The following is a 115,343-nucleotide window of genomic DNA, read 5'->3' as shown; positions in this document are numbered from 1 at the left end:
ATCGCAAGGAAGTAGATTTGGTTTGTTTCATGGTACCAAACTAAACCGGATGCTGTTTCAATGAGTATCAGGCTGGCTGCTATTATTAACCTTCTTTTCGTCCACCATGCTCTTGGTACGAACAGGACGCCCGCATAGGTCAGCCAAATCACGATGTTTAAGACTGTTTTTAACACTGGACCGCTAAATAAATGGTTCACAAACATGAGAAAAAAGATAATGGTTGAGCTGACAAGCTGCTTTCTGTACCATCCCGAATTATTTAGCATTTGTTTCCTCCACTGACTTTAGCTGTTCAATGTTTCTCCTGAATGCGCCAATTGTTTCTGCTTGCGTATTAAAATAATATAGTAAAAGACATAATAAGCGAACATAATCAGCATAAATCCAGCGGTCCAGGAATTACCAATCGTATAGCTGAAATTTTGCATTCCCGCCTTCCCTCCGCCGGTTAAATTCCCCTGCACGAAGATTGTCGCAAAGCGATAAATAAAGCGAATCAAGAAAATAGCGATTACAATGCTGCCAATCCAAGTATTGGGGCGATAATACAAGCTTTTTTCACGCTGCTCAAACCGGGTCAATCCTGCACTATAAAAAGCAAGAATAACTCCAAGCAGCACGCCCACCACATCTGAAATCAAGCTTATTGGATGAACGGCTCCCCCAATCAAAAATAAAACACCAATCACCAGGAAAATAACAACGCGAAACATCATCCTCCCTGAGTTCAGCTCTTGCCACCCAATATTGCGGCGGACACGTCTAAAGATGCTGAACAGGATTAGAGCGACAATAATAATAATTGAATAAGACTGCATAAATTAGCCTCCTAATAAACTATTTGCAAACCATGTTATGATCATTCCGTTGGATTTAATTTTACCTTTTCTCATTTTTTGAATCGACCAACTCCGGATTGATTTATTTTCTTGTATCTCTATCTATAGATAGATACGTCCTTTCCTTACATAAATTTCCTCCATTTAGGAAATGATGCTAAGGGGAAAAAAATATTTAGGAAGTGTAGCTAACAAATGCATCAATTGAATTATCTTATCGAACATTTCGGGTATTTTGGTATTATTGTGGCATTGATTGGCGGCATTATTGGACTGCCGATTCCGGACGAAGTCCTTCTTACCTTTGTAGGATATAATATTTTTCTTGGGAAAATGGCTTACATGCCATCTCTTCTATGTGCGGCTATTGGCGCATGCGGGGGAATTTCATTAAGTTATCTATTGGGGATAAAATTGGGACAGCCCTTTTTGAATAAATTCGGCCCCAAACTTCATATTTCGGAAGAAAGAGTGAACCGGACTAAACGCTTATTCAATAAGCTAGGCCCCTTTCTCTTGTTTATTGGCTTTTTCATTCCAGGAGTCCGGCATCTTACAGCCTATCTTTCCGGTATTAACTGCTACAAATATAAAAAATTCGCTTTATTTGCCTATCTGGGAGCCTTCACCTGGTGCCTTACGTTCATTACAATTGGGCGGACCCTGGGGGAAAATTGGACTGCTTTTGGTACATACTTTTCGAAATATAGTTTCCTTTTAATCTTACTAGCCATTCTCGGTGTCCTTATTTATTATACTTATCGGCGGAGAAGAAGGGTTCTTAAGAATGTATAAAAAGAGGCTGTCTCAAAAGGGAATGACCCCCACGTCCAACACTCAATAAATAGCCGCTTTTTGGATAAATTCAGCTATATATTGACGATGTGGGGTCTGACCCTTATGTTTGCAGACAGCCTCTTTTTCTTCTATATTATTTTGACAGCAATGTTAAAACGGTATCTAAGAGGACATTGACACCTTTTTCGCAGTCCTCCCAAGTGGTGAGCTCTTCTTCGCAATGGCTTTTGCCGTTAATACTTGGAACAAACAGCATCGCAGTTGGCACAAGACTTGCAATGAACTGCGCATCATGCCCGGCACCGCTTACCATTCGCTTATTAGAATAGCCCAGCGCCTCTGCTGATTGCTCAAAATGGTTCACTACGTCTTCATCAAACCAAACTGTGTCGCGTTCCCAAAGCTTTGTTACTTTTACTTCACAGCCTTCATTTAATCCTAAATGCGGCAGGCTTTGAACGAAGTCCTTGAAGGTGCTGACAATCTCTGTATCTTTGTGGCGTGCTTCCAACGAGAATACGACCTTATTTGGAATGACAGTATGGATGCTTGGGTACACGTTTACCCGGCCAATTGTGAAGACTAATTCTTCATCTAATGATCCTAAGCGGCTGCGGATTTCATTGATTAAGTTATTGGTGGCAAACAAGGCATCTTTTCTCATGCTCATCGGCGTGGTTCCGGCATGGTCGGATTCACCCGTTACTTCAATGTCGAAGCAGGCCATCCCAACCACACATTCAACTACCCCGATTGTAAGCGCTTCCTTTTCTAAGATAGGACCTTGTTCAATATGCAATTCTAAAAGGGCTGTTGCTTCTTTTAGGCGATTCTCGGCATCACCTTCATACCCAATGGATTTCAACGCTTCTCCAAAAGTAATTCCCTGTGCATCCTTCTTTTGCAGCATGACGTCTTTATCAAACTTTCCGGCAATCACACCAGATGCCATCATGGAAGGTTCAAATCTTGCCCCTTCTTCATTTGTCCAGTTCACAACCGTGACTGGCACTTTTGGTTTAACGCCGTTTTCTACTAATGTTCTAACCACTTCTAAACCAGCTACCACCCCGAGTACTCCATCAAAGCGGCCGCCTTTTTTGACCGTATCTAAATGCGACCCAAGGACAATCGGCGGTTTATTTTCCGTGCCTGCAAGCGTGGCATACATACAACCCATATCATCTACTTTGACGGTCAAACCTAATTCTTCACAGCACGAACAGAAATAATCTCTAACCAAACGATCTTCTTCTGACAAAGACAAGCGGGTAACCCCATTATTTTCTGTGCGGCCAAAATTCGCAAACCTTTCTAACTCTTGATGAAGTCTTTCCCCATTAATCAATAACTTTTGTCGTTGCATGATTAATCACTCCTTTATTTTGGTAGAAAAGAAAAAGATACTAGAAAAGGTAGTTCTGTAAGTGATCTTTTCCTGGTGACTGGTCATGATGTGGGTGACTCTTCGATATTTAATTTATGTAAATATTCAGTTAATATAATTATACACCTCTTCATAGACTTGTCATTAGACAAAACATAAAATTTTTCCCATGGTTTGTATGATAGTTCGTATAAATCAAAAGTAGTGAAAACCAACTAAAAAAGCCTGACTCACACTTGAGCCAGGCTTTTCAACTTTATTTCATGCTGCTGAACTGACCGTCCACCCCACACGGACAAAGTATGCCATTTGTCCACGAACGGTGCCTGTCACCATGACACCAATATTAATATTCTACTTTCCACATGTATCTTCTTTGAGATAGTGGGTGGTTACGGGCGTCTGCTAGTCTTTCTGCGTATTTGCGTAGGACATGGTTGAGTACTAGCGGTGCGATGTATCCTTTTAGTTCTTCGTCGATGCCTGCTAGGTCAAGGTCTTTTGCGTCTAGTACGACTAGTTTTTCACCGTATTTTTTAGAGAAATCTAATGCTCTTTCATCTAGTGGACGAGTTTCATCCAGGCCAAGCAAGATAATGAATGGAACTTCTTTATCAATAATTTCAAATGGTCCGTGGAAGTATTCGCCGGAATGAACAGCATTTGAGTGGATCCATTGCATTTCCATTAAGATACAGATGGCGTAGGAATAAGCAATTCCATAGTTAGCTCCGCTAGCCATTGTATAAATGACTTTCTCATCTTTGTAATCTTGACCGAATTGGATTGCGCTGTTTTCATATTGAGTAGCTGCTTTTTCGAACACAGGTTGTAAATTAGTTAAACTATTTAACACTTTATCAAATTTGTCATTGCCTTCTACTACATTCAGAACTCCAAAAGTTAATTGGTACAACAATCCTAGATTTGTATTAATGGCAATTGAATCTTGACCCCAATCGTATTTCACAACAAATTCACTTTCTTGTGCTAATGGTGACTCTTCATTATTCGTATAACCTACAGTCAATGCACCTTTTTGTCTTGCAAATTCTGCTGCTTTAACGGTTTCAGGAGTAGTTCCAGACATAGAGCATAATACTACAAGAGAATTTTCACCAAGTTTTCTAGGGTTGCGATGGATGAACTCATTTGAGCTATACACGTCAGAGGAAAGTTGCTTGGCTTCCCGATCCAATATGTATTTATTTGGATACATGATGGCAGAAGATCCGCCGCATGCTACAAAAAATACGTGGTCGATCGTACGATCTTTTAAAGAATCCAATACGTTTTGAACCTGTTTGTTAACAACTGATTGAGAGTTTACCATTAATTTCTCCTCCTAAGGATTAGTTATAATATATTAATACATTATATAACATTATAATAAATGACACTCACCTAATTGTCAATCTTTTTAAAACATTATGTTTATTTAAATTTTTCCCTCTATAAATGCTTTAATAGGCAATTTGTTCACCATTGACTTATAACATAATATAATGTTATATTTAATGGAATATCTATTAAATTACGAATATTTAAATTACTCTATGAAAGGAGATTTGGGAGTGTCCAAAATAGCAAGAAACCAAATAACAGGGATGAATTTCCACTATAAGCACTATCCTTTCGAATATTTTCTTGATGCAATGGTTCGTTATGAATTTCAAAATATCGAGATTTGGGGAGCATCTCCTCATTTATATGTCGATGATATGACGATCCAGGAAATTCGAAATGTAAAGAAAGAAATTGATAGGAGAAATCTATCTGTTGTATGTTTTACACCTGAGCAATGTGTTTATCCAATTAATATTGCGGCAAAAGAGGAATCAATTCGAGAAAAAAGTCTACAATATTTTATAAAATCAGCAGAGACTGCAAAAGAGTTAGATGCTCCCCTTCTTCTTGTGACACCAGGATGGGGTTATGAAAATGAAGATCGGAATGAAGCTTGGAAAAGATCTCGTGACTCATTAGAAAAATTGTCCGAGGTTGCAGCTAGATTAGACCTGGTTTTGGCACTAGAACCTTTAACGCGGGTGGAATCTAATTTAATTTCTAATAGTCAATCATTAAAATTAATGGTAAATGAAGTGAACAGCCCTTCTCTTAAAGGGATGATCGATACGATTCCAATGGCATTAGCAGATGAAGATTTTACGGATTATTTTAATGCACTAAAAGAGGATATCGTTCATATTCACTTTATTGATGGTAAACCTGATAGCCACTTAGTCTGGGGCGATGGTATTTTACCTTTGGAAACATATATCAATCAGTTAAACCAAGCCGGATATAAGGGAGCCCTATCTTTAGAATATACATCATACCAGTACGTACAGGACCCGGATTTGGCAATAGAAAGAACTTTTAAGGCGCTTTCAAATATAATTGAATAGTCATAACATTTTTGTTTGATAATGGAAAATAACTATTTGAAGCTATGAATTAACATTCATTATGAATATAATATAATTATCAGAGGGGTAAAGAAGGTGAAAAACAAATCATGTTAAAGCAAGATGATAAAACACCATTGTATATACAACTAAAGGAATCTATTCGCAGCTCTATTTTAAATGGCTCCTTAAAATATGGGGAGAAAATTCCAACCGAATTGGAACTAAGTGAAAGCTACAATATTAGTAGAATAACAGTAAGAAATGCCATTTTAGAGCTTGTTGAAGAAGGATATCTGGTTAAAAAACAGGGAAAAGGAACCTTTGTAAGCAAAAGGAAAATTGAAAGAAAGATTGTTCACTTTCTAAGTTTTTCTGAGGCCTGTAAAGCGAATGGCTTAACTGCAAGCAGTCAAGTGACGAAAAGAGAAATCGTTCAGCCAACACCGCTAGAAAGGAAAGCGCTTCAACTTTCCGATGATGATGCGCTGTTATATTTACAAAGGGTAAGGTTTGCCGGCGATTCGCCAATCATGGTTGAGAATAATTATTTTTCATATAAAAAATATAATTTTTTATTTGATAAGGAATTAAATGGCTCATTGTATAAAACGATTGAGGAAACGATACATGTAAAACCAAGTCGTGCTGGCAGAACTTCATTAGAAATTGTCAGGGCTTCAGGGGATGAAACGGAATTACTTAGGGTTTCCAGCGGTGAACCGCTTTTCTACCTGGAATGTATTACGTTTGATGAAAACGACGATCCCGTTCATATGGGCAAACAATTTATCATTGGAGAAGGTTATAAATTTACCTTTAATGAATAGCAGAAAGGCAGAGTCAAATTTTGACTCTGCCTTAAATTTTGATTAAGTGGAAAAAGTGCCTGGCACTTTATATCGCACTTATTTTCCAATCAAGATCCTTTTTGCTCTTTTCTTCCCGTAGCCAAAGGCACCATAGCGCTGACAGGTTTCCGCAGCAGCTGCTGACCCCTTGGCCATTGCTTCCTGGGCATTTCCGTTTAACAAGTATTCCTTTAAGAAAACAGCCACGAAAGTATCACCGGCACCTAATGTATCCACTACTTCTGTCTCAATAATGGAATGCTCATATAGTGTGTGGGAATCTGAGAATATAGATCCTTCTGATCCTCTCGTAACGATGACATTTGGTGTCCCTGCTTTCTGAACCTTTTTGATCAATTCCTGACATTCCGCTAAAGATAAGTCACCGCCTGAGAAAGTGCCAAATCTCACATGAGGGCATACTAGTTCTAAATAGTCCTCATCATACTTTGTAGAAAAATCAAACGAAATATCAACATACTTTTTCAATAATGGCAACTCATTTTCAATATTACTATATACACTTGTGTGTAAAAGTGAATATTCATTTAGTTCCTCTAATTCCTGTACGGGGAAATTTAACTTAAGCATCGTTTGAATGCCCCCTTTATTCGAGCCCACAAATTTACGATCGCCCTGCTCATCTAAGGTAACAACCGCTTCACCGGTAGGTCCATTCGCCCTCCTTATTTTAGAAACATCAATGTTTTCCTTTTGTAAAGAGTCGAAGATGTGATCGCCTTCATCGTCATTTCCAAGAATGCCGACATATGCTACCTCTTCCACGCCATATCGCTTCCAAAGCACCGCCACATTTAAGGCATTCCCACCCGGGAACATTTCTTCGCGGTCCTCATAATAATCCACTACATTATCGCCAACACCGATTAACTTCATGTTTGAATCCTCCCAATAGCCGTCATTTATGAAACTGTAGAAAAGGGTCTGACCCTATGGAACAGCCCCTCTCTTATTTTTTAATAGGCAACAGTACGGTAATATCTTCTAATCTCTAAAGAGTGATTACGCTTATCCTCTAAGTGGACACTGATTCGTTGAAGAAGAGTATTTACAACTAATGGTGATAAATACTTTCTGAATTCTTCATTGATTCCTTCCAATTCATAATCCTGTGTATCGATGACCGTTAATTTCTTTGTATACTTTTCGGCAAAGCGCTCTACTCGTTCCATCAGCGGACGTGTATCATCCTCACCTTTTAGTAAAATTACACTTGTATCTTCTTCAACTAATTCTAATGTACCATGGAAAAACTCTGCAGCGTGAATGGATTTTGTTTTGATCCATTGCATTTCTTCAAGGACGCACATGGCATAAGAGTAAGCACGGCCCCATGTATTCCCTGATCCAACTACCATGTGATATGGCTCATCTTTATAAGATAGAGCGAAGTTTTCAGCTTTTGCTTCACCAAGCTCTTTTACCTTTAATAATTTTTCAGGAAGTGATTGTACTTGGTCTGCAAATTCAGGATACGCAGGGAATTCGCCATTTTTATGTACCAAGTTAAAGGTCAATAAAAATAGAATTAATTGGTTAGAGTCCCCAGCAAAGTCATTTTCAGCATAATTGACTAATGCGTAGTCAACAATGTTGGCCAATGGTTTATTATATTCACCAGTTATACCAATTGTTGTTGCTCCTCTTTCTTTACAATACTTTGCAGCTGCCACAGTCTCTTCAGTTGTACCTGATAGAGAAGAAAGAATAACTAGTGACTTTTCACTAAATTGACGGTTATTAGATAATACGAATTCTGCAGCGATTTCTGCATACACTGGAACAGTTGAAAGAGAATTCAACATATGTTCAAATGGATAAAAAGTAGCTACCGCGCCGCCAGATCCAATGAGAAAAATATTTGTATATCCTTTTTCCGTAATCTCTTCAACAACTTTTTCAATTTCGTCTCTTAACCCAACTGCACCATTTGTTACTTTCAGATATTTTTCAGAATCAAAGTTCAACATATTCTCTCACTCCTATTTTTTAATACATTATAATACGTTATATAAATAATAGTTTATTTCTATAATTCAGTCAATATATTTTAAAAATAAAGAGAGCTATGATCCCGACAAGCCCTCTAATATAAAATCACCCTTTGACACTTCCCTCTGCCAGACCACGAACAAAGTATTTCTGCATGAACAAGAAGACGATGATTAATGGAACTGCGGAAATAACCAAACCTGCCATTAATACACCCCAGTTTGAACTTAAAGCACCCTTAAAGACCAGCAAGCCAGAAGTAATTGGCTTTAAATTTTGGCTTTGAATAAAGATAATGGAGAACAAAAATTCATTCCAAGAATAATAAGCAGTTAAAATCGCACCCGTAAACATGATTGGTTTACTCATTGGCAAGAAGATTCTAAAAAGCACATCCAACGTAGTTGCTCCATCAAGGTACGCTGATTCCTCCAGTTCTTTTGGAATGGACAAGAAGAAGGAACGTATTAACAAAACTGTTAAAGGAATCCGATAGGCAGTAATCGTTAAAATCAATGCCCAATAGGTATCAAAAATACCCATTTTTTGAATTAGATTATACAAAGGAATCAAGCTGCTTTGAGGCGAAAACATCAGGCCAGCCGATACAAATAGCAGGAGGAACTTTCCGCCTTTCATGTTAAAACGGGCCAATCCAAATGCGCATGCTGCGCTGATAAGAAGCGTTAAAACACATGTACCAACCGTAATAATGACACTATTCATAAAGTAACTTGAAACCCCTTGGCTCCATGCTTCTGTGTAATTTGAAAAGAGCCAGTGCTTCGGAAGCCCCCAACTATTATTAAAAATTTCATTGGTGCTTTTAAAGGAACTCATGATCATCCAAAATAATGGATACACAATCGCCACAAAATAAGAAAATAGAAAGACTGAAATCAATCCAATGATCATATAAGAACCAGTCTTATTTCTTTTCCTAACCGCATCATATTTTAAATTTGAAACCCTGATTTTTTTATCATGCTGACCTGCCATTTGGGAACTTTGCTGTGATTCTATAGGATTCATGGTTACTCCTCCCCTGTTTTAAGAATCTTGCCCTGAACAAAGTAAATGATTAATGTAATGCCTAGAATAACGTTTGCTATTGCAGAAGCAACCCCAGGCTGGTTATCAATAAACGCCTTTTGATATAAGTAGGTACTGAACACCTGTGATGAATTACTTGGCCCGCCACTGGTCAGCACATACACTTCACTAAATACTAGGAATGAACCTGTTATTGTATAAATTAACAAAACGAAAGTCATCTCTTTTACTTGAGGAACAGTGACACTGAAAAAGGTTCGGATTTTACCAGCTCCATCTATGGTAGCTGCTTCATATAATTCACTTGGTATTTTTTGAACAGCCAAGACATACAACATGACCGTATAACCGATACTTTGCCACTGGGAAACGGCAATAACTGCAAAAATGGCCGTTTTTGGGTTACCCAGCCAACCTTCTGCAAAATGGCCAAGACCGATTAATTTTAAAAATCCATTAAGCATACCGTTATCTGGATCATAGATAAAATTAAAGAGAATTCCAATGACTGTCATGGAAATCAGAACGGGAGTAAAATAAGTTGTTCGAAGTAGGGTAGAAAATCTTCGGAAAATCTTATCTTCCAGGATGGCGGCGATAACCAACCCAAGCCCAACTTGAAAAATCACCGAAATTACTGCATATAACAAGTTGTTCTTAAGGACGGTGCCAAAAATAGGATCTTTAAAAAGGTGTGTATAATTTTGAAAGGAAACGAATGTTTTAGCATCAGGATTAAAAGGATTCCATTCATAAAAGCCATTTATGATGTTTTGAACTAAAGGATAGTATACAAATAATGCTAGCATTAGAATGGCTGGTGCTATATAAAAAACTGGGACTAGTCGTGCTCGGCGCATCTATACCCCTCCTATTTTTTTCCTAAAAAACATGCCGGTCTTCTAGGAGCAAGGGGTTGCTCCTAGAAACCGACAGATAAAATGCGGTTAATCGGAATTATTGGTTTACTTGTTGTGCAGCTTGTTGAACACTCTTCATTACATCTTGAGGAGTCGTTTGGCCGCCAAGCAATGCTTGTGCACCACTGCCATATGGATTGAAAATTTGGGTATCAATGGCACTATCAGTCCACACCATCATATTTTTTGCTCCAGTGATTAAGTTCATTGCGTCAACTTCCTGTTGACTTGCTGTCTGGCTATTTACTGCGCCTTGAACTGTACTTGCCAGACCTGTTTCCTTGATTAACTTTTCTCCATTTACCTTATTGGTTAAGAATTCTAAGAATTTCACAGCAAGATCTGGATGAGCGGATTTCTTCGATACCATAAATCCTTCAGGAGCGCCAATTAATCCTGTTTGATCTCCTTTTCCACCATCAATCGCAGGCATTTTGAAAGTACCCCAATGGAATTTCGCATCTTTCAGAAGAGAAATTTCCATTGACTCAAGGAAGATTACTCCGCCTTTTCCTGCAACAAATTCGTTTCTTGATGCTTCATGTGTTAACGCGTTTGGATTAGTATTCATATAAGGTTTTAATTCTTGTAATTTTTCTAGTGCTTGAACATAACCAGGATCGGTGAATTTAGCACCCTTATAGCTAAAATCCTGCTGGATAACAGATGCTGGTACCATTCTTTGGTTTAATGCTGTAATATAGTGTCCTGCAGCCCAAGGGTCTTTGTTGCCAAGCAGTAGAGGAGTTGTTCCATTCTGCTTCAGTACTTTTAAATCATTGATGAATTCAGCCCATGTTGTTGGTACTTTTAAGCCTAATTTATCAAAAAGATCTTTGTTATAGAAAAATAGCTTAGTATCGGTATGTAGCGGAACGCCGTATACCTTTCCGTTGCTTTCAAACTGTGATACTTGTGAAGGAATTAGCTGGCTGGACCATGCCTTGTCTTTCTGAAAATATGAGGAAAGGTCTAACGCCACGCCGTCACGGATGAACTTTTGACCATATTCTCCCACCCAAGTAAAGAATAAGTCTGGTGGATTTTGACTGCCTAGAAGAACATTTGCCTTTTGTTTGTAGTCATCGTTTATTGCCGTGATTTCCTTAATTTGAACATTAGGATTTTCTTTTTCAAATTCTTTCTCTACGCTTTGGAAATAAGCATGATATGGATCATCTGGCCAACGGTAAAAGAAAGTTAATGTAGTCTTTCCATTTGACGAATCTGAACTAGAAGAACTAGAAGAACATCCTGCGATAAATGACATTACCAATACAATACTAGCAAAAACAGCCAACCAACGTTTCATTAACAAACCTCCTAGTAATCTTATTTTCTCCCATAATAGGTAAAGCGTTTACATAAATAATTAATCTCTTAATCATAACCTCCTGAATATGTATTTTGGCATTTCTGATAATTCAATGTATTATAATATTATATTACATGTTATAACGTTTGCTGTCAATATCCGAAAAAGGGGAATTTTCATTCAATTTAAAAAACACCCATTCTTCTATCCGACGGATTAAAGATATAACATTTTATAATGTATGTAAAAGTTAATTTATAACAGATTAATCTATTAGTCTCTTTTTGTTCATATTGGTCTCGAAGATCAATAATGGTAGAAATACTAAATTCTCCAATAAAAAGGGCCTGTCACCAATGTGAAAATTTCACAATGGTGACAGGCACCCTGTTCATTATTTAACAAATATTTTAGATTTATTTTCCAAACAAAGATTGAAAACTGATTACTCATAGTTTGATATTTTGGTAAAATTAAACATAGTTAAAAATAAATGGAGGTGATTTAACATGTCGGTTGGAAGATTAATAGGAAAAGGAAATACTGCAGAAGTCTACCAATGGGGAGAATACGAGGTAATTAAACTATTTGATGAGCGGATTCCAGGTAAGCTAATAGACCAAGAATATCATTCCAATGTTCAAATTCAGAATTTGCAGCTGCCATGCCCGATAGTAAAAGGCCAGGCAGAAATAGATGGAAAGAAAGGACTGATCTACGAAAAAATTGACGGCTTTAGCTTAACAAAACTAATTTCCAAGAATCCAATTTTATTAAAAAAAAGAGCAAGACTTTTCGCCCGGCTCCATCATCAAATCCATCAAATGGAAGGAACAAACCTTCCTAAACAAAAGGATTATCTTTTAAGAAATATTCACTTGACTGATTTATTGAGTTCTCAAGAAAAGCAGTCAATTTGTTCGTTTTTAACTTCCTTGCCGGATGGAAATCAAGTTTGTCATGGCGACTTCCATCCAGATAATATCATTATTTCAAATTCTAAAGTCAAAGTAATTGATTGGATGACGGCTACAAGCGGAAATCCGTTGGGAGATATTGCAAGAACCTATATCATTTTGAAATATGCCTATTTGCCAAAAAACATTCCCGCCGTTACACGATTCTTGATCGAGCGTGTACGGAATAAACTTTGTACCTACTATCTAACCGAATACGAAAACAATAAGTCTATATCAATAGAAGAAATCCAAAAATGGACCCTCCCCATCATGGCCTCCCGCTTAATCGAAGGAATCCATCCTGACGAAAAAAAGGTATTATTAACAGAAATCCGCTCAATCCTTAAAAAGAAGTGACAGGCACCGTTCGTGGACATTTTCACCCGTTTTGTCCACGTGGGGTGGACATTGCATTTAAATTATTGAATGCAATGGTCAAAGATGGTTAGTTCTTTAAGGATTTCTTCGTTGATTTCTACTCCTAATCCCGGCTTGTAGGTTAGGCGGATAAATGGGACGTCATAGGACAAATCACCAATATCCTTGGAAAATTTCAATGGTCCTGTCAGTTCAACGCTGGTAATGATTTTTTTGGAAAAGGCGACATGAAAACCGGCTGCAGACCCGACCGATGATTCCACCATGGAGCCAATCTGACATTCGATCCCGGCTAATTCGGCTTGATGTGCCAGTTTCACCGCCGGATAAATACCGCCGCATTTCATTAATTTAATGTTCACTTTATCCGCGGCTCGTTTCTGGATAATTTCCCGCATTTCACGTGTTCCTTTTAAGCCCTCATCGATCATCATTGGGATGGTTGTCTTCGCCTTTACTTCCACCATTCCGTCAATATCATCGGCAAGAACAGGCTGTTCTACCCAATCAATCCCGCATTCCGCCAATTGCTTTATAGCAGCAAGGGAAGTGGCGCTGTTTTTCCATCCCTGGTTGACATCAACCCGGATGTCCACCTTCTCTCCTACCTCAGCACGAACCGCTTTAATTCGTTTTACATCATCACTGACATTCGTACCGACTTTCATTTTAAAGGATTGGTAGCCCTGCTCCACCATCATTGCCGCTTCTTCTGCCATTTTCTCAGGCTCCCCAATGCTTAACACATGGGTAATCGGGAATTCATCATGATAGCGCCCGCCAATTAACTGGTACACAGGCACCCCAAGCTTTTTCCCCATAATATCAAAACAGGCAATATCAATGGCCGCCTTCGCCGCAGGTGCAGTGTAAACCAACGTATTCAACAGCACATGGATTTTTTCAATTTCCATTGGGTTCTTACCCAAAAGTGCGGGCCCGAAAGTGTGTTTGAGCATGTTAAAAGTACTTTCCCATGTTTCTCCCGTAACATGTTCGTCAGGTACAGCTTCCCCATATCCGACAATTTCCTCATCTGTTTCCATTTTGATGATAATCGATGGCATATTTTCGAACGTACTGTAACTAATAATAAACGGGTCTTTTAGTGGCAAGTGGATCGCATAAAGATGGATAGCGGTAATTTTCATCGTCTTTCCTTCCTTTCCATTTACAAATATTTTTGGGATTGATATATTTGTCGTTAAATAGACGTTATTAGAGTGCAGGAGGTGCTTGAAGTTGAGTATTAAAATTGCTGCGATTGGTCCAAAAGAAATTTTAACCAGAATGACTGAGATTGCTCCGCAAATAGCTGATATCGAGTTAGAAACCTATTGCTATCAGGAACCTAAGGAAGCGGCCGAGATTGTCAGAAACATAAATCCCTGCGATGTTGTCTTTTTCACAGGCGCCTTGCCGTATTATTTTTCAAAAAAACACCGTGAACAGCTGCCCATCCCTTCCATGTATTTGGCAACGGATGAGATGGCGGTAGCCTCTTCCTTGCTTTCGATTTTATATCATAAAAATATTGCCCCAGAGAGGATTTCCATCGATTTAATCGACTCATCTGTCGTTACAAATGTTTGGGCAGAGATTGGAAACGGGGCCCACCCTCTGCAAGTCCTGGAATACCGTGACATAGTAGAGAACAACCAGCTTAATTTGGAACAAATTGTCCAGTTTCATCATACACTTTGGGCTAATGGTACGGTCGACCTGGCGTTAACGAGCATCCATGCGGTCTATGACCAATTACTTTCACACGATGTACCGACAATGAGAATCATCGACCCCGAGATTTCGCTCATAAGGGGCCTTCAGGACGCAAAGGCGCAGGCGGAACTATGTAAAAGTCAGGCTGCTCAAGTTGCTGTCACCTATCTTTCCGCTCCCATTTCACAAGAAAACTTAAATGAATTTGCCCGTGTTATTCATGCATCAGTAAAACAGTTGAATGAAACCTTATTTGTTCTTTACTGCACGAAAGGCAATATCGAAGCATTAATAGAACAAAATGGCTTGCAGGACTTTTTGGACAAGTGGTCGGATCCTGCTGTTATGGGCTTTGGCTACGGTGCAACTATTCCTGAAGCAGAAGGAAATGCCAAGGTCGCACTTGGTTTTGCTGAAAAAGACATGGACGGGAGATGCAGTTACCTTTTAACAGAGGAAAAGGAGTTGCACGGTCCATTTCCACATGAACAAAGGAAGCAGCACCGTTTAAAAAATGACCAACCTGAATTTTTGCAAATTGCCCAAAAAACAAAGCTGAGTCCAGCCAATTTATCCAAAATTATTGAATTTGGAAGAACAAGCCCGTCCATCCACTTTACCGCCGCTGACCTAGCAGCCTATTTACAGGTAACAAGGCGTTCCACTGAGCGAATTCTTAAAAAGCTTGTAGACCACGGTTATGTGAAGATGGTCGGTGAAGAAATGACCTATCAGCAAGGGAGACCGCGAGCCGTTTACGAACTCAATATGCCCGTTTACCAGTAAGGAAGGTTCACTTAAATGAGGACCTTCCCTTTTTCGGTTGTGGGAAATCTTACTTGTCGCAAAATAGACGTTAATTAGATAGTATTATAGACTCCTGTATACGTCAATCTATTTTTCAATTTTTCAGAAAACTGAGATGACAGAAGCACCCGCCTCTGGAAGGGAATATTTTTTCCTGCATCGAATATAAACATTAATGGAAACTTGATTTTTGAAGGGGGAATCTTATGGATCAATCTATTAATGAATATCTTGTTGAAACAAGGAACCGCCTTTTGAAAGAAATTAATTCACTAAGTTTTGAAGAATTAAATTTTAAGCCCGATAGCACCACGTGGAGTGTTGCTGAAATTTGTCATCATTTATCTTTAGCGGAGAAATCGTTCACAAAGGCGATTCGTTATGGCCTAAAACAGGTGGATGGAGAAAAAGTTGAACGAAAACCGATTTACGATGTGACAGACAATACCCAAAAGTTCCAAGCACCGGCCATGGTTGTTCCAAGTGTGGACCCGTTTGAACTATCCCAGCTTCAAGAGATGTTAAACGAGTCTAGAAACATATTTTTAGAAGTTTTTAATAGTATTGAAGACAAATCAATCTTAACTGAAAAATCCGTAAAACATCCGCTCTTTGGCGATTTATCATTGGACCAATGGGTAGAGCTATTGTATTTACACGAAAGCCGCCATATCGAACAAATTAAGAAAATAAAAAATAGGTGACAGGGACCATGTGAAAAATTCACATGGTCCCTGTCACCTTTCGCAAAATGTCCACCACACATGGACAAAAAGGGGTAAAATGTCCACGAACGGTGCCTGTCACCGATTTTAATTTACCGATGGTTATCACCATTATTTCTTTTTGGCGTGTTTTCGCATGTCGAAGGCGACGGCGACGACGATGATGGCGCCTTTGACGATGTATTGGATGTATGGACTTACGCCTAAGAAGGCAAGACCGTAGTTGATGATTTGGAAAATGAGAACGCCGGTGATGACGCCTGGGACGGTTCCGATACCGCCTGATAAGGATACGCCGCCGACTACGCAGGCTGCGATGGCATCGAGCTCGTACATGTTCCCTGTATTATTGGTGGCACTTCCCACCCGCCCTGCTTCAAGCGTACCGGAAAAACCATACAAAACTCCGGCAATGATATAAATAATGATCAGGTTTCTTGCCACATTCACGCCGGAAACCTTTGCCGCTTCAGGGTTGCCCCCAATCGCATACATGTTTTTACCAAGCTGTGTTTTATTCCAGATGACCCAAATAACAACTGTTGCAATAATCGCATAAATCACAAGATACGGGATTTCATATTGACCGATCGGTATACCCCGTTGTGCAAACGTCGTAAAACTTTGGCTTAATCCTCCGATTGGCTGCGCTCCATATGGCGGGCGGTCAAAGTAAATGGAGTTAAGTCCATAAACGATAATCATCATCCCTAATGTGGCAATAAAAGGCGGGACATGAAGCTTGGAAACAATCACGCCGTTCACACCGCCGATAAGGCCCGTCACCGCCATAGCCAGTAAGATTGGGACAAACAGCGGCAATTGATGTAAATGCGGATACATTTTGTACGCATAATCGGATGCCTGCAATAAGGAGGCTGAGACAACAGCGGCAAGTCCCACCATCCGTCCAGCGGATAGGTCCGTACCCGCTGTAATCAAGATTCCAGCCATTCCAAGAGCGATGATGATCCTCGAAGACGATTGACTCAAAATATTAATTAAGTTTGTTACGGATAAAAAGTCAGGTGATGCGATGATAATCCCAATAACGAGCAGGACTAAAAACACATAAATAACATTATCTAACAACCATTTTGATATATTGGATTTTTTTGCTGCCTGATTATTCATTTTCCCATCTCCTCCTAATACAATGCTGCCAATCGCATAATTTCTTCCTGAGATGTTTTCGCTGTTTCGACGATTCCAGCGGCTTTTCCATTACTAATCACTAGAATCCGGTCGGTAACCCCTAAAAGCTCCGGCATTTCGGACGAAATCATAATGATTCCTTTGCCGTCTGCTGCTAATTGGTTGATTAACTGGTAAATCTCGAATTTGGCCCCGACGTCAATTCCGCGAGTTGGTTCATCCAGCAATAATACCTCCGGTTTTGTTAACAGCCAGCGTCCAATAATCACCTTCTGCTGATTCCCGCCTGATAAACTGCCAATGGACGTTTTTTGGGTAGGTGTTTTTACCTTCATGGAGTCAATGACCCATTTTGTATCATCGTAAACCTTCCTGTCAGACAGGAAGCCGCTTTTTGTTTTATACTGTGACAAGTTTGAAATGATCGAGTTAAAACTAATGCTCAACTCCGGATAAATTCCCGTTGTCCGCCTTTCCTCCGTCACAAGCGCAAACCCATTTTTAATTGCGTGTTGTGGAGAATGGTTCTTTACCATTTTGCCATTCAATTCAATCGTTCCGGATTTTAACGCCCGGATTCCAAATATGGCTTCGACCACTTCTGTCCGCTTCGACCCAACCAGACCGGCTATTCCCAAGATTTCACCTTTTCTTAATTCAAAGTTCACATTTGAAAAAGAAGGCTGCGTTTCGGCCGTAAAATCAGATACCTTTAAGATGACATCCCCCGGCTGATTGATTTTAGTTGGAAACCGTTGTGATAAGTCCCGGCCAACCATCAGCTTGATGATTTCATCTGTCGTCAATTCCCTGGAGCTTTTCGTTGCGATATACTGACCATCGCGCATGATTGTAACTTCATCGGAAATCTTCAGAATTTCCTCCATTTTGTGAGAGATATAAATGATGGCCACATTCTCGCTTTGCAGCTTTCGAATGATTTTAAATAGATGATTCACTTCATTCTCGGTTAAAGAGGAGGTCGGTTCATCCATGACAATAATTTTCGAATGGTAGGAGACCGCCTTTGCGATTTCCACCATTTGCATTTCCGAAACGGATAAGGTGCTAACCTTGCTTCGCGGGTCAATTTGAATATCAAGACTCTCAAAAATGGCTTTCGTATCCTCGTACATTTTCTTTTCATCTATGAAAATACCTTTTTTCGGATAGCGGCCGAGCCATAGGTTATCCATTACATTTTGCTGACGCACTTGGTTTAACTCTTGGTGCACCATGGAAACACCGTTTTCAAGAGCCTGTTTGGAATTGACAAACGAAACCTTTTGTCCATTAAAAATAATTTTGCCCTCGTCCATGGAGTAGATGCCAAATAGGCATTTCATTAACGTAGACTTTCCGGCCCCGTTTTCCCCCATTAAGGCATGTACCGAACCCGGCTTCACTTTTAGGGAAACATTATTTAGGGCAACTACCCCTGGGAATCTTTTTGTAATATTGAGCATTTCAAGTAAATTAGTCATTTTTGATTCTGACATGAGCGAACCTCCTCGCATTAGGTGATGGACGGCAAAACTATTTAAAAAATATGAGAGGCACTCCAAATGTGCTTCCCATATTTTTAAGAAGTTCATTTAATTAGGTGTCCGGCTTCCAGCTATGGAAGCGATGCCCCGAACGAAGGAAAAGCCCAGCTCTTTTCCTTCGTTCGAGGAGCGCCCTTCCCCAACATGGAGAGGACAAAGGCGCTTTTAGCTTTTCTTATTTATAAGCATCCTTACCAACTTGGATGTTATCTTTCGTTACAATAACGTAAGGGACACGAACGGCTTTCGAATCATCCAATTTCCATTGTGTTCCAGATAAGACATCTTTACCGTTTGCTGCATTTACAGCAAGGTCGACAGTTGCTTTCCCTTGGTTTTTCGCATCATTTAATACGGTACCAACCATTTTGCCGCTTGAAATCATATCAAGTGCTTCCGGAATGGCGTCAACACCTACAACCGGCATGAATTTGCTGCCTGTAAAGTATCCTGCTTTTTCAAGAGAGGCAATGGCACCAAGCGCCATACCGTCATTGTTGGCAATGACGAATTCAATTTTGTCGCCGTATTTTGCTAACCAAGCATCCATTTTCTCAGTCGCTTTTGTGGCATCCCACATCGCTGTATCCAATGCCAATTGTTCTACTTGGATGCCCTTTTGCCTAATTGTATCAACAGCAAATTTTGTACGGGCTTCTGCATCCGGGTGACCTGGCTCTCCTTTTAGCAATACGTATTGGATTTTGCCATCATGGTTCTTGTCCCATTTGGCCTTGTTGGCTTCCCAAGCCTTTGCAATCATTTCACCTTGAAGAACACCGGATTCTGAAGAGGTTGTTCCTACATAGTAAGCTTTATCATAGCTTTTCATTACAGATGCATCCGGCTCTTTGTTAAAGAAAATAACTGGAATGTTTTTTGGCTTTGCTTTATCGATAATGGTTTGGGCCGACTTTGGATCTACTAGGTTAATAGCTAATGATTTTGCACCTTTCGCAATGAGCGTATCCACTTGCTCCATTTGTTTGGATTGGTCATTTTGAGAGTCGTTCAGCATAAGGTTGGCTTTATCTTTTGCTTCTGTTTCCATTGAACGGCGCACATAGGACATGAAGTTATCATCAAACTTGTAAATCGTTGCCCCAACAGCCGGAAGCTTGCTGTCACTTCCACTTGCGGAATTACCGCTGGACGAACTTGAACAGCCTGCTGCTAACATAATGCTTGAAGCAACTGTTAAAGATAAAACTAGACCTTTGTTCTTTTTAAGCATTGAATCATTCTCCTTTTCTTTTCAAAGAATTATGGAACTGGTTGCAGAAAACGCTTGCTGTAACCCCTTACATTCATGGTAGCATGGTGAAAATGATTCCAATAGTTCCAAAGAATAGCATAAAATTGTGATTATCTAGACTATTTTGTTATTGCTATTTTATTAAAAAAAGAAGGCTGCCCCCATAACAAAGGGACAGCCTCCTCTTTATTTGCTTTCTATTGCTTCCTTACGATAATCGGATGGCGATAAGCCGGTAAGCTTTTTAAACACACGACTGAAATAGTTAGGATCCTTATAGCCAATGGAAAAGCAAATTTCCTTCAAGCTTTTGGATGGGTCCTCCAAATGCGCTTTGGCATGCTTAATTCTAATATCCGTTACATAATCAATAAACGTCTGCCCAAACCGGTCCTTAAATAACTTGCTAAAATAATAGGGACTAAGTTCCACATATTCGGCTGCTGATTCCAATGTAATAGAATCGGCATAGTGATTTTCAATATACTCTTTTGCTTTATGCAGCATTCCTTTTGCATGATTATTTCTCCAGACCTGCACATGCTGAACAATCGAGATTAATTGTGCTTTTCCGGTTTCCAGAATAAACTTAATATCCTCGGACTCTTCAATCTTTGGTGTTTGCTCGTAACTAACCCCTAAATCATGAAGCAAACGCGAGGTAAGAATAAACAATTCTTCAAAGGCTTTTTTTACAAAGGAAGGTTTGACGTGCTGGCTTTTGGCCTGCCCTGTAATAAACGAATCAAAAATAAACAAGACTTGGTTCACATCCCCCTTACGAACCGCATCTAACAGCTTTTTCTCCATTTCGATAACGGCTGATTTTATGCTGGATATCGGTTCGTGCGTTTCCTGCCTCACGCCAAATTGATACCGTTGATTCGGTGCTGCCAGAATTTTCTTCAGGGCACCTGCTGCTTCATGATAAGATTTGTGCAGTTCAGAGGCATGGTTGTACGCCAGGCCCACTCCAATTTTCAAATCCGCGTTAAAGGAATTCCTTTGAAAAAGCGTTACCACATTTTCCATTACCTGTTGGGAAAGCGATCTGAACAATAGTTTTTCGTTTGTTTTTTTACAAAGGAATAAAACCGGTACTTGCGAATCCGTCAGCGGGCCAATCATAATCTCTTGTTTTTTCACAACACCTTTAAGGGTCTCTTTAAGCCACGTATACCATTCTTGCTTTTCACGCTCCGTTTTCTCTTTTGACTGGAACGAAAAAAGCATGATATATCCGGATGTAATTTCTACTCCTAATAATTGACCCCATTCTTCATACGTGATGTCCTGAACCTGGTTCACCAACAAGGAAGAAACCCACTCCTTTTGGGCAATCGACACTGCCCGGTCCAAATTGTCGCGCAGGTTTTTCTGCTCTTCCTTCTGTTTTCGCTCATCTAAAATTTCCGTTTTTACCCGCGTCAATGCCTCTAAAATATCCTGTTTGCCGCTTGGTTTTAAAATGTACTCCTTTACACCCTGCTGCATGACTTCTTTGGCATATTCAAACGTATTAAACGCTGATACCATGATGAATTTTATCGAAGGATCGGTCTTTTTAATGGTCCTCACAGCTTCGACTCCATCAATACCGGGCATTTTTATATCCATAAAAATGATATCGGGATGGTCCGATTCTGCCAGTTCAATTGCCTTTCGCCCATTGGGGGCCTCACCGATTACCTCTACCCCCGTCATGCCATTTTGGATAATTTTTGCTAACGCCTTACGTTCAATGGCCTCATCATCCACTAGTAGAATTTTAAGCAAGCTGCTCTTCCCCCTTAAATGCATCAGGGATAATTAACCTAAAGGTTGTCCCTTTTTGGAGTTCTGAATCAATTTCAACAATATCGTTTCTTTGGTAAAATAGCTGCAGTCTTTTCATCACATTTTTCACACCTATGCCGGTGGAGTGTCCTGTTGATTTTTCCAGTTCAAATGATGTTTCAGATACAATTCCTTGCGCATAATCATGTAATTTCTTTTTGACGGCGGCGTCCATGCCTGCTCCGTTGTCCTTTACTTCCACGTAGATCCATTGCATTTGCCGGTAAATACGAAGGCTGATCACAGCATCCTCCTCAAGGGACTCGACCCCATGGATGAAGGCGTTTTCAATTAAAGGCTGAAGAGTAAGACTCGGTATTTCAATATCTAAACAATCCTCCTGAATATCAGTCACAAATTGAATCCGTTCACCAAACCTAACCTGCTGGATAAAAAAATACTCCTTCACAATTCTTACTTCATCTCGTAGTGTTGAGGCTTTATTTAAGTCCCCTAGGTTGTACCGTAGTAAGGCGGCTACGGATACAATCAATTTTGATGTCTCCTCCGCTTCTTCCAAATAGGCCATTTTGGATACCGTATTTAACGTATTAAATAAGAAATGAGGATTAATTTGATTTTGCAGGCTTCTTAGCTCCATTTCTTTTAGTAGATTATCCAATTCAGATTTATGCTTGATTTCCATGACTAACTGGCGGATATTGGTGCGCATTTGGTTAAAGGTTTCGGTTAATAGCTTCAATTCATCGTTGGTGGTAATTTTTATATCTTCCCCTGCTAGGTTTCCTTTTGAGATCTCTTTAGCCGCTTTTGATAAACGGCTAATCGGTTTCGTAATCCCTCCAGAGATCCATAATGCCAGCAAAGTACTTAGAAAAAAGGTTGCCGCAAAAAGGGATAGCGACATTAGTTTATAATAATGGTTTTCCAATGCAATCTGACTGTAAAATTTCTGATAGTTAGTTAGTTTATTATTTAATAACGTAAGGGTATCCTCTTGAAGGAAACCGGCTATATTCAATGCCTCATTATAATGAGATGAATATTGGTTGATATCATCCTTCTGGAACGATTGAATGGCCGCATCACATTCTTCAAGAAAACTATCAATCATATTTTTATAGTTCACAAGCGTTATATCTTTGGCATCGGGTTCGCGCGTTAATTTATGCTGGTCCTGAATCAGCCTTTGCTTTTCACTCTGGTACTCTTCCAGAAACTTCATTTCCTTGTCCAAAATATAAGCATGCATTTTTTCCGTGATGACATTGGTTCTCTGTGAGATATCATTTAATAAGAGAAATCTTTCAAAACTATTATCATATTCAACCACAAGTTTTTCACTACTATTATAAAAAAATAAGCCTATTGATGTTAGTAAACCGACAAGAACGATAAAATAAACGAGCAATTTAGAGCGAATTCGAAATAATCTCATTGGCGGCCATCCTCCATTCCAGAAGGGCGGCTTATAGGTAAATCTTGCAACCTCATAATACTCGTGCTTGTATGTACAACTGAGGAAACCTTTTTCCCCTCTTTTAGTTCAACCATCATTTTGACGGCCCCATACCCCATTTCATAGGGCTGCTGGGCCACTGTTGCCTGGATGATCCCTTCCCGAATGAAGGAAAGTGTTTCCGGCAGTGTATCAAATCCAATAATATATATTTTGTCCTTCTTCTTTTTCAGGTCAACCACATTGGCGATGCCGATTCCATCCAAAGCACTTGTCCCAAAAAAGGCGTTGACCTCAGGATGATTCTGCAGGATTTGGTAGGCCTTTTCAGCGGCTCTAATTCTGCTAATCTGCGATTCTTCAACAGCCACAATGTGGATTCTCTTTTCTTTTTTTACTGCATCCCGAAAGCCCTTCACCCGCTGAATTTGGTGATTGGCATAAAAGTTTCCTGTGATGATGGCCACATTGATGGTTCCCTTTGTATCATGGATCAATGCCTTCCCTGCTAAATATCCTGAATGATAGTTATCCGTACCGATATAGGCGATGCGGTTGCTTTTTTCTGAATCGGTATCAACCGTAATAACCGGGATGCCATTCGCCACCACTCGATTGATTAACGGCGAAAACTGGTTGTCGCTTAACCCCTGTGTCATAATCCCATCGACCTTGGAGGCGGCCGCCATTTCAATCGTTTTTAAATGCTCATCAATATTCGCCTGCTTTGGACCCGCATATTCCAGCAATACCCCATATTGCTTCGCCGCATCCTTTGCACCTTTCTCGACAAGCCGCCAATATTCATTATCCAGCTCCTCCGGCACAAGAACAAAATGATAGCGATATTTCTCATCTGGATTTTTCGCTGCTGGCAGCTTATGCGTATAAATTTTATATCCGTAGAAAAGAGCGAATGAGCAGCTAACGAGAAAAAAAAATGTTCCTAACGCATACACCCATGTAGATAACCTGCCCATAAAAGTCCCACTCCCGCTGCCGTCAATTTAAGCACATTATACTCGAACCCCTCCCCAATCAACAATGACAAATTTCAAGACAATGTTCACCACACGCGGACAAAAGGGGTGAAAATGTCCACGAACGGTGACAGGCACCCACTTTCCCACTTTTCACATTTTATTCAATTATTCCACATTTTTCTATCAATTTTGACAGTATAATACAGGTAGTACTCCAACACTCCCCAGTTCTACCTCTCTAGTTTTTTCCTAAACAATTAAAAAATTTTAGAAGGCAGGTTGATTTAATCGATGAAAAGCAGAAAAAAATCGAAGTCTATTCGTGCTGCAAAAGAGCCCCAGGTAAATGTAAGAGTCCACCAATTTGCGAGTCCGGAGGAACGGCAAGAAATGTTAATGAACTTAGCGATTGGCTCACAATTTGAAATGAGGCATCGTGGAATCCTAGAGTATTATGGAAAAGACTTAATCGCCTACAAACGAGAACATACCTCCAAAAAAGCCAACGAATTTCTCAGTATTCTATCCAAATTTATGACTACTTGTTTAGAAGATAATTGTCCACCCTCTTGGCAGCAGTGTGATTCCTCATTTTGGGAGGAATTGATTTTTACCTTCTTCCCCCACACCATGCACATTTCACAAAATCGAAAAGAAGCAGAAATCTTCCTGACTCAATTAAAAATATTTGTCCATTGGCTTGATAAACGAGTCGGCTCTTCCTGGTATCCAGTGGTTGAGAAGTTTACATTAGAGGCTAAGTCAGAGCTTAATACCTGTGAACATGTCTTGAACGATATCTTTTTAATGGATTTCCCCGACCTTCATCATCCTGATTCGAAAATTATTGAAACAGCTGATCAAATCGAACTGGATTATAGCAGGTGTGATAATAAACGGAGCAGTATATTTGAAGTAACGAGTTTGATTGATGATATGGTTGTCTTGACTGAATTTAACACTAATAAGACTTATTATATTAAAGGCCTGCCAATGAAATGGTTCGTCCAAGGATTGATCATGAGCGGCGTGATTGGCAAAAAAAGCAGTGAAAAAGCTTGGAGATGGTTCTCAACAGATGGTGTATACCCAAATAGAGGAAGGGCTTATCTTAAACTAGTCGATAAAACAACGGTATCACCAGGGGTATAATCCCCTTCGGTTCTTTAACGCAGTAAAGTAGTGGGGGTCAGACCCCCACATCTTCTTTTAGGATTTGGATGAGGCCTTCTTGGTAGGCTGCTTTGCGGTACTTGTTCATTAAATCGGCTGTTTCTTTGAGTTCTGGGTCGAGGATGTTTTTCAATTGGCCGATTCTGTCTTCGATTTTTTCATCTGACATGGCTGATTTGTAAGATTGGCAGTCCATTCGCCATATTTTGACGTTGTCAGGGTACCTGCTTTTCAGCCTTTGCGCCATCATAAGTCCTTCTGGGTCGAGGTCCCCTGAATAATAAATAGTGCAGCCTGATTCGACAAGGCGGTCAAAAAAAATCCAGCTGGCCACCTTAAACTGACCATGTGTGCAGGCAATTGGTTTATCCAGCACTTCATCCATTAATGCCGAACAAACACTCGAATTTTCAAGCACCCAAACCTCCTTCCCTTCGAATGGCATAATTTTATCAAGCAGCATCAGTTCCCGAACCGGAACATTCATCACGGTTCCACACTCCGCAGCCGCTTTCCAGACCGGGTGTTCCTTCTGATTCTGGCTCGCACAAAACCCCCGGCAAGTCACAAAGCTCCATAAATCATCACGAAGGAGGCCGTACGCTAACAGCAATTCATTGATCTGTTCTGTCTGTGTCTCCGGTTGCCCATCAGCACTAATGCCTTCTTGGCTCCATGCAAGCAGATGCAAAAGCATTTTTCCCAATAGCTGATTTCTATCAAACGAATGCGGGTTTCCGGTTATCCGCTGTGAGAACAATGGCAAACGCTCATATTTTCCTGACTCTGGCAGCAGTTCATAGGCTTTCGCTACCGTTCGCAGTAAGGGAGCCAGTTCTTCCTTCTCCAGATTATACATAAATCGGGCGTCGGGTTTCCTCTCCATTAATCTTGTCAACCACCATGCCAAATGTGGAAACTCTGCGATGAACTGATCATAAAACGCTTTATCATCCTGTTCACGACGAGCCTTTTCCTCCGCTTTTGAGATGAGCGGCTCTTCGAAAAATCGCTCAAGAACTTGCTTAAGGGAAATCCCTTCTAAATTTGTTCGCGCCAATTGCTCTTCGAAAATTTTAAGGGAGACCGTCCCTTTCTCCTTGATGGCATCAGGAGGCAGCGCAAGAAACCCTGCGACCGACTCCAGCTCCTCCCGTGAAAAATCCCCTACTTTAACGGTCCCCCCGATTCGTCCAACCGAACGGAACTTTTCCCGAAACCGGATGAACAGCTTCTCAAAGCCCGGCTCCTGTCGAAACAATTCAAGCCCTATTTCCATTCATGCACACCCCTGACTAGTCAAGCAATACCGGTTCCTTTATATCCAAATACTTCTTTTGACCATCCCATTTATAGCGGATCACCGTAACAAAATCAGCATTTTTCGGACGGACAAGTTCACAAATCGACAGGCCGGAAACCGTATCATAATCTCCCCATAACGCCTGGGAATTCATGATGTAATTAAAGCCCAGCTCCTCGACCACCTGGAACATGTCGCGAATATTGTTATCATCCACACCAGCAAACGCCTCATCCAAAGAAATAATATATGGGGCCGCAGGTGCTGCCTCTTGATAGCGTGAATAAGCCGCTGTAAACAATGGAATATACATTGCCATCGCTTTTTCCCCGCCGCTAAACTTATAAAAGGCATTATTAGTAAGCTCCCGTTTCGGCTCCCCTTCACGGCGGTAAGATAATATAAAGGAAAACCACTTTCGATAATCGAGGACTTCCTTCAACACTTGATGCAAGGTATTTCCTTCATTGCGCAGTTCAATCAATTCCTTTGCCTTCGCAATTTTCGATTGGAAATGCCGGGTGATTTTATTCAAATCTTCCTCTTTTAAAAACTTACTGTTCATTTGCAGCAGCTCAACAAGATTCTTTGTGTCCATCTCCTCTTCCGTTTCAGCCGTTTTCGGCTTCCAGGCAATTGAGAAGGTTAACCCTGAAGAACTATTTCGGCCCTCCATCAGCCTGTCCATTTGCTTAATCCATTTTTCCGCCCTTTGGATTCGAGCTCTTAAAATAGAACCGACTGATTTTAATATAATATCCTCATACAGCTGCCGGTCCTGTTCATCAAGCCATTGCTGCTGATTGGCAAGCTCCCGGTCGAGCGTTTCAAAAACGAAATATGGGCTGACCTTTTGCCCCTGGTATTCCATCAAAATGATTTTTCGGCGATTTACCTGAATCCACTGCTGAATCTGCAGCTTCTCGTTCTCATTTAAATCTTCATATGCAAGTGATTCCGGCAAATCATGCGGTGAATCGTATTCTGTTAAGCGATACTCCATTAAGTTCGGCTGTTCATTATAATAGGCCTTTGTCAGCTGCTCGTTCATTTTGGCCCGATCATATTTCTTTAGCTCCGTATGATATTTTTCATAGATTGCATTAGTGCTGGAGTCTTCCATTTTGATAAATTTACGAGAAAGCTCAGTTTGCATAGCAAGCTTCCAGCCCTCAAACAAATCCAATAAGAATGAGGTTTCCCGTTTCAAAACTTCCAGCTGCTCCCTTTGCTGTCTGATGATTTCTCGCTTTTTCGGCAGCTCACCTTTTACAGAATCCAATCTGCGGTCAATTTCCTTAAGCTCTGTCTGTACCTGCTCAATGCGCCGTTGGATTTCATCCATTCCCTCAAGATTCAACTGATGCTGAATGGCTTCAATTTCCGCCCGCATCTTTTTGATTTCGCTCTCTAGAACACTGCGCTCCCCGGCGACTTCCAGGATTTCCTCTGCCAATTCTTCCAAGCGGTTGTTAATCATTTGTTTATTTTTATAAAAATTGACAAGATGGATTGCGATCTTTTCCAGCTCATTTAAATAAGCCTGATAGCTCTTCATATGTTGATGCGCGGAAAAATACGCTTCCACATTCGGGCTTAATTCAATCTGCTTGGATTTATCCTGAATCTGTTGTTTAACAGCTTGAAACTGACGAGCGGCCTCCTTGTATTGGCCATCAACCCTGTTAAAGGAATCTACTTTCCCAGCAATCTCATTTTTATATCTTTGCAGCTGATGAAAGATTTCTTTTAAATCACGGTCAGCAGGAAAAGTATCCTTCAGCTGCTTCGCTTCTTGGTAGCGGTTGTCCAAAGTACTTTGCCTGTCAGACAGTTCCAGAATATCCTTTGACACGGCTTCGATTTTTTCCACAAATTCCGCAATCTTTTCCTTTTGGAATCTTTTTCTTGAAGAACGGCCGATGAATCTTGATTTGTCTTCTGCAGGAGCATGCCCAAAAAGGTCGCCAATCCGGTAATAACCATTTTCGTCGATATGAATCGTTCCATTCGAGTCAAATGAAGGCTCATCCCCGATTAAAATCGTTCGGAGCACATCATCTATCAGCTGTTTGGAAACGGGATGGTCCTTTTCGATATCCGGATGTAAATAATCAGCGAGTGTGTGACCAAACATTGAAGGATTGGGACGAATATAGCGGTCATTCTGGATGCCTTCAGGATTTTCGAGAATTAGACTGTCAAGAATCCCCATTTCTTTTAACGCGGTTTCAATCCGTTCCTTCTGTTCGTTTGTCACATGGTCCTGAAATTCAACTGCGGCATAAAACGGAATAAAAGCCCTGCCTTCCGCGGTTAATTTTTCACGAAACACTGAAGTTGCTTCTGTCCGTTCAGGCTCAGGGTCAATCATGTTTTTCCAGCGCTCGAGCTCCGACTCATAGCCGCTCTTCTCCTGCCGCTTCAATTCCAACGAATGCTCGATTTTTCCAATTTCTTGGACAAGATTTTGCTGTAGGGCGTGGATGGCCTCAATAACCGGTGCCTTTACATCCTCGTATGCTGCATGATCGTAAAGAAAATGAATCGTTCTAGCTATTTCCTGTTTGGCGGTATCATTGAATGTTAATTCATCGTGCTGTTCCATCCATTGAAAAATCGTATCCTCGAGCGCCTGTCGGTCACTCTCGAACAGTTTTTCCAAATCATCCTCTTCATTTCGCAGTTTATCAATTTGCTGCCTTAGCTCTGAGGACTCGCGGTATTTCGCATCCATTTCCTTGCGATATTGCTCCTGATAGAGGAAATCATTTTTTATTTCTTCAAGTAAGTTCGAATAGTCAGCGGCTTCCTTTTTCCATACGGTAAAATCAAAGTTTTTCCCTTCACTTCGCTCAAGGTCAGCCACATTAATATCGTGCTGAGCGAAAGCTGCTTCCCGTGCATCCAATTCCAGTTCCTCAAGCAATTCCGTTTCGTTTTTCTCCAGATTAAAAATTTCCATACTTATTTCATCCAGTTTCACACGTTGGTCATGCTCTTGCGTCTTCTTAAGGTCTATTTGGCTATTTTTCTTTTCAAGGTCATTTTTTAAGTTTGCCTGCATGTCAATAGATCTTGTTAATTCTTTGCGGAGCCTCCAGACCTCATGCTTGTTCAAACGGTCCCGTTCTTCCTCCGCTACCTCCTTGCGCCGATTATAATCTTCCTGATCCGATTGGAGCTGGTCAATTTCTTCGGTAAGAATCTGAATTCGTTCCGCCGTTTCATCCCTGTTTTTAGACGAAGCTTGATAGGCCTTTTCGACTTTCATGAAGAAATCGGCCTTTTCCGCAAGTATAAATCGATTATATTGGTCGTACACTTCGACAAGTTTCTTCGCTGCCCGGTGCTCGCGCTCTAGCTGTTCGAGCTGCTGCCGGGCTTGGTCCATATTTTCAATCGTATCGGATAAATGACGAAGATCATCATCCCCTAACGGCGGCAGGGCTGATTCGAGAATTTCATAAATAACGGTCGGGCGGAAATCCTTCGAAAGCTTAGGGCTGCGCAGCTGAATGAGCAGCTTGATTAATTCATCATAGGCATCAAGCGTCTGAAAGCCGAAGATATATTTATTCACAAGATTCATATATTCCTTCTGGCCGCGGACTACCTCACCGCCTGAAGCTATTCGATTTTCCAATTCCTTCGCCGATAACGGGATTTTTTCTCCTTGATGGGTTTGATAGAGCTGGAATCCATCGCCAATTCTGCGGTTATCGGTAATGACGAAGCCCCAAAACTTCATTTCTTTATGTCTCTTTGCCTGCAGGCCGATTCCTGTAGTGATATACTGGCTGCTATTTTCTTTTTTATATTCTAAAAATAAATACCCTGTCCGTTCATCACGGTTTACAACATCTTTTTCACCTAGCAGGTAATCTTCCATTTTTCTCGCTTTGGAGCCAAATGGATCCAAGCGGTCGGGCGATTTTTTTCCGTCCAAAAGCACAGGCAGAAAGCTTTGCATCGTTACCGATTTTCCGGACCCGTTACTGCCGCGAAGAAGCAGTTTCCCATCGGAAAAGTCAAAAATTTCTTCATCGTAATACCAGAAATTCAATAGCCCGGCGCGGTTCATTTTCCATTTATTCATTCTCTTCCACTCCTTTCAAAAAGTCTTTTGGATACGAACCTGACAACAGCCCCAATAACGGCTTCAGCATAATCATTCCTGTTTCTGAGTGAACCTCAGCCATTAACCAACTCTCCATGACCTGAAGAAGTTCCCGGCGAATGGACGCTATTGAAGCATCGCGATATGCCTTGGACCAGCCTGCGCTATTTTCGTTCTTTAATTCTTCGAGCAATTTTTCAAATTCACTTTCTGTCAGCATAATCACGCCCCATTCATTAGGCTGGAATCGGGATTGAGCCGCATGAATAGCATGTGAAATTTGCAGAACCAAGTCACTGGAGGTTTTTTGGTCAGGAAAAATGGTTTGATAGGATTTTGGTTCCGCTACAGTCAGCATCGCTGCATTTTTATATAGTGAAAATTGAAAAGGGGTATGCTTTTCGATATCATCCGTAATCCGATTTCGGAAATTCCGCAAATATAAAAAGTCCGGGTCGTTCTGCTGTTTCCTGAAGATCGCCGGTGACATAAAAAGTTGACGATAAACCCTTTTGCGGCGCTCATCATCCCCTTGCAGCTTCCATTCTTCTTTTAAAATGTTTTCCCAGTTTGTATAGGTAAAAAGATCCTCTGGGTAGGAGCGCATAAAATATCGGCTGTATGTGGTGACTTCGTATAACGCTTCCTGCTCCTGGTCGTTATCAAAGCGGTTGACATCGCCATCGATCGTTTTCATTAATTGAAAATCGGTGAGAACCTGAACAGCCCGAATCAGCGATTTTCGGTGGGTGTAAATCGTCCAATCAAGGGGGATGTCGCCTGGATAATCCGAGCGAATATGATCGCAAAACTCGGAAAGCAAAAATTGTTCCTCAATGGCTTTTCCTTCTAAAAAACTTAAGGCACAGCAAAAAATCGCATAATCCATCGGCTCTTGAAAATGCTGAATGCCCATCCAGCTTTCAGGTTCAACTGGAATTTTTTCGAGCTTCGCAAAATGGCGGTGAATGATTAAACGCAACCCAAACTTGTCATCGATATAGCGCCGTAACACTTTTTCCCGTTCCCGAATGAGCTGGTACCAATCCGGCTGATCAGAGCGAAGAATCCAATAATGATCAAATAGCAGCTGGAGCCCGCGCTCGGCTTTCTCATCAAATAAATTCTCTTCCATTTCCCTACTCACCCCCGGAAAAAATAAATTCAGCATCAGGCATTTCCAATGTCCCGTCATCCGCCTGCAAGACTACTAAATTTTCTTTATCAATTCTTACTTTTACTGTCATGCCAAAATCGGTCTTAACTTTTTGCTCCTTGCTTGCCATCGACTTGCCAATCCATGTCAACAGCATTTTTCTTACCTTTTGCTCAATCACGGGGAGCTCGGAAATTTGGATCCGGTAATCGTCCATGTACTTTTCAATTAACTGTTTTTCGTCTTCAAGCTGCCGCAGATACAGATTTCTCATTGCTTCTTTTTCCGCATGATTGCCGATAATCGCCCCTGGTTTTGTTTTTTCACGGTAGCGGTTCGTTCGTGGCTTTATTGTGATTTCCTGCGGTGACTCATCCCAAACATCTGAATAAATATCCTCCGTTGGCGACCCTTCATGAAAAAGATGCCTGGTTTCAAGCGCTCCGAAAACGACAGCGGAAAGCTTGTGTGCATCATTTAATGCTTCTAAATTCGAAAACCATTTCGCCAGATGCAGATAATCCTTTCTCCGGCTGCGGAAGTTTTGATGGCGTTCGCCAATCCGCTGGACGTAGCGGGTAATGCGGCGGATCATTTCATTGGTTTGCTGTTGAAGCATGTCTAGCTCGCTTTGATGGTTCGGGCTGCCGAGAAACCAATGCTTAAGGGAATGCCATAATTCCTCATGCTCTTTCATCATTTCTTCTTTGGTGAGGCCGGTATCTTCAAGCCTCGGGATCAACAGTTTATGATTGATGACCATTTCATAGATTTGTTGTGTTTTTTCTGTGTTCAGCTCTGTTAGCCTCTGGCCGATTTGCATCGCCGTTTTTTGGAGGGAAACGATAAAATCCCTCAGATAGGCGGTAAATTGATTTTTATAGACGAGGAAAGCCTCCGTCTGCATTTGTTCCTCAGTTTTTTCACTATTCACATAGGCGATATAGTCTGCTGTGCTCCTGCGGATCGTTCGGAAATAGCTAAATAAATCATCCCAGATTTGGGCAATTTCCTCTTGGTTTTGCTCGGTGAGCACTATGGATTCAAGCTTGGTAAGGGCCTGTAATAGTCGGTCAAACTGTGTGCGCTCAAGGGAACCCTGGAAGGTGTCGCCCAGCTTTTCCAGTTGCTGCAGCATGCGCTCAATCTCAACGGTATATGGAGTACACTGGTAGCGGAACCGCTTTTTCTTGTACTCCTCCACTGTTTTTGCGTTTCCCATATCCTGCCTGGCAATCAAGTTATTCCATTTCACAAGCTGAGCAAGGTCAAGATGTAGCTGCTCTTCTGTATATTGATGAAATTCAGGGATTTCCTTCACATTTTCGTAGATTTCTTCTGGTGTAATATAATCTCTCATTCTTTCATGCTGGATAAAAAAGAAACGTAAAATGGTCCGGTAGCTCCAAGCCTTCTCAGCAGTTAAATAACTGGCCTCTATTACCTTCTTCATAGTATTCTGATTCATTTCGTCACCACTTTTAGATTTTCCTAGTCTAATTGTACCGAAAATTATCGATCTATAGGAGGAAAAATATTGGAAGTAATTATGACAAACTCTTGAACAAACAATTCTGATATTCACCATTATCGACAAATAATTCGTAATCCATAATACCGTCCACCATGTGCGGACAAATATGGGTGTTTTGTCCACGAACGGTGCCCACGAACGGTGCCTGTCACCCAATTTTTGTCGCACTTAAATTTCCCTTCTTTCATACACATAGAATGTATTAATGCTTCTAGGGGGATTACAGCATGCATTGGTTAACCATATTATTATTAGGTGTCGCGGCAAATCTTGATAATTTAGGGATAAGTGTATCTTATGGATTAAAATCAACACGCATCCCCTTTACTTCTAATCTGGTAATCGCGATTATTTCCATGATTTGTGCCTATATATCGATCACTGCGGGTACATTAATTTCACATTATATTTCCTTAAAGATTGCCAATATTATAGGAGGTTGTCTCATTATCTTCCTGGGTGGAAAATGTATTGTGGAATCTCTATATCCCAAAGCTGCATCCGTTGGTAGTCCTGGTCCAGATTCCGAGCAGGTCCGGGTTGATTCTAACTATTCAAAGGTAATCACTCATCCGGATTTGGCAGATATTAATGAAGACAAGGTTATTACATTTAAAGAAGCCATCCTATTAGGGCTTGCGCTGGCGCTGAACTGCTTAGCAATGGGACTTGGAGCAGGCTTTACAGGCATTTCACCTTACTTAGCCACGATTTCCATCGGCGTCTTCTCGTTACTTTCAATTTCCGTTGGAATCATGTTCGGCACTAAAATCACCGGAAATCGAATCGGCCAATACTCCAACATCATCTCCGGCCTGCTGCTCATCATGATCGGAATTTACGAAATCATATTTTAAAGTGACATTTATTAGGTGACAGGCACTGTTCGTGGACAAATAAGGCCATTTCGTCCACCTCAGGAGGACACACAAAAAGTGACAGGCACCAAGCGGGGGCATATCCCCTTTTTGGTGCCTGTCACCTTATTGTTTTCCGCATAAATTGAAAATTGTCACCCTACTTGAGATTCCTCATCATTGTCTGGAAGGTGTCTTTTCGGAATGTCGAATGAGTATTCCGGAAGGGGGAACAGGTCGGAGAGCCTTTTCACATTTCCCTCTGCATCCTTAAACACAATATGCTCACGGGTGAATTTCCTTGGAGTATCAATACCGCAGGCAGCAGCCAATGCAAATAGTCCCTGACGTACGTTAAGGATATAGTTCATCACGCGCCATTTTTTCTCTTCCGGTACAAGTGCCTCTTGATATTTTGGATCTGTGGTTGTTACCCCGGCAGGGCACTTCCCGGTATGACATTGCATCGCCATAATACATCCATTAGCAATCATAAACCCTCGTGCAGAGTTTACAGCATCTGTCCCAATTCCAAGTGCAATCGCAATTTTATCAGCAGAGATCAATTTACCGGATGCAAAAATTTTCAGTTTATCTCTGACTCCAAACTGGTGAGCCTTGTCAACCACAGCGATTAATGCAGGATATAGGGGCAGCCCCATGGAATCGGCCATCGATTTAAAGGTAGCGCCTGTTCCTCCTTCTCCGCCATCCACCGTAATAAAATCCGGATAAATCTGCAGCCGATTCATAGCATCATAGAATTCATCCAAATTGGATTGGTGCCCTACCACCAGCTTAATTCCAACCGGCTTCCCGCCTTCATCCTGTAAGGTTTTGATGAACCGTAAAGTTTCAATAGAGTTTCGCAAAAATGGAAACCGGTTAGGTGAATTGATGGTTTGGCCCACTTGTACCTTACGGATACCGGCAACCTTTTGTGTAACTTTTGCTCCTTCTAAATGTCCGCCGCGAATTTTAGCGCCTTGCCCAAACTTGAGCTCGAACGCTTTTACATTTGGTTCTTTGGCTTTCTGTTTAAACTCTTCAATTGAGAAATTCCCTTCCTGATCCCGGAAGCCGAATAGGCCGGGGCCAATCTGTACCACCACATCAGCACCGCTTTCCAGATGCTCTGGTGCAATTCCACCTTCGCCTGTATTAATCCAAGATCCACCTGCCATCATACTGCCATAACCGGTGGAAAGAATATAATGTTCACCAACAGCACCATAGGAGGTAGCCGAGGCCCCAAAAGGTCCTGAAAGTCTCCATGGAATCTCCCTGTCAGGGCCAACGACAATTACGTCCTCCTCATGATAAAGCCAGCGTATTATTTGATCCGCTTCAAGGCGCTCCCTCCTTGTAAATAGACCTTCATTATCGATTTTGTATTTCATCGCATGGATTTTTTCTTGATTGTTTACCCTCAATTCATCGTTTAACAACGGGAACAAACTGTTCGATATATAGTAACCTGGTTTTTCAAAGTCCCGCTTGGAGCCAAAACTTACTAAATCGCTGCGATATTTTGATGAAAAGACAATTCCCAAGAAGTCAGCCCGGGAAAAAGGTCTACTGCCGTTATCACTATCAAACCAATATTGTCTTAACTCCGGACCCAGTTTTTCTAAGAAGTACCGTACCCACCCGAGATACGGGTGGGCCCGAATAATGGAATGCTGTGGCTTTTTTGCAAGATTATGTAGATACAATAGTACACAAATCGGACCACCAATAAACACGACCAAAAGGAAAATTAAAATTGTCCATAACAAGTCAAACTCCTCCTCTTCCTTTTTTAGTTACTACTTGGAGAATACAAGGAAATTGAAAAAGCGTCCAGATAAATTTTGAAAAATTAAAAAAATCACAAAAATAACTCTCAACAAAATGAAGTTAGCAGGAAAACAGGATTTTTTATTTTAATAAATTCATAGTTTGTTTCATAAAAATAGACAAAGCAGCCAAATTCCATCCCTTTTTTAAATGTGCACGCTCTAAAAACCTTTCCCATAAGATATTAGTAATAACACTTTTTTATCATTAACAACAAGGAAGATGTGGTGCTTCCAAATGAGTGAAACTCCATTTTATTTGTTTCAAAACCTCCAGGACCAGAACATGTCGTTTGAACAAGTGTTTGAACGAATCGTTAAATTTATGACGGCTGAGCCGCATGGGAATTACAGGCTTATGGTGGGTACCGACTCACAAGTCCATAAATCATCCACCGTTTTTATTACCGGGATTGTCATTCAGAAGGAAGGTAAAGGTGTATGGGCATGTATCCGGAAGGTTGTCGTTCCTAGAAGGATGCTTCATTTGCACGAGCGAATTTCGCTGGAATTATCGTTGACAGAGGAAATCGTTTCAATGTTTACCGAAGAAAGGAAAAATGAGTTAATTAATATTATTCTTCCTTACCTCTATCAAGGCTCGACTTTTGTAATGGAAGGTCATATTGACATTGGGGCCGGAAAAAGGAACAAAACAAGTGAATTTGTAAAGGAAATGGTCACAAGAATGGAATCCATGGGAGTGGAACCTAAAATTAAACCTGATGCCTTCGTAGCCTCGAGCTATGCCAATCGCTACACAAAATAACGGAAAGCTCATCGACTCGCTAACCTGATTGGAGCGTAATGGAATGTATCCAGCACACAAAAAAGTGCCGGACCCTCAACTCGTTAAAAAACAAACGAACGGAGAGTCCGGCACATACAGCATTAATTGTCCACCTGGAACGGACAAAACCCCAAAAAATGTCCACGACCGGTGCCTGTCACTTTTGACGAAGTGTCGCTTCTATAAACAGGCAAATTCCACAATAATGGTGGTTCCGATGCCGATTTGGCTTTCGATTTTCATGATTCCGTTATGTTCTTGAATGATTTTATTGCTTACGGTTAGACCGAGGCCGATTCCCTTGTCTTTTGTTGTGTAAAATGGTGTGCCAAGGTATTTCAATAGCTCGGTATCAATGCCGACTCCTTCATCTGCAAAACGAATAATAACCCGGTTCCCTTCCTCTTTTTCTACATTAATATGAACATTCCCACCCTCAGGCATAGCCTCAATCGCATTTTTTAAAAAATTTAAAAAAACCTGCTTTAATTGGTGTGGATTGCATAGTAATTCAATATCCTCTTTAGGATAGTTAATTTTTATCTGAACATTATGGAGTAGGGCCTGTGGATGTAAAACATTAACTGTACTGTCCAAAATAGAAATAATTTTTCCCCGTTCAAAATGAATAGCTTGGGGTTTTGCTAGCGACATAAATTCATTCACAATCATATCGATACGGTCTAATTCATTCATAATAATGGTTAAATAGTGATCCCGTTTTTCTTTTTCCATGGTAGATTGCAATAGCTTCGAGAAACCTTTTAGTGAAGTTAAAGGATTTCGAATTTCGTGGGCGACACCTGCGGCTAGCTGACCAATAATCGAGAGGCGGTCTAAATTGCGGAAGGCTGCGTGATTATTCATTCTGTCGGTAATATCCCGTCCCACAGTAACATATAGTTCTACCTCGTTTTGCTCATTATAGATAGGGCAAATATTGGTTTCTGAGTATATCGTATCATTGGTATTAGTTTGCAATTTTACTTCAATCAGTTGGGGCTCTCCCGTATCAATCAGATTATGTAACTGCCCTTCAAAATTTTCAATTTCATCTGGAGGGATAAGGTCATGAACATGACGGCCAATCAATTGTTCCGGAGTATAGCCGATCCCCTTTTCATGCGAAGGAGATGCGTAGATAATCCGTTTATCCCTCGAATAGATCTTGATCATATCAGTGGTGTTTTCGGTGATTAATTTATATAATTCTCGCGTTCTCTTCAATTCTCTCTCTATATTAATTCTATCTGTAATATCTCGATAAATAGCGATAATGGCTATGATTTCACCTGTTGAATTCCGAAAAGGAGAATAAGTGACAGCAATATCAAGGATGGATCCATTTTTATGGAATCGTTGGGTAATCATATTGGTAAAGGCTTGACCATTTTTTACTTGATTAATAATATTTTCAACTGCACCTGTATCCCCATTCGGGAATTCTTTAAAACTTCTTCCAATTACGTCTTCCTCCGTATAACCGAATATTTTCGTATACATAGGATTTACCCTTATAAAACGGCTATCCATATCAACAATCGCAAACCCATCAGCCGTACAATCAAGGAACAAGTCAATTAATTTATCCGGGTCATATAAAGCAGCTTCAACTTCATTTCCAAAAATCGGAAATCCTTTTCCCATAGAGTCCTCTCCAAACACCAAATATATTCTCTCATTTCCCATTTTACAGAATTATATAATAAAGGAAAGCTATATTTTTTTAATTGGTGACAGGCACCGTTCGTGGACATTCCGCCACTTTAGTCCATCTCCAGTGTACACTTATAGGTTTTTCCAATATAAAAACGCTTGGTATGTGGAAAATCCAAGCGTTTTTATATTTGTGCTATTTTCTTTTAAAAAGGAAGTACAGCCCCAACGTCCAAGGAATCGTTCATTTCTGTCTATTTATATCACGTTACATCTACAAATTTAAAAATATTTTCGACAACCGGGTTTAGCATTGTTCCTCGTTCCGCAAAGTTCGTATGCCAGGAAAGAGCCTTTTCCAATACGTGCGGCGTTTGTCCACCTCTTCTTAAGGCTTCATGATAATATTCGCGAAGCTGATCCCGATACAAAGGATGGACACAACGCTCAATTATCAATTCCACACGCTGCCTCGGAGCCAAACCACGAAGGTCTGCATACCCCTGTTCCGTAACGATGACATCAACATCATGCTCTGTGTGGTCCACATGAGAAACAAATGGAACAATGCTCGAAATCTTGCCGCCCTTGGCAATCGATTTGGTAACAAATATGGCTAAGCGGGCATTCCGCGCAAAATCTCCTGACCCGCCAATTCCGTTCATCATTTTTGTTCCTAAAACATGAGTAGAATTCACATTCCCATAAATATCTACTTCAAGTGCCGTATTAATGGAAATCAAACCAAGGCGGCGAATGATTTCAGGATGGTTGGAAATTTCCTGCGGTCTCATAATCAATCGATCGCGATACTTCTCGAAGTTCGCATAAACCTCTTTCATTTTTACATCGGAAAGAGTAATGGAACAGCATGAAGCAAACCGAACCTTCCCTGCATCCATTAAATCAAATACAGCATCCTGCAATACCTCAGAATAGACCTCTAAATCATGGAACTCCGAATCTACCATCCCATGAAGAACAGCATTTGCGATGGAGCCAATTCCGGACTGCAGCGGGGCAAGGCGTTCCGTTAGTCTCCCTGCAGCAATTTCCGTACGCAAAAATTCCATTAAATGTTCAGCCATCATCACCGTTTCTTCATCAGGCTGTACAATGGTCGACGGAGAATCCAGCTGATTAGTAAACACAATCCCCCGTACCTTATCAAGATCAACCGGTATTCCTAAACTACCGATCCGGTCTTCCGGTTTGGTCAGTGGAATGGGTCCCCTCTCCCCCTGTTTCCCCAGTTCGTACAAATCATGCAAGCCCTCTAAATTAACCCTATGAGCCATATTGATCTCAATAATAATCGACTTCGCATTTAAAGCGAACGACAATGAATTTCCAACAGAGGTTGTCGGAATCACCAAGCCGTCCTCCGTGATAGAGAACGCTTCCAAAATAGCAAAATCGACAGGGTCCAGGACATTAGCCCGTACCATTTCAGATGTGTGCGACAAGTGTTGATCGACAAATAAAAGCTCCCCGTTATTGATTTTAGTTCGCATGGTCGGATCCGCTTGAAACGGCAGCCTTTTTCCGATAATCCCCACTTCTGCAAATAATTTATCAACATCAGAACCTAACGATGCTCCCGTATAAACATTTACCTTAAACGATTCTGTTTCCGCACGTTTTGCCAATGCAAACGGAACTGCTTTTACATCGCCTGCACGTGTAAATCCACTTAACCCCAATGTCATTCCGTCTTGAATCCAAGATGCTGCTTCTTCTGGTGATACCACTCTATCCCAAAGACGCGGGTCCCTAATCCGCTCCAATTTTTTATCCATCATTCTCCCACACCCCTTTGAAATAATTTTACAGATAATTTCAATTAATTAGAGATTTTAGGGATTAATCGTGGAAAATTCAGATAAAACAGCATATTCACTGTCTAAAACAGCAATATGTTAAAATCCCAACAGCCTGCGAAAATAGCTTGAGTAGGATTGACTTACTGGTACGCGGTCTCCATTTTCCATCGACAGCATAAAGGTTGAATGTGTATCAGGGAAAATTTCCTTGATATGATTGACATTTACGATAAACGACCGGTGGCAGCGGATAAAATGATCCTTTGGTAAAAGAAACTCAAACTCCAGCAAAGAGTATTTATGAGTGCCCGTATGTTCTTTCGCATTCACATACGTCTTTTTTTCTTTCGCTTCAAGGTACACCACCTCTGAAAATGGAATCGGAATCCACCCATCCTCCGTTTTAATTGTCACAACCAACTTCCCGCTTGTTAACGCAGGGAAAATCGCCGTCACACAGCCTTCAAGCTTTCCTTCATTAAAAAAAGGCACCGCCATCCCATGATAAGGCACGCCAAACATTTCACGATCAATAAAATCCGAAATCTTTTGCCTGGAGGTGATTGCCTTATGGGTAATTGTCCCCTCTTTTAATCGATCTCCCCGGCGAATTTTCAGATCCACTCGTTTGCTCGGGCGGTAATAGATATATTCACTCGTATTGGATACCGCAATCGATATTTCCTCTGAAAACAACTCACTAATTACATCCAGAAGGGAAACTACTGTAATACTTTCCATCTTGCACCCCTCCGCTAGGGTAAATTTCATTTTATATTTTAAACACCCTGTCTATCTTTGTGCCCTCTTCATTATATCTCAAAAGAAAAACGTCAGGATTGGTTAACTGCTTCCATCCTTCAAAACCAAAATCCAGATTAAAATAGGTAATCATTAATGCCATTAAATTCCCATGTGTCACGATGATGGTGGTCTCCTCTTTTTCTTGAAAAATTTCATCTACAACAGCAGCAGCCCGGTCCATCGCGTTCTGACTCGACTCACCGCCTTCAAACTCCAATTGAAGATCGCTGAAAGTGTCCTTCAGCTTATCCACCCAATCCGGTAAATTCACGCTGCTAAGAACCCGCTCTGACAATCGCTCATCAATCGCCACCTCGATATTTCTTTCCTTCGCCAATGGCTCGATCGACTGAATGGCCCGAAGATAGGGGCTGGAAATAATCCGATCCACCTCGATATCTTCAAAAAAGTCTACTAAGTCCGCTGCTTGTTTGAACCCTTTTTCCGTCAAACGAGCTTCTACCGGCTGCCCTTCCGCCGCACAATGCCTAACAATAAAAATCCTCTTCTCCATCCCATCAAGCCCCCAAAAGCTAACTTTTTCATCAATATTTCGACAACCAGCCCAAAAACTCCTTCCGGTGACAGGCACCATTCGTGGACAAAACTACCTAATTCGTCCGCGTGGAATGGACACTAAGCTTCACATCTAATAAAAAGGCAAAAAAGGTGACAGGAACCATATTATTTCTGCCATTATCCCAAAAAACCGCTACAGTAAAATTTGACCAATTAATAAGGAAGAAGTACACTATAAACATAAGTTTAAAGTTTAAACAAAAGTTTAAAGAGGTGAGTTTGTGCCTGAACGAATGACTGAAAAGGAACAATTGATATTCGACTTAATCCGAAAGAATCCTTTTGTATCACAGCAGGATCTTGCAGAAACGTTAGGATTATCAAGACCCTCGATTGCAAACATTATTTCTGGTCTCATTAAAAAAGGAAATATTTTAGGAAGAGCCTATGTTTTAAATGAATCAAAGCATGCTCTTTGCATTGGCGGAGCGAATATTGATCGTAAATTCTACATAAAAGACAAGGCACAGTTAGGCACCTCCAATCCGATTCGATCTTCTCAGAGTGCCGGAGGGGTTGCCCGAAATATAGCTGAAAACCTGGGCCGCCTCGGAATCGACGTGTCCTTATTAACGGCAAGCGGCGCCGACAAGGATTGGTCCTTTATTGAGGAATTGTCTTCCCTTCATATGAATCTGGAGAATGTAACCCAATTCCCTGGAGCGTCAACGGGTTCCTATTCAGCGGTTTTGGATGCGAATGGAGAATTAATCATTGCCTTAGCGGATATGGAAGTATATGAATTCGTCACACCCGACCTGCTGCTAAAACATGAAGTATTACTTAGTCACTCAAAATGTATCATAGCGGACCTAAACTGTCCGAAGGAAACCTTACAATTCTTAAATCATTTTGCCAAAAAACACGATATTCCACTTGTTTTCATCCCCGTTTCCTCGCCAAAGATGAATCGAATGCCGGATGAACTTGATGGCGTCACCTGGCTGATTACGAACCGGGATGAGTCTGAAACCTACTTCCATCAAAAAATAAACAATAAGGAAGATTGGAAGAATGCTATAGAAAAATGGCTTTCACTGGGAATCTCCAACGTGGTCGTGACAAATGGCAAAGATGGGGCCATGATTGGCAATCGAGATGAGGGAATCTATCATGTTCCGTCTATTGAAACGAATGAAATCATTGATGTAACCGGGGCAGGAGATGCTTTTTCCTCTGCTGTTATTTATAGCTGGTTAGAAGGAAAAACATTGATTGAAATTGCAAAGGCCGGGAGCATCAATGCTTCTAAAACTTTGCAATCATCTTATACCGTACGCGAAGATTTATCCGCAACCCAACTACTAAAAGACATGGAGGAATTATCATGAAACAATACATTACCTTATCAGATGAAGTACGCGCTGCGAAGGAGCAAGGGAAACCCATCGTTGCTCTGGAATCCACGATTATTTCACATGGCATGCCTTATCCGCAAAATGTTAAAACGGCTCGTGAAGTCGAACAAATTATTCGCGAGAATGGAGCCGTTCCGGCAACCATCGCCATTGTTGATGGAAAAATTAAAATCGGCTTATCCGACGAAGAACTGGAAATGTTCGGGAAGAGTACAGATGTCGCAAAAGCCTCCCGCCGGGATTTAGCCTATTTAATTGCGACTAAAAAACTTGGCGCCACAACAGTTGCCGCAACGATGATTTGCGCAGAGGCAGCCGGAATCAATATCTTCGTTACCGGCGGGATTGGCGGAGTTCACCGGGGTGCAGAAACAACCATGGATATTTCTGCAGACCTCGAAGAATTAGGACAAACCAATGTTGCGGTTATTTGTGCCGGAGCCAAATCAATTTTAGATTTAGGCTTAACCCTGGAATATCTTGAAACAAAAGGAGTTCCAGTCATCGGCTATCAAACCGATGTTCTGCCTGCCTTCTATACGCGACATAGTGATTTCTCCGTAAACTTTCGTTTAGATGATGTTGAAACGATTGCATCCACGTTAAAAGCCAAATGGGATTTGAACCTAACAGGCGGAGCCGTGATTGCCAACCCTATTCCTGAAGAATTTGCCATGGATGAAAAAACCATTACAAACGTTATTGAATCCGCATTAAAAGAAGCTAGTGACCTTAACATTTCAGGAAAAGACGTTACACCATTCCTCTTAGGAAAAGTAAAAGACCTAACAGGCGGCAAAAGCCTTGAATCCAACATCGCCTTAGTAAAAAACAATGCCGTCCTCGGTGCCAAACTTGCTGTGAGCTTTAATAGATAACAATTGGGGTCAGTCCCCCATTGCGGTAACGCTTTACTCCGCCGGGGGACTGACCCCTTATTTTTTGCTCCTTTTTTTGCCCTTTTTTTATCCTTTAATTCCAGTGTAAATGCGAATGGCATCTCGTAAAAATTCTGCTGTACCTGGCTGCTCTTTATCGTAGTGCGCCTTGAATCTTTCGTCATCCACATACATTTGAGCAAGTCCCGCATGTGCTTCCTTGCTGTATGAAGCCCAATAATAGGTAAGCCATTGCTTATGCAGGTCAGCTGCTTTTTGTGCTAATTCACCGGCAGGGTCACCCGTTGCAAATGCCTGAGCCAATGTTTCCTTAACCTTTTGCTCCAGCTCTGTGACTTTCTTATAATCCTCTTCTGTCATGTTCATGACTTTAGCATTGGATTGATTAACAGCATCGTCACCGTATTTCTCACGGATCTCCTTCCCATATTTTTTTTCATTTTCATCTATCATGTTCTGCTTGAAGCCTTCAAACTTTTCTTTATCAGCCATTGTGATTCTCCCTTCCGTCGCCTTTATGGTTTTTTCTACATTGGCAATTAACAAATCTAATTGCGCTCTTTTTTCAAGGAGCTTTTCCCGATGTTCCCTCAGTGCATCCGCTGCATCAAAGGAAGGCGCCGTCACCAAATTCTTTATACTGTCTAAACTAACACCCATTTCTCTGTAAAAAAGAATCTGCTGCAGCCTGTCAACCTCCGCTTGCCCATAAATTCGGTACCCAGACGAATTGATTCTTGCCGGCTTAAGAATCCCAATTTCATCATAATACCTCAGAGTCCTCGTACTAATTCCTGCTAACCTCCCAAGCTTCTGCACCGTATACTCCATCAGATCACCTCCTTGTAAAATAACCATACACCTTAACGCAACGTGAAGGTCAAACATTTTTTTGGGGTCAGTCCCCCATTGCTTTAAAGCAATGGGGGACTGACCCCAAAGTTTAATTATTTTGCTCCAGATATTGATAAACCGCCATCATTTCTCGCTTATTCAACTCACGAATACGATTGAAAATTGGAATATCTGCTACAGCCTCAAGACTTAAATCTTCAGCCACAACATCCCTTACTTTGCCGGTAAGCCATGTTTGCACATCTATGCCATCGACGATTTCCTTACGACCTTCATCATTGATGCCACTTGCATAACAACTAACACATGGCACCGATAATTTAAACACGCCATCATGGAGATTATCCTCTGAAATGACTTTCTTCCCTTTACAGAATGGACATGGGTGACTTGCCTTAATCTTATTAATTTGGGTAACAATTTTTTTGTAACCAAACGCTTCATAGACATACGTTAGTTTTTTGTATTTTCCATTGGTGAAGTATTTATCAATAATAGTTTCTCTCGTTTCGTTAATATTGGCAAAATCACAGATGGTAATCAGATTTTTGCTGCTTATTGCTTCGATATTGTTTTTGATACGGTCCCAGAATGGTAAAACATTTTGTAAAACCACTTCATAACCAACAAAGCTTGCTAGCTCCAGTTCATACATTTTCAGCGCGACTTGTGTTTCCCTAGGCAACATGGAAACATCTTCTGTTAGCACAATATCGCCGCCAACAATAGCTTTTAGTTTTTCCAGTTCCGGCAGCTTCCCCACTGTTTTTATGACCTGATCAATGGGTTGATGAATAATCTCGCGAATATCCGTGTCACCAAATTTTAGTTTTTTATGGTGGTTAAGCACTGTTCCTTGACAGACCGGACAGGTAATCTTTTCTTTTGATTCTTTCATTTTCTCTTTAATGATTGATTTCGAAATAACCATATACATCCCAATGATTTTATTAAAGCCATCCCATGTCCTCCGTGTCTTGCCTGCTTTATCATAGAATGACTTTTCCCAATACCCGTATAAAAAGGTATGTTTTTCTTCTTCCGTCATCTCATTATAGCTTTTACTAATATCTTGACCAAGTTCATTCTTAATCTCATCAAATAAGAATTGCAATTTTGGATATTGATAAACTTTTAACACTTTCATCACGTCTGGATGTAATAAGCCATCCCAGAATGGTGCGCTTTTGTCTTGAATGACTACATCTATATCAAATTTTTCAATTGCTCGGCGGCCCGAGCAGTATGGACAATGATTTTCTTGATTATAGAAATCGAAGCTTCTTGTATCTTTATTGGTTGGATGCACAGCCACAATATGGTTGATCAAACCACCTATCTCATAGAGAAAACTATATTGACTATACAAATGCCTTTCAAGATCAATAGTGATCACAGGTGCGATTGTATCAGATTCGTATTCACCATAAATCAGACGGGCCATTGACGATAAGCTTTTTAAGATGCCGCCCTTATAGACATTTTCGGCATTTTTAAAATAGCCAATATGATTTTCTTGTAAGTAGTTAATGCCCTTTTTTGAATCCAGTGTTGAAGTAATATGTATTGGAGCAACACTATTTGTACTGTTCTGTTGATGAAAATAATCATCATGACTGACAACATTAAGTTGCTTGACAGGTTCCAGCTGTCTTTTACCAAAATCAACGATAAAATCAGAGCTTTCCAGCATAAAGGCATTATGTTCAATCATCATGATGGAGACAGATTCATCCTGAAGAATGTCCCTGACACTATCAATGAATTGATTTAAAATATTTTGCGACAACCCTTTTGAAGGCTCGTCAAAAATAAACAGCGTATGGGGGTTTCTTGAGCCCCCAAAAAGCTCTGAAACTAAATGAACACATTGAAATTCGCCTGTCGACAAGGTTTGTGTTTTTCTTTCCAATGTCAAATAACCCAGTCCAAGTTTGATCAGTAAACTCAAGCGTTTATGAGCGATGTCTTCGTTTGGCAGTTCCTCAATAATATCTTCAATCGAACGCTGAAAAATATCATCGATCTCTTCACTATATTTTGTGAGTTTCTGTTTAATATCAAGAAACGTCGCAACGGTTGACCGACTGGTAATCGATTGGTTTCGGTCCTGCCCTACCATGACCAGTTTATCCTTTGGATATCGCTTCAGAAAATCCTTGGCGATACACTCATTGACAAGAGTCGATTTGCCACATCCAGACTCGCCCGTAAAGGTAACAAGTCTATTTTTGGGAATCTGAATTTCAGCCATTTGAATATTACGAAAGTAAAGATCAAGAAATTGATAATATTCAGTTGGCATTGCCTGATTTCGTTCCATAAAGACAGGTTTTGGACGTGGGGATTCTTCGACGATTTTTCCGCCGTATTTCCCGCTGCCAGGCCCAAAGAACACTTGATCCTCCGTTGAATCGAGCACCGTGTCAGAATGGTCAATCAGCCAAATTTGATTTTTACAGCCTAATTGTGTAATCTGCTCCAATATTTTCAATAGTGTTTCATGATCCATACCAACGGAGATTTCATCAATAATAATCACCGTATTGCTGCTGGCAGCCATGAATTCTGCCAAATAAAGCCGTGTTAATTCCCCGCCTGACAGTGTCCCCATGATCCGATTTAAAGTTAAGTACCCAATATTCATATTGATGATATTTTTGAGGATATGTTGTTTCGCTTCGCTAATATGTAATTCCTCTGCAAGGGAAAGAATTGATTCAATGCTTAAATTGTTGATATCGGAAATACTATGTGGTTGATCCCGTAATTCTATTCTTTTTTGCTCAACTTCCGGACTATAACGCCTGCCCTCACACTTTTTACATTCAACATTTTTGTTTGTACCGCGCCCTTTACACTCCGGACACCAGCCTAATTCATTATTAAAGGAAAAAACCTCTGGAGAAAGATGGAATTTTTCAGCAAGTCTTTCTCGAATCTCTCTAAAAACGCCGGTATGGGTGCCAATCGTTGAACGCGGATTGGTAGAAATAGATGATCTTCCAAGAAAAAGGACTAAAGGCATCTCCTCCATCTTGATGGCACTAAAATTTGTTTCCATTATATTAGGAAACAAGTATTGATATTCAGCCTTAGGCAATAAAGAAACAAGACGCTTCTTGGATTCTTCCCCAATCGTTTGACAAAATGTGGTTTTACCAGACCCGGACAAACCAGCAATTCCTAATGATTGATCTTCCGGCAATTGGCAATCTAAACGGTTAATATTGTTGGCAATTAATTGATTTATTTTCACCAGACTATCCTCTCCATTCTCTAAATCTAGTATTGCCATGTTAGCACAATTTCAAATGAAGCTGTGGTGTTTTTTTCGAATCAACAAACTCATATAATTGTAGACGAATCGATGATTTAGTGCTTCAAATTCGTTGCAAGAAATGTAAAAGGCAACAAACCCGTGGGGTTGTTGCCTTCTTTAAAAATGGATGCAGCTTTGTTCACCCGCTCATTGTATTTTCAGATTTTAATCTATTTTTTTGCTGGGCTTGAAACTGAAAATAACCTGCTGAAACGACCATTACAAAAATAATGGCAGCAGGGAACCATATTGCCTGTAAATGCCATTTTAATTCGATTGCACCACAGATTGCAGCTCCTACTCCATAAATAACAATATCAGCCACCCAAATAAAAATTGAGCTAGATGGGACAGATGGGCTCTTCAAGTTCTTGTTTACCGTTTTTACAGTACGTGTATATATATTCCAAACTATAGATTCGATAAGGCCGGTGGTCGTACTGGTGATAACAGTTGTCGGGACACCATTTACGCCAATTCTTCTTGCTGTAACACCTTGTAAACCCATAGCGAAAGAAAGAAGAATGACTAGCAATAGTTGTCCGGAGAAATTTGCATATGAAACAAGGATACCAAATAAGACAAATGCAGCTAACTCAACACTCATAGCCAAAGTTACTGTAGGATTTAGTCCTGTTACGTTGCGTTTTTTTCTTAGTATGATTGCCCCAACGGCAACTCCCAGAATAAACCCGGATAGCGCCACCACATAGCCTAATGGTTTCAATCCATTTGCATGTACAATCGACAAACCAAGAAAAACGGTATTCCCCGTCATTGCTGCTGTTAAAACTTGGCCAAGTGCAAGGAAGCTGATTGCATCCGCACACCCTGAAGTCATCGTAAGTAAAATGACCAGTATATTTTCAGCTTTTTTAGATGAGTTCATAATTTTCCCTTCTCAAAAGAAGGCAACTAACCTTATGGAGAGCTGCCTTCCAATGCTATTTTGTTTTATAAAAAGTATATCAAACTTCATGACAGGCAACAAAATGATTATTCTCAATTTCACGCCATTCCGGGCGGACTTCTTTACAGCGGTCTGTAGCGAGCGGACATCGCGTATGGAAAGCGCAGCCCTTTGGCGGATTAGCCGGGTTTGGCATTTCGCCTTGCAGCCTGATTCTTTCCCTTTTAGCACCTGGTACAGGGCGAGGAATCGCCGACAAAAGCGCTTTTGTATATGGATGCAGAGGGTTGTCAAATAATTGTTCCACAGGTGCAAGCTCAACCGTATTTCCAAGATACATAACCAGGACCCGGTCACTGATATGGCGTACGACACCAAGATCATGAGAAATGAACATATAAGTTAAATTATGTTTGCTTTGGATATCCTTCAAAAGTTTAATGACTTGAGCTTGAACAGAAACATCCAATGCCGAAACCGCTTCATCACACACGACAAGGGAAGGGTTTAATGCTATCGCTCTGGCAATTCCAATCCTCTGCCTCTGCCCGCCGCTAAATTCATGCGGATAACGATCATAATGCTCAGGTTTTAATCCGACTTCTTTTAAAAGCTGGATGACTTTATCTTTTCGTTCTTTGTGTGGCAGGTCTGTATGAATGATAAATGCTTCTTCAATTGCTTGGCCTATGCACTGCTTTGGATTTAATGATGCAAACGGATCTTGAAAAATCATTTGCATTTCTTTTTTAAACGCTTTTAGCTTCCGGTCTGATAAGCCGCCAATTTCTTGGCCTTTAAAAATAATCGAGCCCTCTGTCAAAGATTCAAGTCCGAGAACGGTTCTTCCGAATGTAGACTTTCCACATCCCGATTCACCAACCACTCCCAGAGTTTCACCTTCGTACACATCTACAGAGACGTTTTCAACTGCTTTGACATGTCCTTGGACCCGCTGTAATATACCGCCCTTAACAGGATAGTATTTTTTTATATTACGCAGTTGGAGCAGAGGCTTTTGCTGCAGCAACTTCGTCATGGTGTGCCACCTCCTGAAGCCAGCATTTTACTAGATGGCCATTCTTTGATTCAAAAGTTTTTGGTTCTTGACTGCGGCATTTGTCGGTTGCAAATTCACAACGCGGATGGAAGCGGCAGCCATTAATTTGCTCATTCATGTTGGGCAATGTACCTGGAATAGGGTCAAGCGTATGTTCTTTGTCATCCACGTTTGGAACGGATTTAAGCAATCCCCTTGTATATGGATGCTGCGGGTTGTTAAAAATGGTTTCAACGTCCGCTTCCTCGACCTTTTCACCGGCATACATCACCATAACCCTGTCTGCTACTTCTGCAACGACCCCCATGTCATGTGTAACCAAGATGACTCCCATGCCAAGCTCTTCTTTTAAATCGTTAATGAGATCTAATATTTGTGACTGAATGGTAACGTCTAAAGCCGTTGTTGGTTCATCAGCAATTAATAGAGAAGGTTTACAGGCCAGGGCAATCGCGATCATAACCCTTTGGCGCATCCCGCCGCTAAGTTCATGGGGATATTGTTTCATTCTTTTCTCAGGATAAGGGATTCCAACCTGTTTTAATAACTCAATTCCCTCTTTGTTTGCTTCACTCTTTGATAGGCCTTTATGAATCATAAGGGGTTCACGAAGCTGATACCCAACTGTAAAAACAGGATTCAATGCAGTCATTGGTTCCTGAAAAATCATCGCCATTTTATTGCCGCGCAGTTTTCTAAGCTCTTCCTTTTTTAGGCCAGTCAGCTCGGTTCCTTCAAAATTAATACTGCCCTCGGAAATTTCACCATTGCTTGGAAGAAGTCCCATAATGGTGAGCGACGTAATACTTTTGCCGCAGCCTGATTCACCGACAATACATAATGTTTCCTTCCGGTCTACTGAAAAGGAAACCCCGCGGACGGCTGAAAGTTTCCCATCAGCCGTTTTAAATTTTGTTACGAGGTTTTCTACTTGCAATAATTTTTTTACCATGATAAACCCTACTTTCTAGTAACGTTATATAATGACCATTGTCCTGTAGGATTGATCTCAAAGCCTTGTACTGATTTATCAATTGCAGCTGTTACTTTTGCGTGGTTCATAACAATCATCGGTGCATCGTTAATGGCCATTTTATTAGCTTCATCCAATAGTTTTGCACGTTGATTTTGATCAACTGTCTGACGAGAAGCTTCTACAAGTTTATCAAATGCCGGATTATTGTAACGAACTGTATTGCTTGCATTAATATTTTTAGAGTCCAGGTTTGGATATAAAAGTTCACTACCATCTCCAGTGCTGTTTGTCCAAGCAAGGAAGGTCATATCAAAATCGCCTTTTTTGCTGACATCCAGGAAAGTTCCCCATTCAAGCAGTGAAATTTTCGCATTAATGCCAACCTGCTTTAACTGATCCTGAACAATTTGCCCCATTTTTACATAACCAGGTGTGTTTGCAACCAGCAATTTTAGCGGAGCGCCGTTATAGCCGCTTTCCTTAAGCATTTGTTTAGCCTTAGCCGGGTCGTAGTTGTAGCCTGCTTTTTCAGCTGATGGATCATAACCGAATACTTTTGGACCGATAATACTATTGGATTGAATTCCAAGACCATCCAGTTGTTTAACATATGCGGCACGATCTATTGCATGGGCAACAGCCTGACGGAATTTTAAATTATTCATTGGGGCCTTATCCATATTAAAACCAAAGTAATACATAGGTGTTCCATCTTTTTCAATAAGGCTTACATTGCTCAACGATTGGAGCCTTGGCAGAGTTTCTGATGCTATGTTATCAATGAATTGAACTTGTCCATTTTGAAGCATGGATACTTCCGTATTAACATCCGGAACTACTTTAAATGTTACTTTTTGCAGTTTTGGAGCACCTTGCCAATAGTCTTTATTCGCTGCTAATGTGATGTGATCTCCTGGTACCCATTCAACAAATTTAAATGGGCCTGTACCTACCGGCTGTTTGTTCAAATTTCCTGCTTTATCTGCTGTTGGGCTTACAATGGAAGCATTATCATGGGATAATGCAGCTAATAGGGCACCATACGGTTTTATTGTTTTAATTACAACCGTGTATGGATCCTGAACTGTAACAGAAGCAATTGGGCTTAATAGAGAGGCGCGAGGAGCCGCCGTCTTTGGATCTCTGAATTTATCAAAATCATATTTTACAGCGTCAGCGTTAAACGGAGTTCCATCCTGGAATTTAACTCCCTTTCTAAGCTTGATTACCCATGTTGAAGGGTCCGGGGTTGTATAAGATTCTGCTAGATCCGGTTCAATTGCCATGGTCTCAGGGTTGCGTTTGAATAATGTTTCATAAACCTGATCAATCACTCTTGCAGATGAACTATCATTGGTTTGAATAGGTGAAAGTCCCACTGCATCAGTTGTTGTCGCATAGGTAAGTTCCTGCGGCGCAGTGCTTGTTGAAGCTGTTGAATTTCCACTTGCGCCTGATGAAGTATTAGTACTGCTGCTGCAGCCTGCTAAAGCGATTGACGATACAGTAATTGCGGATAAAGTACCTAGAAGCCATTTTTTATTCATTTTGTTTTCCTCCTATAAATTTTTAATTTTTAGTTTTTTATCTTCATGCTTGGGTCAAGCGCATCACGCAGCCCATCTCCTAAGACATTAAATCCAAAAACAACCAGCATAATTGCAATACCTGGAATAATTGTCAAGTGAGGGGCTTGCCACATGTACGCTTGCCCCTCGGCGATCATGGCACCCCACTCCGGGGTAGGCGGCTGAGCTCCCAGACCCAAGAAACTGAGTGATGCTGTTGAGAGAATCGCAGTGGACATTCTCATTGTTGCGTCAACAATAATAGGTGCCATACAGTTCGGCAGAATATGCTTGATAATAATGCGGGCATCACTGGCACCAAGGGATTTCATCGCCAGTACATACTCTTGTCTTTTTACGGATAATACGCTCCCCCTGACGATTCTTGCACAGGATGGAACAGACCAAATACTAATGGCGATAATAACATTCATTAAGCTTGTCCCTAAAATGGCGATGATTAACATGGCCAAAAGGATCCCGGGAAAAGCAAACATTAAATCTACTATTCTCATAATAATTCCGTCAAGTCTCTTATAATAACCGGCGAGTAAACCTAAAGTGATGCCGCCAAGTAAACCAAAGACTACGGAAACAATCCCGACAACCAATGAGATCCTTGCACCAAAAACAATTCGGCTCCATTCATCCCGCCCGTAATTATCCGTTCCAAGCAAGTGTCCCTTGGAACCAACAGGAAGCAGAGCATTCGCAAGATTCTGGTGTGTTGGATCAAAATGAGTTAACAATGGTGCCAATATTGCCATCAGCGCCTGCGCGATTACAATAATAAGACCGATTACAGCAAGCCGATTTGATAACAAACGTTTTAAGATTGATAAGAAATTATTTTCCTTTTTTGGTCTAATCGTAACGGCCGGTTGTACAGCCCCTGCTGTATTAGTTGTATCTAAAGACATCCTTAAAAGCCCCTCCTTTCTATTAATTGTAACTAATTCTAGGATCAATATATGCATAGACAATATCGACCACTAAGTTAACAACTACAAATATAGTGGCGACTAAAAGAACGGATCCTTGAACCATTGGAAAGTCCCTTGCTGAAATTGCGTTAATCATTAATCTGCCAACACCATTAATGGCAAAGACCTGTTCGGTTATAATGGTTCCGCCTAATAATGCACCGAAATTCAAACCAATAACAGTAATAACAGGGATCATGGCGTTCCTGAGAGCGTGAATACCGATAACCGCTTTTTCTTTCACACCCTTTGCCCGCGCTGTTCGAACATAATCAGCCCGGATGACCTCCAGCATTGTTGACCGGCTCATCCTTGCAATCATCGCTGCGGAACCTGTTCCCAATGTGATGGCCGGGAGCGTTATTTGTTTAAGCCAATCAATGGTCCCAAATGGGGCATCAAGCCCTCCAACAGGAAGCCATTTCAGAGTTACAGCGAACAAGAGAATTAAAAGTGTACCAAGCCAAAAGCTTGGAACGGAGATCCCTCCTAAAGAGATAACCGTACTGGAAAAGTCAAACCAGGAATTTTGTTTAATTGCTGAAATAATTCCAGCACTGACTCCGATAATAACTGCGATAATCATACTAGCAATCGCTAAACTCAGAGTATTCGGAAAACGGATAGCAATAGCTGACGCTACAGATTGTTTCGTTTGAAAGGAATATCCTAAATTACCGTGAAGGACTCCCACGAGATATCTCCAATATTGAACAAGGATAGGATCATTCAAGCCTAGATTTGCCCTTATAGCTGCCAAATCAGCTTTCGTTGCGGTAGGGCCAGCAATAATAGCTGCGGGATCTCCAGGGGCCAGATGCATACTCATAAATACTAAGAATGAAATCCCTAGGAGCAATAATACCAGCTGTAATAGACGCCTGATAATTAAACCAAACAATATTCTCCCCCATTCCATTTTAAATTTAAATTAAAAGCCCACTAACTCTCTTAAAGCTAAACAGCAGGCTATTAAATTAGGATTGACTTTCGCTGCAGGCAGAAGATTCTGAAAATCAACAAAAGGTTTATGCAGTTAATTAATTTATTAGATACTAGTAGAGTAGTAATCTATTTTCTCATCATTGTTAACTGGAAGCTTACCAGGCAGCAACAGCCCCATCTGTTCGTTGTTCTGTTCCACCCATGAGAACGCCTGTTACCGGGTCACGCCAAATGATCTGTCCACGTCCAAAGCTCCCAGTGTCTAATGCGACTTCGATGTCATGCCCTTTTTCGGCAAGAGCCTGGGCAATATGCTGTGGAAAACTATGCTCAACCGAGATTTTCTTGTCCTCAATCCACTGCCATCTGGGAGCGTCTAGTGCTGCCTGCGGATTTAAATGGAAGTCAATCGTATTCATGACAACCTGTAGATGTCCTTGCGGCTGCATATATCCACCCATAACACCAAATGGTCCGACTGCCTGATCATCTTTTGTTAAAAAGCCTGGAATAATGGTGTGGTATGTCTTTTTGCCCGGCTTGAGCGCATTTTCATGTGTTGGGTCTAGTGAGAAGTCAGCGCCGCGATTTTGGAGGGCAATTCCTGTCCCTGGAACCACGATACCTGATCCAAATCCCATATAGTTGCTTTGAATATAAGAAACCATGTTACCTTCTTCATCAGCCGTTGCCAGGTAAACCGTTCCACCTTTTGGAGGTGTACCAGGTTCAGGAAGAATCGCTTCCTCTCCTATTAAGCTGCGGCGGGTGCCTGCAAATTCCTCAGAAAGCAGACTTTCAACAGAAGCGGACATTTCTTTGGGATCCGTAATATATTTTTTACCGTCCGCAAATGCCAGTTTCATAGCTTCAATTTGCTTATGATAAGTTTCAACCGATTCTTTTTGAGTGAATTCAAATCCTTTTAGTGTATTAAGGGCTAATAATGCCACGAGTCCTTGGCCGTTAGGCGGAATTTCCCAAACATCATAACCGCGGTAGTTAACGGAAATAGGCTGGACCCACTCTGGCTGATACTGAGCTAAGTCATCGGCAGATAAAAATCCATTATGCTGTTTGGAGAAGCTGGCGATTTTTTCAGCTAATTCTCCACGGTAAAAGCTTTCCGCATTGGTTTCACCAATCGAGCGGAGCGTGCTTGCATGATCTTTTGAGCTCCACATTTCGCCGATTTCAGGTGCCCGTCCTTCAGGAGCAAAGGTATCAAACCAACCTTGATATTCATCACCGGAAAATCTCTTTTTAAAGACCTTATAGGCGTATTTCCAATACTTTCCCAATATCGGAGACAGCGGGTAACCGTTTTCGGCATATTCAATCGCCGGCTTCAACACTTCCGAAAGCGGCAGCTTGCCGAACCGTTTTGACAAAGCGGCCCATGCGGAAGGCACGCCGGGAACGGTTACTGGAATCAGTCCATGCTTTGGCATTTCCTCGAAGCCTCTTTCTTTGACTGCTTCAATGGATATTCCTTTTGGAGAGGGACCGCTGGCATTTAAACCGTGAAGTTCTCCTTTTGTCCACACTAGAGCAAAGGCATCTCCGCCAATACCATTGGCGGTTGGCTCGACAACGGTTAAGCAGGCGGCAGTTGCAATGGCTGCGTCGATCGCATTTCCACCTTTCTTTAAAATATCGAGACCTGCTTGAGCTGCAAGCGGCTGCCCCGTTGCTACCATCCCTTTTCTTGAAATAGTAGCCATTCTTTGTGAAGCATATGGATAATTTAAATACATAGGGCAAACAACCTTTCGTAATCGTTATTTATTGACTACCCCCTAAAAGTAGTCATATGAGGATTTGTAAACTTCATGTTGAATAATCGTGTTAATTTCAGTGATAAATGGAAGTTTATTAATTTTATGAATAAGTTCAGTCATATCATCATGCCCGGGAACCGCAATTTGAGCCAGAAGGGGATATGGCCCCGAAGTCATTGTGATAAAACGAATCTCGCGAAAGGATTTTAATGCCTCAATTGCTTGATCCATCCCTTGAGGAATTACCTTTAATTGGAGGATGGACCCGGCCTTTATACCGATTGAAACAGGATTTACAACTCCGACAACGCTAATAATCCCATTGTCTACAAGGTTTTTATAACGCAGCCTAATTGTTTTTTCAGTAACATTTAAGGTTGAAGCAATTTCCGTAAATGAAACTCTTCCATCCTTAGAAAGGCATTTAATAATGCCCTTGTCCCATTCATCCAGATTATAATTCAATTAATTACCTCTTTTCGTCTCTAATTTTTAGTTTGATTCCCAAAGCGAGTATCAAAACCAAGTAATGGTAACCTTTTACATTATCAAAATCACATTTTAATATCTAAATAAGGAATTTAAAGTAATTATAGTGAAAAAGTTTTCAGAAATCAATAACTATTTTAAAAATTCTATAAGTTAATTAAAAAAAGCAGATGGTAGTGAGAATCTTCTATTGATTCTCTCTACCATCTGCCATAATTCAATGTAATTTAAGCAACGCACAGCACTCTACATGCGTCGTCATCGGGAACATATCCACCGGCTGAACTTCTACTGTATGATAGCCGCCATCCTCCAAGATCCGTAAATCCCTCGCCAAGGTCGCCGGGTTGCAGGATACATATACGACCTTTTGCGGCTTCATTTTGATGATGGTTTGCAATAATGCTTCATCACAGCCTTTTCGCGGCGGGTCGACGACCAATACATCGGCCGTATTGCCTTCTTTATACCATTGGGGAATCACAACTTCCGCTTCCCCTGCAGCAAACTCGGCATTGTTAATTCCGTTTAACTCAGCGTTCCGCCGCGCATCCTCAATCGCTTCCGGAACAATTTCAACACCGAACACTTTCCTCGCTTTTTTGGCTAAAAATAAAGAGATCGTCCCGATGCCGCAATAAGCATCAATCACACTTTCCTCGCCGGTCAAATTCGCATACTCTAGTGCTTTATCATACAGAACCTTTGTCTGAACAGGGTTTACTTGATAAAAAGACAATGCTGAAATGGCAAACTTTACATCTCCAATAAAATCATAGATGACTTCATTTCCCCAGAGCACTGTTGTTTTTTCGCCCAAGATGACATTGGTCCGCTTTGAATTGACATTATGTACGACCGATTTCACCTTCGGCAGACGCGTCACAATTTGCTCCACCAGCTTCTGCCGCTGCGGGATATCGGCTGTTCTCGTGATCAAGACAATCATAAGCTCACCCGTCTGCTCCCCATACCGGGCCATAATATGGCGCAGAACTCCCTTATGTGTCTCTTCTTGATAAGCAGGAATCCCAAGCTCGCTGCAAATTTCTTTTACTGCCTGTACCGCTTCATTGATTTCCGGCAGCTGGATTAAACTCTCATTCGTATCAACAATTTCATGGCTCCGCGGTTTAAAAAAACCGGCAATAAGCTTTCCGTCTTTTTCTCCAACAGGCACCTGTGCTTTGTTCCGATAATGCCATGGATTATCCATCCCTAAAATCGGATGAACCACCACATCCTCAAGCTTCCCAATCCGGGCGAGAACCTGACGGACCTGATTTTCCTTAAACTTCAGCTGGCCTTCATAGCTGATATGCTCCAACTGGCAGCCGCCATATTTGTGGGTGTCCCTGCCCTCAATATCCACACGATAGGGGCTTCTTTCATATAGTTCAATCAAACGTCCGAAGCCGTAGCCTTTACCAACCTTTATGACTTTCACTTTTGCTTTTTCTCCAGGCAGTCCGTTCGGAACGAACAGCGGGTACCCATCCACTTTTGCGACACCCGCCCCATCATGGGTTAAATCTTCAAAAACTACCTCTATATAATCATTCTTATTCACTGGTAAAGTTCTGCTCATCGATTTCTTCCTTTTCTCCATTTTGACTAGCAAAATTGTAACATAATATCAGGTGGATTACGAAATTTGCCATAAAGAAAACTCGCCGATTGGCGAGCCGTTAGGCGAAGACAGAGGCGTAGTTGCACTTATGCGCGATAAGAAAGTGTAAAAGATAGTTTATACTTTCTTATTAGCAAATAAAAGACGCCCCAAAAGGACGCCTTCAGTTTATTCTTTCATTTCAGCTACTTTCTCTTTCACTTCTTCAATATTTTCCATCTTGTTATCCCAGCACTTTTGGCTTAGGTCGACTGGATAATCCTCAGGATTCATAATTCGTTTATATTCATCCCATAACGAATCAAGATTTTGCTTCAAATATTCACGAGATTCCTCAAGGCAGGGAATATCGTAAACAAACTCCCCATTTTCAAAAATTACTTCATGAAGGTCTTTTGCCGTAAAATTTGTCACCACTTTATTCATGTAGGTATGGGTTGGGTGAAACATTCTCAACCGTTTTTCCGGAAGCTTTTCATCGTCCATCGCGATGTAATCCCCTTCGGCATGGTTGTTCGTATTATTAATAACCCGGTAAATCTTTTTAAGCCCGGGGGTTGTCACTTTTTCAGGGTTCGAAGAAATCTTAATCGTATCCTCCATTTCTCCCTGCTCATTCTCAATCGAAACAATTTTGTAAACAGCACCAAGAGCCGCCTGATCGTATGCTGTAATCAGCTTTGTCCCGATTCCCCAGCTATCGATTTTAGCCCCTTGAGCCTTTAAATTCATAATGGTATATTCATCCAAGTCACTTGAAGCGACAATCTTAGCCTTTTCAAAACCAGCCTCATCGAGCATTTTTCGTGCCTCTTTTGATAGGTAGGCGAGGTCACCGCTATCAAGACGAATTCCAATAAAATTAATAGTATCTCCCAATTCCTTTGCTACTTTAATAGCATTGGGTACACCGAGGCGGAGCGTATCATAAGTATCCACTAAAAAGACACAATCTTTATGTGATTCGGCGTATTTATGAAAGGCTGTATATTCATCCCTATAGGCTTGTACCATGGAATGGGCATGGGTACCCGAAACAGGAATCCCAAACATTTTACCGGCCCGAACATTACTTGTAGCTTCAAAGCCAGCCAAATAAGCTGCTCTTGTTCCCCAGAGGGCTGCATCCATTTCCTGTGCCCGTCTTGTCCCAAATTCCATCGCGATTTCATCGCCTACCACCTGTTTGATCCGGGACGCCTTCGTGGCTATCAATGTTTGATAATTCACAATGTTGAGCAAAGCAGTTTCAATTAATTGTGCTTCTGCTAAAGGGGCTTCCACACGAATGATAGGTTCATTTCCAAAAACGAGCTCGCCTTCTTTCATGGATCGAATCGTTCCCGTAAAACGCAAATCTTTTAGATAACCTAAAAAATCATCCTTGTAGCCGACTTCATTTTTCAAATATTCCAGGTCCTCTTCACTAAAACGGAATCCTTGGATAAACTGAATCACCTTTTCCAAACCTGCAAAAACAGCATAACCGTTCCCGAACGGAAGCTTGCGGAAAAACAGCTCAAAGACCGCTCGTTTATTATGTATTCCGTCTCTCCAATACGTCTCTGTCATATTAATTTGATAAAGATCCGTATGCAAAGTCAAACTATCATCATGATAAATGTGTTTCATCATAGACCTCCGAAGTACAGTGACAGCTTTTTCACCATTTTCATCCATTCTACCATTTTACCGTCTATTTAACCATAGCCCCAAGGGATTGTTCAAAATGTCCTAATGCCCACTCGTGGCCTTTTTCATTAAATGAGGCAACTGCCTCCTTATAAACTACAATCTTAAAGCCTTTATTATAGGCATCCACCGCTGTATGAAGAACGCAAATATCGGTGCAAACACCCACAAGATGTAATTCCTTTATGTCCCTTTCGCGCAGCTTGATTTCTAAATCGGTCCCGGCAAACGCAGAATATCTTGTTTTATCCAGGTAGATTACATTGCTATGCTCGCGATTCGCTTCATAAACATCCATTAATTTTCCATATAAATTCCTCCCGGATGTCCCGCGTAAATTATGCGGTGGGAACAATTTTGTTTCTGGATGGTATTCGTCGCCTTTATCATGAACATCAATCGCAAAGACAACTAAGTCGCCATTCTTGATAAATTTCTCCGTTAACTGAACAATGTCCCCCTCAATGGCCTGACCGGGCTTCCCGCAAGTTAATGCACCATTATCAGCCACAAAATCGTTTGTATAATCGATGTTGATTAACGCTCTCATGGACATCCCCTCCTTTAAAAATTCCCGTCATGACTACTGTATATATTTCATTATACATAGGTTACGGTCGCTTTGCTCTTTTTTCCGATTGGTTTTGTCCATAAAGCCCCTTATTACGGACACTCCCCGCCTCCATCCATTATTTTTTCCGTAAAAAAAGCCCGCCCCTGTTTGGAACGAACTTTTCTTAGCTATATCGTTTTCCCGGTACCCAATCGGTTGGCCTATCCAGGGGACGAATTTTATCGATTGGCACAAAAACCTCCAAGTGCCGGTATAGATTTTCAAACTCAGCTGGCAGCAGGCCGCCAAATTCCCCATCTAAATTCAGCTGAACCTTTTCATTGGAAAAAACCTTTATTCGATTGGCTTTTGTGTAAATAACATTGGGATCGTTCACATGCTCGCCGCGAATCGCCAAGGTCGAGATGCGGATGAACTCAGCAAGGTTGATTTTCTTCAAAATTAACAAAGAAAATAAACCATCGTTAATGGAGGAATCAGGCGCAAGCTTTTCAAATCCGCCGATCGAATTGGTTAGACCGACAAGAAACAGCATGGCCTCCCCTTCGAAAAGCTTCCCGTCGTATTCGATGCGAAGGTCTGAGGCTTTGATCGATGGGAGCATTTCCATCCCTTTTAAATAATAGGCAAGCTGACCGAGCATCGTTTTTAATTTGCTTGGAACTTCGTATGTAAGCTCGGTAATTCTGCCGCCGCCGGCGATATTGATAAAGTACTTATCATTGATGCGTCCGATGTCTACAGGAATCGTGTCGCCTTTCGTAATAATATCCATGGCCGCTCCGATATCTCTCGGGATTTGCACGGCACGGGCAAAGTCATTCGTTGTTCCGGCTGGAATAATCCCTAATTTCGGGCGATAATCCTGGTCTGCGAGACCGTTGACGACCTCATGAATCGTACCGTCACCACCCGCAGCAATGACAATGTCGTATTGGCGTTCAACCGCAATCCTTGCAGCTTTTGTTGCGTCACCAGCACCCGTTGTAGCATGGCAGGACGCTTCATAACCGGCCAGCTCCAATTTTTCTAGGATTTCCGGAAGATTTCGCTTCAAAATTTCCCTGCCTGATGTAGGATTATAAATCAGTCTCGCTTTCTTCATTCAATCATCATCCTATTTTCTGAAATCAACAAGCGGCTTTCTCTTCAATATTCTACCAATTACCACCAAAGCTTACAATCAAAAGGCCCTAAATAGTAATTTTTCCCTAAATCACCGGTTTTTATTTTTGGTAAAATTTCGCATAATAGAGACAAAAAGACGTGCCTTGTCATTTAGCCGCACGTCTACAAAATCATTCATCCAAAGTTCTAATCATTCAGCATCCTCAATACACAAACATTACAATCATGCGGAATTATATAAGGCTCTTCATTCGGTAAGGAGTTCGCTAGTTCCTCAAGGGCTTCCTCCCTTATCTTCTCATCCAATCCCGCAAGCCATGAGAGAGACGCGGCGCGGTCCACCCATTCTTCCTTTGTAAAAGGAACCGAATAATTTAATTTATAAAAATCTCTTACCTCAAATCCACTTTGTTTCCACTCTTCGAACCATTCTACAGGGAAACTGTTTATTTGCTGCTTAGACATTTGTATGGAGCCGGCTGGCTTTAACCCGCCTTCAACGTACTTTGTCAGCACTTCAAACGTCTTTTCCACAGCGGACGATCCTGGAAGGAAACCGGAATCAATCACAAGGAAAATTCCTTTTGCCTTTAATATTCTTTTTATTTCTTTTAAAGCTCTCTGACGGTCGAACCAATGCCAAGCCCTCATCACTGTTACTATATCAAAATGGGAATCTTGCAAACCTGTATTCTCTGCCGTTCCTTGTAAATAAGGGATCGAATAGTTTTTCGCCCGATTCCATGCATCTGCTTGCTCTCGCAATTCCAGTGAGGGCTCGATTCCTAGGACATTGGCTTTTCTCAATGCCATTTTTCTCGTTAATGAACCTGTTCCTGATCCAATATCCGCAACCATTTTTCCTTGAAAAGAAATCCCGCGGATCAACAGGCTGTCCATTAAATTTACGGGAATATCCTCTCTTGAACGAGCATAGCTTTTAGCAACTTGACCAAAATCAATTGGTTTCATAGATGTGCTCCTTTGACATGCAAAAAATTGTGTTTTCAACTAAATAATACCATTTACTCTTGTGATGTTGCTACTAAATTCATAGGCAAAGGAAGGATTCGTATGCTCTGGTTATTACTTATTGCTTCTTACATATTAGGAAGTACTCCAACTGCCTTATTGGTGGGCAAGCTGGTCTTCGGCGTTGATATTCGCGAGCTTGGCAGCAAAAATCCCGGTGCGACCAATACACTGCGCGTACTCGGGAAAAAGTCGGCCATTTTCGTGCTGCTTATCGATATTGGCAAGGGCGCAGCAGCAGCGTATCTGCCGATTTACTTTCATCTCAATATCGAACCTCTTTATTTTGGTTTTGCTGCGGTAATCGGGCATTGCTTTCCCATCTTTGCAGGGTTTAGAGGCGGTAAAGCTATTGCGACAACAGCAGGAGCATTAATGGTGGTCAATTTCTCGTTGTTCCTTATTGCGTTTATCACATTCTTTTTGCTCATCTTTTTAACTAAGTATGTATTTGTTGGTTCGATTTCTGTTGGCCTTAGCCTGCTCGTTTATTCTTACCTTTCACCAGAACTAGAATCTGAAATTGTTATATTCCTATTTTCTATCCTTTTAATCTACCTGCATCGGTCGAATATCCGCAATTTTATCCTTGGCATTGAGCCGAAAATCAATGATAAAACTATTAAAAAGGACCGCATTCCTCCAAAGGGTTCGGGTTTTAAACTTTAGGCTCTGCTAAACTTGGTTGTTGATTTACGCTGCGGGCGCTCGCTTTCCGCGGGGAGGTCCGAGAGCCTCCTCGGCGCTTTAGGCGCCTGCGGGGTCTCCCGTGACCTCTTCGTCCCGCAGGAGTCGAGCGCCCTCCGCTCCAATCAACAGGTGTAAAAATTAACCATTCGCCTTTAACACAGCCAAAATTTTAAGTAATAAAAGCAAAAGGTCAGCCCCTTTTATATTAGAGTGGCTATGATGCTGCTCGCAACTGTTTGCCATATTGAGGAAACGGTTTGATAGGATGTCGTTAGCAGTTTTAGCATTTCCATTCTCTTCTCCTGGAAATCCGGCGAATCTTGATCAGGCAGAAGCGCAAGACCTTTTTCTACCATATCCTGTATTTTAAGCGCCCTTGGTCCCCAAACACCGATTTCCTTCCCTTCTTGATTGATAAAAATATAGATCGGAATGGATCTGGATGTTCCGTTTGTTAAGTATTGATCCATTAGTTCGAGATTCTGATCACGAAGCACGAAACGCACATCGATTCCAGCTACTTCTGCAATCCGAAGCAAAATCGGATTGTTCAGCATTGCGTCCCCGCACCAATCCTCTGTTAAAGCAATTACCCGCAATTCCTTTTTTCTTAAAGGTTCCAGTTTGCAATGGTCTTCATCAGTTAACTTGTAACCTTCATAGATGGTAAGCATCTCATCCTTATTCCGTGTCATTGAGTTTATGTACTCGTCTGCTGTCATTCCTTTTTGAAACCATGAATTTAGGTCCATATCTGTACATCCCTTCTTTAGTTACTTATTTTCCATTTCATTTATCATAGAGTGTAATTTGATAACTGTCTTCCAATTACGCACCGTCGCTTCAACCCCAAGTTTTGGGAGCTGTTTTGCAAGCTTCGAATCCAGAATGCTTTGATGGAGATATAGATAGATATCAGTTCCATTAATTTGAAATTCATCCGGGGTACCATTATAGTTTTGCAGAAAGTTGACCCCTGCCTCTGTAGGTTTCCCTGCCAAAAATGCTACCTGGATACTTTCTCCTTTCAATAAGATTTCCGTCTGAAATGGGCAATTTTTGATGATCTGTTCGAATTCTGAAGCTGTTCTTAGAACTACTGTCGATGAAAAACCAAATTCATTTTTGATCCTATCCTCCATTTTTCGGCCAAGTTCTTTCTTTTCATCTTCGGATTCAAACAAAACATTACCACTTTGAATATACGTTTTTACTTTCTCTAATCCCATTGATTCCAATAGCTTTTTCAAATCAGCCATTTTAATCTTCTTATGCCCGCCAACGTTAATCCCACGTAATAACGCAATATAAATCATTTTTTCCCCTCGCTTTAGTGAACAAACCATTCCACTCTAAATGTTACCATTTTTAATTGAGACTAAACGATTTTCTTTTTTTTAAAATCTCCAGAATTTAGGGTTAGATAGATTATATTTTGGTAGAAATCTGTCCATACTAGTTTTACAGTTTAAAAAAGATGGAGGTTACTAAAATGCTAACAACCAAAATAAATAAGATAAGCCTTATAAAAGCACTTACCATTCTTAGCGTGATGGCGCTACCCTTACCGGCTTTAGCAAAAACGAATGCATCTCAGGCAACGGTAACGGCAGCCAATCTTAATGTTCGCGAGGATGCAAAAATAGATAGTAAGATTGTTGGCCTCGTTCATCAAGGTGATACCTTTGAAATCATACAAACCAAAAATGGCTGGGATCAAATAAGACTATTAAGCAACCAAACGGGATGGGTGTATGATGCTTACATGACCACTCAAGTTCCAACTGAAAAAATAGATGCAGCCGTTGGAGTACTCTTTTTAAATGTTCGAGATAATCCAAGCGTATCCAGCCATGTAACAGCTAAATTAAAATGGGGAACAAAAATAACCATCCAAGAAGAACAAGCTGGATGGGCCAAAATTACGACTTCTTCTGGAGTTACAGGCTGGGTTTGCGAATATTATATCACTAAAAACAAACATCAAAGACTTGCTCCTAAGACCTCGATACCAAAGACAACGACCGGCAAAATGACAGAGAAAAAGGCTTTGCCCCCATCTTCGGATTCACTGTTTACTTCACATGTCATAACTGCTCAATCAATAGAAACAGATCCAATGCAAAATATTCAGGGGTCCCTTAAAGGGAAAACCATTGTGCTTGACCCAGGTCATGGAGGAATGGATAACGGGACAACCAGCATTGTTGGAACACATGAAAAAGAATTGACCTTAGCAACAGCTAAAGCGGTTGAACAAAAGCTTACTAGTGCAGGAGCCACTGTCATTATGACAAGGACTGATGATACCTTTATTCCTTTACAGCAACGAGCAGAAATCTCCAACCAGAACCATGCGGATGCTTTTATCAGTTTTCATTACAATTGGTCAGATAACCCATCGGTCAGTGGATTGACAGATTTTTATTATCAAAAATCAAAAGATAACTTATTGGCTTCTGATCTATTAAATGGAATCATTCAAACGACGGGATTAAATAACATTGGAACAAGGTATGATAACTTGTGTGTTTTACGGAATAATTCACAGCCAAGTACATTGCTTGAACTGGGTTTCCTATCTAATAAACAAGATGATTCGGTTGTTGAAAGCCCTGCCTACCTTGATGAGGTAGCTCAAGGAGTAACCCAAGGATTACTCAATTATTTTTCAAGCAAAAAATAATAAATCAAAAGAGGCAGGATCATTCCATCCATGCCTCTTTTAGTGTTTCTCTAAAAAGCTCGTTAAGCTGCTCAGTTGGATCGGGAATATTTATGTTAATCCTGTTTATAAAACATTCCAATTGTTCAATTTCACGATGAAGATATTGATTGATGATCTCTATTCTTGGCTCAAGGTTTAGCTCCTCACCGGCTTTTTTTCGTAAAAATAAAGTCTCCATGACCTCTTTTAATTCGCCGAAAGGGACGATGCTTTCTACTAAAGCGCTAAACTCGATTGGAGGAAACGTATTATAATTTTCAATCCACTTTGCGGCAAGAATGGGACGAAGGAATTTAAGATACTTTTTGACGGTTACCTCCGTGCTTCGGAGATAATCTCGAAAATTACCTTTTGCCATTTTCAAATAATGATTCAAACAAGTACTGGGCGAAAAAATCTGCTCCTCTAAAGCCCTCAATTTATCAATCGTCGAGAAGGTCCTGTAATAAACAATGCTGGAGTGAATCCATTCTAAAAGAGAAGGATTCGATTTTCTCATTAATCTTAGTGCCTTCGTAATTTCCCAACCGCTCATGTCTAATAACGGATCCATAGGCATAGAAATGGAATCTTTGCCGGGAAGTTCGATCACATCCCGTTTCTCATCGATTGATAGATACCAATTTTTCTTATGAATATACAAGAACCTTACATCATAATCGCTGTCCTTGGACGGAAACCCCCAGGCCCGGCTTCCCGATTCACAGGCATAAAGGACTTTGATATCGTATTCCGATTCGATTCTCTTCAATACATCCAGAATGTGTTCCTTCATATACTTCCGCCTTTTCATCATTCTTCGACCAAAATCCTTTTTAATCAAACGTTTGATTAAAAACGGTATAATTCCATATAAATAAAGAGGTTCTTCTTAAAACTCTGAAAAAACAATGTCGAAATGTCTGGTTAAGGAGAGAACCCCTGCTGACTTATAAAAAGTTCGTCTTCCGAAAAAAACTGTTTAAGTCGGTCATAGACAATCCGGTAGGCTGAAGGCTCATACCATTCTTCCAACCCAAGAGTCTCATATATGGATTGAACCCCCAATTTCTTTGTCCGTTTGCCGCCGCTGCCGTCACCCATAAAATAATCATCCACACAAATACGGTTGACCAATGATCTTAGTTTTTCAGGAAACGCTGCACTGCTTGGCAAAACCGGAGCAATGGCGGCCTGTGTCGGCACTCCTGCCTCCGCTAATAACTGAAGTGTCTTTAATCGAGCAGGAATGGGCGGTGCATTTGGAGTAAACTGTCTTCTTACCGCTTCTAAATCGGTTTCGACGGTCATGCTTACCCGCACCCTGTCCTTTAATTGAAACAATAAATCAAGATCCCGTCGAACAAGCGGGCTCCTGGTCTGGACCAATAAGAAATCCGGCGGTTCTTCTACCATGACCTCTAGCATTGACCTTGTCACTTTCTCCTTATATTCGGCAGGCTGATATGGGTCGGTACTAGATGACATGAAAATGGTGACGGGTCCTTTTGATTTGGCCCTTCGAAGCTCCTTACGCAACAAAGAGGCTGCCTCTTGTTTGACGTCAACCCACGTCCCCCATTCGCCCTTACGGAACAGTGATACGGGCATTTGCCGGACATAGCAATAGGTACAGCCAAAGGAACAGCCCGTATAGGGGTTCAAGGAATGGGTGTACCCACAAAGATAACCTGTACCTTTATTTAACAGTGTTTTAGGAATCTTGTAAAAAAATTCCGTTCCTTTACTTCGCATCATGAAAGATCATCCCAAGTGTATATCTTGTCCCGGAGGTAATCGTGCTGACGCCATGCCGGAGCGTTGTTCGATAATATCCACGGGTACCTAATACAGGCCGGTTATTCGTTGGAAAAATCAGCCCAGCCCCCCGTTCCATCGTTAGTGCATGTCCCCTGCTTTGCGCCCGCGGGCGCTGCTCAACTAATAGGAATTCCCCGCCAGTATAATCCACTTCCTTTTGATTTAAGGCAAATACCACTTGAAACGGAAAAAACACGTCGCCGTACAAATCCTGATGGAGACAGTTATATCCTCCTTCCTCATATTTCAAAATCAATGGTGTAGTACGCTCCTGTCCACGCTCATGACATTGTTCAAGAAACTCCACCAAGGAAGGAGGATAGTCAGCTTGTCTTCCTAGCCATTCCTGCCAGCGATTTGCCGTTTTTGCCAGTTCCGGATAAAATCCTTCCCGAAGCTGCTGCAGCAGATAAGGTAATGGCGACTGGTAATACTTGTACTCACCCATTCCAAACCGATATCGCCCCATATTAATCGTGCTTCGAAAAAACCTTTCCTTATCGTACGTATCAATGATCTCCTGACATTCATCTTCATCCAATAAAACAGGAAGAGGAGCAAACCCCTGTTCATCCAGTTGCTGCTGTAGAGAAGTCCAATCCAATTCAGCCATCCGGTTGATCAAGCTTTTAGACATGAGGCTCCCTCCAGTTTTAGTAATTGAGTTTTCATCTCCAATCCACCGCGATAACCAGTCAATTTTCCACTCTTGCCAATCACCCGATGACACGGTATCGAAATGAGGACTGGATTGGCTCCAATTGCCGCCCCAACTGCCCGGACAGCTGCCGGTTTTTGGATACTATTCGCAATATCTGAGTATGATTTTGTTTCTCCATAAGGAATCTCACAAAGCGCCTTCCATACCTCCCTTTGAAACGGAGTACCTGAATAATCAAAGGGTACGGTAAAGCTCTTTCGCTTCCCTTGAAAATACTCAATTAGTTCTGCCGCATAGGGCTTTAATTTTTCATCGTCCCGGACTAATGGACAGCCGGGTACATATTTCTTTGTCCAATTAGATAATTCCTCAAAGGGACCATTCTGTGACCCTACAAAACAAAGCCCTTTTTCCGTAGCTGCAAGATATAATTTCCACCCTTCATAAACCATTAAAGTCCAATAAATCATTTTCCCCAGCTCCCTTTTTCATTAATTCCCGGTATTCCGTAGGCGTATAACCTGTTTTTTTCTTAAATAAGGTGACAAAATAGGAGGTATTGGACATACCGACTGATATTGCTATATCTACCATTGCCGCATTCGTTTGGATTAAGAACTCTTTTGCTTTATTGATTCTCGTTTGCTGGATATATTCAACAGGAGTCATCCCTTTAATTCTCTTAAACGTACGTTGCAAATGATAGGGGCTGCCATGGCACAAATCAGCCAACGATTCCAGTGTTAATTTTTCACGATAATTCGCCTCAATGCAGCTAGTAATTTGCGCGACCCATGTTTCATCCGGCAGCCGCTCACCTGTTGGTTTGCATCGTTTACATGGACGAAAATGTGAAGCGAGCGCTTCCTCTGCTTTTTGAAAAATAACGACATTTTCCTTTTTCGGTACTCTCGATTTGCAGGATGGCCGGCAAAAGATGCCCGTGCTTTTTACGGCATAAATGAATTGATCATTATACTTCTCGTCATTAAGGATAATCGCTTGCCAAATCTCTTCTGTCAGCTTTGCAGCCCTGTTCCTTTCATTCACTTTCCTCACCTCTAACAACAGTATACCTTCTATGAAAGCCAAATTTACCTTTTTGCCAATGTAATAGCAAGATATCGAAATGAATTTATGATAAAACTGTACATGAGGTGTTTACGATGGAAAAAGAGCTGACATTGTTTGTTCCAAAAGAATTTAATTTTGCTGAAAATCTCAAATACTTATCACGGGCCGCAAATGAATGCTTGTTTCATATTAAAGATAATCATTTATACAAAGCGATACCGATTGGGGAGGAAACGGCGATCATTGAAATTAGTGCCGGCACGGAGCAATTGATCATCCGTTTTTTAGGAGATTCTCCTTGTGAAAGTGTCCGAGAAGCTGTTGCTGGCTATGTCAGAGAATGGTTTGATTTAGACAAGGATTTGGTTCCGTTCTATGAAGCTGCCCAATCGGATGCCTTGTTAAAAAGGGCAGTCGAGTCGTTCTATGGCCTGCGGCTTATGGGTATTCCCGATCTTTTCGAGGCTATGAGCTGGGGAATTATCGGCCAGCAGATCAATCTTGCGTTTGCCTACACGTTGAAACGACGGCTTGTTGAAAGCTTTGGACGGAGGATCGACTTTGAAGGTGAGACTTACTGGATCTTCCCCACGCCCGAAGATATTGCCTCACTAAAGGTTGAGGATCTTACCTCTTTACGGATGACCGTGAAAAAGGGTGAATATCTCATCAGTGTTGCGCAATTAATGGTGGAAGGTAAACTGACAAAACAGCTGCTACTAGATACTGCCGATTTTAAGTCTGCTGAAAAAATGTTAGTCAAAATCCGCGGGATTGGCCCATGGACGGCCAATTATGTTTTGATGCGCTGCTTGCGATTTCCAACCGCTTTTCCGATTGATGATGTCGGTCTTCACAATGCGATTAAGCATGTTTTGGGATTAGAGAAGAAACCGACGAAAGAAGAAATCTTAAAGCTGTCCGGCAATTGGAGCGGTTGGGAAGCATATGCCACTTTCTATTTATGGCGATTCCTATATTAAAATATTACAATCATCGACCAGATTCTAGCTTTTCCTTTATTAATCAAACGTTTGATTAAAAAGGCCGCAATGCTTTGAAAATAAAGAGTTTTATCCAGTTAGTTACTAAAAATATTGTCGAGGGTTGGATTTCAGGATGGAATTTTGGGTCTATAAGAGCGAGGCGAGTCGGGTTCTTTGCACCGGTGGAAGAAATTTAGGCTTCATGAGCAATGCAACGGCGTTCCTTTGACCGGTATCATAAAAATTGAGGCTTCATGGGCAATGCAACGGCGCTCCTTTGACCGTTAGCATGAAAATTGAGGCTTCATGGGCAATGCAACGGCGCTCCTTTGACCGTTAGCATGAAAATTGAGGCTTCATGGGCAATGCAACGGCTCTCCTTTGACCGTTATCATGAAAATTTTGCCTTCATGGGCAATGCAGCGGCTCTCCTTTGACCGTTATCATGAAGATTGAGTCTTCATGGGCAATGCAGCGACGTTCCTTTGACCGTTATCATGAAAATTTTGCCTTCATGGGCAATGCAGCGGCTCTCCTTTGACCGTTACCATGAAAATTGAGCCTTCATGGGCAATGCAACGGCTCTCCTTTGACCGTTACCATAAAAATTGAGGCTTCATGGGCAATGCAGCGGCTCTCCTTTGACCGTTATCATGAAGATTGAGGCTTCATGGGCAATGCAGCGACGTTCCTTTGACCGTTATCATGAAAATTTTGCCTTCATGGGCAATGCAGCGGCTCTCCTTTGACCGTTACCATGAAAATTGAGCCTTCATGGGCAATGCAACGGCTCTCCTTTGACCGTTACCATAAAAATTGAGGCTTCATGGGCAATGCAGCGGCTCTCCTTTGACCGTTACCAAGAAAATTGAGCCTTCTCGGGCAATGCAGCGGCTCTCCTTTGACCGTTACCATGGAAATTCGCTGAATTTCTCTCTTTCCCTAACTAATCAAACGTTTGATTAAAAAGGCCAGTATCCCTTTTCAATAAAGGCTTTCCTGCTTAATGTTTATAAAATAATTGTCGTATCGTTAGTAATAGACCAATGCTTCAAGTTTAATCCTTAGCGAATCCTGTACAATCCCGCCAATCTAGCAAGATTCGTCAGGAATTATCCTATTTCCCTATCAATCAAACGTTTGATTAAAAATCAAGCAAGGCTTACCAATAAAGGTTTTTTTCCTGGGAAATGAAGCAAACAATGTCGAGAATTGTTTCGACAAATACTCATAAAAAAAGGCTGTCTGCAAACATAAGGGTCAGACCCCACAACATTAATATATAGCTGAACTCATCGTAAAAGCTACTATATATCGGATGTTGAGCAAGGGGGTCAGACCCTTTTGAGACAGCCTAAAAAAATTATCGTTTTTGTAATTCTTGCTGTAATAATTGATTGACCATCTGCGGGTTTGCTTGGCCTTTTGTCGCTTTCATCAATTGCCCAACAAGGAAACCGACCGCTTTATTCTTACCATTTTTAAAATCCTCAATGGATTGTGGATTGGCATCCAAAACCTCTGAAATAATTTTTAACAGGGTTCCTTCATCGGAAATCTGCACGAGCCCCTTCGCTTTCACAATTTGCTCGGCATCGCCGCCGTTTTCAATCAACTCTTTAAATACTGTTTTGGCGATTTTCGATGAAATCGTGCCATTATCAATCAGCTTGATCATGCTTGCCAGCCCTTCAGATGTTAGAGCAACCTGGTCTAATTCTTTTCCCTCGGCATTTAAATACCCGGAAACATCACCCATCATCCAATTGGATGCCATTTTTGCATCTGCTCCGGCATTTACAGTCGCTTCAAAGAAATCTGCCATTTCCTTAGTTACCGTAAGCACCTTGGCATCATACACCGGTAAGCCAAGCTCTTCTACATACCGCTTTTGACGTTGGTCCGGCAGTTCAGGGATTTCAGCACGAATCCGTGCCTTCCACTCGTCATCAATATATAAATCCATTAAGTCCGGCTCAGGGAAGTATCGATAGTCATCCGAGCCCTCTTTCACCCGCATCAACAGCGTCGCACCCGTTGCTTCATCAAATCGGCGTGTTTCCTGATCAATTGTACCGCCGGAAGAAACAACCTCCCGCTGGCGCTTTTCTTCAAATTCAAGCCCTTTGCGGACAAAATTGAAGGAGTTTAGGTTTTTCAATTCTGTCTTCGTACCGAATTCTTCTTGTCCTACGGGACGAATCGAAATATTGGCATCGCAGCGCAGCGAGCCTTCTTCCATCTTACAATCAGAAACTCCTGTATATTGAATGATCGATTTTAATTTTTCCAAATATGCATAGGCCTCATCCGGCGTACGGATATCCGGCTCAGAGACGATCTCAACAAGAGGTGTTCCCTGACGATTGTAATCACATAAGGAATACCCTTTTTCGTGGTTCAGCTTGCCGGCATCCTCTTCCAAATGGATCCGGGTTATGCCGATCTTTTTCGTATAGCCATTGACCTCTATCTCAATCCAGCCGTGCTCCCCAATCGGCTTGTCAAATTGGGAAATCTGATACGCTTTCGGATTATCCGGGTAAAAATAGTTCTTCCGGTCAAACTTCGTATGAGTCGCCACCTGACAATTCAATGCCATTGCAGCCTTCATCCCGTATTCTACGGCCTTTTTATTAAGGACGGGCAATACGCCAGGATAGCCTAGATCAATTACAGTCGTATTTGTGTTCGGCTCGGCACCAAAATGGTTTGGGCTCGCCGAAAAGATTTTCGAGTCGGTTTTCAATTCAACATGGACCTCAAGTCCTATCACAGTTTCAAATTCCATCGTCTTCACCCCCTATAATTCCGGCTTCTCTTTATGAAAGTCAGTTGCCTGTTCAAATGCATGCGCTACCCGATAAACAGATGCTTCATCAAAGTGTTTTCCGATGATTTGCAAACCAAGCGGCAGCCCGTCATCAAAGCCGCATGGAACGGAGATTCCCGGCAGACCTGCAAGATTCAGAGGAATGGTTAAAATATCATTCGCATACATCGTTAACGGGTCATCGATATTTTCACCGATTTTAAAAGCCGGTGTCGGCGTTGTCGGGCCGATAATCACATCATATTTTTCAAAAACATTCTCAAAATCTTGTTTGATCAAAGTTCGGACCTGCTGGGCTTTTTTATAGTAAGCGTCATAATAGCCAGAGCTCAAGGCAAAGGTTCCGAGCATAATCCGCCGTTTCACTTCATCCCCGAATCCTTCTGCTCTCGTCTTTTTATATAATTCCATTAAGTTTCCGGCATCCGGAGTCCGGTAACCATAGCGGACACCGTCAAAACGAGCTAAGTTAGCCGATGCTTCTGATGAAGAAAGCAAATAATAGGCAGCCAAAGCATATTTGGAGTGCGGCAGTGATACTTCCTCCCAAACTGCCCCACGGCCTTCAAGAGTCTTTAATGCAGCTAACACCGATTGACGCACGGAATCCCGGACGCCTTCGCCAAGATATTCTTTCGGCACGGCAATTTTTAAACCTTTTATATCACCGGATAAAGCACCCACAAAGTTGGGAACATCCACATTGGCTGATGTGGAATCCATTGGATCCAAACCGGAAATGGCCTGTAAGAGATAGGCATTGTCTTCGACCGTTCTCGTAATAGGCCCAATTTGATCAAGCGATGATGCAAAGGCAACAAGGCCAAAACGGGATACTCGTCCATAGGTTGGTTTCATGCCAACAACACCACAAAAGGCGGCAGGCTGACGAATGGAACCGCCTGTGTCAGAGCCAAGAGAAAACAACACTTCTCCTGCCGCAACAGAGGCAGCCGAACCGCCAGAAGACCCTCCGGGCACCGTATCAAGATTCCACGGATTGCGTGTTTTTTGGAAGGCGGAGTTTTCATTGGATGATCCCATCGCAAACTCGTCCATGTTCAACTTCCCGATCGTGATTGTTTCTGCTTGCTGTAGCTTCTGAACAACTGTCGCATCATAAATCGGGTCAAAGTTTTCGAGGATTTTGCTGGCACAAGTAGTGCGCAAACCTTTCGTGACCATATTATCCTTTAATCCGATTGGCATTCCAAAAAGCAAGCCCCTGGAATCATCCGTATGCAGTTTTTCATCAAATGTCTTCGCTGTTTGTCTTGCACGCTCTTCGTCCAATGTTAAAAAGGCCTGGACCCTGTCCTCGACTTGACCAATTCGTTTAAATGATTCTTCGACAAGGTCGGATACTTTTAGTTCTTTCTTATGTAATAGCTCTTGCAGGTCGGCTGCTTTATAATCGAATAAACTCACTTGCTAAGCACTCCTTACTCTCCCAAAATAGACGGAACTTTGATTTGGCCGTCCTGATGCTCTGGCGCATTTTTTAATACTTCTTCACGCGGCAATCCTTTTTGCGGGATGTCCTCGCGCAGCACATTTTTCATGTCCAGCACATGGTATGTAGGCTCTACATTTTTGGTATCTAGCTCATTTAATTGTTCGGCAAATGTTATAATCGCATCAAGCTGCTTGGTAAACTTCTCAGCCTCTTCTTCTGTTATCGCTAACCTTGCCAAGTTGGCAACATGCTTGACCTGATCATTTGAAATACGTGACATTTCAGTACCTCCAATCCCTTCTATCATGATTCATTTAATATTGATAATAACAGACTTTTCCGCTTTGCCGCAATGATTCCTCATCCATTATAGGCAATAGAACGCATTTTTAGATTGAATTTTCACTAAATATTTAATCAAAAAACTACGGAGACGATTTTCTCCGTAGTTTTTATTAGGATGCTTTTTAATTTGAAAGCGTTTATTTGACCCCTGCCATAAACTTTTGCATTTTTGGTGAAATGGCAAATAAGATTAATGATAAAACGATTGATGCAACTCCAATCGTTCCGAAATAAGCCATTTCGTTTTGTGGAGTATAGAATTTAACAAGTTGTGCATTGAGCGCCTGAGCTGCAGCATTTGATAAGAACCATAGACTCATCATTTGAGCTGAGAAGGCAGAAGGCGCGAGTTTTGTTGTTGCTGAAAGTCCAACTGGAGACAAGGCCAATTCACCAATTGATACAACAAAGTAGCTAAGCACAAGCCATAATGGATTTACTAGTGCATGTGCACCACCAATCAACGCCGGAACTAGAATCACCACGAATGACAATCCGGCTAACAATAGTCCAAATCCAAACTTTTGAGTATAAGTTGGCTGCTTGTTGCCGAGCTTCACCCATAACCATCCAAGAATTGGTGCAAACACAATGATGAATAATGGGTTTAACGACTGGAACCAAGCTGGGTTAATGTGCATTCCAGCAAAATTTAATTGGGTCTTTTGATCAGCAAAGGTTGCTAATATCGTGGAACCTTGCTCTTCGATCGACCAGAACATAACAGATGCAATAAATAGCGGGATATAAGCAATTAAACGAGAACGTTCTTCTTTAGTTGTTTTCTTGCTGCGATACATAGTTAGGAAATAAAGGATTGGAATAATACAGCCTAAGATTCCAACAAGGTTAATAAATGATGCAATTGTTAAAGTACCAGTAATAGCCGCAACAACAATTAATGCAATAACAACAACTGCAGAAATACCAATTTTAGTAAATGTTTTTTGCTTTTCTGCCGCAGGCAGCGGATTGGCAACAAAAGTACCGGCAAGGCCAAGATTCTTTTTCTTTGTAGCAATATAGACGACTAACGCCAAGAACATACCAATGGCAGCAAGTCCAAATCCAGCGTGGAAATTATAGCTCATTCCAATTGATCCAACTACTAGTGGTGCAACGAAGGCACCAAGGTTAACACCCATGTAGAATATACTGAACGCTGCATCGCGGCGTGCGTCACTAATGTCATACATTTCACCTAAAACAGTTGAAATATTCGGTTTTAGCAATCCAGTACCAAGTACAATTAGAACCATTGAAACAAAGAACATGGTCATGCTTCCTGGTACAGATAAAGCAATATGACCAAACATGATTAAGATTCCGCCGTAAAATACAGCTTTAGTGGAACCAGTTATCCTATCTGAAATCCATCCGCCAATAATACCGGACATATATACTAATGATCCGTAAACAGATACAATCGCAATTGCTGTCTGTTGATCAATACCTAAACCGCCTTTTGATACGGAATAATACATATAATAAACAAGAATTGCTTTCATTCCATAATAAGAGAATCTCTCCCAGAATTCAGTGAAGAATAATGTAAATAATCCTTTAGGGTGACCAAAAAAGCCCTTTTGCGGAACGCTTTGTACAATCTTCTGTCTATTTAAGCTTCCTGTTGAAGCGCTTTCAAGATTTTTCTCTTTTCTTAATGTAGACATCAGTATACCTCCTTTTTCTATACTATAATAATATTTTAAGATTTTATAATTGTCAAATATTCATTTTATTCTAATTTAAAAATCTTTAATAATTATTGATAAAATCAATGTTTTCAAACAATAATTGGATAAAATTAGATATAAAAATTATATTTTTTTAATATAATAAATTGTGATAATTTTTAGATAAATAAAGCGTTTTCATTTAAAAAATTCCATATGTCCCTTTTCCTGTTTATAATAGTTCAATCGATCCTCCAATGTCCCTGTATGGAATTCGAACTTATGACCATCCGGGTCGGTAAAGTAAATGGACTTTTTATCTTTTTCATCCCTGGGGCGGCCCGAAAGAATGGTTACATTTAGCGCCTTCAGTTTCTCGTACATTTTTAGGAAATCAGCTTCATCGATTGAAAAAGCAATATGTGTATAGGAATCTTTGATTTCATTACGAGGAATGCCCTCTTCCACATTAAGAGCAAGCCACATCCCGTTCAAATCAAAATAAGCTGTCGTTCTCCCTTTAACCAGCAGCTTTGCCTCAAACACATTCTGGTAAAATTCAATCGATTTCTCTAAATTTGATACCGAGAATAAAAAATGATTTAAACCTTTTATGGTCACTTTTATCACCTTTAACCTTTCCAAATCCCGACAAATTTATTGCTTAATTAATTCTTAAAAACCTCGGCTGCCAATAGTTTTCTCCATTTTCAATCAAACGTTTGATTAAAGGGGAAATTTGGCAGTCCTTGTCAAAAAAGTTCATATCTTTGAACTCCAAATTTGGGACTTCTATTTATCTGCCTTATAATGTTTTTAGAAGAAAAAGAAAAATTGGAGTGTCAATGGTATGAAACGAAGACGGAAGAAGTTCAGAACCCTTTTCGTCCTATTAGTATTTAGTTTCACTTTTTACATTATTTACCATCTAATGTCGGATACCGTCACCAAAATGAAAAGTGATCCCTTCGCAGATGTAAAAAAATATCAACCGCTTATTCACGATGAATTGGCAAAATATCATTTAGAAAATTACACGACGGTCCTGATTGCGCTAATGCAGCAGGAGAGTCACGGACATGGCGGAGACCCGATGCAGGCCTCAGAATCTGCTGGTTTAGCGAGAAATACTATTCAAGACCCTAAACAAAGCATTCAAGTTGGTGTAAAACATTTTCAGCGTACCTTTTTTTACGGAAAACAAAGAAAGGTAGATTTTCCAACCATCCTTCAAGCGTACAATATGGGCGTAGGGTACATTGATTATGTTGCACAGCACGGTGGAAAACATAGCGAGCAGTTAGCGAAAAGGTTCTCTCTTTTGCAAGTGAAAAGAAAACCAACTATTTATACTTGCGGCGGAGATAAAAATAATTTTCGTTATCCATACTGCTATGGAGATTTCACATACAGCTCAAAGGTATCTAAAAACATTCAATCGTTAGCGGAGAGCATCCCAGCCAGCAGCCAAAAAACATCTGGGGAATCGTTTTGAGTACTTATCTCGACATTATTTATAGATGCCATGGAGCATTAATCCATAGAAATAGGGTGTTTAGCCGATTTTTAATCAAACGATTGATTAAAGGCGGAAGCAGTCAAACATTGTAGAAATTAGGCAATATCCGTTATTTTACACTAGAAGCAGTTGAACAAAAGGAGGAACTCAGAATGGCAGAACATCATTTTCATTTAAAAGCTAATTGGCCGGGATTGCGTAATGATGTGGGAGAGATTGAAGCCGGGAATTTAAAAACAAAAGTTTCAATCCCTCCTGAAATGGATGGTCCTGGGATTGGCACCAATCCGGATGAAATGCTGCTTGGGGCTGCGTCCACCTGCTATATTATCACTCTTGCGGCAATGATGGAGCGGAGCCACTTGGAAAAAGAAAGTTTAACGATGGAATCGGAAGCAATTGTTGATGTAACAAAGGGCGTTTTTACTTATAAAAAGATTATTCATCGTCCACATCTTATTTTGAAAGCTGATGCGTCTGAAAAAGACTATGAATTGGCGATAAAGCTGGCTAAAAAAGCTGAAAGCTCCTGTATGATCAGTCGGGCTATAAAGGGCAATGTTGAAATAGATTTAGAGGCAATTGTGGAAATTAAATCGAGTCAAAAGGAGTAGCAACCAAAAGCTACTCCTTAGCTTTTTGGCAATAAAAATAACGTTTGGAACGCGCCAAACGTTATTTTCGTTTAAAGAGCTTTGCAAATAAGCTCTTTTTCTGTTTATCTGTCGGTGTAAAGTACGCTTTTCTTTTTATATAGATTTCTTCCTTATCAATCGCATGGTCCATCGCCAGCACTAACCCGATCTCGGTGTCGTTGTCCTTGTTGGTCACGATTGTGTGCGCAATTTTATATTTACCTGCCAGTTTCACATATTTGGATAGATCCGTATAGTTCATTGTGCCATTTAGAAATAAATGGGCATGTGGATTCTTCTTCATTTCCTGCTCCACTTGGGGATAAATGTTTTTCTCCCCGACTTGGTTTTTCTTAAGGGCCACGATAATTCGCTCCCGTAATGTTCCAAGAAATTTCCGCCTTTCCTCTGGTTTGGTTTCCTTTGGACCGTAAATCCCCTGCTGCAATACCTCGTCAACAGATGGCTTTTTCAAACAAATCAACTCCATTAAAAGGGCTACTTCCTGTTTATGAAATTGGTTAATAAAAAGTTCCTGCGGGAGATGATTTGTAGATAAACTCCTAATTTTTGTAGATAAATTTAAAAAATTGTAGATAAACACTGGATTTTTGTAGATAAATTCAAAATCTTGTTGATAACCAGCCAATTTTTGTAGATAACCTCATTTCACACGCAAAAAATCCCTCTCCCCATTCAAGGGAGAAGGATTTTCAGCTTACTTTTTCGTAAATTGCGCTTCCTCTGTCGAACCCTTCAATGCAGTAGTCGAAGAGGTTCCACCTGAGATGATCATTGAAACTTGGTCAAAGTAACCCGTACCAACCTCGCGTTGGTGGCGTGTAGCGGTGTAGCCGTATTGCTCGCTGTCAAATTCAGCTTGCTGCAATTCGCTGTAAGCCGCCATGCCCCGCTCTTTGTAGCCGCGCGCAAGCTCGAACATGCTGTGATTCAAGGCGTGGAAGCCGGCGAGGGTAACAAATTGGAATTTGTAGCCCATTTTTCCGAGCTCTTCTTGGAATTTGGCAATCGTTTCTTGGTCCAGTTTCTTTTTCCAGTTAAAGGATGGTGAGCAGTTATAGGCTAATAGTTTACCAGGGAACTTTTCATGAATCGCTTCTGCAAACTTCCTTGCTTCCTCTACATCCGGCTCGGAAGTTTCGCACCAAATTAGATCCGCATAAGGGGCATAGGCTAAGCCGCGGGCAATCGCCTGATCAATCCCTGCATTTGTGCGGAAAAATCCTTCCGCAGTCCGTTCACCGGTAATGAATGCGGCATCGTTTGGATCAACATCACTTGTAATTAAATCGGCTGCATTCGCATCTGTCCGAGCAACAAGGACGGTCGGAACCCCCATCACATCCGCTGCCAAACGGGCTGCGATCAGATTGCGAACCGCTGTCTGAGTTGGAAGCAATACTTTCCCGCCCAAGTGGCCGCATTTTTTCTCTGAGGAGAGCTGGTCTTCAAAGTGAACACCCGATGCGCCCGCTTCAATCATGCCCTTCATTAATTCGAAGCAGTTTAATTGACCGCCAAAGCCTGCTTCAGCATCGGCGATAATGGGCGCAAACCAATCAATCGAGTTGTCACCTTCGGCATGATGGATTTGGTCGGCACGCTGGAGCGCCTGGTTAATTTTCTTCACCACATTTGGGACACTGTTAGCGGGATACAAGCTTTGGTCCGGATACATATGGCCGGAGAGATTGGCATCAGCGGCGACCTGCCAGCCGCTTAAATAGATGGCTTTCAGACCTGCTTTTACCTGTTGAACGGCTTGATTTCCTGTGAGGGCGCCAAGGGCATTCACATAGTCTTCTTCGTTCAGAAGCTTCCATAGTTTTTCGGATCCCTTTTTCGCCAATGTATGTTCAATATCGATGGAACCGCGAAGCTTGATGACATCCTCCGCTGTGTAGGGTCTCGTAATCCCCTGCCAACGGCTATCCATTTCCCAGCTTTCCTGCAATTTAGCTACTCTTGAATTTGTCATTTTTAATCATCCTCCTATCAATCTATTGAATCTTTATAAAAGCTCATAACCTGATAATGGTAAAAACTCCGCAAACTCATCATTCAAAATTAACCAGTCAAACAATTCGATCAACACTGCCTTTTGTTATAATACAGTATCTAACCTCTCGTTTTGTATTATATAACACAAAACCTAAAAAAGGAACTACTTTTCAGAAATTTTTATAAAAATAGGTAAAAAATCCCTTCTTACCTCATTCCCCATGCGGAAAATAAAAAATGAGATATGACGAACCTCATAGAAAAAACAACTTGGATGTTATATAATTCAACAAGATAAAGATTATTTTGACAGGAAGGGTTGGCATTTTGACTGATAATGAACAGAATTTAGTTGAGCATTTGGGTGAATTACGGAAGAGATTAATCATTTCTGCTTTGGCTTTCCTACTATTTCTAGTAATCGGATTGGTCTATGTCAAAAATATCTATCTCTTTTTCATGGGGAATCTCGGCTATAAGCTGATGGTGCTGGGGCCAAGTGATATCATTTGGATTTATTTCCACATTGCCGCTGTTGTTGCTGTTGCCGGAACCATCCCTGTAGCCGCCTGGCAAATATGGATATTTGTTAAACCCGCCTTAAAGCCTGTGGAACGAAAAGCTGCCTTAGCCTATATACCCGCCTTGTTTTTCCTTTTTATTGGGGGGCTCTCATTCGGGTACTTTTTCATCTTTCCAAACATCATGAGATTTCTCTTAAACTTGGGCACAGGTTTGATGACAACATCATTTACGGCTGATAAATACTTCAATTTTTTAATTAACATGACATTGCCTTTCGGGATTGCTTTTGAACTCCCGCTTGTCATGATGTTTTTAACGACTCTGGGCATCGTCAATCCCTATAAAATCGTTAAACTTCGAAAATATGCTTACTTCATTCTGGTGATCATCGCCTCGATGATCTCGCCGCCTGAATTAATTTCACATCTTTCGGTAGCAGTGCCGCTGATTCTCTTATATGAAATTAGTATCATGCTTGCGAAAATTGTTTTTAAACGAAAGCAAGACCGATTACAGGTTGAAGAGCAAATGCAATAAAGGCGGGTACCTCATAGGGTATCCGCCTTTTCAAGTAATTGCCTAAATTTTTCTTCCCGATTTTCACTATTTAAAAAATCCTCAGCTACAATTGCTGTTAATAGGCTTCTTTTTAGTGCTGGATCTTTTACTTCTCTCAATATCCTCTGCCGTGCTTTAAAAAGAAATTCCAGATAGCACTCGTAAGCTTCATCAAATTGTTCTTCAAGCCGGGCACAAATTTGCCTGGCTAGAATAGGGCTCGCCCCACTAGTTGAAACACTGATGCTCAAGCGTCCCCGCTTAAAATTCGCCGGAACATGGAAATCTGAACCATCAGGATCATCTGCAATCGAGCACAGCTGGTTGGAGCCGGATGCATTTTTCACAAACTGATTAATCTCAGCATGATTGGTAGCGGCAAAAATCATAAACGCATCTAAAAGGTCGTCTTTTGTAAAAAATCTCTCCTGCCAAACAATGTCGCCGTCCAGTGCCAGCCGCTGAATCGTATCCGTTGCTTCAGGGCTGACTACGGTAATGACCGCCCCTGTTCCTAGCAAGCCCGACACCTTTCGCTCCGCTACTTTTCCGCCGCCCACCACGACAACCTTTTTTCCTGCCATTTGCAGCATGATCGGATAATTTTTCTCCATGTCCCACCTCCTCACATCAGGTTTTACACTTCAGCTAAATATTCCAGGAGTGCCGTTCTTTGTGCCTGTTTTGGCATTCGTGCCTGCTGCAAACCGGCAGCTTCAGCCGCAGCCAACGTCTGCTGGCCCATGCAGACCACTTGTAATTTGTTTAAGTACTCCTCTGCCGGGACACCGCATTCCCGCAAGCTTTCGATAAATGGTTCAACCGAAGCCTTGCAAGGAAAAATCACTGTATCGATTTCGGCCTCTCCCAGCATTCGGTTAAAAATTGGCATGAACTGCCAATCCAGCTCTTTTTTACTGGTAACCATCAAGTCAAATAAACCATAGTTAGCGGTATTTTTCAAAACGCTATTGTCTCCAACAATCAGCAAACTCCCTGCTCCAGACATTTCTTCTGCCAGATTGGCCGTAAATCCACGTCCATTTAATGCCTTAATGGTTTTAAAAGAAGGCCCATAAAAATCGGCTCGAATACTGCGAATATCGATTTGATTATCCATTAGCGCTTCAAAAAATTCCTGAACACTTTCCGGCTGGGCAAACAGAATCTTATCATAGGATTGTACCTTTTCCAGATCGATATGAACAGTGGTTTTTTTCCATCTTGGAAATTCAATGACATCGGCGCCTTGTACCATTAAATCCTTTGCCAGTTCGCTTCGGCTGCTGCTTGTTCGAGCAAGAAGAATCTGACGGCCATATAATGGTTTTTTTTCAAACCAGCTGATTTTTTCCCGAAGCGAAATCACTTCTCCGACGAGAATAATGGAAGGATTGCTGAACTTTGCTACCTCCGCTTTCACTGCTATATCCTTCAATGTCCCTTGCAATGTCTTTTGCCGACCAAATGTGCCCCATTGAATCAATATAACAGGGGTGGAATCAGATTTTCCGTGTTTCATAAGATTTTCACAAATAAACGGTAAGTTTCCAACCCCCATGTAAAAAGCAATAGTGTCAACACCATTGGCAAGACCTTGCCAATCCAGCATCGGCTTGCCATCTTCTGATTTATCATGAGCGGTTACGACTGCAAATGATTCTGCAAATTCGCGGTGGGTGACAGGAATCCCCGCATATAAGGGGGCGGCAAGCCCGGATGAGATACCAGGGACGATTTCAAATGGAATCTCATATTCGGCAAGAGTCGCCGCTTCTTCACCCACGCGGCCAAACACACCAGGGTCGCCGCCTTTTAAACGGACAACTCTTTTTCCTTCAAGCGCTTTACCCACTAACAACTCATTAATATTTTCTTGACGAAGAATATGACGGTCAGGCAATTTCCCACAGTATATGAGTTCAGATTTCTCCATTGCAAACTCTAAAAGTTTAGGATTGGCAAGCCGGTCATATAAAATAACCTCTGCCTGTTTAATGGCATCCAGCCCTTTTACGGTGATTAACCCGATATCTCCCGGCCCGGCCCCTACTAAAAATACTTTTCCTATTTTCATCCATTCCGCCTCCTTTCCCTTCATGTTGTTCTATAAAATGATAAAAATAATATCCTCGTTAATTTCGATTTTAAATGTCCGCACCTGGCCCACATCCGGCGCCTGGACCTTCCCATCCAGCAGAGAGATTTTCCAGTCATAGACAGGGCAATAGACGAAATGACCGCTGACCAGCCCTTCAGAAAGGACCCCGCCCTTTGGATGAGGGCTGCGATTTTCAATCGCATACACCTCTCCGTTTGATAGTTTAAAAAGGGCAATTTCTGTTTCATCGATCTTAATTGCATAGCCTGATCTATTCCTAAGATTTGAATAATTGGCAACAGGGATACGTGTTATCGTTCCAATCATTTTGAATCACTCCCGGCATGAATAGTATGGACTTTATAATATTTATCTTGTATTTCTTCGCTATGAATCGCTTCATACCATGGCTCAATGTATTTCTTAAGGGTTTGGTCCATGCGCTCATTCAAGGCTTTGCGCATATCTTCATTCGTCAAAACCTCTTGAACATGTTTAAGTCCTACCCGGTCAATCCACTTGGAAGTCCGTTCTAAGTAATTGGCTGTTTCACGATAATATTGCAGATAGGCTCCGGTCATTTCCATAACATCCTCTTGAGATTTCACCGTACACAGTAATTCTCCGGGACGGAGGTCGACACCTCCATTACCGGCAACATAGATTTCCCAGCCGCCATCAATGCCGACAAAGCCGATATCTTTAATTCCTGCCTCTGAGCAGTTTCTTGGACAGGCTGAAACACCCATTTTCACTTTATGCGGTGTATCGAGGCGTTCGAATTTTTTCTCCAGCTCAATTCCGAGTGCCATCGAATCCTGTGTTCCATAGCGGCAGAACTGGGCACCAACGCAGGTTTTAACGGTCCGAAGTGTTTTGCCGTATGCATAACCGGATGGCATATCAAGCTCTTCCCACATGCTTGGCAGGTCTTCCTTTTTAACACCGAATAAACCGATCCGCTGGCCGCCGGTCAGCTTTACTAATGGAACATTGTACTTCTCTGCCACCTCGGCAATTTTCATCAAATCCTGTGCCGTTGTCACTCCACCATACATTCTTGGTACAACCGAGTATGTTCCATCCTTTTGGATGTTGGCATGCATTTTTTCATTGACTAGTCGGGAATCACGCTCATCCTTGTAGGCATCCATGTAAATCATGCCCAGATAGTAGTTTAAGGCAGGGCGGCATTTCGTACAGCCCTCTTCATTATTCCACTCCAGCACGTTCATGACCTCTTTTATGCTTGTCAATCCTTTTGCTTTGATTTCGGCTACTACCTCATCACGGCTTAAGGTGGTACAGCCGCAGAGGCTCACCTTTTGTGCTGCTGCAGCATCAAATTTATCCCCAAGCGTGTGGGCGAGAATTTGGCTCACCATTGGTTTACAACGCCCGCACGAACGGCCGGCATTCGTGCAGTGGCTTACTTGATCGAGGGTGGTCAGGCCTTGGAATGAAATCGCTTCAACAATAGCACCTTTGGTGACCCCATTACAGCCGCAGATCAGTTCATCATTTGGCATGGAGGCCACATCTTCACTGCCCCCGGCCCCACATTCCGATTGCAGGATGGAAATGCAAGTCATGCCGCTCACATCTTCTTTTTTCGTCAGCATCCGGAATAGCTTTGTGCTGTCCTTAGTGTCGCCATATAAAACAATCCCTGCGATTCGGTTATTTCGGATTACTATCTTCTTATAAACACCATCAAATTCGTTATGAACCTTGATGCTTTTTGTAGATTCGTCTTCAAAAATTTCACCTGCCGAGAAAAGATCAACCCCTGCTACCTTTAGCTGTGTTCCCGTAACAGAACCTTTATATGAGGGTATTTCCATTCCGCAAAGATGACCTGCAAGTACTTTCCCTTGTTCATACAATGGTGCAACCAATCCGTACACAATTTCTCTGTGCTCGGCGCATTCTCCTACAGCGTAGATATTCGGAGCGCTTGTTTCCATATAATCATTCACGACAATACCGCGATTGACATAAAGGCCGCTATTTTTGGCAACCTCTGTATTGGATTTAATTCCAATTGCCATTACCACCAAGTCTGCTTCAATTTCAGATCCATCTTTAAAGCGCAGGCCTGTTACCCGATTGTCTCCAAGAATTTCTACCGTTTGTTTTTCCATCAGAAAATTCATACCTTGTGCTTCGAGTTCTTTCTTCAGCATGGCTGATGCAGTACTGTCTAGTTGTCGCTCCATCAAGTCTGGCATTAAGTGCACAACATCTACCTTCATGCCAAGATTCAGTAATCCTCTTGCCGCTTCAAGACCAAGAAGCCCGCCGCCGATGACAACTGCTTTATTATACTGCTCCGCTGATTTTATCATCATTTCACAATCTCTGATGTCACGAAAGCCGGTTACACCTTTTTTATCCGCACCTGGAATAGGAAGAATAAAGGAGTTGGATCCTGTGGCAATAATCAATTCATCATATTTTACTTCGCGGCCCTGGCTGCTGACAATTCTTTTTGCATCGACATCAATTTTGACTACTGTTTCCCCTGTATATAATTGAATCTTATTTTCTTTATACCAGTCTACTGGATTGATAATGATCTCTTCAAAGCTGGTATCGCCCTGCAATATATTTGATAATTTAATTCGATTATAGTTTGGATATGGTTCTTGCCCGAAAATGGTGATTTCAAATTGGTCCGGAGAAAGCTTCAGGATTTCTTCAATCGTTCTCACTCCGGCCATTCCGTTCCCAATCATCACGAGTTTTTTCATATTGGTCGCTCCCTATCTTTTTTCGATCATCGTTTTTTCTATAGTTAGATTGTAATCTCCTCATGACGTAAAAATTGTGACGTTCGTCACTTTTGGACCTTATTATGTGAACAGCTTCACATTATTGTCATAAAATGAGCGGTAATTGATCGATCCGGTGATTTTTGCAGATTGTTTCTCATTCATACAGAAAGGGTGGCCCATTTTTTTTTTTGGGGCCACCCTTTTTTATGCTGGTTGTTTCTTTTTGTGTATGTTTGGTAAATGTTTTACTTTAGCAGCAATTACTGGGACAAATAAGCCAATCACTGCGACAGGGATCACTTCCCACAATTCAATAGGCGGGGTAATCAATAGGTCTAACCGATTGATTGCATACAATGGCAGGAAGTAAAATAAACTTCCAATGAGTCCGGCAAGCCAGTAGTCTCTTCTAAACAATAAAAAGAATAATGGAATGAAAAGAATGGTGATTGGGACATAGGATGTAGGATAATGAACGGCATAAAAAACCGTTTTATATAAAAATCTTAACAGGATATAGAGACCTGCACCCATCAGTGGGATGGTATAATCCCGAAGCAGCCTGTTGACGACGACCGTTAATAAAGTCACCACTAGCACGGAATAAATCGGATATACCCACTGTGGAATGCCTCCAAAAATTTGCGATGCCGGATCAGAGATCAATTCCAGGATTTCTTTAGAGGCAATCGAATGTCCATGGATATATTGATTATACGAAATCGCTCCATTCTCCTGCTGCATATTGGGAAATACCAGACATTCAAGCAGGAACATTGCAAACCATGTGTGCAGTGATTTCCAAGTGGGGATTTCTGTATCTGTATATTTAAAATAACCTCTCCAAACACCAATGATCATGATGTCAGTGGCAGTGTAATAAACAAAATGAGTGGGACTCCATGTGGTTAAGTCGATACCAAATTTTATATGATAAGAAAAATCCAGCGGAATTCCAATTAAGAATAAGGCATATCCGATTGTAATAAGGTTTCTTGAAAACCTATCCATATAGTGCGAATGACGCCATTCTTTAAACAATAAAAACCCGCCGAGAGCAAAACCTAAAAAGTTTACAATATGAGGAATGGAGTATTCCTCAAATAAATATTTAAAGTGATAGGAAGCATCCCAAGCTGACCCGATAAATTTTAATAAAAAGGCCACTACCCATAAACGATAATATTTCAAACAGTATTTCCCCCTTTTCCCTAGCCAAGCAAATCAAAAATACTTCCATATATGGCAATGAGAATATAGTTAATTACCAAGGCGATTCCGAATGTAATCCCTGATAAAGCGACATTTCTTTGTTTAAAAAGTTTATAAATAAAAATAATCCCAGCAACAACAACAAAGACATTACAGCTGAATATCGACCAAATCAAAGGTAGACTTTCTGGATGTGGTTCAGCTATAACATGCATTAAATAAAGCGGCAGCAACGCTCCGTTCCCTCCAATACTAATGTTCATGGTACCCCTTATTTTTACCCATCCTAATAAAAACTATTATCCACCTTAGCATATGTTGGTTTCACTGGATTAATTTAGGTAAAAAGGAGCATTTCAATTATAACATAGGGGGTCAGTCCCCCGCTGCTCTAAAGCAGCGGGGGACTGACCCCCTTCTTTACGTTTCCTTATATATTAATACATTTCAGATGTTGTTTTGGCTTGCATGTGAAGCAGCAAGTAGTCTGGGCCGCCTGCTTTGGAATCTGTACCGGACATGTTGAAGCCGCCGAATGGCTGGTAACCTACGATGGCACCTGTACATGAACGGTTGAAGTATAGGTTTCCAACATGGAAGTCTTCGCGGGCCTGCTCCATGTGGGCACGGTTCTTTGTAATAACCGCACCTGTTAAGCCATACTCTGTATTGTTTGCAATTTCAATGGCTTCATCAAAGTTTTTCGCCTTTGTGAAACCAACAACTGGTCCGAAGATTTCTTCCTGCATAATGCGGGCGTTCGGTGCAAGGTCAGCAATTACAGTTGGTTTTACGAAGAAGCCTTTAGAATTGTCGCCTTCGCCGCCAGCCATTAATTTACCCTCTTGCTTGCCGATTTCAATGTATTCCATGATTTTTTTGAATGCATTGTTGTCGATAACAGGACCTGTATAAGTATCTTGGTCTGTTGGGTCGCCCACTGTTAATGGATTGGTTAATTCCACTACTCGATTCAATACTTGATCATAAACATCTTCAACAATCACTGCACGAGAACATGCAGAACACTTTTGACCGGAGAATCCGAATGCTCCTGCTACGATTGATTGTGCAGCAAGTTCAAGATCTGCTTCTGAGTCGACAACGATGGTATCTTTTCCACCCATTTCAGCAATCAAACGTTTCATCCAAAATTGGCCTTCGTTAATTTTGGATGAGCGTTCAAAAATACGTAATCCCACATCACGTGAACCTGTGAAGCTGATGAACCGAGTATCTTTATGGTCAACTAAATAATCACCGACTTCGGCGCCACTGCCTGGAACAAAGTTTAGGACACCTTTGGGAAGTCCGGCTTCTTCCATTACTTCAACAAATTTAGCTGCAACAATTGGGGTGGTAGAAGCTGGTTTTAATAAAACGGTATTACCTGTAACAATGGCTGCGACAGTTGTTCCAGCCATAATCGCTAATGGAAAATTCCAAGGAGAAATAATGATTCCTACACCAAGAGGAATATAATGATAACGGTTATCTTCATTCGGACGGCTTTCAACGCGAACACCGTCTTTTATCAATAGCATTTGACGTGCATAAAATTCAAGGAAGTCAATGGCTTCTGCCGTATCGGCATCCGCTTCTTTCCATGGTTTACCTGCTTCTTTTGTTAAAAGTGCGGAAAACTCATGCTTGCGGCGGCGAATCAATGTGGCTGCTTTAAACAGCACATCTGCCCGCATTTCCGGTTTTGTTTTTTTCCAAGTTTTGAATGCTTCAACAGCTGCCTGCATCGCTTTTTCAGCAAGTTCCCTGCTAGCTTTAGAAACATGGCCGATTACTTCTTCCTTATTAGCAGGATTATAAGAAACAATTTTTTCATCAGTCGAGATTCTTTCTCCGCCAATCACAAGGTCATAATCTTGTCCTAAATAACTTTCAACTGTTTGTAACCCCTTCAGATAGGCTTGGCGATTTTCTTCAATCGTAAAATCAGTGAATGGTTCATGTTTGTAAGGCTGTACCATTTGCTTACCCCTCCTATGTATTGGAAACGTTTACATACAACCTTCATTCTACATGAATCGATTATGAGTATCAATGTTCAGCCTTTTGAACATTTTGGCATAAAAAATAGGCTGCCCCATAAAGGTAAGAACCTTTTGGGACAGCCCCCTTGCTAATAAATATATACAAAGGGTTCTGTATCATTTGCCCTTCGGACGATTAGAGCTTCCGGACCGTCAACCGAGGTGACACTGACGGAAACCGATATATATTTTGGAAATCTCTCCATGACAAGGCCTGTCAAATATTGAGTGAAGCCAATTGCCTCTGTTTTTCCATAGAATTGAATCGGAATAGTGATATTGAGATCCTGCAACTGGTCTCCTACATAAAAAGCTCTGCCAATGACACCATTGTAGTTTGGAAAATATGTTTCAACATCCTGCTTAAAGTTTAAAAAGGTAGTTGCATCATCACGATGGTCATTCGTGGCATCCGTAGATGGAAACAGATAATATTTTTCATTTACCTTTTCCCAGCTGCCAATGGCGGAACTGTTCTGATCCACGTTCGTATAGGCAAAGAAGTTTCCAGGAACGACGGACGATTTACTTTGCGTTTCAAATAAGGCAATCGTAATCGGGAGGTTCTTTAAATCCTTCATATTTCTCAACCGTTTTAAAACTTCCGCAGCAATTTGCTTTCCCTGACTTTCCATTTGTGAAAAAGGAATTTTCCTTTCATAGGTTGGTCCATATTGGACTGTTTGGTAATAAAAAATGGAATTCAAGGCGAGCCCGATTGTGACTCCAGCCAGATGAACCGTTCCATTAGAGCTTTTGGTTAAGTAATCATGCTCCAATATATGAGCCAAATAAATAGGCTGCGTGGGATTGGCCGGATTCGTTACAAGCGGATTCAAACCGATATTATCTGCATCGGTCAGATTATTGGCTTTTAATTGCGCCTTTGTGAACTTTCGGTTTAACCATAGTTGAACCGTGTCGCGCTTAATTTCTTGACCTTCACGAAAGAAATATTTGTCCGTACTAAAGGTGTTTTGGGCAATTCTTTGTAAACCCGTTTCAAATTCATTAATATCATATCTAGTATTCAGGTTGGCGACGGTCATGCCGCGAGCTTGTCCTGGTTCAAATGGCAAAATCGTCCGATAGTATTTATCAGAAATATTATATTTTGGTATAATTGCTTTCCCTTTTGTTGTTTCTTTTGTTTGAACAACGTCATTCTGCTTCTGAATGAGCGAACATCCGCTAAGCAAAAAGACAAATGAAAGAGTAAGCAGCATGAGCTTTCTCACGGCTTATAACACCTCTTATTTATTTAATTCAACCAGCAGTTTTTCCTCGTCCCAGACTTCGATTCCCAGATCCTGTGCCTTAGCAAGCTTTGAACCTGCATCCTCGCCGGCAATGACGAGATGCGTTTTTTTGCTGACACTCCCTGCCACATTGCCTCCAAGGGCTTCAATCTTTTCCTTGGCTTCATTTCGTGAAAGCTGCTCTAATTTACCGGTGAGCACTACCGTCTTTCCGGCAAAAATAGAAGAAGATTCGGCGACTGTGGTTGGTTTAACACCTTTATATTCCATGTTTACTCCATAATCGACTAACTCTTGCAGCAGTTGGCCTACTTCTTCCATTTCGAAAAAAGTAACGATTGATTCCGCCATTTTCTCGCCGATTTCGTTAATGGCAAGCAATTGCTCCTTCGTGGCAGCGGCAAGACTGCTCATTGTGCCAAATTGTATAGCCAAAGTTTTGGCTGCCTTCGCGCCTACATGGCGAATTCCTAAACCAAATAAAAGCTTTTCAAGCGAGTTGTTTTTCGATGCCTCAATTCCTTTTAAAAGATTGGAAACAGATTTTTCGCCCATCCGCTCAAGAGCTAATAACTGCTCTTGTTTAAGCTGATAAATATCGGCAACATCATGGATCAATTTTTCCGCAAATAGCTGGCTGATTACCTTTTCACCGAGTCCGTCAATGTTCATGGCATCACGGGAAACAAAGTGTATCAAGCCTTCACGAATTTGAGCCGGGCATTTTGGATTGATGCATCTTAATGCTACCTCACCATCCAGACGAACGAGCTCACTCTCACATTCCGGGCAATGCGTCGGCATGTAAAAATCCTTTTCCTGACCTGTCCGCTCTCCGGCGAGGACATTGACGACTTCCGGAATAATATCGCCGGCTTTTTTCACCACGACCTTATCACCAATTTTAATATCCTTTTCCCTAATTAAATCTTCATTATGAAGCGAGGCACGGCCTACGGTTGTTCCCGCTACTTTTACAGGCTGAAGAATAGCGGTAGGTGTCACTACGCCCGTTCTTCCTACACTTAATTCAATGTCCAATAGCGTGGTAACAACCTCTTCCGCAGGGAACTTATAAGCAATCGCCCAGCGCGGGCTTTTAGCTGTCGTCCCCAGCGCCCTTTGTTGTTCAAGCGAGTCTACTTTTATAACAATCCCATCGATTTCATAGGGGAGATGCGGACGCTTTTCCACCCAGCTGTTGACATAGTCAATGACTTCATCAATTGTCGCACAGTTCCGGCGCTCTTTATTCGTTTTAAATCCGAGCTGGTCTAAATAGTCTAACCCTTCACTATGGGAGGTTACCCCTGTTTCACCAATATCGCCAATTCCATATAAAAAGACATCAAGATTCCTCGAAGCAGCCATTTTCGGATCAAGCTGCCTTAAGGATCCTGCAGCCGCATTCCTCGGGTTCGCAAACGGTTCTTCCCCTTGTTCTTCCTTGGCCTTATTTAATGCTTCAAAAGAACGCTTCGGCATAAAGGCTTCACCGCGAACCTCGATTGATACGTTTTCTCGCAATCTTAGCGGAATAGATTTAATGGTTTTTAAGTTTGCGGTAATATCTTCACCGATCGTTCCATCTCCCCGGGTAGCCCCCAGGATAAACAGGCCGTCTTCATAGCGAAGCGATACCGCCAGGCCATCGATTTTCAATTCGCAAACATAGGAAAAATCATCACCAGCCGCTTGGCGGATACGCCGGTCGAAATCCTTCAGATCATCTTCATTAAAGGCATTGCCAAGACTGAGCATCGGCGTCTTGTGTTCCACTTTTTCAAACAGGTCAAGCACAGGACCGCCGACACGCTCGGTCGGTGAATCAGGTGTTTTTAATTCCGGAAATTTCCCCTCCAGGTCCAGCAATTCATTCATCAAGCGATCATATTCAGCATCTGGAACTGACGGCTTATCCAACACATAATATTCATAGCCATACTGGTTTAATAGGCTTTTTAATTCATTGATTTTTTGTTCAGCATTTCGAAGATCCATATAGCCAGCCCTTTCCTCTTACAAATCTTATGCCTTTTTAATCGGGGCAAATTTTGCGAGCAGACGCTTGATGCCCGTTGGACTTGGGAACGCAATATCAAGCTCGGTTCCTTCCCCTTGACCTTTGACACTTACGACCGTTCCGACGCCCCATTTGCCATGTTCGGCTTTATCGCCAACCTTCCAGCCGATTTCATCGCCGCCGGTGGTATTCGCAACCGGCCGCATCACTGGTTTCCTTGTAACAGGTGTACCAAAACCTGCTCCGGATGAGCCAAACGAGCTTCCTCTTGATCCGAATGGAGTGCTTTTAGGTGCTTTCGTCTCCACACCCTCTAAAAGGTCTTCGGGAATTTCTTTAATAAAGCGAGAAGGCGGATTCATATTGGTTCTCCCGAACAGGGTCCTCATTTGGGCATTGGTCAAAAACAGGCTTTGTTCCGCTCTTGTAATCCCTACATAGGCAAGGCGGCGCTCTTCTTCCATTTCTACTTCCTCCATTAAGGAACGGCTATGCGGGAAAACTCCTTCCTCTAGTCCAATTAAAAAGACAACTGGAAATTCCAAGCCTTTGGCCGAGTGGAGGGTCATGAGTACAATGGAATCAGCCTTTTCTCCTTCTTCATCCATTGAATCAATATCAGCTACAAGGGCCAAGTCAGTTAAGAACGCTACTAAGCTCTTATCCTCACTTGCGTCCTCAAAGTTTTTTGTAACAGATAGTAATTCGTCGAGGTTTTCTAAGCGGCTTTGGGCTTCAAGTGATTTCTCCAGCTTTAGCATTTCACGGTAACCGGATTTTTCAAGAATCTCCTCTACCAGCTCCGTAACAGAAACAAATTCCTGCATTTGTGTATAATTTCGAATTAAATCACGGAATTCGCGGGCAGCCTTGGTAATTTTCGGACTTAAGCCGAGCAGCTCAATCGAGTCCAATGCTTTAAATATGGAGATATCATGCATGGCCGCAAAGTCAGCGATTTTATCTACTGAGGTTGATCCAATCCCCCGCTTTGGAACGTTGATAATTCTCCGCAAACTAATATCATCGTCCGGATTTGAAATTAATCGTAAATAGGCAAGCATATCTTTAATTTCTTTACGGTCATAGAACTTAGTACCGCCCACAATCGCATACTCAATATTCGATTTCAGCAAGACTTCCTCCATTACACGGGACTGTGCATTCGTGCGATAAAGGATGGCAATGTCAGACAAATTATACTTTCCGCCACGGGATAATTCCTTGATTTTTCCGGCAACAAATTGGGCTTCTCCCTGCTCACTGTCAGCGCGGTAATAAACAAGTTTATTCCCTTCCGGATTTTCCGTCCAAAGGTTTTTGGCTTTGCGGTTTAAGTTGTTTTCAATCACTTTATTCGCTGCAAGAAGAATTCTTTTTGTTGAGCGGTAGTTTTGTTCTAATAGAATCACGGCTGCATTTGGATAGTCCTTTTCAAAGGACAGAATATTGGCGATGTCCGCTCCCCGCCATCTGTATATCGATTGATCAGAGTCCCCGACCACACAAAGATTTTTAAATCGCATTGCTAACAGTTTAACTAATAAATATTGCGCTTTGTTCGTATCCTGATACTCGTCGACATGAATGTATTGAAATTTACGCTGATAATATTCCAGAACATCCGGTACCCTTCTAAATAATTGAATGGTCATCATGATTAAATCGTCAAAATCAAGCGCCTGATTTTTCCGTAAACGCTTTTGATATTCTGTATAAACATCGCTGACGATTTGTTGGAAATAATCACCGGAGGTTTTTGCATACTCCTCCGGATCAATGAGTTCATTTTTTGCCGAACTAATCGATCCGAGAATGGCCCGGGGATCGTATTTCTTCGGATCAATATTCTTATCCTTAAGGATCCCTTTAATGACCGATTGCTGGTCCGTTGTATCCAAAATCGTAAAATTTCGGTTAAAGCCCATTCGGTCGATATCCCTGCGTAAAATTCTTACACACATCGAGTGAAAGGTGGAAATCCAAATTTCTTCTGCTGCCCCGCCCATCATTTTCCCGATCCGTTCCTTCATTTCTCTTGCAGCTTTATTCGTGAAGGTAATCGCCAAAATATTGTATGGGTTCACTCGCTTTTCGACAATTAAATAGGCGATTCGATGCGTTAAGACTCTTGTCTTCCCGCTTCCCGCTCCGGCCATTAAAAGGAGCGGCCCGTCGGTTGCTTTAACGGCACTTTGCTGCTCTGGATTTAAGCCGCTTAATAGTTTTTCAGATAAATATTGCATTTTTTCACCCACCAAACCAAACATTTGTTCTTATTTTATCATTCTTTTTCAATTGATTGCAATTTATTAACGAACAGCCTTAATCGTTTTTAAGGCATTTTCAAAATTTTCATAGATGGCATTTCCAACCACGATGACATCCGCATGCTTGGACATTTCTTCCGCCTGCGGAAGGGTCGCTATCCCGCCGCCATAAAATAATGTTGTCTGATTTAGCACTCTTTTAACGTCTGCAACTAAATCGACATTTCCATATTGACCGCTGTATTCAAGATAAAAAATGGGCAGCTGAAACATTTTTTCAGCCAGCATCGCATAGGCCCGGACATCATCATTCGTTATTTCGGCATTGGCAGAGGTCAGCTTCGCTGCTTTGCAGTCCTTGTTCATTATGCAATAACCTTCCATGACGATTTCTTCCCAATCCATAATATCACCAAATTCTTTGACCGCATGATGATGCAGTCCTGTGATCCACTTTGAATCCTCGCTATTTAAGATCGTCGGGATAAAATAAAGGTCAAATCCAGGAGTTATTGTTTCAATGCTTGAAACTTCCAATACACACGGCACCGTAAAGCGTCGAATTCTTGCCATTAAATCGAGGACATTTTCAAGTGTTACTCCATCTGTTCCGCCGACTATGACCGCGTCCGTACCGGATTCACAAATTCTTTCCAAATGCTCCTCCGATATTTCTTTATTCGGGTCAAGCTTAAACACATGGCGCCACTCGCGAAAATCATACATCCAAAAATCCTCCCATTCGAATTTCCATTACACCATTATAGCACTAGCGCAATCGAATCAAAAAGAAAACAGTGATGTTTCATTTAGAAATGTTAACCAAGGCCTAAAAGGGGCAAAAAAAAGAAGCTGTACCCCAGCCTCTTCATTCCTATTTTTCACTATTTTCTTCTTTAATTCTTTCCAAAACCATTTCATACGTATCGTTACCAAAGTTTAAACAGCGTTTCACTCGCGAAATGGTGGCAGTGCTTGCGCCGGTTTCTGCTTCAATCCGGTGATAGGTATTTCCATCGCGCAGCATCCTTGCTACATCCAACCTCTGTGCCAACGATTGAATTTCATTAATCGTGCACAAATCATCAAAAAAGCGGTAGCATTCTTCCATGTTTTTTAATGACAAGACGGCTTGAAATAATTGATCAAGCTCTTTTCCTCTTAATTTATCGATCTGCATAGTGTATACCCCTTTTTTTGAAAAATAGTTATTTCACATTGAACGAAACACTTTTCGAAAGGCCTGGTTTGGTCGGTACAACATTTACCCATGTCTTTCCTTGAACAAACGGAACTTCTTCCCCATTCTTGATTGGAACAATTCTACCGTTTACATTTTTCCATTCTACTTCGTTCACTTTCCCCATCTGCAATAAATAACCTTTTCCACCTGATTGAAGGTCAACGGTACGGCGGCCCTTTTTATCGATTATTTGATGGTTCGCTTCTACGATAAAAAGATTATCAAGGAGAATCGGCTGCTTTGTTTCTAAATCAACCGTCTGCTCTCCGCCTTGAAAGCGCTTATATTTATTGATTGCTGGATCAAATTGATAAATGCAATCAAACATTTTACTCGAGAAATAAGAAATTTTCACCGAACTTGCATCGTTCCCTGTAATTTTTTTGCTTTCTTCTTCTGTCATAAATTTAAATGCCGGCGGTGTAATATCCATTGAATAATGATTAAGCCTCGCACCTTTTAAAATATTGTCATACGTAATATAGGAGTTATGGGGTGCAACGCGGAAGCTCGCTCTATGAAACAATGTGCCATCATATTGCATGCCGTTTAAATTATCAATATAGCCGGATTGCAACATTCTTTTTGCCTCCGGACTATAGCCATGAGCAATGTAAAGTGCGTTTAATCCTTTGGCTAAACGAATATAATAATCCCTTGAACTTCGTACCGGTCCGATATTATTAGGCTTTTCACTTTGAAAAACGGCTAAAAACCTTGTAATATCCCCTTCGGCTAGAATTTCATAGACAATATCTGCCTTGTTTAAGCCCGATTGTGGTCTCGCAGCAGGGTGATTGTTAATCATAACAGCCACAGCTCTTCCATTTGTTTCAGTCTGGGAGCCCTTGCCTGTTAAAGGATAGTAATATGGATATGGATTCTTTACTGCTCCCTTTTGTTCACCTGTTGGTACTTGTTGTTTTTTATCAACCGACTTCTTTGCAGTTTCTTTATTAGCACAGCCGGAAAGCAATAACAAAACAGCAGCCGCAGCAACAAGCCACTTTTTCATCGATTAAACACCTCTGATCCCTTTAGGAATAAAAGCCATTTTACTTTACTTCTTTAATACGATTACATTTTAACGCATTATCGACGGAAAGAGTACTGTTTTATTCATGACATCATACATTCCCTGTTGGGTGATCCGTATATATGGTAAATGGGTGGAAGAAAAGAACAGCAAGCTGTAAACAGGATCCGCAAACGCATATCCATATTCGCGCAGCACTTCCAGCAGCCTTTTTTCTTGCTTCATCAGTTCCGTTACAGGCACGTCGGTCATAATGCCTCCTAAAGGTAGCGGCAGCTCACATACGGTTTGACTATTTTCCACCACGACGATACCGCCGCCCAATTCCTTCATTCGGTTAAAGGCCGTAATCAAATCCTGTTTGCTTTTTCCGATTAAGATAATATCTCCGGTATTGGAAAACGAGCTGGCCAATGCTGATAATTTACTTGCAAATCCCTTTAACATTGTATTGATTCTCCATTTCCCGTTTCGGTCAATTAAGGTAAAAAAGCATTCATTATGATCCATTGAGAGTTCATCCGACGAAACGTCAATGGAGATAGAATACGGCTTCGTAATAACGGAATTGGTCATTTCAATCCCAAATGGCATGGAAAATTGCAAATCATCCATCGATAAATCCCAATCTAATTCCAAAGGCTTTAAGCCATAATAATCCCAAGTAACAGGAGTAAAAGCATTCATATCTTTTCCATCCCGTTTGACCCATTCCCCTTTAGCAAGAACAGATACAGGAGTTGGATTTTCGATGCTTGATAAAAAGTTGATATTCGCGACTCGTCCGGTGGCAATACTGCCATGCAGATGTTCAATGTTATAATATCTGGCCACATTGACAGTTGCCATATTGTAGGCATCTATAATCGGTACCCCTTTGTCAATCGCTATTCTGATCATTTCATCAATAATTCCTGGCTCGTAAAAATTGGATGTCGAACCATCCGTTGTGAAGGTCAGACGGTCATACGCTTCGATTCCCAAATCTTTCATTTCATCTAAAAGCACAGGCAGATCCGGACGAATGGATGAGTACCGCAATGACACCATATATCCCTGCATTAAACGGTCATATACCTCTTTTCCGGTCATTGCTTCGTGATCACAATCTGCTCCGAACAGCATCATTTTGGCCAATGTTTTTTCAGAAGCACCCGGAAAATGACCTTCGATTCGCTTGCGCATCCGTTTGGTTTCCTGCATCCAATGAAGCATCATATCATCGCCATCCAGCAATTTCGGCCATCCCGTTAATTCTCCGCCTTGGAGGACAGCGTCATGCTCCAGCCATAATTTGATATTGCTATTGGAAAAAACCTCTTCTTCATTTAAGATTTCCGTCTGCGCATCAAAGCGGCTCCACCAAAACATGGTAACCGGTATCGTCCTTAATTCCCGTAACAGGGCAAAGGCTTCCCTTTTTTTCAAATTCATCATGATGGTCATATTGTCATTAATTAATGTTGTCGTACCAGTCTGCGATGCATAGGCCGCGAATGAATGGGGATTATATAATTGAAACGGGTGGGCATGCGGTTCAATATATCCTGGAACAAGAATTTCATTCGTGCAGTCAATTACTTCGCAATTCTTCAGATATGTCGGTAATTTTTCGCCAACATATACGATGCGGTCTTCATAGATCCAAATATTCGCTCTCATCCATTGGCGAAATGTCTGATTTAAATACAAGGCATTTTTCAATAAAATAGTGGGTGAAATTTTTCCATCCAAAACGGATACATGCATGCGTAAATTTTTATTTTTCCATCGGTAACGTTGTTCCAGCATACGATATCCCTCCCTCTTCAAAATCTATTTATCTATAAAAAGATTGATTTAATCATAATGAAAACCCTTACAAAATTCCATTTGTATTTATACTAACATATTTCGCAATGTAAAGCAGTAAAGAGTTGATAAATTTTGTAAAGATTTTGTGAAGGAGTGAACAAAATGAATATCAAACCGAATATTGGGATTTTGAATTCCTTAATACGAATTACCTTTGGACTGACAACTCTTGCATGGGTAACGGCCAAGCTTGTTAAAAAACCGTGGAGAGACTCGTACCTTTTAGTTGCTTTGTGTGGTGCGATGAAGGTGGCAGAAGGAATTGTCCGTTTTTGTCCTGTTACAGCGCTTCTTGAAAAATACCAATGTATGGTGCAGGATCAAAACCAAAACACCACAGAGACAATTCACGAAGCCGATTCAATGGATGGATTGGAAGGGTTAACAAATCTGGGTGAAGAAGAAGTCCTTCCATATAACCCGTCATAAGGACGCTTTCTATTAGGATTGCCCTTTCCTTTTACCGAGGAAAGGGTTTTTTCTTCTTTATGGGCAATACAACTCCTTTCCTTTTACCGCTGGTATGCTTTTTTCTTCTTTGCGGGCAATGCAACGGCTCTGCTTTGACCGCCCAAGCTCGTTTTCCCTCTTCTCGGGCAATGCAACGGGTCTGCTTTAACCGCGGCAGCTCCTTTTTCCCCTCCACGGGCAATGCAACAGCTCTGCTTTACCCGCAGCAGCTCTTTTTTCTCATCCGCGGGCAATGCAACGCCTCTGCTTTAACCGCGGCAGCTCCTTTTTCTCCTCCACGGGCAATGCAACAGCTCTGCTTTACCCGCGGAAGCTCCTTTTTCTTCTTCACGGGCAAAGCAACCACTTTCCTTTTACCGCCGAGTCAGTTTTTTCCTCTCAATGGGTAAAGGAAAAACAATAAAGACTGGCCAAATATTGGCCAGTCTGATTAGTTGATTATCTTGCTGCTAAAAGCCTTTGCTCCGATATCCTTCCGGTAAAAAACACCTTCACAATGCAGTTTTTCCAGCTCTATATACACTTTTTCCTGCGCCCCCTGCAGACTGTCGGCGAGTGCACCGGTTAGTAGTACCCGTCCGCCGGCTGTAACATACTCGCTCGACTCATTTAAAGAGGTTCCCGCATGAAAAACATAGACAGAATCATCGATATCCGATAATCCTTTTAGCACAGCGCCCTTTTCATAGGACTCCGGGTAGCCCTTGGCAGCGACAACAACACCCACCATGGCCTGCTCCGTCCATTCAAGCTCAGGCGATTGACCATCCAAAAGTTCTAAAATGGTTTGAACTAAATCCGATTTTAATCGGGGTAAAATAACCTGTGTTTCCGGGTCGCCAAACCTTGCGTTAAATTCAATGACTTTAGGCCCATCAACTGTTGCTATTAAACCCGCATATAAAATCCCGCAAAAATGGCGGTTCTCCGCTGCCATTGCTTTTGCAGCAGGCTTAAGAACGGTTTCGACAGCCGTTTGAACCATCTCATCACTAATCTGAGGCACCGGTGAATAGGCGCCCATTCCCCCAGTATTGGGACCGAGATCGCCATCAAAGGCCCGCTTATGGTCCTGAGCGATTTGTAACGGGACGACCACTTCCCCATTTACAAAAGCCATCAAAGAAAATTCTTCCCCGCTCAAAAACTCCTCGATGACCACCTGAGAGGAAGCAGCCCCGAACTTGGCGCCGACAAGCATCTCTTCCAGACTTTCCAGCGCCTCCTGTTTAGTCATGGCCACGGTGACACCTTTACCGGCGGCCAACCCATCTGCTTTTATGACAATCGGTGCGCCTTTTGCTTCAACATATTCCCTCGCTTCCTCAAAGGAAGTAAAGACCGCATAATCCGCGGTGGGTATCTGATATTTTTTCATTAATGCTTTCGCAAACGATTTGCTACCTTCAATTTCCGCTGCAGCCTTTTGAGGACCGAATACTTGCAGGCCAGCTTCCATAAATTGATCGGCAAGACCCGCCAGCAGCGGGACTTCCGGCCCGATAATCGTCAGCGCAACGCCTTGTTCCTTTGCAAATTCAATTAGTCTTTGATGCTCTGATTCCTCAATGGAAACCAATTCTGCCACATCGACCATTCCTGGATTTCCGGGAGCAGCAAATACTTGATCGACTAGTAAGCTTTCACGAACTTTACGGCAAATCGCATGCTCTCTTCCGCCTCGGCCAATTATTAAAACCTTCAAAACCCTCACCCCGATTAGTGTTTGAAATGTCTTACACCCGTGAATACCATGGCAATGCCATATTCGTCAGCTTTCTTAATTGAATCTTCATCACGAATCGAACCGCCCGGTTGAATAATTGCCGTTATTCCAGCTTTAGCGGCTGCTTCTACTGTATCATTCATTGGGAAAAAGGCATCTGATGCAAGTCCTGCTCCATTTGCATGAACGCCTGCTTGTTTAAGGGCAATTTCCGCAGCGCCAACCCGGTTCATCTGACCTGCGCCAATTCCAATCGTCATGTCTTCCTTCGCGACCACAATCGCATTCGACTTCACGTGTTTAACAACCTTCCAGCCAAGCTTTAACGATTCCCATTCTACTTCCGTCGGCTGTCTTTTTGTCGGGATAGTGATGTCGGCATCTTCTAATGTAAAGCGGTCTTGGTCCTGAACGAGCAGTCCGCCTTCAATGGTTGTCATCTTCACTTCTGCCTTATTGGCTTGTTCAAATGGGATTGTTAAAAGACGAAGATTCTTTTTCCCTGTTAAAATCGTACGTGCTTCTTCCGAGAAGGAAGGGGCAATAATGATTTCCAAGAAGATCTCATGAAGCTTTTCTGCCGTTTTTGCATCGACTTCCTGGTTAAACGCAATGATTCCGCCAAAAATTGATACCGGATCGGCAGCAAAAGCTTTTTCAAAAGCTTCAAATACCGTTTTGCCCGTACCGACCCCGCATGGGTTCATATGCTTCACTGCTACAGCTGCCGGTTCTGAAAACTCCTTGACAATTTGCAGTGCCGCGTCAGCATCATTGATATTATTATAGGAAAGCTCTTTACCATGAAGCTGTTCGGCATTGGCAATCGAGAACTTTGACCCAAGAGGTTTTTGATAAAAGGATGCTTTTTGATGAGGATTTTCTCCGTAACGGAGAGATTGCTTTAATTCATAAGTAACCGTTAACTTCTCCGGTTTTTCCTCTTGAGCAAGGTCCGTCATATATTCAGCAATCAGCGCATCATAGGCAGCCGTGTGACGGAACACCTTTGCTGCAAGCTTTCTTCTTGTCTCAAGACTAGTTTGGCCATCGGCTTTTAATTCGGAAATGACGGTTTGATAATCAGCAGGGTCCACAACCACTGTTACATATTGATGATTTTTTGCTGAAGCCCTGAGCATGGTCGGGCCGCCAATATCAATATTTTCAATGGCATCGGCGACGGTTACATCCGGTTTTTCAATGGTCTGCTGGAATGGATAAAGATTCACACAAACCAATTGGATCGGCTCAATCCCGTGCTCTTTCAGCTGGCTTCGATGGGAGAGATCATCCTGTTTTGCCAACAGGCCGCCATGAATGAACGGATTTAACGTTTTGACCCGTCCTTCTAAAATTTCCGGGAATCCGGTCACATCACTGACACTAAGGACGGGTACTCCTTGTTCGTGAAGTGCTTTTTTAGTTCCACCTGTCGAAATGATTTCAAAGCCGAGATTGACGAGTTCTTTCGCAAGATCAATAATTCCGCTTTTATCAGAAACACTAATAAGCGCTCGCTTTTTTGCCATGAATAATTCCTCCTTGAGTTAGCAGCAATTGCAGGATGGTTGGATATAGCTTATGTTCGATTGATTGAATTTTTCTTTGCAGGCTGTCTCGTGTTTCATTTTCAGCTACTTTTACCCTCTCCTGGATGATGATGGGCCCAGTATCCATTCCTTCATCGACAAAATGAACGGTGACTCCGCTCCATGCTGCTTTTGCCGCCAGAGCCTGCCCAATCGCATCTTTACCTGGAAATTCCGGAAGCAATGATGGATGGATGTTGACCATCTTTCCTCGAAAAGCCTCTAATAACGTAGGACCAATCAGCCTCATATAGCCTGCCAGCACAACATATTCGACTCCCACTCTTGTTAGCTCCTCTAAGATTTCCTTTTCATAGTCTTCCTTGCAGGCATAATCCTTTGCATGAAAAACGAAGCTCGGAATTCTGGCGGCATTTGCCCGTTCGACCACAAGAGCACCAGGTTTGTCACACACTAAAAGTGAAACGTCGGCCTCAAGTTCCCCTGTTTGAATAAGATCAACAATAGCTTGAAAATTGCTTCCGCTGCCTGATGCAAATATAGCGATTTTTTTCATTTTCTTCCTCCAGCAAGGGTGATGTTGATTCCTTCTGTTTCAGTCACAACACCGATTTGGTAAGCAGTTTCTCCACATTGCGTGAAATGTTCAATCACTTCGGATGCCATTTCCTTGTCGACAGCTATTACCATGCCAATTCCCATATTAAAAATATTATACATCTCTTGCTGGTCAATTTGTCCAAGAGCAGAAATCAGCTTAAACACGGAAGGAATGGACCAATTCCTTTCATTCAGTTCGGCTCCAAGACCCGCCGGCAGCATCCGTGGAATATTTTCAATAAATCCTCCGCCGGTGATATGTGACATCCCCTTAATATTGAATTTTTTCAAGGCAGCCAAGATCGATTTCACATAGATTTTAGTTGGCTTGAGTAACTCTTCCCCTAAGGTGCAGCCAAGCTCGTCAACATACTCGGTTAACGACCAATTTTCAAAAACCTTTCTGACTAGCGAATAGCCATTGCTGTGGATGCCGCTTGAACCCAAACCGATCAGGACATCCCCCGGCTGAATGGTTTCCCCTGTGACTAATTTTGATTTTTCACAGGCACCAACAGAAAAGCCAGCAAGATCGTACTCGTTTTCTTTATATAAACCAGGCATTTCCGCTGTTTCTCCGCCGATAAGGGCACAGCCTGCCTGTTCACAACCATCCGAAATTCCTTTGACAATCGCCTCTATTTTTTCAGGAATGGCTTTTCCGCATGCAATATAATCGAGAAAATAGATCGGCTCCGCTCCCTGTACGACGATATCATTAACACACATTGCGACAGCATCAATTCCGATTGTCTCGTGCTGGTCCAGCCAAAAAGCAATCATCAGCTTCGTTCCGACTCCATCAGTTCCGGAAACCAGAACAGGTTCCTTTAGATTAAGAGTCGATAAATCAAACATTCCGCCAAATCCGCCTAAGCTTCCCATTACACCAGCTCTTGCTGTTTTTTGAACATGCTTTTTCATTCTCGAAACCGCTTCATACCCTGCTTCGATGTTTACGCCTGCTTGTTTATATGCGTTAGCCACATTCATTCCCCCCTCTTATTTCTGATAATAATATTGGAGTGTATCGGGATAAATTTCAGTTGGGTAATTTCCTGTAAAGCATCCAAGGCAATATCCGTTTGTTCCGCCGCCTTCTTTTTTACCAATGGCTTCAATCATTCCCTCAACGCTTAAAAATGTTAGCGAATCGGCTCCGATGAGCTCACGGATTTCCTCCACCGATTTATCCGAAGCAATTAATTCTTCCTTCGAAGAGGTATCAATTCCATAGAAACAAGGATTTTTAATCGGCGGCGAGCTGATGACCACATGAACTTCCGTAGCACCGGCATCCTTTAACATATTGACAATCCGCCTGCTCGTCGTCCCTCTTACAATGGAATCATCCACCATGATGACACGCTTCCCTTCAACCACACCCCGAACTGGCGACAGCTTCATTTTCACCCCTTGCTCCCTTAATGACTGCGAAGGTTGGATGAACGTTCTGCCGACATAACGGTTTTTAATTAACCCCATTTCATACGGGATACCGGAAGCTTCCGCATAGCCTATCGCGGCTGAGATGCTGGAATCAGGGACTCCTGTCACTACATCTGCTTCAATCGGTGCCTCAATCGCCAATCTTTTCCCTAAATTTTTGCGGGCAGTATGAACGTTGATGCCTTGAATATTACTATCCGGTCTTGAAAAATAAATATATTCCATTGTACATATAGCTTTTGTTGTACTTAGTGAAAAGCGGTCCGATGTCAAGCCATTATCGTTAATGATCAACAGTTCTCCTGGCATGATATCGCGAATATACTCCGCCCCGACAACATCAAAGGCACATGTTTCCGATGCCACTACATAGGCATCTCCGAGACATCCAAGTGAAAGCGGGCGAAGACCATGCGGATCAAGAGCGACCAATAATTCCGTTTCCGTCATGATTAAGTAGGCGTACGCGCCTTTTAACATGGAAAGGGCATTTTTAGCCCGATCTGTTGTATTCGAATATCCGCTTCTTTTCATCAAATGAGCCAATACCTCGGTATCCGAGCTGGTTTGAAAAATACTACCCTGTGCTTCAAGCTGGTGTTTAAGAGAATTAACGTTTACGAGATTTCCATTATGGGCAAGAGCAAGGCTCCCGCTTTGTGAATGGAACAAAAGGGGCTGTACATTTTCATAACCCCCGCCCCCCGCGGTAGCATAGCGGACATGTCCAATTGCTCCGGTTCCTGTTAATTCTTTCATGGCATCGGCGGTAAAAATCTCAGAAACTAGTCCTTCCCCTTTTACCCCTTTAAGCGTTATTCCATCTGTCACAACGATGCCCGTACCCTCTTGGCCGCGATGCTGGAGACTATGAAGACCGTAATAGGTGAGCTGTGCTGCGTCTTTATGTCCCCAAACTCCAAAGATTCCGCACTCTTCATTTAATCCCTTGATTTCAGTAAGCATGGGATGGCTCCTTTCCAGGCCGTTTTTAATTCGTTAATATCAGCTTCAAGTACAGGGTTATTTCCATTCATAACCTTAAGGACAGCTGAATCATTGACTTCACCAATCAAGTTAGCCGCTACTAAGCTTTCAAACTCAGCTTGATGTTCTTTTTTAACCGTTACGAGAAAGCGGGATTGCGTTTCACTAAATAAAGCGGTAACTGAATTTCCTTTAATTTCAACCGTTGCTCCATGGGTCTCGTTGAAAAGTGACTCTGATAATGCGACAGCTAAACCGCCTTCTGAGAGGTCGTGCGCCGATTGCACCAGACCGGCACGGATGGCCGCAAGAATTTGATCCTGTCTTTCTTTTTCCACGATTACATTTAATTCAGGGGCTTTTCCGAAAATTCGTCCATGAACCAGCTTTTGCAATTCACTGCCGCCAAACTCATCTTTCGTTTCCCCGACAAGATAAATCAAATCGCCGCTATTTTTAAAATGCTGGGTTGTAATATGATCAAGATCTGTAACTAAACCAACCATTCCCACGACTGGTGTTGGATAAATAGCCGTTCCGCTTGTTTCATTATATAAGGAGACATTTCCGCCAATGACCGGTGTTTGAAGAGTTCGGCAGGCTTCACTCATGCCGTCCGCTGCTTTTTCAATCTGCCAGAAAACTTCCGGTTTTTCCGGGTTGCCGAAGTTTAGATTGTCCGTAATTGCTAATGGCTCTGCACCTGAACAAACAATGTTCCGGGCAGCTTCAGCAACAGCAATCTTTCCGCCCGTTTCCGGGTCTAAGTACACATAGCGGGAATTACAATCCGTTGTCATCGCCAAGGCCTTACGGGTTCCGCGAATCCTGACAATGGAAGCATCCGATCCTGGTGCCACAACCGTGTTTGTTCGAACCATATAGTCATATTGTTCATAAACCCATTCTTTGCTGGCAACAGTCGGTTGACTTAGGATGTTTAGAAGTGTCTCTTTCAAATCATCAACCTGTGGCACTTCATTTTCCATCGCCTGGAATTCTGCAAAATAGCCGGGCTCTTTAGATGGCTTTTGGTAAACCGGCGCATCCTCTGCTAATGCATCAGCCGGAACATCCGCCACCATTTCACCGTTATGAATCAAGCGGAGCTGTTTATCACTGGTTACCGTTCCAATTGCAACTGCCTCTAAACCATACTTTTCAAAAAGGTCGACGATTTCTTGTTCTCTTCCCTTTTTCACGACGATCAGCATCCGTTCCTGCGATTCGGAAAGCATCATTTCATAGGCTGTCATCCCTGTCTCGCGCTGTGGAACGAGGTCCAAATTCATCTCGATACCCATTCCGGCTTTACTGGCCATTTCAGCAGAAGAACTTACGAGCCCTGCAGCCCCCATATCCTGTATCCCAACAAGAGCATCGGATTGAATAAGCTCCAAGCATGCCTCTAGCAGCAATTTTTCCATGAATGGATCTCCGACTTGAACAGCCGGGCGGTCTTCACTGGATTGCTCGGTTAATTCTTCTGAAGCAAAGGTTGCCCCATGAATTCCGTCGCGCCCTGTCTTCGCCCCCACATACATCACGGTATTGCCGGCGCCGTGTGCCTGCCCTTTTTTGATATCCTTATGATCGATCAGGCCGACACACATGGCATTCACTAATGGATTTCCTTCATAGCATGATTCAAATTGAATTTCCCCGCCGACAGTTGGAATTCCAATACAGTTTCCATAGCCGGCAATTCCAGCGACTACTTCTTTAAATAAGTAGCGGACTCTTGCAGAATCAAGTTCACCGAAACGAAGTGAGTTTAATAGAGCGATGGGACGAGCCCCCATTGAAAAAACATCGCGGATGATTCCGCCGACACCCGTTGCCGCCCCTTGATACGGTTCAATAGCAGACGGATGGTTATGGCTTTCAATTTTAAATACAACCGCCTGCCCGTCGCCGATGTCGACAATTCCAGCTCCTTCACCAGGTCCCTGAAGAACATGCTCTCCGGTAACCGGGAATTTTCTAAGAACAGGCTTGGAATTTTTATAGCTGCAGTGTTCCGACCACATAACGGAAAAGAGCCCTGTTTCCGTATAATTCGGTGTACGCCCAAGAATATTTTCAATCATTGTAAATTCTTCATCGGACAAACCCATTTGCTGATATACTTTTTCTGCTTTAATCTCGTTCGGATTTGGTTCACGCGTTAACAACATGTGTTTCCCTCCAAGTCTTTACAATCGATTGAAATAATTTCAATCCATCCGCACCGCCTAAAAGCTCGTCAACTGCTCTTTCAGGATGGGGCATCATTCCAAGGACATTCCCTTTTTCATTGATGATCCCAGCAATATCTTCCAAGCTTCCATTCGGATTTTCACGATACGTAAATACGATTTGGTTATTGGCCTTTAATTTTGCCAAAGTCTCTTCATCGCAATAATAATTTCCTTCGCCGTGCGCCACCGGGATGGTGATGGTTTCACCCTCCTGATAACCTGCAGAGAACATGGTTTGATTGTTTTCAACCTTTAATTCTACTGGCTTGCAAATAAAGGATAAGCTTTCATTCCGTCTCAATGCACCCGGGAGCAGGCCTGCTTCAAGAAGGATTTGGAATCCGTTGCAAACACCAAGGATCGGTTTTCCAGCTTCTGCTGCTTTTACTACTTCTTTCATCACATTGCTGAAACGCGCGATCGCTCCACAGCGCAAGTAATCTCCATAAGAAAAGCCTCCCGGCAGCAGGACTCCGTCAAACTCATTCAAGCTTTTGGCATCATGCCAAACATATTCAACCTCTTCCCCAAGCTCATCTTTAATCGCATGGTACATGTCAATATCACAATTGGATCCTGGAAAGACGATTACCGCAAACTTCACTGGGTAACTACCTCCTCTACTTCATAACGGTAGTCTTCAATGACTGGATTTGCTAAAAGGTTGGTGCAAATTTCATTTACCACGTCATCAATGTCGCGCTCTGACTTTTCAATCGTTAGTTCCATATATTTACCGATACGAACATCGGCCACTTGCTTGTAGTTTAATGAATGAAGAGAATTCGTTACAGCTTTCCCCTGTGGGTCTAATACACTCTCTCTTAACGTTACATACACCTTTACTTTATACATGCTGATGTCCTCCCAGTCTCGCTAAAATAGTTTCATAGGCATCTGTTAAACTTCCAAGATCACGTCGGAATACGTCCTTATCCAGCTTTTGATTCGTCTCTTTATCCCACAATCTGCAGGTGTCAGGGGATATTTCATCTGCCAGCAAAATTTGACCCTGATGGTCTTTTCCGAACTCCAGTTTAAAATCGATTAAACGAATGCCAAGCCCGTTAAAAAATTCCGTTAAAACTGCATCAACATCTAAAGCCTTTTTCTTTAAAATTTCGATTTCTTCCGGTGTAGCCAAATCCAGTTCAAGAATATGGTCAACAGTCATAAGCGGGTCCCCGAGATCGTCATTTTTCAAATAAAACTCCACAATCGGCGCCTTTAATGCCTTACCTTCCTCAACACCCAATCTTTTTGAAAAGCTGCCGGCAGCTACATTTCGCACCACTGTTTCAAGCGGGATAATTGTTACCTTTTTAACCAGTTGTTCTGTTTCGGAAATCCGTTCGACAAAATGAGAGTCAATCCCGCTTTCCTTCAGCTTTAAAAATAGCAAACTAGTAATCTCGTTATTTAAACGACCTTTTCCGGCAATATTCGCCTTCTTCACTCCGTTATAAGCTGTTGCTGAATCCTTATACTCAACCAGAACAGTAAGTTCATCATCCGTTTTATATATTTTTTTCGCTTTTCCTTCGTACAGTAGTTCTTTCATCAAGAACGCCTCCAGATTTCGAAATATTGGGAATATTAATTTTAGGATAGAGGGGCTATGGACGCCCCTCCTATATTAATTTAGGCCTAACCGGTCAAAAATCGTATCAACATGCTGCAGGTGGTAGTTATAATCGAAACAGTCCGCAATTTCTTCCGGGGAAAGCAGGCTGGTAATTTTAGATTCAGCCTCCACCAATTCACGGAATGGAACTTGTTTTTCCCAAGCCTCCATTGCTTTTGGCTGGACTGTGTCATATGCTTCTTCGCGGGACAATCCTTTATCAATCAGGGCAAGAAGCACGCGCTGTGAATAGATCAAGCCAAGCGTCCGGTCCATATTTCGCTTCATGTTCTCTGGGTATACCGTCAAGTTTTTGATAATGTTGCCGAAGCGATTTAGCATGTAATTTAAACCAATCGTCGCATCAGGTAAAATAATTCGTTCTGCAGAAGAATGGGAAATGTCACGTTCATGCCAAAGCGGTACATTTTCATAGGCTGTCAGCATATAGCCGCGAATAACGCGGGCTATCCCAGTCATATTCTCTGATCCGATTGGATTTCGTTTATGAGGCATAGCCGATGATCCTTTTTGCCCCTTAGCAAAAAATTCTTCCACTTCACGTGTTTCACTTTTTTGCAATCCGCGCACTTCCACTGCAAACTTTTCAATTGAAGTCGCAATCAACGCAAGTGTTGCCATATAGTGGGCATGACGGTCACGCTGCAGGGTTTGCGTCGAAATTGGTGCACTCTGCAAGCCGAGCTTTTCACAAACATATTGTTCAACGAACGGATTAATATTGGCATATGTGCCCACTGCACCGGAAATTTTTCCGAATTCAATTCCAGCTGCCGCTTGCTTAAAACGTTCAAGATTACGCTTCATTTCTTCATACCAAAGAGCAAGCTTCAAACCAAAAGTAGTTGGTTCAGCATGAACCCCATGAGTCCGACCCATCATGACAGTAAACTTATGCTCTTTTGCTTTGTTTTTTAGAATTTCAATGAAGTTCTCTAAATCCTTTTGTAAGATGGCATTGGCCTGCTTTAATAGATAAGAAAGAGCTGTATCCACTACGTCTGTTGATGTTAAACCGTAATGAACCCATTTGCGTTCTTCTCCGAGTGTTTCCGATACGGCACGGGTAAACGCAACAACATCATGTCTTGTTTCTTCTTCAATTTCTTTAATTCTTTCAATATTGAAGGAGGCATTTTCGCGAAGCTTTTTAACATCCTCCTTTGGAATATCCCCTAGTTCAGCCCACGCTTCACAGGCAAGAATTTCAACCTCGAGCCAGGCGTAGAATCGGTTTTCCTCGGTCCAAATTGCACCCATTTCTGGTCTTGTATAACGATCAATCATTTTATAGCCTCCAAATTTTTTTCTTCCCAAATGCCACTCGCTGCAGCTTCCTGTACAGCATCCTCTACAGATTCACACAGAATCGTAACATGACCCATTTTTCTTTTTGTCTTTGCTTCCTGTTTTCCGTACAAATGAACTTTCCAGTCAGCGATTTCCGGCAGCTTTTCTAACAAGGGCTTTTGATGTTCTCCTAATATATTGACCATAATTGCTGGTTTTAATAGCCTTGGATTCCCTAAAGGCAGGTTGCATACCGCTCTGATATGCTGTTCAAATTGTGATGTTTCACAAGCTTCAATTGAATAATGGCCAGAATTATGCGGTCTTGGGGCAAGCTCATTAATGTAAAGCTCATCCCCCTCCGTTAAAAACATTTCGACGGCAAGTGTCCCGGTTAGTTGAAAAGCTTCTGCAAGCTGGTGTGCAAAACGGATGGCCTGCTCTTCTGCCGTTTTCGAGATTCTCGCTGGTACAATGGTCTGATGGAGAATATTATCTATATGAATGTTTTCCGCAACCGGAAGGACTGTAGTCTCCAGGTTTGAGTTCCTAGTAATAATAACAGAAATTTCTTTTTTAAAAGAGATCCATTTTTCTAATATGCACTGACCGTGATCAAGCAGGTGTGCTCCTTTTTCAATTTCATGTCTCTCTTTTAAAATAAATTGACCTTTTCCATCGTAACCGCCGCGAGCTGTTTTTAACACAGCAGGATAACCGAGCTGTTCGATATTTTCATATATGTCACTTATGTTGTCAATCACGGCATATGGAGCCACTTGAACGCCGGCCCTTACAATTGCCCCTTTTTCCTTAATCCGATCCTGGGTAATTTCCAGTAAGGCTTTTCCCTGTGGGACATATGCGTTCTGACAAAGCCAAGCTAACGCAGTGGAATCTATGTTTTCAAATTCGTAGGTTATCACGTCACTTATATCTGCTAAGCTTTTAATTGCCTCCAAATCATCGTAAGCTGCCACTACCTTCTTATCAGCTACTTGACCACAAGGTGAATCCTCATTTGGATCAAGGACAGCAATTCGATAACCCATTGCTTTCGCGGAAAGGGCCATCATTCTTCCAAGCTGTCCTCCACCAATAATGCCAATCGTCTGTCCTGGTAATGTAACTTTTTTAGACAAGTTCATCACTGCTTTCTATTGCGGCAGCTTTTGCTTCCTGCCTGAATTTTTCTAAACGCTCTGTTAGAATTGGTTCTGTTACCGATAAGATCTGGGCTGCAAGTAATCCGGCATTCGCTGCACCTGCTTTTCCAATGGCGACGGTCGCAACAGGTACTCCTGAAGGCATTTGCACAATCGATAAAAGAGAGTCCAAACCATTTAATGCTTTCGATTGAACGGGAACGCCAATTACAGGTAATGTAGTTTTGGCGGCAACCATCCCTGGCAGATGGGCTGCACCTCCAGCCCCGGCAATAATGACCTTTATTCCTCTTTGTCTAGCTGTTGCTGCATATTCAAACATTAAATCCGGTGTCCGATGTGCGGAGACAACCTTTTTTTCATATGAAATTTCTAATCTATCCAACATTTCGCATGCATGCTTCATCGTTTCCCAATCGGACTTGCTCCCCATGATAACTGCTGCTTTCGGTTCCATTTTTCTCCCTCCAATATAAAAAGCCCTGAAACAGGTACCTTCCCTCAAAAATATATGAGAGAAAGCAGCTGCCCGGGCTGTTAATTCGGAACAGAAAAACACCATCAAATGAGACCCATTTCTGGTATTCCGCTTCCCCTCATAGTCCAATTATTTACGGTAATCGGGTAGAGACTTATGGGCCATATTCCCATTATTATACGAGGGTATTTCTTATTAATTTGTTATCTTTATATTAACAAGTAATATGGGTAACGGTCAATAAAAACGAACAATTTTCGTAATATTAAATTTATTGTTCGTTTTTTTCCATTAATTGTGCTTCAAATATGATTTGTCTTCCAACGGGTTCATAAGAGACTTCCTTCCCCGCGATGATTTCTTTAAAAATAGGTTTTTCTGTTCGTCGGATCGGAAAGTATCCCTGATTCTTGATCCGGCTTAGGCATTCTTCAATCGTTTCATTTTCTTGTACTTTAAAATTCATTTTCTTTTTTCTATTATTCATGATAAGTTCCTCATTTCATAGATATTCCAGTAATTTTGGGAGAAGGGTAGGACTTTTAAAATATTAAGATATTGGTATTATCTTTGCCATTTAGATTGTTTTATTTTCTTCTTGGAATAAATTGAGGGGGTTTTTGGGAGAGTTGATTGGCGTTTATGGTAAGGAGTTTTTTATTTTCCGCTTGGGCATTTATTTTCCACTTTAATCATTATATTTACCATTTGGAGTATAGAGGTGATTTAAAAAACAAAAAAGACAACCCACTATAGGCTGTCTTCCTAATTGCCTGGCAACGTCCTACTCTCACAGGGGGACAGCCCCCAACTACCATCGGCGCTGAGAAGCTTAACTTCCGTGTTCGGGATGGGAACGGGTGTGACCTTCTCGCCATTATTGCCAGACTATTTACTTGAGAGATCGTTCCCTCAAAACTAGATAATACAGAAGAAGTTTTCGTAAAAACGAGGTAATCTTAATATTGGTTAAGTCCTCGATCGATTAGTATCAGTCAGCTCCACATGTTGCCACGCTTCCACCTCTGACCTATCAACCTGATCATCTTTCAGGGATCTTACTAGCTTGACGCTATGGGAAATCTCATCTTGAGGGGGGCTTCATGCTTAGATGCTTTCAGCACTTATCCCGTCCGCACATAGCTACCCAGCGATGCCTTTGGCAAGACAACTGGTACACCAGCGGTGCGTCCATCCCGGT

Annotated in this window: 100 protein-coding genes, 2 rRNA genes and 1 riboswitch (2 of these 103 cut by a window edge); of the genes, 18 read left to right on the top strand and 84 right to left on the bottom strand. The window is 41.7% G+C overall.

What is annotated here, in order from left to right:
* Positions 1–269, bottom strand: the 5' portion of a protein-coding gene (locus ACZ5XR_RS00690; RefSeq protein WP_464499829.1) for a sensor histidine kinase. It extends 886 nt beyond the left edge of the window; only the first 269 of its 1,155 coding nucleotides appear in the window; it begins with the start codon at positions 267–269; its stop codon lies off the left edge, out of view.
* 18 nt (positions 270–287) lie between these two features.
* The gene (locus tag ACZ5XR_RS00685; protein WP_464499828.1) at positions 288–821 is read right to left on the bottom strand and encodes a CcdC protein domain-containing protein; all 534 of its coding nucleotides are present in this window, start codon (positions 819–821) and stop codon (positions 288–290) included.
* Between the two features lie 216 nt (positions 822–1,037).
* Here ACZ5XR_RS00685 and ACZ5XR_RS00680 point away from each other — a divergent pair, with 216 nt between their 5' ends.
* A complete protein-coding gene (locus tag ACZ5XR_RS00680) occupies positions 1,038–1,637 on the top strand; it encodes a DedA family protein (protein ID WP_464499827.1) in 600 nt (199 codons plus the stop codon).
* A 136-nt stretch (positions 1,638–1,773) separates the two neighbouring features.
* Here ACZ5XR_RS00680 and ACZ5XR_RS00675 read toward each other — a convergent pair whose 3' ends face one another.
* The gene (locus ACZ5XR_RS00675) at positions 1,774–3,006 is read right to left on the bottom strand and encodes an allantoate amidohydrolase (protein ID WP_464499826.1); all 1,233 of its coding nucleotides are present in this window, start codon (positions 3,004–3,006) and stop codon (positions 1,774–1,776) included.
* Between the two features lie 367 nt (positions 3,007–3,373).
* On the bottom strand, positions 3,374–4,360 hold the full coding sequence (locus tag ACZ5XR_RS00670; RefSeq protein WP_464499825.1) for an SIS domain-containing protein: 987 nt from the start codon (positions 4,358–4,360) through the stop codon (positions 3,374–3,376).
* Between the two features lie 241 nt (positions 4,361–4,601).
* Between ACZ5XR_RS00670 and ACZ5XR_RS00665 the strand changes: the two genes are divergently transcribed.
* Both ACZ5XR_RS00665 and ACZ5XR_RS00660 read left to right on the top strand, forming a co-directional pair.
* On the top strand, positions 4,602–5,435 hold the full coding sequence (locus ACZ5XR_RS00665) for a sugar phosphate isomerase/epimerase family protein (RefSeq protein ID WP_464499824.1): 834 nt from the start codon (positions 4,602–4,604) through the stop codon (positions 5,433–5,435).
* 110 nt (positions 5,436–5,545) lie between these two features.
* Positions 5,546–6,265, top strand: a complete 720-nt coding sequence (locus ACZ5XR_RS00660) for a GntR family transcriptional regulator (RefSeq protein WP_464499823.1) — start codon at positions 5,546–5,548, stop codon at positions 6,263–6,265.
* A 78-nt stretch (positions 6,266–6,343) separates the two neighbouring features.
* Here the strand turns inward: ACZ5XR_RS00660 and ACZ5XR_RS00655 are convergent, their stop codons facing one another.
* The 5 genes from ACZ5XR_RS00655 to ACZ5XR_RS00635 form a co-directional block, all read right to left on the bottom strand.
* Positions 6,344–7,183: a PfkB family carbohydrate kinase gene (locus ACZ5XR_RS00655; RefSeq protein WP_464499822.1), complete on the bottom strand. Its 840-nt coding sequence runs from the start codon at positions 7,181–7,183 to the stop codon at positions 6,344–6,346.
* 80 nt (positions 7,184–7,263) lie between these two features.
* A complete protein-coding gene (locus tag ACZ5XR_RS00650) occupies positions 7,264–8,277 on the bottom strand; it encodes an SIS domain-containing protein (RefSeq protein WP_464499821.1) in 1,014 nt (337 codons plus the stop codon).
* Between the two features lie 127 nt (positions 8,278–8,404).
* Positions 8,405–9,214: a carbohydrate ABC transporter permease gene (locus tag ACZ5XR_RS00645; RefSeq protein ID WP_464502188.1), complete on the bottom strand. Its 810-nt coding sequence runs from the start codon at positions 9,212–9,214 to the stop codon at positions 8,405–8,407.
* Between the two features lie 119 nt (positions 9,215–9,333).
* Positions 9,334–10,212 (bottom strand): carbohydrate ABC transporter permease, encoded by an 879-nt coding sequence (locus ACZ5XR_RS00640; RefSeq protein ID WP_464499820.1) that lies wholly within the window; start codon positions 10,210–10,212, stop codon positions 9,334–9,336.
* Between the two features lie 97 nt (positions 10,213–10,309).
* Entirely contained in the window at positions 10,310–11,584 is a 1,275-nt protein-coding gene (locus ACZ5XR_RS00635; RefSeq protein ID WP_464499819.1) for an ABC transporter substrate-binding protein, read from the bottom strand.
* A gap of 512 nt (positions 11,585–12,096) precedes the next feature.
* On the opposite strand from ACZ5XR_RS00635, the gene ACZ5XR_RS00630 reads away from it, so the two are divergent.
* A complete protein-coding gene (locus ACZ5XR_RS00630; protein ID WP_464499818.1) occupies positions 12,097–12,903 on the top strand; it encodes a phosphotransferase in 807 nt (268 codons plus the stop codon).
* A 62-nt stretch (positions 12,904–12,965) separates the two neighbouring features.
* On the opposite strand, the gene ACZ5XR_RS00625 is transcribed toward ACZ5XR_RS00630, so the two are convergent.
* Positions 12,966–14,075: a mandelate racemase/muconate lactonizing enzyme family protein gene (locus tag ACZ5XR_RS00625; protein ID WP_464499817.1), complete on the bottom strand. Its 1,110-nt coding sequence runs from the start codon at positions 14,073–14,075 to the stop codon at positions 12,966–12,968.
* Positions 14,076–14,166: 91 nt separating this feature from the next.
* On the opposite strand from ACZ5XR_RS00625, the gene ACZ5XR_RS00620 reads away from it, so the two are divergent.
* Both ACZ5XR_RS00620 and ACZ5XR_RS00615 read left to right on the top strand, forming a co-directional pair.
* Positions 14,167–15,429, top strand: coding sequence for a transcriptional regulator (locus ACZ5XR_RS00620; RefSeq protein ID WP_464499816.1), 1,263 nt, complete (start codon positions 14,167–14,169; stop codon positions 15,427–15,429).
* 227 nt (positions 15,430–15,656) lie between these two features.
* Entirely contained in the window at positions 15,657–16,154 is a 498-nt protein-coding gene (locus tag ACZ5XR_RS00615) for a DinB family protein (RefSeq protein WP_464499815.1), read from the top strand.
* A 132-nt stretch (positions 16,155–16,286) separates the two neighbouring features.
* Here the strand turns inward: ACZ5XR_RS00615 and mglC are convergent, their stop codons facing one another.
* From mglC to ACZ5XR_RS00585, 6 genes are all read right to left on the bottom strand, one after another.
* Positions 16,287–17,309: a galactose/methyl galactoside ABC transporter permease MglC gene (gene mglC, locus ACZ5XR_RS00610; protein ID WP_464499814.1), complete on the bottom strand. Its 1,023-nt coding sequence runs from the start codon at positions 17,307–17,309 to the stop codon at positions 16,287–16,289.
* A 14-nt stretch (positions 17,310–17,323) separates the two neighbouring features.
* Positions 17,324–18,829, bottom strand: a complete 1,506-nt coding sequence (mglA, locus tag ACZ5XR_RS00605) for a galactose/methyl galactoside ABC transporter ATP-binding protein MglA (RefSeq protein ID WP_464499813.1) — start codon at positions 18,827–18,829, stop codon at positions 17,324–17,326.
* Between the two features lie 223 nt (positions 18,830–19,052).
* Positions 19,053–20,111, bottom strand: a complete 1,059-nt coding sequence (gene mglB / locus ACZ5XR_RS00600) for a galactose/glucose ABC transporter substrate-binding protein MglB (protein WP_464499812.1) — start codon at positions 20,109–20,111, stop codon at positions 19,053–19,055.
* A 207-nt stretch (positions 20,112–20,318) separates the two neighbouring features.
* Positions 20,319–21,908 (bottom strand): response regulator transcription factor, encoded by a 1,590-nt coding sequence (locus ACZ5XR_RS00595; RefSeq protein WP_464499811.1) that lies wholly within the window; start codon positions 21,906–21,908, stop codon positions 20,319–20,321.
* Positions 21,901–23,367: a sensor histidine kinase gene (locus ACZ5XR_RS00590; RefSeq protein ID WP_464499810.1), complete on the bottom strand. Its 1,467-nt coding sequence runs from the start codon at positions 23,365–23,367 to the stop codon at positions 21,901–21,903. The genes ACZ5XR_RS00595 and ACZ5XR_RS00590 overlap by 8 nt, the downstream gene beginning before the upstream one ends.
* Positions 23,364–24,368 carry a sugar-binding protein gene (locus ACZ5XR_RS00585; protein WP_464499809.1) on the bottom strand — a complete coding sequence of 335 codons (1,005 nt, stop codon included), beginning with the start codon at positions 24,366–24,368 and terminating at the stop codon, positions 23,364–23,366. The genes ACZ5XR_RS00590 and ACZ5XR_RS00585 overlap by 4 nt, the downstream gene beginning before the upstream one ends.
* 294 nt (positions 24,369–24,662) lie before the next feature.
* On the opposite strand from ACZ5XR_RS00585, the gene ACZ5XR_RS00580 reads away from it, so the two are divergent.
* Positions 24,663–25,523: a hypothetical protein gene (locus ACZ5XR_RS00580; protein ID WP_464499808.1), complete on the top strand. Its 861-nt coding sequence runs from the start codon at positions 24,663–24,665 to the stop codon at positions 25,521–25,523.
* Positions 25,524–25,560: 37 nt separating this feature from the next.
* Here ACZ5XR_RS00580 and ACZ5XR_RS00575 read toward each other — a convergent pair whose 3' ends face one another.
* From ACZ5XR_RS00575 to ACZ5XR_RS00560, 4 genes are read right to left on the bottom strand one after another with little or no spacing between them, the layout of a single operon-like run.
* Positions 25,561–26,823 (bottom strand): TIGR02679 family protein, encoded by a 1,263-nt coding sequence (locus ACZ5XR_RS00575; protein WP_464499807.1) that lies wholly within the window; start codon positions 26,821–26,823, stop codon positions 25,561–25,563.
* 16 nt (positions 26,824–26,839) lie between these two features.
* Complete coding sequence (locus tag ACZ5XR_RS00570) at positions 26,840–30,946, bottom strand: TIGR02680 family protein (protein ID WP_464499806.1); 4,107 nt, start codon at positions 30,944–30,946, stop codon at positions 26,840–26,842.
* Entirely contained in the window at positions 30,939–32,102 is a 1,164-nt protein-coding gene (locus tag ACZ5XR_RS00565; RefSeq protein ID WP_464499805.1) for a TIGR02678 family protein, read from the bottom strand. Before ACZ5XR_RS00565 ends, ACZ5XR_RS00570 begins: the two co-directional genes overlap by 8 nt.
* Positions 32,103–32,106: 4 nt before the next feature.
* A complete protein-coding gene (locus tag ACZ5XR_RS00560) occupies positions 32,107–33,591 on the bottom strand; it encodes a TIGR02677 family protein (RefSeq protein WP_464499804.1) in 1,485 nt (494 codons plus the stop codon).
* 293 nt (positions 33,592–33,884) lie between these two features.
* Between ACZ5XR_RS00560 and ytaF the strand changes: the two genes are divergently transcribed.
* Positions 33,885–34,514 (top strand): sporulation membrane protein YtaF, encoded by a 630-nt coding sequence (ytaF, locus tag ACZ5XR_RS00555; RefSeq protein WP_464499803.1) that lies wholly within the window; start codon positions 33,885–33,887, stop codon positions 34,512–34,514.
* A gap of 155 nt (positions 34,515–34,669) precedes the next feature.
* Here ytaF and ACZ5XR_RS00550 read toward each other — a convergent pair whose 3' ends face one another.
* Complete coding sequence (locus ACZ5XR_RS00550; RefSeq protein WP_464499802.1) at positions 34,670–36,292, bottom strand: glutamate synthase-related protein; 1,623 nt, start codon at positions 36,290–36,292, stop codon at positions 34,670–34,672.
* 298 nt (positions 36,293–36,590) lie between these two features.
* On the opposite strand from ACZ5XR_RS00550, the gene ACZ5XR_RS00545 reads away from it, so the two are divergent.
* Positions 36,591–37,121 (top strand): ribonuclease H-like YkuK family protein, encoded by a 531-nt coding sequence (locus ACZ5XR_RS00545; RefSeq protein ID WP_464499801.1) that lies wholly within the window; start codon positions 36,591–36,593, stop codon positions 37,119–37,121.
* 201 nt (positions 37,122–37,322) lie between these two features.
* Here ACZ5XR_RS00545 and ACZ5XR_RS00540 read toward each other — a convergent pair whose 3' ends face one another.
* The 4 genes from ACZ5XR_RS00540 to ACZ5XR_RS00525 all read right to left on the bottom strand — a co-directional run bounded on the left by ACZ5XR_RS00540 (position 37,323) and on the right by ACZ5XR_RS00525 (position 41,939).
* The gene (locus ACZ5XR_RS00540) at positions 37,323–38,789 is read right to left on the bottom strand and encodes a PAS domain-containing sensor histidine kinase (protein WP_464499800.1); all 1,467 of its coding nucleotides are present in this window, start codon (positions 38,787–38,789) and stop codon (positions 37,323–37,325) included.
* Between the two features lie 272 nt (positions 38,790–39,061).
* Complete coding sequence (locus tag ACZ5XR_RS00535; protein ID WP_464502187.1) at positions 39,062–40,597, bottom strand: acetyl-CoA hydrolase/transferase family protein; 1,536 nt, start codon at positions 40,595–40,597, stop codon at positions 39,062–39,064.
* A gap of 120 nt (positions 40,598–40,717) precedes the next feature.
* Positions 40,718–41,362, bottom strand: coding sequence for a LytTR family DNA-binding domain-containing protein (locus ACZ5XR_RS00530; protein WP_464499799.1), 645 nt, complete (start codon positions 41,360–41,362; stop codon positions 40,718–40,720).
* A 31-nt stretch (positions 41,363–41,393) separates the two neighbouring features.
* A complete protein-coding gene (locus ACZ5XR_RS00525; RefSeq protein ID WP_464499798.1) occupies positions 41,394–41,939 on the bottom strand; it encodes a histidine phosphatase family protein in 546 nt (181 codons plus the stop codon).
* Positions 41,940–42,237: 298 nt separating this feature from the next.
* Here ACZ5XR_RS00525 and ACZ5XR_RS00520 point away from each other — a divergent pair, with 298 nt between their 5' ends.
* Both ACZ5XR_RS00520 and ACZ5XR_RS00515 read left to right on the top strand, forming a co-directional pair.
* Complete coding sequence (locus tag ACZ5XR_RS00520) at positions 42,238–43,335, top strand: carbohydrate kinase (RefSeq protein ID WP_464502186.1); 1,098 nt, start codon at positions 42,238–42,240, stop codon at positions 43,333–43,335.
* Positions 43,332–44,240, top strand: a complete 909-nt coding sequence (locus ACZ5XR_RS00515) for a pseudouridine-5'-phosphate glycosidase (protein WP_464499797.1) — start codon at positions 43,332–43,334, stop codon at positions 44,238–44,240. Before ACZ5XR_RS00520 ends, ACZ5XR_RS00515 begins: the two co-directional genes overlap by 4 nt.
* Before the next feature lie 87 nt (positions 44,241–44,327).
* Here the strand turns inward: ACZ5XR_RS00515 and ACZ5XR_RS00510 are convergent, their stop codons facing one another.
* The 15 genes from ACZ5XR_RS00510 to ACZ5XR_RS00440 form a co-directional block, all read right to left on the bottom strand.
* Complete coding sequence (locus tag ACZ5XR_RS00510; protein ID WP_464499796.1) at positions 44,328–45,092, bottom strand: MerR family transcriptional regulator; 765 nt, start codon at positions 45,090–45,092, stop codon at positions 44,328–44,330.
* Positions 45,093–45,204: 112 nt separating this feature from the next.
* A complete protein-coding gene (locus ACZ5XR_RS00505; protein ID WP_464499795.1) occupies positions 45,205–48,375 on the bottom strand; it encodes an ATP-binding cassette domain-containing protein in 3,171 nt (1,056 codons plus the stop codon).
* A 202-nt stretch (positions 48,376–48,577) separates the two neighbouring features.
* Positions 48,578–49,327: a YoaK family protein gene (locus ACZ5XR_RS00500; protein WP_464499794.1), complete on the bottom strand. Its 750-nt coding sequence runs from the start codon at positions 49,325–49,327 to the stop codon at positions 48,578–48,580.
* A 79-nt stretch (positions 49,328–49,406) separates the two neighbouring features.
* Entirely contained in the window at positions 49,407–50,387 is a 981-nt protein-coding gene (locus ACZ5XR_RS00495) for an ABC transporter ATP-binding protein (RefSeq protein WP_464499793.1), read from the bottom strand.
* Positions 50,344–51,360 carry an ABC transporter ATP-binding protein gene (locus tag ACZ5XR_RS00490; protein WP_464499792.1) on the bottom strand — a complete coding sequence of 339 codons (1,017 nt, stop codon included), beginning with the start codon at positions 51,358–51,360 and terminating at the stop codon, positions 50,344–50,346. The genes ACZ5XR_RS00495 and ACZ5XR_RS00490 overlap by 44 nt, the downstream gene beginning before the upstream one ends.
* 8 nt (positions 51,361–51,368) lie before the next feature.
* The gene (locus ACZ5XR_RS00485) at positions 51,369–52,931 is read right to left on the bottom strand and encodes a glutathione ABC transporter substrate-binding protein (protein WP_464499791.1); all 1,563 of its coding nucleotides are present in this window, start codon (positions 52,929–52,931) and stop codon (positions 51,369–51,371) included.
* Between the two features lie 29 nt (positions 52,932–52,960).
* Positions 52,961–53,872 (bottom strand): ABC transporter permease, encoded by a 912-nt coding sequence (locus ACZ5XR_RS00480; protein ID WP_464499790.1) that lies wholly within the window; start codon positions 53,870–53,872, stop codon positions 52,961–52,963.
* 22 nt (positions 53,873–53,894) lie between these two features.
* The gene (locus ACZ5XR_RS00475; protein ID WP_464499789.1) at positions 53,895–54,836 is read right to left on the bottom strand and encodes an ABC transporter permease; all 942 of its coding nucleotides are present in this window, start codon (positions 54,834–54,836) and stop codon (positions 53,895–53,897) included.
* A gap of 199 nt (positions 54,837–55,035) precedes the next feature.
* Positions 55,036–56,637 carry a gamma-glutamyltransferase family protein gene (locus ACZ5XR_RS00470; RefSeq protein ID WP_464499788.1) on the bottom strand — a complete coding sequence of 534 codons (1,602 nt, stop codon included), beginning with the start codon at positions 56,635–56,637 and terminating at the stop codon, positions 55,036–55,038.
* 42 nt (positions 56,638–56,679) lie between these two features.
* Entirely contained in the window at positions 56,680–57,126 is a 447-nt protein-coding gene (locus ACZ5XR_RS00465; protein WP_464499787.1) for an Lrp/AsnC family transcriptional regulator, read from the bottom strand.
* A 241-nt stretch (positions 57,127–57,367) separates the two neighbouring features.
* Positions 57,368–58,738, bottom strand: a complete 1,371-nt coding sequence (gene rlmD / locus ACZ5XR_RS00460; RefSeq protein WP_464499786.1) for a 23S rRNA (uracil(1939)-C(5))-methyltransferase RlmD — start codon at positions 58,736–58,738, stop codon at positions 57,368–57,370.
* Between the two features lie 210 nt (positions 58,739–58,948).
* Positions 58,949–60,412 carry a nicotinate phosphoribosyltransferase gene (locus ACZ5XR_RS00455; RefSeq protein WP_464502185.1) on the bottom strand — a complete coding sequence of 488 codons (1,464 nt, stop codon included), beginning with the start codon at positions 60,410–60,412 and terminating at the stop codon, positions 58,949–58,951.
* 64 nt (positions 60,413–60,476) lie between these two features.
* Positions 60,477–61,022: a cysteine hydrolase family protein gene (locus ACZ5XR_RS00450; RefSeq protein ID WP_464499785.1), complete on the bottom strand. Its 546-nt coding sequence runs from the start codon at positions 61,020–61,022 to the stop codon at positions 60,477–60,479.
* Between the two features lie 187 nt (positions 61,023–61,209).
* On the bottom strand, positions 61,210–62,151 hold the full coding sequence (locus ACZ5XR_RS00445) for a diacylglycerol kinase (RefSeq protein WP_464499784.1): 942 nt from the start codon (positions 62,149–62,151) through the stop codon (positions 61,210–61,212).
* A gap of 209 nt (positions 62,152–62,360) precedes the next feature.
* Positions 62,361–63,146 carry a class I SAM-dependent methyltransferase gene (locus tag ACZ5XR_RS00440; RefSeq protein ID WP_464499783.1) on the bottom strand — a complete coding sequence of 262 codons (786 nt, stop codon included), beginning with the start codon at positions 63,144–63,146 and terminating at the stop codon, positions 62,361–62,363.
* Between the two features lie 102 nt (positions 63,147–63,248).
* On the opposite strand from ACZ5XR_RS00440, the gene plsY reads away from it, so the two are divergent.
* Entirely contained in the window at positions 63,249–63,875 is a 627-nt protein-coding gene (gene plsY / locus ACZ5XR_RS00435) for a glycerol-3-phosphate 1-O-acyltransferase PlsY (RefSeq protein ID WP_464499782.1), read from the top strand.
* 221 nt (positions 63,876–64,096) lie between these two features.
* On the opposite strand, the gene ACZ5XR_RS00430 is transcribed toward plsY, so the two are convergent.
* Both ACZ5XR_RS00430 and ACZ5XR_RS00425 read right to left on the bottom strand, forming a co-directional pair.
* Positions 64,097–64,648 carry a thioredoxin family protein gene (locus tag ACZ5XR_RS00430; protein WP_464499781.1) on the bottom strand — a complete coding sequence of 184 codons (552 nt, stop codon included), beginning with the start codon at positions 64,646–64,648 and terminating at the stop codon, positions 64,097–64,099.
* A 21-nt stretch (positions 64,649–64,669) separates the two neighbouring features.
* The gene (locus tag ACZ5XR_RS00425) at positions 64,670–65,212 is read right to left on the bottom strand and encodes a DUF1697 domain-containing protein (protein ID WP_464499779.1); all 543 of its coding nucleotides are present in this window, start codon (positions 65,210–65,212) and stop codon (positions 64,670–64,672) included.
* 176 nt (positions 65,213–65,388) lie between these two features.
* Between ACZ5XR_RS00425 and ACZ5XR_RS00420 the strand changes: the two genes are divergently transcribed.
* Positions 65,389–66,582: an N-acetylmuramoyl-L-alanine amidase gene (locus ACZ5XR_RS00420; protein WP_464499778.1), complete on the top strand. Its 1,194-nt coding sequence runs from the start codon at positions 65,389–65,391 to the stop codon at positions 66,580–66,582.
* A 19-nt stretch (positions 66,583–66,601) separates the two neighbouring features.
* Here the strand turns inward: ACZ5XR_RS00420 and ACZ5XR_RS00415 are convergent, their stop codons facing one another.
* From ACZ5XR_RS00415 to ACZ5XR_RS00395, 5 genes are all read right to left on the bottom strand, one after another.
* Positions 66,602–67,399: a nucleotidyltransferase domain-containing protein gene (locus tag ACZ5XR_RS00415; protein WP_464499777.1), complete on the bottom strand. Its 798-nt coding sequence runs from the start codon at positions 67,397–67,399 to the stop codon at positions 66,602–66,604.
* Between the two features lie 131 nt (positions 67,400–67,530).
* Positions 67,531–68,361: an SPL family radical SAM protein gene (locus ACZ5XR_RS00410; RefSeq protein WP_464499776.1), complete on the bottom strand. Its 831-nt coding sequence runs from the start codon at positions 68,359–68,361 to the stop codon at positions 67,531–67,533.
* Complete coding sequence (locus ACZ5XR_RS00405; RefSeq protein ID WP_464499775.1) at positions 68,348–69,061, bottom strand: 2OG-Fe(II) oxygenase; 714 nt, start codon at positions 69,059–69,061, stop codon at positions 68,348–68,350. The genes ACZ5XR_RS00410 and ACZ5XR_RS00405 overlap by 14 nt, the downstream gene beginning before the upstream one ends.
* Complete coding sequence (locus tag ACZ5XR_RS00400; protein ID WP_464499774.1) at positions 69,046–69,555, bottom strand: methylated-DNA--[protein]-cysteine S-methyltransferase; 510 nt, start codon at positions 69,553–69,555, stop codon at positions 69,046–69,048. The genes ACZ5XR_RS00405 and ACZ5XR_RS00400 overlap by 16 nt, the downstream gene beginning before the upstream one ends.
* Positions 69,527–70,135 (bottom strand): bifunctional transcriptional activator/DNA repair enzyme AdaA, encoded by a 609-nt coding sequence (locus tag ACZ5XR_RS00395; RefSeq protein ID WP_464499773.1) that lies wholly within the window; start codon positions 70,133–70,135, stop codon positions 69,527–69,529. Before ACZ5XR_RS00395 ends, ACZ5XR_RS00400 begins: the two co-directional genes overlap by 29 nt.
* A 116-nt stretch (positions 70,136–70,251) precedes the next feature.
* Between ACZ5XR_RS00395 and ACZ5XR_RS00390 the strand changes: the two genes are divergently transcribed.
* Positions 70,252–71,142: a DNA-3-methyladenine glycosylase family protein gene (locus tag ACZ5XR_RS00390; RefSeq protein ID WP_464499772.1), complete on the top strand. Its 891-nt coding sequence runs from the start codon at positions 70,252–70,254 to the stop codon at positions 71,140–71,142.
* Positions 71,143–72,508: 1,366 nt separating this feature from the next.
* Here the strand turns inward: ACZ5XR_RS00390 and gatB are convergent.
* The 5 genes from gatB to fosM all read right to left on the bottom strand — a co-directional run bounded on the left by gatB (position 72,509) and on the right by fosM (position 78,076).
* On the bottom strand, positions 72,509–73,936 hold the full coding sequence (gatB, locus tag ACZ5XR_RS00385) for an Asp-tRNA(Asn)/Glu-tRNA(Gln) amidotransferase subunit GatB (protein WP_464499771.1): 1,428 nt from the start codon (positions 73,934–73,936) through the stop codon (positions 72,509–72,511).
* A 12-nt stretch (positions 73,937–73,948) separates the two neighbouring features.
* Positions 73,949–75,406 (bottom strand): Asp-tRNA(Asn)/Glu-tRNA(Gln) amidotransferase subunit GatA, encoded by a 1,458-nt coding sequence (gene gatA, locus ACZ5XR_RS00380; protein WP_464499770.1) that lies wholly within the window; start codon positions 75,404–75,406, stop codon positions 73,949–73,951.
* 14 nt (positions 75,407–75,420) lie between these two features.
* Positions 75,421–75,714, bottom strand: coding sequence for an Asp-tRNA(Asn)/Glu-tRNA(Gln) amidotransferase subunit GatC (gene gatC / locus ACZ5XR_RS00375; protein WP_464499769.1), 294 nt, complete (start codon positions 75,712–75,714; stop codon positions 75,421–75,423).
* A gap of 202 nt (positions 75,715–75,916) precedes the next feature.
* Positions 75,917–77,452 carry a peptide MFS transporter gene (locus ACZ5XR_RS00370; protein WP_464499768.1) on the bottom strand — a complete coding sequence of 512 codons (1,536 nt, stop codon included), beginning with the start codon at positions 77,450–77,452 and terminating at the stop codon, positions 75,917–75,919.
* Between the two features lie 201 nt (positions 77,453–77,653).
* Positions 77,654–78,076 (bottom strand): FosM family fosfomycin resistance protein, encoded by a 423-nt coding sequence (gene fosM / locus ACZ5XR_RS00365; RefSeq protein ID WP_464499767.1) that lies wholly within the window; start codon positions 78,074–78,076, stop codon positions 77,654–77,656.
* 229 nt (positions 78,077–78,305) lie between these two features.
* Here fosM and ACZ5XR_RS00360 point away from each other — a divergent pair, with 229 nt between their 5' ends.
* Together ACZ5XR_RS00360 and ACZ5XR_RS00355 are read left to right on the top strand one after the other, a co-directional pair.
* Positions 78,306–78,950 (top strand): lysozyme family protein, encoded by a 645-nt coding sequence (locus tag ACZ5XR_RS00360; protein WP_464499766.1) that lies wholly within the window; start codon positions 78,306–78,308, stop codon positions 78,948–78,950.
* A 176-nt stretch (positions 78,951–79,126) separates the two neighbouring features.
* The gene (locus tag ACZ5XR_RS00355) at positions 79,127–79,588 is read left to right on the top strand and encodes an OsmC family protein (protein WP_464499765.1); all 462 of its coding nucleotides are present in this window, start codon (positions 79,127–79,129) and stop codon (positions 79,586–79,588) included.
* A 61-nt stretch (positions 79,589–79,649) separates the two neighbouring features.
* On the opposite strand, the gene ACZ5XR_RS00350 is transcribed toward ACZ5XR_RS00355, so the two are convergent.
* Both ACZ5XR_RS00350 and aceA read right to left on the bottom strand, forming a co-directional pair.
* Positions 79,650–80,084, bottom strand: a complete 435-nt coding sequence (locus ACZ5XR_RS00350; protein ID WP_464499764.1) for a YueI family protein — start codon at positions 80,082–80,084, stop codon at positions 79,650–79,652.
* Between the two features lie 243 nt (positions 80,085–80,327).
* Positions 80,328–81,608, bottom strand: coding sequence for an isocitrate lyase (gene aceA / locus ACZ5XR_RS00345; RefSeq protein WP_464499763.1), 1,281 nt, complete (start codon positions 81,606–81,608; stop codon positions 80,328–80,330).
* Between the two features lie 350 nt (positions 81,609–81,958).
* Here aceA and tatC point away from each other — a divergent pair, with 350 nt between their 5' ends.
* Entirely contained in the window at positions 81,959–82,693 is a 735-nt protein-coding gene (tatC, locus tag ACZ5XR_RS00340; protein WP_464499761.1) for a twin-arginine translocase subunit TatC, read from the top strand.
* Positions 82,694–82,704: 11 nt separating this feature from the next.
* Here tatC and ACZ5XR_RS00335 read toward each other — a convergent pair whose 3' ends face one another.
* The 14 genes from ACZ5XR_RS00335 to ACZ5XR_RS00270 form a co-directional block, all read right to left on the bottom strand.
* Positions 82,705–83,328, bottom strand: a complete 624-nt coding sequence (locus tag ACZ5XR_RS00335) for a precorrin-2 dehydrogenase/sirohydrochlorin ferrochelatase family protein (RefSeq protein WP_464499760.1) — start codon at positions 83,326–83,328, stop codon at positions 82,705–82,707.
* 23 nt (positions 83,329–83,351) lie between these two features.
* Positions 83,352–84,791, bottom strand: coding sequence for a uroporphyrinogen-III C-methyltransferase (cobA, locus tag ACZ5XR_RS00330; RefSeq protein ID WP_464499759.1), 1,440 nt, complete (start codon positions 84,789–84,791; stop codon positions 83,352–83,354).
* A gap of 30 nt (positions 84,792–84,821) precedes the next feature.
* Positions 84,822–85,142 carry a nitrite reductase small subunit NirD gene (nirD, locus tag ACZ5XR_RS00325; RefSeq protein WP_464499758.1) on the bottom strand — a complete coding sequence of 107 codons (321 nt, stop codon included), beginning with the start codon at positions 85,140–85,142 and terminating at the stop codon, positions 84,822–84,824.
* Positions 85,139–87,568, bottom strand: a complete 2,430-nt coding sequence (nirB, locus tag ACZ5XR_RS00320; RefSeq protein ID WP_464499757.1) for a nitrite reductase large subunit NirB — start codon at positions 87,566–87,568, stop codon at positions 85,139–85,141. The genes nirD and nirB overlap by 4 nt, the downstream gene beginning before the upstream one ends.
* Before the next feature lie 228 nt (positions 87,569–87,796).
* A complete protein-coding gene (locus ACZ5XR_RS00315; RefSeq protein ID WP_464499755.1) occupies positions 87,797–88,783 on the bottom strand; it encodes a hypothetical protein in 987 nt (328 codons plus the stop codon).
* A 20-nt stretch (positions 88,784–88,803) separates the two neighbouring features.
* Positions 88,804–89,067, bottom strand: a complete 264-nt coding sequence (locus ACZ5XR_RS00310) for a hypothetical protein (RefSeq protein ID WP_464499754.1) — start codon at positions 89,065–89,067, stop codon at positions 88,804–88,806.
* 174 nt (positions 89,068–89,241) lie between these two features.
* A complete protein-coding gene (pruA, locus tag ACZ5XR_RS00305; RefSeq protein ID WP_464499753.1) occupies positions 89,242–90,789 on the bottom strand; it encodes an L-glutamate gamma-semialdehyde dehydrogenase in 1,548 nt (515 codons plus the stop codon).
* A 152-nt stretch (positions 90,790–90,941) separates the two neighbouring features.
* The gene (locus ACZ5XR_RS00300; RefSeq protein WP_464499752.1) at positions 90,942–92,090 is read right to left on the bottom strand and encodes a CamS family sex pheromone protein; all 1,149 of its coding nucleotides are present in this window, start codon (positions 92,088–92,090) and stop codon (positions 90,942–90,944) included.
* A 15-nt stretch (positions 92,091–92,105) separates the two neighbouring features.
* Positions 92,106–94,112 carry an NAD-dependent DNA ligase LigA gene (gene ligA, locus ACZ5XR_RS00295; RefSeq protein WP_464499751.1) on the bottom strand — a complete coding sequence of 669 codons (2,007 nt, stop codon included), beginning with the start codon at positions 94,110–94,112 and terminating at the stop codon, positions 92,106–92,108.
* Between the two features lie 27 nt (positions 94,113–94,139).
* Complete coding sequence (gene pcrA / locus ACZ5XR_RS00290) at positions 94,140–96,380, bottom strand: DNA helicase PcrA (RefSeq protein WP_464499750.1); 2,241 nt, start codon at positions 96,378–96,380, stop codon at positions 94,140–94,142.
* A 66-nt stretch (positions 96,381–96,446) separates the two neighbouring features.
* Positions 96,447–97,130: a heptaprenylglyceryl phosphate synthase gene (gene pcrB, locus ACZ5XR_RS00285; protein ID WP_464499749.1), complete on the bottom strand. Its 684-nt coding sequence runs from the start codon at positions 97,128–97,130 to the stop codon at positions 96,447–96,449.
* 148 nt (positions 97,131–97,278) lie between these two features.
* Positions 97,279–97,584 (bottom strand): YerC/YecD family TrpR-related protein, encoded by a 306-nt coding sequence (locus ACZ5XR_RS00280; RefSeq protein WP_464499748.1) that lies wholly within the window; start codon positions 97,582–97,584, stop codon positions 97,279–97,281.
* 28 nt (positions 97,585–97,612) lie between these two features.
* The gene (locus ACZ5XR_RS00275; protein ID WP_464499747.1) at positions 97,613–98,662 is read right to left on the bottom strand and encodes a DUF3048 domain-containing protein; all 1,050 of its coding nucleotides are present in this window, start codon (positions 98,660–98,662) and stop codon (positions 97,613–97,615) included.
* Positions 98,663–98,731: 69 nt separating this feature from the next.
* Complete coding sequence (locus ACZ5XR_RS00270) at positions 98,732–100,474, bottom strand: adenine deaminase C-terminal domain-containing protein (protein ID WP_464499746.1); 1,743 nt, start codon at positions 100,472–100,474, stop codon at positions 98,732–98,734.
* Between the two features lie 165 nt (positions 100,475–100,639).
* Between ACZ5XR_RS00270 and ACZ5XR_RS00265 the strand changes: the two genes are divergently transcribed.
* Positions 100,640–100,966: a YgaP family membrane protein gene (locus tag ACZ5XR_RS00265; protein WP_464499745.1), complete on the top strand. Its 327-nt coding sequence runs from the start codon at positions 100,640–100,642 to the stop codon at positions 100,964–100,966.
* An 83-nt stretch (positions 100,967–101,049) separates the two neighbouring features.
* Here ACZ5XR_RS00265 and ACZ5XR_RS00260 read toward each other — a convergent pair whose 3' ends face one another.
* From ACZ5XR_RS00260 to ACZ5XR_RS00185, 16 genes are all read right to left on the bottom strand, one after another.
* Entirely contained in the window at positions 101,050–101,241 is a 192-nt protein-coding gene (locus ACZ5XR_RS00260; RefSeq protein ID WP_464499744.1) for a hypothetical protein, read from the bottom strand.
* A gap of 197 nt (positions 101,242–101,438) precedes the next feature.
* The gene (gene purD / locus ACZ5XR_RS00255) at positions 101,439–102,713 is read right to left on the bottom strand and encodes a phosphoribosylamine--glycine ligase (RefSeq protein ID WP_464499743.1); all 1,275 of its coding nucleotides are present in this window, start codon (positions 102,711–102,713) and stop codon (positions 101,439–101,441) included.
* A gap of 14 nt (positions 102,714–102,727) precedes the next feature.
* Positions 102,728–104,266 carry a bifunctional phosphoribosylaminoimidazolecarboxamide formyltransferase/IMP cyclohydrolase gene (purH, locus tag ACZ5XR_RS00250; RefSeq protein WP_464499742.1) on the bottom strand — a complete coding sequence of 513 codons (1,539 nt, stop codon included), beginning with the start codon at positions 104,264–104,266 and terminating at the stop codon, positions 102,728–102,730.
* Complete coding sequence (purN, locus tag ACZ5XR_RS00245) at positions 104,241–104,843, bottom strand: phosphoribosylglycinamide formyltransferase (RefSeq protein ID WP_464499741.1); 603 nt, start codon at positions 104,841–104,843, stop codon at positions 104,241–104,243. The genes purH and purN overlap by 26 nt, the downstream gene beginning before the upstream one ends.
* Positions 104,840–105,874, bottom strand: coding sequence for a phosphoribosylformylglycinamidine cyclo-ligase (gene purM, locus ACZ5XR_RS00240; protein WP_464499740.1), 1,035 nt, complete (start codon positions 105,872–105,874; stop codon positions 104,840–104,842). The genes purN and purM overlap by 4 nt, the downstream gene beginning before the upstream one ends.
* 15 nt (positions 105,875–105,889) lie before the next feature.
* Positions 105,890–107,302 (bottom strand): amidophosphoribosyltransferase, encoded by a 1,413-nt coding sequence (gene purF / locus ACZ5XR_RS00235; RefSeq protein WP_464499739.1) that lies wholly within the window; start codon positions 107,300–107,302, stop codon positions 105,890–105,892.
* The gene (gene purL / locus ACZ5XR_RS00230) at positions 107,278–109,500 is read right to left on the bottom strand and encodes a phosphoribosylformylglycinamidine synthase subunit PurL (RefSeq protein WP_464499738.1); all 2,223 of its coding nucleotides are present in this window, start codon (positions 109,498–109,500) and stop codon (positions 107,278–107,280) included. The genes purF and purL overlap by 25 nt, the downstream gene beginning before the upstream one ends.
* Positions 109,484–110,167, bottom strand: coding sequence for a phosphoribosylformylglycinamidine synthase subunit PurQ (gene purQ / locus ACZ5XR_RS00225; RefSeq protein WP_464499737.1), 684 nt, complete (start codon positions 110,165–110,167; stop codon positions 109,484–109,486). Before purQ ends, purL begins: the two co-directional genes overlap by 17 nt.
* Positions 110,164–110,418, bottom strand: a complete 255-nt coding sequence (gene purS, locus ACZ5XR_RS00220; RefSeq protein WP_464499736.1) for a phosphoribosylformylglycinamidine synthase subunit PurS — start codon at positions 110,416–110,418, stop codon at positions 110,164–110,166. Before purS ends, purQ begins: the two co-directional genes overlap by 4 nt.
* The gene (purC, locus tag ACZ5XR_RS00215) at positions 110,411–111,124 is read right to left on the bottom strand and encodes a phosphoribosylaminoimidazolesuccinocarboxamide synthase (protein WP_464499735.1); all 714 of its coding nucleotides are present in this window, start codon (positions 111,122–111,124) and stop codon (positions 110,411–110,413) included. The genes purS and purC overlap by 8 nt, the downstream gene beginning before the upstream one ends.
* Before the next feature lie 75 nt (positions 111,125–111,199).
* Positions 111,200–112,495 (bottom strand): adenylosuccinate lyase, encoded by a 1,296-nt coding sequence (gene purB / locus ACZ5XR_RS00210; protein ID WP_464499734.1) that lies wholly within the window; start codon positions 112,493–112,495, stop codon positions 111,200–111,202.
* Entirely contained in the window at positions 112,492–113,646 is a 1,155-nt protein-coding gene (gene purK / locus ACZ5XR_RS00205; RefSeq protein ID WP_464499733.1) for a 5-(carboxyamino)imidazole ribonucleotide synthase, read from the bottom strand. Before purK ends, purB begins: the two co-directional genes overlap by 4 nt.
* Complete coding sequence (purE, locus tag ACZ5XR_RS00200; RefSeq protein WP_464499732.1) at positions 113,633–114,121, bottom strand: 5-(carboxyamino)imidazole ribonucleotide mutase; 489 nt, start codon at positions 114,119–114,121, stop codon at positions 113,633–113,635. The genes purK and purE overlap by 14 nt, the downstream gene beginning before the upstream one ends.
* Positions 114,122–114,243: 122 nt before the next feature.
* Positions 114,244–114,345: riboswitch (purine riboswitch) on the bottom strand.
* A gap of 68 nt (positions 114,346–114,413) precedes the next feature.
* Complete coding sequence (locus tag ACZ5XR_RS00195) at positions 114,414–114,629, bottom strand: NETI motif-containing protein (RefSeq protein WP_464499731.1); 216 nt, start codon at positions 114,627–114,629, stop codon at positions 114,414–114,416.
* Positions 114,630–114,913: 284 nt separating this feature from the next.
* Positions 114,914–115,030: ribosomal RNA gene (rrf, locus tag ACZ5XR_RS00190) — 5S ribosomal RNA — on the bottom strand.
* Positions 115,031–115,107: 77 nt separating this feature from the next.
* Positions 115,108–115,343: ribosomal RNA gene (locus ACZ5XR_RS00185) — 23S ribosomal RNA — on the bottom strand (it continues 2,704 nt past the right edge of the window).

This window comes from Neobacillus sp. Fa239, assembly GCF_055395235.1.
The sequence above is the reverse complement of the archived record's forward strand: the minus strand, read 5'-3'. Positions and strand labels throughout refer to the sequence as shown.

Excerpts from the sequence above, each read along its gene's own strand:
- ACZ5XR_RS00685 (WP_464499828.1), bottom strand. The coding sequence starts at position 821 with ATGCAGTCTTATTCAATTATTATTATTGTCGCTCTAATCCTGTTCAGC.
- ACZ5XR_RS00680 (WP_464499827.1), top strand. The coding sequence starts at position 1,038 with ATGCATCAATTGAATTATCTTATCGAACATTTCGGGTATTTTGGTATT.
- ACZ5XR_RS00675 (WP_464499826.1), bottom strand. The coding sequence starts at position 3,006 with ATGCAACGACAAAAGTTATTGATTAATGGGGAAAGACTTCATCAAGAG.
- ACZ5XR_RS00670 (WP_464499825.1), bottom strand. The coding sequence starts at position 4,360 with ATGGTAAACTCTCAATCAGTTGTTAACAAACAGGTTCAAAACGTATTG.
- ACZ5XR_RS00660 (WP_464499823.1), top strand. The coding sequence starts at position 5,546 with ATGTTAAAGCAAGATGATAAAACACCATTGTATATACAACTAAAGGAA.
- ACZ5XR_RS00655 (WP_464499822.1), bottom strand. The coding sequence starts at position 7,183 with ATGAAGTTAATCGGTGTTGGCGATAATGTAGTGGATTATTATGAGGAC.
- ACZ5XR_RS00650 (WP_464499821.1), bottom strand. The coding sequence starts at position 8,277 with ATGTTGAACTTTGATTCTGAAAAATATCTGAAAGTAACAAATGGTGCA.
- ACZ5XR_RS00645 (WP_464502188.1), bottom strand. The coding sequence starts at position 9,214 with ATGATCATTGGATTGATTTCAGTCTTTCTATTTTCTTATTTTGTGGCG.
- ACZ5XR_RS00640 (WP_464499820.1), bottom strand. The coding sequence starts at position 10,212 with ATGCGCCGAGCACGACTAGTCCCAGTTTTTTATATAGCACCAGCCATT.
- ACZ5XR_RS00635 (WP_464499819.1), bottom strand. The coding sequence starts at position 11,584 with ATGAAACGTTGGTTGGCTGTTTTTGCTAGTATTGTATTGGTAATGTCA.
- ACZ5XR_RS00630 (WP_464499818.1), top strand. The coding sequence starts at position 12,097 with ATGTCGGTTGGAAGATTAATAGGAAAAGGAAATACTGCAGAAGTCTAC.
- ACZ5XR_RS00625 (WP_464499817.1), bottom strand. The coding sequence starts at position 14,075 with ATGAAAATTACCGCTATCCATCTTTATGCGATCCACTTGCCACTAAAA.
- ACZ5XR_RS00615 (WP_464499815.1), top strand. The coding sequence starts at position 15,657 with ATGGATCAATCTATTAATGAATATCTTGTTGAAACAAGGAACCGCCTT.
- mglC (WP_464499814.1), bottom strand. The coding sequence starts at position 17,309 with ATGAATAATCAGGCAGCAAAAAAATCCAATATATCAAAATGGTTGTTA.
- mglA (WP_464499813.1), bottom strand. The coding sequence starts at position 18,829 with ATGTCAGAATCAAAAATGACTAATTTACTTGAAATGCTCAATATTACA.
- mglB (WP_464499812.1), bottom strand. The coding sequence starts at position 20,111 with ATGCTTAAAAAGAACAAAGGTCTAGTTTTATCTTTAACAGTTGCTTCA.
- ACZ5XR_RS00590 (WP_464499810.1), bottom strand. The coding sequence starts at position 23,367 with ATGAGATTATTTCGAATTCGCTCTAAATTGCTCGTTTATTTTATCGTT.
- ACZ5XR_RS00585 (WP_464499809.1), bottom strand. The coding sequence starts at position 24,368 with ATGGGCAGGTTATCTACATGGGTGTATGCGTTAGGAACATTTTTTTTT.
- ACZ5XR_RS00580 (WP_464499808.1), top strand. The coding sequence starts at position 24,663 with ATGAAAAGCAGAAAAAAATCGAAGTCTATTCGTGCTGCAAAAGAGCCC.
- ACZ5XR_RS00575 (WP_464499807.1), bottom strand. The coding sequence starts at position 26,823 with ATGGAAATAGGGCTTGAATTGTTTCGACAGGAGCCGGGCTTTGAGAAG.
- ACZ5XR_RS00570 (WP_464499806.1), bottom strand. The coding sequence starts at position 30,946 with ATGAATAAATGGAAAATGAACCGCGCCGGGCTATTGAATTTCTGGTAT.
- ACZ5XR_RS00565 (WP_464499805.1), bottom strand. The coding sequence starts at position 32,102 with ATGGAAGAGAATTTATTTGATGAGAAAGCCGAGCGCGGGCTCCAGCTG.
- ACZ5XR_RS00560 (WP_464499804.1), bottom strand. The coding sequence starts at position 33,591 with ATGAATCAGAATACTATGAAGAAGGTAATAGAGGCCAGTTATTTAACT.
- ytaF (WP_464499803.1), top strand. The coding sequence starts at position 33,885 with ATGCATTGGTTAACCATATTATTATTAGGTGTCGCGGCAAATCTTGAT.
- ACZ5XR_RS00545 (WP_464499801.1), top strand. The coding sequence starts at position 36,591 with ATGAGTGAAACTCCATTTTATTTGTTTCAAAACCTCCAGGACCAGAAC.
- ACZ5XR_RS00540 (WP_464499800.1), bottom strand. The coding sequence starts at position 38,789 with ATGGGAAAAGGATTTCCGATTTTTGGAAATGAAGTTGAAGCTGCTTTA.
- ACZ5XR_RS00535 (WP_464502187.1), bottom strand. The coding sequence starts at position 40,597 with ATGGATAAAAAATTGGAGCGGATTAGGGACCCGCGTCTTTGGGATAGA.
- ACZ5XR_RS00530 (WP_464499799.1), bottom strand. The coding sequence starts at position 41,362 with ATGGAAAGTATTACAGTAGTTTCCCTTCTGGATGTAATTAGTGAGTTG.
- ACZ5XR_RS00525 (WP_464499798.1), bottom strand. The coding sequence starts at position 41,939 with ATGGAGAAGAGGATTTTTATTGTTAGGCATTGTGCGGCGGAAGGGCAG.
- ACZ5XR_RS00520 (WP_464502186.1), top strand. The coding sequence starts at position 42,238 with ATGACTGAAAAGGAACAATTGATATTCGACTTAATCCGAAAGAATCCT.
- ACZ5XR_RS00515 (WP_464499797.1), top strand. The coding sequence starts at position 43,332 with ATGAAACAATACATTACCTTATCAGATGAAGTACGCGCTGCGAAGGAG.
- ACZ5XR_RS00510 (WP_464499796.1), bottom strand. The coding sequence starts at position 45,092 with ATGGAGTATACGGTGCAGAAGCTTGGGAGGTTAGCAGGAATTAGTACG.
- ACZ5XR_RS00500 (WP_464499794.1), bottom strand. The coding sequence starts at position 49,327 with ATGAACTCATCTAAAAAAGCTGAAAATATACTGGTCATTTTACTTACG.
- ACZ5XR_RS00495 (WP_464499793.1), bottom strand. The coding sequence starts at position 50,387 with ATGACGAAGTTGCTGCAGCAAAAGCCTCTGCTCCAACTGCGTAATATA.
- ACZ5XR_RS00490 (WP_464499792.1), bottom strand. The coding sequence starts at position 51,360 with ATGGTAAAAAAATTATTGCAAGTAGAAAACCTCGTAACAAAATTTAAA.
- ACZ5XR_RS00485 (WP_464499791.1), bottom strand. The coding sequence starts at position 52,931 with ATGAATAAAAAATGGCTTCTAGGTACTTTATCCGCAATTACTGTATCG.
- ACZ5XR_RS00480 (WP_464499790.1), bottom strand. The coding sequence starts at position 53,872 with ATGTCTTTAGATACAACTAATACAGCAGGGGCTGTACAACCGGCCGTT.
- ACZ5XR_RS00470 (WP_464499788.1), bottom strand. The coding sequence starts at position 56,637 with ATGTATTTAAATTATCCATATGCTTCACAAAGAATGGCTACTATTTCA.
- rlmD (WP_464499786.1), bottom strand. The coding sequence starts at position 58,738 with ATGAGCAGAACTTTACCAGTGAATAAGAATGATTATATAGAGGTAGTT.
- ACZ5XR_RS00455 (WP_464502185.1), bottom strand. The coding sequence starts at position 60,412 with ATGAAACACATTTATCATGATGATAGTTTGACTTTGCATACGGATCTT.
- ACZ5XR_RS00450 (WP_464499785.1), bottom strand. The coding sequence starts at position 61,022 with ATGAGAGCGTTAATCAACATCGATTATACAAACGATTTTGTGGCTGAT.
- ACZ5XR_RS00445 (WP_464499784.1), bottom strand. The coding sequence starts at position 62,151 with ATGAAGAAAGCGAGACTGATTTATAATCCTACATCAGGCAGGGAAATT.
- ACZ5XR_RS00440 (WP_464499783.1), bottom strand. The coding sequence starts at position 63,146 with ATGAAACCAATTGATTTTGGTCAAGTTGCTAAAAGCTATGCTCGTTCA.
- plsY (WP_464499782.1), top strand. The coding sequence starts at position 63,249 with ATGCTCTGGTTATTACTTATTGCTTCTTACATATTAGGAAGTACTCCA.
- ACZ5XR_RS00430 (WP_464499781.1), bottom strand. The coding sequence starts at position 64,648 with ATGGACCTAAATTCATGGTTTCAAAAAGGAATGACAGCAGACGAGTAC.
- ACZ5XR_RS00425 (WP_464499779.1), bottom strand. The coding sequence starts at position 65,212 with ATGATTTATATTGCGTTATTACGTGGGATTAACGTTGGCGGGCATAAG.
- ACZ5XR_RS00420 (WP_464499778.1), top strand. The coding sequence starts at position 65,389 with ATGCTAACAACCAAAATAAATAAGATAAGCCTTATAAAAGCACTTACC.
- ACZ5XR_RS00415 (WP_464499777.1), bottom strand. The coding sequence starts at position 67,399 with ATGAAGGAACACATTCTGGATGTATTGAAGAGAATCGAATCGGAATAC.
- ACZ5XR_RS00410 (WP_464499776.1), bottom strand. The coding sequence starts at position 68,361 with ATGATGCGAAGTAAAGGAACGGAATTTTTTTACAAGATTCCTAAAACA.
- ACZ5XR_RS00405 (WP_464499775.1), bottom strand. The coding sequence starts at position 69,061 with ATGTCTAAAAGCTTGATCAACCGGATGGCTGAATTGGATTGGACTTCT.
- ACZ5XR_RS00400 (WP_464499774.1), bottom strand. The coding sequence starts at position 69,555 with ATGATTTATTGGACTTTAATGGTTTATGAAGGGTGGAAATTATATCTT.
- ACZ5XR_RS00390 (WP_464499772.1), top strand. The coding sequence starts at position 70,252 with ATGGAAAAAGAGCTGACATTGTTTGTTCCAAAAGAATTTAATTTTGCT.
- gatB (WP_464499771.1), bottom strand. The coding sequence starts at position 73,936 with ATGGAATTTGAAACTGTGATAGGACTTGAGGTCCATGTTGAATTGAAA.
- gatC (WP_464499769.1), bottom strand. The coding sequence starts at position 75,714 with ATGTCACGTATTTCAAATGATCAGGTCAAGCATGTTGCCAACTTGGCA.
- ACZ5XR_RS00370 (WP_464499768.1), bottom strand. The coding sequence starts at position 77,452 with ATGTCTACATTAAGAAAAGAGAAAAATCTTGAAAGCGCTTCAACAGGA.
- ACZ5XR_RS00360 (WP_464499766.1), top strand. The coding sequence starts at position 78,306 with ATGAAACGAAGACGGAAGAAGTTCAGAACCCTTTTCGTCCTATTAGTA.
- ACZ5XR_RS00355 (WP_464499765.1), top strand. The coding sequence starts at position 79,127 with ATGGCAGAACATCATTTTCATTTAAAAGCTAATTGGCCGGGATTGCGT.
- aceA (WP_464499763.1), bottom strand. The coding sequence starts at position 81,608 with ATGACAAATTCAAGAGTAGCTAAATTGCAGGAAAGCTGGGAAATGGAT.
- ACZ5XR_RS00335 (WP_464499760.1), bottom strand. The coding sequence starts at position 83,328 with ATGGAGAAAAATTATCCGATCATGCTGCAAATGGCAGGAAAAAAGGTT.
- cobA (WP_464499759.1), bottom strand. The coding sequence starts at position 84,791 with ATGAAAATAGGAAAAGTATTTTTAGTAGGGGCCGGGCCGGGAGATATC.
- nirD (WP_464499758.1), bottom strand. The coding sequence starts at position 85,142 with ATGATTGGAACGATAACACGTATCCCTGTTGCCAATTATTCAAATCTT.
- nirB (WP_464499757.1), bottom strand. The coding sequence starts at position 87,568 with ATGAAAAAACTCGTGATGATTGGGAACGGAATGGCCGGAGTGAGAACG.
- ACZ5XR_RS00310 (WP_464499754.1), bottom strand. The coding sequence starts at position 89,067 with ATGAACATTAGTATTGGAGGGAACGGAGCGTTGCTGCCGCTTTATTTA.
- pruA (WP_464499753.1), bottom strand. The coding sequence starts at position 90,789 with ATGGTACAGCCTTACAAACATGAACCATTCACTGATTTTACGATTGAA.
- ligA (WP_464499751.1), bottom strand. The coding sequence starts at position 94,112 with ATGGATCTTCGAAATGCTGAACAAAAAATCAATGAATTAAAAAGCCTA.
- pcrA (WP_464499750.1), bottom strand. The coding sequence starts at position 96,380 with ATGCAATATTTATCTGAAAAACTATTAAGCGGCTTAAATCCAGAGCAG.
- pcrB (WP_464499749.1), bottom strand. The coding sequence starts at position 97,130 with ATGTATGATTTTCGCGAGTGGCGCCATGTGTTTAAGCTTGACCCGAAT.
- ACZ5XR_RS00280 (WP_464499748.1), bottom strand. The coding sequence starts at position 97,584 with ATGCAGATCGATAAATTAAGAGGAAAAGAGCTTGATCAATTATTTCAA.
- ACZ5XR_RS00275 (WP_464499747.1), bottom strand. The coding sequence starts at position 98,662 with ATGAAAAAGTGGCTTGTTGCTGCGGCTGCTGTTTTGTTATTGCTTTCC.
- ACZ5XR_RS00270 (WP_464499746.1), bottom strand. The coding sequence starts at position 100,474 with ATGCTGGAACAACGTTACCGATGGAAAAATAAAAATTTACGCATGCAT.
- ACZ5XR_RS00265 (WP_464499745.1), top strand. The coding sequence starts at position 100,640 with ATGAATATCAAACCGAATATTGGGATTTTGAATTCCTTAATACGAATT.
- purH (WP_464499742.1), bottom strand. The coding sequence starts at position 104,266 with ATGGCAAAAAAGCGAGCGCTTATTAGTGTTTCTGATAAAAGCGGAATT.
- purN (WP_464499741.1), bottom strand. The coding sequence starts at position 104,843 with ATGAAAAAAATCGCTATATTTGCATCAGGCAGCGGAAGCAATTTTCAA.
- purF (WP_464499739.1), bottom strand. The coding sequence starts at position 107,302 with ATGCTTACTGAAATCAAGGGATTAAATGAAGAGTGCGGAATCTTTGGA.
- purL (WP_464499738.1), bottom strand. The coding sequence starts at position 109,500 with ATGTTGTTAACGCGTGAACCAAATCCGAACGAGATTAAAGCAGAAAAA.
- purS (WP_464499736.1), bottom strand. The coding sequence starts at position 110,418 with ATGTATAAAGTAAAGGTGTATGTAACGTTAAGAGAGAGTGTATTAGAC.
- purC (WP_464499735.1), bottom strand. The coding sequence starts at position 111,124 with ATGAAAGAACTACTGTACGAAGGAAAAGCGAAAAAAATATATAAAACG.
- purB (WP_464499734.1), bottom strand. The coding sequence starts at position 112,495 with ATGATTGATCGTTATACAAGACCAGAAATGGGTGCAATTTGGACCGAG.
- purK (WP_464499733.1), bottom strand. The coding sequence starts at position 113,646 with ATGAACTTGTCTAAAAAAGTTACATTACCAGGACAGACGATTGGCATT.
- purE (WP_464499732.1), bottom strand. The coding sequence starts at position 114,121 with ATGGAACCGAAAGCAGCAGTTATCATGGGGAGCAAGTCCGATTGGGAA.
- ACZ5XR_RS00195 (WP_464499731.1), bottom strand. The coding sequence starts at position 114,629 with ATGAATAATAGAAAAAAGAAAATGAATTTTAAAGTACAAGAAAATGAA.